The sequence below is a fragment of the Sphingomonas sp. KR3-1 genome (genome assembly GCF_040049295.1).
In the GTDB taxonomy this organism is placed as follows: Bacteria; Pseudomonadota; Alphaproteobacteria; order Sphingomonadales; family Sphingomonadaceae; genus Sphingomonas.
Map to the genome: position 1 here is coordinate 448,663 of NZ_JBDZDQ010000003.1, position 112,514 is coordinate 561,176.

Genomic DNA, 112,514 nt, shown 5'->3' on the forward strand with positions numbered 1-112,514 from the left:
GCCGATCTGCCGTGCTGGCCGGGGCGCGATGTTCCTGTGGCTGGTGCTCGGAAGCGTCGGGTTCGGCGTGATCAAGTTCGTGGCGTTCCAGCAGATCGATCTCATGATCCAGCTCGGCTTTCGCTTCGATGCGCTGAGCCGGTACACGCGCTTCCCGCTCTGGTATATTGCGCTCGAATGCGCCTTCGACATCGCGCTCGTCTTTGTCGCGATCGCGCGGCTGCACGACATCGGCAAGCCGGCCTGGTGGCTGGCGGCGCTGGTCGGGATTGCGGGGCTCGCCGCGGTCCCCGGGCTCGGTTTCCTCATTCTGGTAGCGCTGGTGCTGTGGCTGGCGCTGCTGTTCTGGCCCGGCACCTTCGGCCCCAACGCCTATGGCGCGCATCCGCTCGGCTGGGAATCGCGTGCGCAATATGAAGCGCAGATGCAGGCGCTGCGCGATCACGTTCCGCCGGGCAAGACCTCCTAGGCCAGCACCCGCGCCAGCAGGAACCCGTCCCACCCCTTGGCGCCCACGGTCTGGATCGCGGTCGCATCGAGCCGCGGCTCCTTCGACACGGCATCGAACAGCGCCTGGGTGCCGAGCACGCTGGGATCGGTGCTCGCCGTGTCGAGGATCCTGCCGTCGCGGACCACATTGTCGACCACGATCAGGCTGCCCGGGCGCGTGAGCATCAGCGCGGCCTGGAGATAGGCGACATTGCTGGGCTTGTCGGCATCGATGAACACCAGGTCGAACGGCGCCTCGTCCGCCGCCACCATCGCGCCCAGGCTGTGCACCGCCGGGCCGACGCGCACCTCGCAACGCTCGTCCAGGCCGGCGCGCGCGAGGTTGGCCCGCGCGACCGCGGCATAATGCGGCTCGAGCTCGAGCGTCACCAGCTGGCCGTCTTCAGGCAGCGCGCGGCCGAGCCAGATCGTCGAATAGCCGCCCAGCGTGCCCACTTCGAGGATACGCCGTGCCCCGACCATCCGGGCGTACAGCTGGAGCATCTTGCCCTGCGCCGCCGACACGTCGATCGGCGGCAGTCCCTCGGCGGCATTATGGTCGAGCGCCGCCGCCAGCGCCGCGTCCTCCGCGATCAGATGCGCGCCGATATAGGCATCGACGATCGCCGAGGCAGCGCTCATCCCGGGATGCCCATGCCGGCCACGGGCCGCGTCTCGACATGCATGTCGAACCCCGCGATCAGCGGCCGGCCCTTGGCGATCGCTTCCTGCACGGCGGGCAGCTTGAGCGAGGCGGCGTGGTCGTCCTTGGTCTTCCACACCTCGGTGATCCAGATGCCGTCGGCATCCTGCACATCCTCGGCGACCAGATAGGCGAGGCAGCCCGGCATGTCGGCCGTGCCGGCGCCCAGCAGCGCCACCAGCTCGGCGCGCTTGCCCGGCTGCGCCTTGATCTTGCCGATCAGGCCATAGAGCGCGACTTCTTCCATGCGGAACTCCCCAGCAAGCGCCGGCCCGCCGAGCATCGCGAGGGCAAGCCCCGCCAGGACGGGCCGGCGGCCGATCATTCCTCGTTCTTGTAGATGCGGACGAGCTTGTCGAGCATCGCCAGCGCCTCGTCGCGCGGGCGCTGGAAGGTGTTGCGGCCGATGATCGAGCCGTTGCCGCCGCCGTCGCGGATGTCGCGCGCATCCTGGTAGACCGCATCGGCGCCCTTGGCCGCGCCACCCGAGAAGACCACCACGCGGCGGCCGGCATAGCAGCTCTGCACGACATGCTTCACGCGGGTCGCCTGGTTCGACCAGTCGGTGCCGGCATAGACCTTCTTGGCCTCTTCCTGCTCGATATGGTCGCCCGGCAGCTTCACCTTGATGATGTGCGCGCCGAGCATCGCCGCCATGTGCGCGGCATAGGCGCCGACGTCGAGCGCCAGCTCGCCCGACTTGGGCAGCTTGCCGCCGCGCGGATAGGACCAGATCACCGTGGCGATGCCGACCGAGGCGGCCTGGGCGCGCATCTCCTTGATCTCCTCCATCATCTCGAACACGTCGTCCGAGCCGGGATAGATGGTGAAGCCGATCGCCGAGCAGCCGAGCCGCAGCGCATCGTCGACGCCGCCGGTCACCGCCTGGTTCGCCGCGGTCGCCCAGCTGTTCGAGCTGTTGACCTTGAGGATCGTCGGGATCTGGCCGGCAAAGGTGTCGGCGCCCGCCTCGATCATGCCGAGCGGCGCGGCATAGGCGCTGAGGCCCGCATCGATCGCCAGCTGGTAATGGTAATGCGGGTCATAGGCCGCCGGGTTCACCGCGAAGCTGCGCGCCGGGCCGTGCTCGAAGCCCTGGTCGACGGGCAGGATGATCATCTTGCCCGTGCCGCCCAGGCGGCCCTGCATCAGGATGCGGGCGAGGTTCGCCTTTACGCCGGGATTATCGGACTCGTAGTTCGCGAGAATGGCTTTGACGGCCGGGGTGATCGACATTTTTGTCCCCTGATTCGTGTAGTGCAGCACCGCCCCTATCGACCCGTTCCGCAGGCGTGAAGGCTGACAACGCTGCCACCGATCACCCATTTGCGCTTGCCTTTGCTGCGGTGCAGCGCTTGAGCGGACGGATGAGCGAACCCGACACGCATGATCTCGGCCCCGGCCTCACGCTTCTGATGGCCGCAGCCTGTGGGCTGATGGTCGCCAATCTCTATTATGCGCAGACGCTGATCGACGCGATCGGGCCCGATATCGGCCTGTCGGCGGGGCTCGCCGGCGCGATCGTGACGCTCACCCAGCTCGGCTATGGCATCGGGCTGGCGCTGATCGTGCCGCTGTCGGACCTGTACGAGAACAAGCGGCTGATCCTGCTTGCAACCGCCGGCGCGATCCTGGGCAATCTCGGCATCGCCTTCGCCAAGGGGCCGGAGATCTTCCTCGCCGCCTCGCTGCTCACCGGCGTGTGCTCGGTCGGCGCGCAGATCCTGGTGCCGATGGCGGCGCATCTCAGCAGCGAGCAGCGCCAGGGCCGCACGATCGGCCTGGTGATGAGCGGGCTGCTCACCGGCATCATGCTCTCGCGCCCCTTCGCCAGCTTCGTGGCCGAGGTCGCCGGCTGGCGCGCGGTGTTCCTGCTCTCCGCCGGGATCATGGCGATGACCGGCGCGGCGTTGCTGTTCTGGCTCCCGCGCCGCCAGCCGCGGACCGGTCTCCACTATCGCGCGATCCTCGCCTCGCTGGTCGAGCTCCTGCGCAAGCATAGCCAGCTCCGCCTGCGCGCGATCTACCAGTCGCTGCTGTTCCTTGCCTTCAACCTGTTCTGGACCGCCGCGCCGCTGGTGCTGATCCACCGCTTCCATCTCGGGCACGGCGGCGTCGCGCTGTTCGCGCTGGCGGGCGCCGGCGGCGCGCTGGCCGCGCCGATCGCCGGGCAGCTGGCCGACAAGGGCAAGGCGAAGCTCACCACGGCCTGCGCGCTGGCGCTGCTCGCGCTGTCCTTCCTCGCGGCGGACTGGGTGGTGGCGCTGGGCAGCGTGATCGCCTTCGCGGTCACCGCGGTGCTGATCGACGCGGCGGTGCAGCTCAACCAGATCTCGGGCCAGCGGATCATCTTCAGCCTCGATCCGCATGCGCGCGGCCGGATCAACGCGATCTACATGACGATCATGTTCGTGGTCGGCGCGCTCGGCTCGCTGGTCGGCTCGGCGAGCTACGCGACGGGCGGCTGGCCGCTCGCCGCGCTGATCGGCGCCGGCATCGGCGCGCTGCTTCTCGCCATTTTCGTGCTTTTTGATCGCCGCGCCCCGGCTTGACGCTGTCCCCCCGCCCGCGACAGGATGCGCCGGGGCACAAGGGGGACAGGATCATGAGAAGCGGCATCTTCGCACTGGCGGCACTGGCCCTGCTCGGCGCGGCACCTGCGCCGAAGCCGCTGCCGATGTTCGCCTCGGTCAAGGTCGGCCAGCCCGCCCCGCCCTTCACGCTGCGGCTGATCAAGGGCGGCAAGGTCTCGCTCGACGAGCTGCGCGGCAACGTCATCGTGCTCAACTTCTGGGCGACCTGGTGCGTGCCGTGCCGCAAGGAGCTGCCGACGCTCGACACCTATTACAAGCTGCGCAAGGACGCAGGCCTGCGCGTCTACGCGGTCACCACCGAGGATTCGGTGCCTGCCTTCAAGCTCAAGGGGCTGTTCGACGTGATGACCATCGAGCCGGTCCGCGCGATCAAGGGCCCCTATGACGTGCTCGACAACGGCGTGCCGACCAACATCGTGATCGATCGCAAGGGCGTGGTCCGCTACGCCAAGGCCGGCGCGTTCGATCTCGACGACTTGAACGCGACACTGATCCCGCTGCTCAACGAACGGCCCTGATCCGCCCTAGTGGACGGTGGCGAGGCTCCGTGCCGGGGCACCGCGCGCCGGGCTGGTACTCTCTACCTTGAACCGCGCGGCCTGGGCCGCGAGCTGCGTCACTTCGTTCGACAGCGAGCGCGAGGCGGCGGAGGTTTCCTCGACCATCGCGGCATTCTGCTGGGTGGTGCGGTCCATCGATCCGATCGCGCCGTTGATCTCGGCGATCGCGCTCGCCTGGACGGCATTGTCCGCCGCCATCCCGTCGACCAGCGCATGGACTTCGCCGACGCCGTCGCAGATCCCCGCCAGCGCGCCGTCGACGCGCTCCACCGCCGCCACCGCGGCATGGATGTCGGTCTGGGTGACGGTCAGCTGGTCGCGGGCACGCTTGGCCTCTTCCTCGGCGCGCATCGCGAGCGCGGAGACGAGATCGGCGACGACCGCGAAGCCCCTGCCCGCCTCGCCGGCGCGGCCGGCCTCGACCGCGGCGTTCATCGCCAGCACGCGCGTCTGGAAGGCGATCTTGTCGAGCCCCTCGATCACCGAGTCGATGCCCTTGGCGCTTTCGCTCACCCGACCCATCGCCTGCACCGCCTCGTCGGTGACCTCGCGGCCGCCCCGGACGGTGCCGATCGCCTCGCTGGCGCGCGCGACGGTCCGCGCCGCGGCTTCGGTGCTGGCGCGCAGCCGCGTATCGACCTGGTTGATCGCGGCGTTGGTCTCTTCCAGGCTCGCGGCGTTGCTCTGCGTGCGCTCGGCGAGGTTCTCGGCCGCGTCGGCGATCTCGCTCGAGCCCGAACGGATCGCCTCGGTGCTGTCGCGCACCGCGCCGATCAGCGTGCGCAGGCCCGCCAGCGCGTCGTTGAAATTGCCCTTCACCACGGCATAGCTTTCGGGGAAGTCGCCGCCGATGCTGGCGGTCAGGTCGCCCTCGGAGAGCTTGCCCAGCCCTTCGGCCAGCGTCTCGACGACGCGGCGCTGCTCGGCATCGGCAATGGCCTTGGCGGCATCGGCCGCTTCCTTGGCGAGGGCGGCATCGCGGAAGACCAGCAGCGCGCGGGCCATGTCGCCGATCTCGTCGCGGCGATCGGAGTCGGGCACCTCGACGCGGTTGTCGCCCCCGGCGAGCTTCTTCATCACCAGCGTCATGAACACGATGGGCGACCCGAGCAGCTTGCGCAGCACCGCCCAGAGCACGCCCGCGGCAACGACCAGCGCCAGCCCGCCGAGCACGATCGAGCGCTCCTCCTCGTGGCTGGCGACGTCGATCGCGGCCAGGCTCTGCTGGACATCGTCATATTTCTCTTCGCGCAGCGCCTCGGCACCCTGGGCGAGCGAGCGCACGCCGGCGGCGGCATGCTCGTCCTGGAGCAGCTCGCGCGCCCGCGCCGCTTCGGAAGCCGACATATGGGCGAGCAGCGGCGCCACCGTCTCGGCGCGCCACTTGCCGACGCCCTGCACCGTGCTGGCGAGCATCGCCTGGTCCTTGGCGTCGCTGAGCAGCGGCTTGAGCGCGGTCGCCGCCTTGTCGAACTGGCCGATGCTGCGCTGGAAGGCGGCGGCGTCGGCGGGATCGTCGCTCATCGTGTAGCCGCGCAGGTTCGCCACCGCGGCGAGCAGCGAATTCTCGATCTCGGAGGCGAGCGCCTGTTCCTTGTCGACCTTGCCGTTCGCCTCGGTGAGGCTGCCCACTTCGGCCGAGGTCAGGTAGACGAAGGTCATGATCGCGGCGGCGATGAGGATGACGAGCGCGAAGGCGCTGGCCAGCTTGTACGAGATCGGCAGGGACTTGGTCATTGCGGCTCCGGTGGGGACGAACCGGGCGCCCGGACGCGCCTGTCCCCGCGTGAAGCATTATAGAAGGCCCGGCCTAGGGCGGGCCGGGACTCTACGTAAATGACGAAGAATTCATCCGGAATCCCGAGGCTTCAGCGCGAGAGCGCAGCGACCCCGGGCAGTTCCTTGCCTTCCATCCATTCGAGGAAGGCGCCGCCCGCGGTCGAGACGAAGGTGAAATCGTCCGAGACGCCGGCCTGGTTGAGCGCCGCCACCGTATCGCCGCCGCCGGCGACCGAGACGAGTTGGCCTTCCTTGGTCAGCGCGGCCGCGGTCTTGGCGAGGCTGACGGTCGCGGTGTCGAACGGCGGCGTCTCGAACGCGCCGAGCGGGCCGTTCCAGACGAGCGTGCGGCAGGTCTTGAGCACGTCCGCCAGCGCCTCGGTCGCCGCCGGGCCGATGTCGAGGATCATCTCGTCGGCCGCGACCTCGTGGACGTTGACAGTGCGCAGGCTCGGCGGGTTGGCGGCGAATTCCTTCGACACGACCACGTCATAGGGCAAGTGCACGGTGCAGTTCGCCTTGTCGGCCGCGTCGAGGATCTCATCGGCAGTGCCGGTCAGGTCGTGCTCGCACAGCGACTTGCCCACATCGACGCCGCGCGCGGCGAGGAAGGTGTTGGCCATGCCGCCGCCGATGATCAGGTGGTCGACCTTCTCGACGAGGTTGCGCAGCACGTCGAGCTTGGACGAGACCTTGGCGCCGCCGACCACCGCCGCGACCGGATGCTCGGGATTGCCGAGCGCCTTGTCGAGCGCGTCGAGCTCGGCTTCCATCTGGCGGCCGGCAAAGGCGGGCAGCTTGTGGGCAAGCCCCTCGGTCGAGGCATGCGCGCGGTGCGCCGCCGAGAAGGCGTCGTTGACGTAGAGATCGCCCAGCGCGGCGAGCGCGTCGACGGTCTCGGGGCTGTTCTTCTCCTCGCCCGGATCGAAGCGGGTATTCTCGAGCAGCGCGATATCGCCCTCGCCCATCGCCGCGATCGCGTCCGCCGCGCCGTCGCTGTCGATGAAGCGCACTTCGCGGCCGAGCACCTGGCTGAACGGCTGGGTGACCAGCGACAGGCTCATCTCGGGATTGCGCTGGCCCTTGGGCCGCCCGAAATGCGCGAGGACCACGACCCTGGCGCCCTTGTCCGCCAGCTCGGCGACGGTCTGCACCGCAGCACGCAGCCGCGTGTCGTCGGTCACCTGGCCATCGGCCATCGGCACGTTGAGGTCCTCGCGGACCAGCACGCGCTTGCCGGCGATCTCGCCCATATCGTCGAGCGTCTTGAAGTTCCGCGCCATCAGTTCATCACCTCTATCTTGTCGTCCATTCGCCCGCGCGCAGGCGACCCGGCTCGTCCGGCCATCATGCGCGCGTGCCGCTCCGCGATCGATCCGAACTCGTCGGGGATGAAGACGACGTTCTGCAATTCCGTGTCGTCGCCGGCGCGGCGGAGCTCGCCGAGCCGGCCGTCGCGCCCGAGCGTGTGGCAGCGATAGCCCAGCTGCGCGAACAGGCCGGCATAGGCGTCCGGCGTGCTCTGGCTCACCGAGGCGAGGCCGGGCGCATGCAGCTCGGAGAGCACGATCGGCCGGGTGCGCCCGATCAGCTCGCGCCCGCCTTCGATCGCGCGCGGCTCGGCGCCTTCGATATCGATCTTGATGAAATCGAGATGCTCGAGCTCGAGCGCATCCATCGCCAGCGTCGGAACCGCGAGCCTGGTCTCCCCGGCACGCACGCCGGTATCGCCGACCAGCCGGCCCCCGCCCCAATTGTCGGTACGGGTCGCGAAATGCATGTCGATCTCGCCGGCCCGGTCGCTGAGCGCGATCCGGTGCGCGGCGACGATATCGCCGAAGCCGTTACGCTCGATCGACATCCGCAGCGCCTCGAACAGATGCGGCAGCGGCTCGAAGCTCAGCACCCGCCCCTGCGCACCGACGATCGAGGCCATCAGCATCGTGTGATGCCCGACATTGGCGCCGACATCCATCACCCGCGCGCCGGGTGGCACGCTGCTGCGGATGAACGCCGTCTCGGCGATCTCGAAATGCCCCTCGATCGCCGGCCACGCGATCGCATGGTCGGCCAGGTTGACCCGCAGGATGAAATCCTCGCCGGCCTCCGCCCAGACCCAGGCCTGAGACTGCGCCACCAGGCCGGGATGTCGAAGCCGGAATTCCGGGCCGCCGAGAACGCTGGCGAGATACGCGGACTCGTCCGCGACATGCATCGCATTCTCGACGACCTCGTCGTTCTCCGGCGCGCGGCCGAGCAGCGCCCGGTATACGGCTTCGACGAACTCCCGGCTGACGGTCACAGTTTCGCCATGGCGCTCGCCGTATCGACCATGCGGTTCGAGAAGCCCCACTCGTTGTCGTACCAGCTGACGACGCGCACCAGCTTGCCGTCGATCACCGCGGTCTCCAGGCTGTCGACAGTCGACGAGGCCGAGGTGTGGACGATGTCGATCGAGACGAGCGGCTCGTCCGAATACCAGAGGATGCCCTTGAGCGGACCGTTCTCCGACGCCGCCTTGAGCACCGAATTCACCTCTTCGACGGTCGTGTCGCGCTTCGGCGTGAAGGTCAGGTCGACCAGCGAGCCATCCGGCACCGGAACGCGGATCGCCGAGCCGTCCAGCTTGCCCTTCAGCTCGGGCAGCACTTCGGCCACGGCGCGGGCAGCACCGGTGGTGGTCGGGATGATGCTCATCGCGGCCGCGCGGGCGCGGCGCAGGTCCGGGTGGATCTGGTCGAGGATCTTCTGGTCGTTGGTATAGGCGTGGACCGTGGTCATCAGGCCGCGCTCGATGCCGATCGCGTCGTTGAGGACCTTGGCGACCGGCGCCAGGCAGTTGGTGGTGCACGACGCGTTCGAGACGATCGTGTGGCCGGCCTCGAGCTTGTCGTGGTTCACGCCGAACACGACGGTGAGGTCGACATTCTTGCCAGGCGCCGAGATCAGCACCTTCTTGGCACCCGCATCGATGTGCTTCTGGGCCGAGGCGCGGTCGGTGAAGAAGCCGGTGCACTCGAGCACCAGCTCGACGCCGTTCTCGCCATGCGGCAGGTTGGCGGGATCGCGCTCCTTGGTCACCTTGATGCGCTTGCCGTCGACGACCAGGTCGTCGCCGTCCGCCGAGACGGTGCCCGGATACTTGCCGTGCACGCTGTCGCGCGAGAACAGCCAGGCATTCGACTTGGCGTCCGCGAGATCGTTGATCGTGACCAGCTCGAGCCCGCTATCGGGGCGCTCGAGGATCGCGCGCGCCACCAGTCGACCGATGCGCCCGAACCCGTTGATCGCAACCTTCGTCATGCCTGTTCTCCGTTCAACTTTTCGACGATCTGCGGAACGATGGCTCCCGCAGTGAGCCCGAAATGCTCGTAGAGCTTCAGATAGGGTCCCGAGGCGCCAAATCCATCCACGCCGAAGTTTAGCCCATCCAAGCCCGTGTATCGCTCCCAACCGAGTGTCACGCCCGCCTCGATCGAGACCTTGAGCGCGTGCGCCGGCAGCAGGTCGCGCTTGTACTGCGCATCCTGCGCATCGAAGCGCTCCCAGCACGGCATCGAGACGACGTCGGCGCCGATGCCTTGGGCTTCCAGTTCGTCGCGCACGGCGACCGCGATCTCGACTTCCGAGCCGGTGGCGATCAGCACCACCTGGCGCGGCGCCTCGGCCTCGCGAAGGGCGTACGCGCCGCGTGCCGAGCGGTTCTCGCCCGCCTCGGTGCGCAGCTGCGGCAGGTTCTGGCGGCTGAGCGCGAGCAGGCCGGGGCCGTCCGCCTTCTGCAGCGCCAGCTCCCAGCATTCGGCGGTCTCGACCACGTCGCACGGGCGATAGACGTCGAGGTTCGGGATCACGCGCAGGCTGGCGAGATGCTCGACCGGCTGGTGGGTCGGGCCGTCCTCGCCCAGGCCGATCGAGTCGTGCGTCATCACATAGACGACACGCGCCTGCTGCAGCGCCGAGAGGCGGATCGCGGCGCGGGCATAGTCGGCGAAGACCAGGAAGGTGCCGCCATAGGGGATGACGCCGCCGTGCAGCGCCATGCCGTTCATCGCGGCGGACATGCCGAACTCGCGGATGCCGTAATAGACGTAGCGGCTGCCGTAATTCTCGGCCGAGAAGGCGCCCAGCCCCTTGGTCAGCGTGTTGTTCGAGCCGGTGAGGTCGGCCGAGCCGCCGACCGTGTCGGGCAGCTGCGCGTTGATCGCCTCGAGCGCCATCTCGCTCGCCTTGCGGGTCGCGACCTTTTGCGGCGCGTCGATCAGCCCCTGGATATGGTCGGTCATCGAGAACCAGGCCGGCAGCTCGCCGCGCATGCGACGCTCGAACTCGGCGCGGTCCTCATGCGCTTCGAGGCGCTGCTTCCATTCGGCATGCGGCGGGGCGCCACGCTTGCCGGCTGCCAGCCAGGTCTCGCGGATGTCGGCCGGGATCTCGAACGGTCCGTAGGTCCAGCCGAGGTTCGCACGCGCGGCGGCGACTTCGTCCGCACCCAGCGGCGAGCCATGGACCTTGGACGAGCCCTGCTTGTTCGGCGCGCCGAAGCCGATCACGGTGCGGCACTTGACCAGCGAAGGCAGCTCGCTCGCCAGCGCCTCATCGATCGCGCGGGCGATATCGGTCTGGTCATGGCCGTCGCACTCGACGACCTGCCAGCCCGAGGCGCGGTAGCGCGCGGGGATGTCCTCGCTCGACGAGAGCGACACGGCGCCGTCGATCGTGATCTTGTTGTCGTCCCACAGCACGATCAGCTTGCCGAGCTTGAGGTGCCCGGCGAGGCCGACCGCCTCATGGTTGATGCCTTCCATCAGGCAGCCGTCGCCGGCGATCACCCAGGTCCGGTGGTCGACCAGATCGTCGCCATAGGTCGCGTTGAGGTGCCGCTCGGCGGCGGCCATGCCGACCGCCATGGCGAAGCCCTGGCCGAGCGGGCCGGTGGTGCATTCCACGCCGGGCAGCTCGAAATTCTCGGGGTGGCCGGCGCAGGGGCTGCCGATCTGGCGGAAGTCCTGGATGTCCTGCAGCGTCGGGCGCGCATAGCCGGTGAGGTACAGCGTCGAATAGAGCAGCATCGAGCCGTGCCCGGCCGACAGCACGAAGCGATCGCGGTCCGCCCATTTCGGGTCGGCCGGATCGAACTTCAGGTAATTCTGGAACAGCACCGTGGCGACGTCGGCCATGCCCATCGGCATGCCGGGGTGCCCCGAATTGGCCGCCTCCACGGCGTCCATCGACAATGCACGGATGGCATTGGCGCAGTCGGTGAAGCTTGCGGTCACTTGGAGTCCCCTGATGCTGGCGCGGACGCCTTTGGTGCCCTTGGGGGCCCACGTCAACCGGCTCCGGCCGTGTCGCTCGGGCCGGCGCTATTCCGATCCACCTCACCGGCCCGCAATGAAACCGGTACCGATCGGGGGTTGATAGGTTCGGATGGGGTGCGTAACGCTTGGATATGGCAAGTACGCCCGCCGATCGTATCGAACTGGCCCTCGTCCGCATCGAGAAAGCCGCAGCCGCGCGGGCCTATGCCTGCGAGCGCATCACCCAGCGCCACGCCAAGCTGCGCTCGCGCATCGAGGATGCAGTGTCGTCGCTCGACGCGCTGATCGCGCGCGAAGCGCATGGCGAGGAAGGCTGATGGCCGATATCGACATCACCGTTGCCGGCCGCAGCTATGCCGTCGCCGCGCGCGAAGGCGACGAGACGCACATCCGCCATCTCGAATCGATCCTCCAGAAGCATTCGGACACGGCGCTGCGCGCCTCGGGCGGGCTCAATGCCGAACGCACCCTGGTCTATCTCGCGCTGATCCTCGCCGACCTGCTCGACGAGACCGAGCGCAATCCGCCCGAGGGCGTCTCCCCGGTGCTGCTCGAGCGCATCGCCGACCGGCTCGAGGCGGTGGCGGCCGCGCTCGAAGAGGATGCGTCGGACGCCTGAGCCCTGCTGTTCCCCGGCGAAAGCCGGGGAACAAGAAGTGCCGGCCAAGCCGTTGCGGTTACGGACCCGAGCCCCTATATCCATTCACGGCGGGCACTGCCCGGTACGAGCCTTTGCAATTATCCCTGAGGCTATTCATCATCCATGGGGGCTGTCCCTGTGCAGATCCTGGTCTGCGGCATATGGTCCCCACCTGACGTAAACGGGCGTCGGAGGATATTCTGGCAAACGGCCATGGCGGTCCCGCCACCGCTCCCTTAAAGACGTCCGCATGATCGACAAGCTTGCCCTGCGGGCGCAGCTCCGTGCCGAGCGTGACGCCTTCGCCATCGAAGCGAGCGAGGCGATCCTCGCGCCTGCGCATTTCCTCGAGATGCTCAACCCCGGCCTGATCGTCGCCACCTATGTCGCGCTGGGCAGCGAGGCCGATCCGACCCAGCTTGCCGCCGCCGCTGCCGAAGCCGGCTGCACGCTCGCCCTGCCCTTCGTGATCGATCGCGCGACGCCGATCCGTTTCCTTGCTTGGCAGATGGGCGCGCCGCTGGTCGACGGCCCCTTCGGCCTGCGCCAGCCCGCCGCCGACAGCCCCGAGGTGCCGCCCGACCTGATCCTCACGCCGCTGGTCGGCTTCGACGCGCGGCTGAACCGCCTTGGGCAGGGTGCCGCCCATTATGACCGCGCCTTCGCCCGCTATCCCGAGGCCATGCGCATCGGCGTCGCCTGGGCGATGCAGGAAGTGCCGGCGATCCCGGCGGACATCTGGGACGTGCCGCTTCACGCAGTGATCACCGAGAAAGGCATGACATGGCACCAGGAAGCGTGAAGCCGAGTTGGCGCAAGCCCGCAGGCGCGCTGGGCATCATCGCCTGGATCTTCCTGTGGGTGATCCTGGTCGCGAGCTTCTCGCAGTGGATCGGCCAGCTCCCCGTGCTCGCGCAGCTGCCGGTCTACATCGTCACCGGCGTGGTCTGGGTGCTGCCGCTCGGCGGCGTGCTGCGCTGGATGGAGACGGGGCGCTGGCGCGCGGCCTAGCCTTCGCCCTCCTCGCCACCCTTTTCCGCCTTCCGCCCGAAATTCTTCACGGCCAGCCACACGCCCGCAACCGCCGCGATCACTGCCGCCAGCGCGACCAGCGCGCCCTTCAGGCTGGTGAAGAACTTCGCCAAGTCGTCGAAGAACTCCGGCCAGGTGCGCGGCCGGGCCTGCACGTCGATCTCGAAGGTCCTGGGCTCGAGCACGGGCTGCCAGACTTCGCCCGCAGCGCCCAGGATCGGCACGCCCACGGTCAGCGTCAGCTTGTGCTTGCCGGGAACGAGCGCCTCGACGCTCCATTGCCAGATCTGCTGCCCCCTCGCGGGCATCGGCTTCACCACCCGGCCCTCGGGCGCGATGCGGAACATGCTGTTCGGCGAGCTCAGCTCGGCCGAGACATTCTCGCCGATCGCCACCTTCTCGGTGCGCACCATGTTCGCGTCGCCGGAATCGCCGACCACTGCGTTGGTCACTGCCGCGGCATCGGCGGCCTGGCCGATCACCAGCGTGAGCGTCTCCGGCGCGCCCATCCGCATCTTGCCCGGCGGATCGAAGGCCGCGATGCCGTCGGTCAGCGCATTGGCCTGGCGGGTATATTCCGCGCATTGCGCCGGGGAGGCCTGCCGCCCGCCAATCGCAGGACAGGCAGCGGGCGCAGCCTCGGTGAGCATCGCATTGCCGGTCGCCGCGTCGATCGGCGCCTCGGCATTGTCGGTCTCGGTATAGGAAGCGTTCGTCACTTCGGTGCGGTTGTCGCACCCCGAGAGCACAAGGAGCAGGACGAGGGCCGGCAGCACGAAACGACGCATGGCTTCCTCCGTGGGAGCACAGGACAGGCGACCGCTTCGATTTGATTTGTTGGGAGGAGACTAGGCCGCGCCGGACGCGGGTACAACACGCAAAGCGCGTGGCGCGAGTGACGGGGCTCGAACCCGCGACCTCCGGCGTGACAGGCCGGCGCTCTAACCAACTGAGCTACACCCGCAGTACGCGCTTCGAGAACCAACCGGATCCGGCACGGCATCGTCGGGTCCGGGCCGCCTTTTGGGGCGCCTTCCCGTGCGATGATGTGGGGAATGGCGCGAGTGACGGGGCTCGAACCCGCGACCTCCGGCGTGACAGGCCGGCGCTCTAACCAACTGAGCTACACCCGCTCTCTCGAAGCGAGGAGGCGGGCACTAGACGCGGTGTTCGGGGGTGTCAACCGGATTGGTCGCGACTTTTTCGCCGCAGCGGACGATTATCCACAGGATCGTTCACCAAGGTGCCGTGCTCGAACAGGAAACCGGCGATGTCCGGCTTGCCCGCGGCGTTGACCACGGTCTGGATGATGATCAGCAGCGGCACCGCGAGCAGCGCCCCCGTGGTGCCCCACACCCAGCTCCAGAAGCTCAGCGAGATCAGGATCATGATCGGGCTGATCGTGAGCCGGTGCCCGACGATCAGCGGCGTCACCACGTTCGCCTCGACCAGGTGGCAGGCGATCATCACGATCGGCGGCACGAACGCCCAGCCCAGCTCGGGAAAGGTCATCAGCCCGCCCATCGCAAGCAGCATCGCGGCGAAGACCGGCCCGAAATAGGGGATGTAGTTGAGCAGCGTAACGATGCCGCCCCACATCAGCGGCGTCGGCATGCCGATGATCCACAGCACGCTCGCCACGATGAGCCCCAGCGTCAGGTTGATCAGCGTGATCGTGCCGAGATAGGCCGAGGTGTCGTCCACCACGTCCTGGATCACCCGCGCGGTCGCCATCGCGCCGCCGAAGCTCGCCCGGCTGGTGATCGCGTTGCGGCGCAGCCGGGTCCAGCCCGAGAGGAAGAAATAGATCACCAGGATCGCGAAGAACATCTCGATCAGCGCCGACGGCGCCGAGGTGGCGAACAGGTCGAGCAGCGAGCGCGGCGGGGTCGCCGCCATCACCTCGGGCTGCTTCATCGGCGCCGAGGCGAAGTTCATCACCGTCTTGTTCACGAACTGGTCGAGGTTCGAGTAGAACTCGATCAGCGGCTTCAGATTCTCCTGGATCTGCGGGATCTTGGCGGGAAGGTCCCGCACCCACTGCCAGGCCGGCACGACGATCGAGACGAGCGCGACATTGGCCGCGACCAGGAACAGCAGCACGCAGACGAACGCCGCGACCGCCGCCGGAAACCGCCGGCGCTCGAGCCATTCGAGCAGCGGCACCAGCGCGATCGCGATCACCAGCGCGGTGGTCAGCGGCAGGAAGAACTGCGATCCGGCCTGCAGCGCGAACGGCAGGGCGAGCAGCAGCCCGATCCCGGCCACCAGCGTCATCGCCGCCATCAGCCGGTCGCGCTTCTGGCCGTCGCCCATGCTTTCCTGGACCGATGGCCCGAGCAGCGGCGCCCGTGCCGGACCGGAGGGCGTGCCCTCGCCTTCGGAGTCGCCGTTGATGCTTCCGGTCTTTTCGCTCACGTTCGCCCTTCCTCGCTGCCTTCACCCTAGGCTTCGCGAGTCGCGGGAGCAACGGCATCATATGGATTTGGGCGGCGGCCCGAGCATGGGTTCGTAATCGTCGACATCGCCGAGCGCCGCCTTCCATTGCGCATTGTCGATCAGCGTGGTCCGCCCGACCTTCAGGTCCGCGCAACCGGGCAGGCCACGCAAGGCGAGCTTCACGCCCGCGGCCAGCTCGTTCGGCAGCCAGGGATTGAGCATGATCCGCGTGATCCAGGCGCGCTCGATCGGCACGTGATGGATCATCGCCTCGGGGTCGTCGCCTTCGTAGATCAGGCGGAACTCGCGCTCGTCGCGAAACCCGTAGCGCTTGAGAAACGGCAGGTCCTCGAGCGCCAGCGACCGCATCTTGCGCAGCTTGTCGAGCGACACATAGGCCATGTCGCGCCAATAATAGCGGTCGTCCTCGAGCAGGCCCGTCAGCAATTTCCGCTTGTCGATCTCGACGCACACGCCTTCGTTGTTCGCCGCGAAGACCTGCCAGTGATGATAGGTTTCCGGCGATTGGGTGAAGCAGGCCGCGAACAGCCGCGCCGCGCGGCCATGCCGGAGATGCCGCTGCCGCGCATATTCTTCGAGGAAGGCGACGTCGTTGGTGTCCTTCCAGGTCGAAGGGCTCAGCAGCGCGAGCCGCTCGTTGACGAGCATGTCGATCGCCGCGGCCAGGGTGGTGAAGCGTTTAAGCGTGTTCGCGGGAGTTGCGGTCATGCGTCGGGCATAGCGCCATTCGCGCGCGGCTGCAGCTACAGCCACGCGGGCGTTGCGCATTGCGAGGGACCCGCTAGCCTCGCGCCATGGGCGAGAATATCCTGGTCATCGACGAGGGCACCACCTCCACGCGCGCGATGCTGTTCGCGCCGTCGGGCAAGTGCCTGGGCAGCCACGCCGCCGAGATCACGCAGCACTATCCCGGCCCGGGCCTGGTCGAGCATGACGCGAACGAGATCTGGCGCCGCAGCCTCGAATGCGCGCATGCCATGGTCCAGCAGGCCGGCGGCGCCGACCGGATCGCCGCGATCGGCATCACCAACCAGCGCGAGACGATCGTCTTCTGGGACAAGACCACCGGCGAGCCGCTCGCCCCCGCCATCGTCTGGCAGGACCGACGCAGCGCCGCTTTGTGCAGCCAGTGGCGCGATGCCGGCGAGGAGCCCGGCGTCCAGGCACGCACCGGGCTACTGCTCGACCCCTATTTCTCCGGCACCAAGATCGCCTGGGCGATGCGCAACTGGCCGCAGCTCAAGGGCGTCGGCGACCGGCTCGCCATCGGCACGATCGAGAGCTGGCTGGTGTGGAAGCTCACCGGCGGCCTGCACGTCACCGATGCGACCAACGCCTCGCGCACGCTCCTCATGGGCCTGGGCTCAGGCGGATGGAGCGACGGGCTGCTCGACATGTTCGCCGCCCCGCGCGACGCGCTGCCCGAGATCGTCGACTGCGCCGGCCGGTTCGGCACGACCAAGCTGTTCGGCGGCGAGATCCCGATCTGCGGCCTCGCCGGCGACCAGCAGTCCGCGACGATCGGCCAGGCCTGTTTCGCGCGCGGCGACACCAAGGCGACCTATGGCACTGGCGCCTTCGTCCTCACCAATGCCGGCACCGCCCCGCCCTCTTCCAAGAACCGCCTGCTCGCTACCGTGCTCTGGCAATTGGGCGGGCGGCGCACCTATGCGATCGAAGGCTCGGTGTTCGTTGCCGGCAGCCTGGTCCAGTGGCTGCGCGACTCGGTGCGCCTGATCGAAACCGCGCAGGAGACCGAGGCGCTGGCCCGCTCGGTGAAGGACAATGGCGGCGTCTATCTGGTGCCCGCTTTGTCCGGCCTCGGCGCGCCCTGGTGGGAGCCCGATGCCCGCGCCTCGATCTCGGGCCTCAGCTTCTCCGCCACCCGCGCGCACATCGTCCGGGCCGCGCTGGAAGCAATGGCGCACCAGAGCCACGACCTGAAGACCGCCTTCGCCGCCGACGGCGCCGACTGGTCGCGCCTGCGCGTCGATGGCGGCATGGTGATCAACGACTGGATCGCCCAGGACCTCGCCGACATCCTCGCCATCCCGGTGGATCGCCCCGACTTCGCCGAAACGACGGCGCTTGGCGCGGCAATGCTGGCGGGCGTCGGCTGCGGCATGTTCGGCGGACTGGAAGAGGCCGCGAAGATGCGCGGCGCGGGCGTGACGTTCGAGCCGAAGCTCGCTCCCGACGAGCGAAAAGCCCGCCTCATCGGCTGGCGCAACGCAGTCACATCAGTCGTCACCCCCGCGAAAGCGGGGGCCCATCTCCCGGATTAACCGCGGGCGAGCGAGAAATGGCGGGCTTCACCTACATCATCGCCAACCGAAAGAACGGCGCTCTCTACACCGGCGTAACCGCGAAGATGTCCCGCCGCGCGCTCGATCACCGCGACGGAGCCGGCAGCAAGTTCGCCGCGAAATACGGCATCTACCGCTTGGTCTATGTCGAATTTCACGAAGAGATCGACAACGCGATCCTTCGTGAAAAGAGGATCAAGAAGTGGCGGCGGGCCTGGAAGATCGCACTGATCGAAGAGAGCAATCCCGACTGGCGCGACCTGTTCTTCGAGCTGAACTGCTGACCGAACCTCAAACCGTCATCCCCGCGAAAGCGTGGCCCAGCTCGGGCGCTGTCGGCAAATACGGCCGGTGCGTGGCAGGATAGGGCGGGAGATGGGTCCCCGCTTTCGCGGGGATGACGAAAACTATGGAAACGCTACTAAGCCGCCTCCCCCACGAACAGCTCGCGCAGGTCCTTCTTCAGGATCTTGCCATTGGCATTCCGCGGCAGCGTGTCGCCCACGAAGCGCACTTGCACCGGCACCTTGAAGCCGGCGAGCCGCGCGCGGACGAAGTCCTGCAGCTCGGCCTCGCTCGCGCTGCTGCCCGGCGCCATATGGACCACCGCCACCGGCTCCTCGCCCAGCGTCCGGTGCGGCACGCCGATCAGCGCGGCGTCCATCACGCCGGGATAGGCGTAGAGCACGTCCTCGACTTCGCTCGAATAGATGTTCTCGCCGCCGCGGATGATGATGTCCTTGGCGCGGTCGACGATGTAGAGGAATCCCTCCTCGTCCAGCTTCGCCAGGTCTCCGGTGCGCACCCAGCCGTCAACGAAGGTCTCGGCGGTCGCCTCGGGCTTGTTCCAATAGCCCTTCACGATCATCGGTCCGCTGGCCCAGAGCTCGCCGACTTCGCCGACGGGAAGCTCGCGATCGCCCTCGACAGTCATGATCTTGAGGTCGGCGGTCGCCACCGGCTGGCCGGCGCTGGTCGGCCGGGTGAGGTAATCCTCGCCGCTGTGCTGGGTCACCGTCGCCATCGTCTCGGTCATGCCCCAGCCATTGCCGGGCAGCGCGCCGAACTCCTCGTAGATCCGCTTGACCAGCTCGGGCGCGGAAGGGGCGCCGCCATAGGAGATCGCCTCCAGGCTGGAGAGGTCGTGATCGGCCCGCGCCGGATGCTCGAGCAACTGCCAGGCGATCGTCGGCACGCCGCCGGTAAAGGTCACCTTCTCGGTCTCGATCACCCGCATCGCCTTCTCGGCGTCCCAGCGGCGCATGAACACCACGGTCTGCCCGGTGGCGATGCCGGCCATCAGCGCAGCGCTGCACGCGGTGACGTGGAACAGCGGGATCACCAGCAGCCCCACCTTGTGCGGGATCACCGCCGGCGGCATCTCGCCCCGGCGCAGCATCGCCCGCGCCGCGCTGTAGCCGGCGGAGAGGATGTTGGTGCAGATGTTGCGGTGCGTGCCCAGCGCGCCCTTGGGGTTGCCGGTGGTGCCGCTGGTATAGAAGATCGTCGCATCGTCCTCGGGCGACACCGCCACCTGCGGGAACGGGATGTCGGGCAGGCTCGCCCAGTCGTTGCGGGTGCCGATCAGCACCTCGAGCCGGCTGACCTTGCCGCCCAGCTCCTCGCTGCAGCGGCTGACCACCACGCGCTCGAGGTCCGGCAGCTGGTCGTAGCAGTCCTTCAGCCGGGCATGCCGCTCGGCATCGACGAAGAGCACCTTCGCACCCGAATCCTTCATGCCATATTCGAGCTCGCCGCCGGTCCACCACGCGTTGAGCGGCACGATGATCGCGCCGAGGCTGGTCGCGGCGAAGAAGATCGTCGGCCATTCGGGCAGGTTGCGCATCGCCAGGGCGACGCGGTCGCCCTTCACCACGCCCATCTCGGCGAGCCGCTCGGCGAGGTGGCACACCGCGCGATAGTTCGCCTCATAGGTGACGCGCTCGTCTTCGTAGACGGTGAAGACGCGCTCGCCATAGAGCCGCGAGAGCTGCTGGAGCACGCCGAGCGTCGGCGGGGCGTTCTTCCACACCCGCGTCGGCACGCCGCGGATCTCCAGCTCTTCCATCTCGAAACGGCCGCCCGGCGCGGTGAGCGCCGCCTTGGCCTGGGCCAGCGACATCGCGGGCCATTTCGGGTCGAGCGGGACGATCGGTTCGGGGGCCAAGGCGATTCTCTCCAGCTTAGGTGCGTTATGTTTCTAGAATGTTGGGTTTGGCATCGGATGCCGTACCGTAAACAACGTTAGTGTTGATTCATCGCGCGCTCAAGGCAATAGGGGAAGCGCGTCCTTCAGAAGATGCGAGTCACCGGTTTCGAATGAGAGGTATGCCAGCCGCATGAAAACTGCAAAGCCCGAAAGCCAGGGTTTCGACGCAGCCCGGCTGGCCCGGATCGATCCCTATCTGAAGACCCGCTATCTCGACTCGGGCAAGCTGCCCCATGCCCAGCTGCTGATCGCCCGCCGCGGCGAGATCGTGCATTTCTCGAGCCAGGGCGCGGCCCGCGAGGGTGGTGCGCCGGTCGACGAGACCACGATCTTCCGCATCGCCTCGATGACCAAGCCGGTCACCAGCCTCGCCTTCATGATGCTGCTCGAGGAAGGGCTGGTCGGCCTCGACACCCCGGTCCATCACGTCCTGCCCGAGCTCAAGAACCTCGGCGTGTTCAAGGCGGGCGGCGACAAGGTGCCCTTCCAGACTACGCCCACGGCCGAGCCGATGCGGATGATCGATCTGCTCCGCCATACCTCGGGCTTCACCTACAGCTTCCAGAACCGCACCAGCGTCGACGCCGCCTATCGCGCCGGCAAGATCGAGGACTGGCACGGCAATCTCGATCTCGACGGCTTCGTCGCCGCGCTGGGCGAGATCCCGCTCGACTTCTCGCCGGGCACCGAATGGAACTACTCGGTCTCCACCGACGTGCTCGGCGCGGTGGTCGAGCGCGTCTCGGGCATGAAGCTCGGCGACTTCTTCCAGCAGCGCATCTTCGCCCCGCTCGGCATGGACGACACCGGCTTCACCGTCCCCGCCAGCAAGACCGATCGGCTTTCCGATTGCTGGGTGATGGTCCAGGGCAAGGGCCGGGTGATGTACGATCGCGGCGCCGAGAGCGCCTGGTCGCGCGAGCCGAAGCTGGTCTCGGGCGGCGGCGGCCTCGTCTCGACGTCGCTCGATTATCACCGTTTCTGCACCTTCTTCCTCAACAAGGGCGAGCTGGGCGGCACCCGGCTGGTCAGCCGCAAGACGATCGACCTGATGACCGCGAACCACCTGCCCGGCGGTTCGGACCTGCACGCCATGTCCAAGTCGCTGTTCAGCGAGACCACCAATGCCGGCACCGGCTTCGGCCTGGGCTTCGCGATCACGATGGACGTCGCCAAGGCGATGATCCCCGGCTCGGCCGGCGAATATTATTGGGGCGGGATGTTCTCGACCTCGTTCTTCATCGATCCCGTCGAGCAGCTCTCGATGGTCTTCATGACGCAGCTTTCCCCGTCCATGCTCTACCCGATCCGGCGCGAGCTGAAGACGCTGATCTATTCGGCACTCAACGACTGATCTTCCTCTTGGAGACGAACATGACCTCCCCCATCACCACCACCCGCCAGGGCGACGTCCTGATCATCACCTCGGACAATCCGCCGGTGAACGCGCTCGGCGCCGCGGTCCGCCAGGGCATCCAGGCCGGCATCCAGGAAGCCAAAGGCGACGACAGCATCAAGGCGGTCGTGATCACCTGCGCGGGCAAGACCTTCTTCGCCGGCGCCGACATCACCGAGTTCGGCAAGCCGATGCAGGAGCCCTCGCTCCCCGTGCTGGTCGACGAGATCGAAGCGCTCGACAAGCCGGTGATCGCGGCGGTCCACGGCACCGCGCTCGGTGGCGGCTGCGAGGTCGCCCTCGCCTCGCACTATCGCATCGCCGTCCCCTCGGCGAAGTTCGGCCTGCCCGAGGTCAAGCTCGGCATCCTGCCCGGCGCCGGCGGCACCCAGCGCATGCCGCGCGTCGCGGGCGTCGAGACCGCGCTCGAGATGGCGACCAAGGGCGATCCGATCTCGGCCGAGCAGGCCAAGGCCGCCGGCCTGGTCGATCGCCTCGCGACCGAGGGCAATCTCGTCGCCGAAGCCGTCGCCTTCGCGCAGGAAGTGATCGGCAAGCCGGTCTCGCGCTCGTCCGAGCGCCCGGTCACCGTCGACCCCGCCGTCTTCGAAGCCTTCCGCAAGACCAACGCGAAGCGCTTCCGCGGCATGGACGCGCCCAACACGATCGTCGACCTGATCGAGCAGACCGCCGGCAAGCCCTATGCCGAGGGCGTCCAGGCCGAGCGCATGGGCTTCATGAAGCTGATCATGGGCACCCAGTCCGCCGCGCTGCGCCACATCTTCTTCGCCGAGCGCAAGGCCGCCAAGATCGACGGCATCGCCGAGGACATCGCGCTGCGTGACATCAAGCGCGTCGGCGTGATCGGCGCCGGCACGATGGGCGGCGGCATCTCGATGAACTTCCTCTCGGCCGGGGTTCCCGTGACCATCGTCGAGATGGCGCAGGAAGCGCTCGATCGCGGCACCGGCGTGATCCGCAAGAATTACGAGGCGACCGCCGCCAAGGGCCGCATGACCGCCGAGCAGGTCGAAGGTGCGATGGGGCTGCTCAACCCGACGCTCGATTTCGGCGCGCTCGCCGAGTGCGACCTGATCATCGAGGCCGTCTATGAGAATATGGACGTCAAGAAGGACATCTTCGGCAAGCTGGACAAGATCGCCAAGCCGGGCGCCATCCTCGCGTCGAACACGTCCTACCTGAACATCGACGAGATCGCCGCGGTCACCTCGCGTCCCCAGGATGTGCTCGGCCTCCACTTCTTCTCGCCGGCCAACATCATGAAGCTGCTCGAGATCGTTCGCGGCGCCAAGACCGCCGACGACGTGCTCGCCACCGCGATGGCGATCTCGAAAAAGATCAAGAAGGTCGCCGTCATCGCCGGCGTCACCTATGGCTTCATCGGCAACCGCATGCTGATGCCCCGCCAGGTCGAGGCGAACAAGATGCTGCTCGAAGGCGCCACGCCCGAGCAGATCGACAAGGTCCATGTCGCCTTCGGCATGCCGATGGGTCCGTTCCAGATGGCCGATCTCGCCGGCGTCGACATCGGCTGGCACCGTGATCCGAACCGGATCGAGAACATCCGCGACGCGCTCGCCGCCGAGGGCCGCTGGGGCCAGAAGAAGAACGCCGGCTTCTACGATTATGACGAGAAGCGGAACCCCTCGAACAGCCCGCGCGTCGCCGAGCTGATCGCCGAATGGCGCGAGAAGCTGAACGTCCCGGCGCACGAGATCACCGAGGAGGAGATCGTCGTCCGCACGCTCTACACGATGGTCAACGAAGGCGCGCTGATCCTCGCCGAGAAGATGGCGCAGCGCGCGTCCGACATCGATGTCGTCTGGGTGTACGGCTATGGCTGGCCCCCGTACCGCGGCGGCCCGATGTTCTGGGCCGACACCGAGGGTCTGAAGAAGATCGTCGAAGGCCTGGAGAAGTACGGCTTCGAAGTCGCCCCGCTGCTCCGCGAAAAGGCGGAAAAGGGCGAGAAGTTCAACAAGTAGGCAAAGCAAATCCTCCCCCGGTGGGGGAGGTGGCAGCCGAAGGCTGACGGAGGGGGAACGCCGCGAGCGATCCGCCTGGGGCAATCCCCCTCCACCACCGCTTCGCGGCGGTCCCCCTCCCCCGCTGGGGGAGGAATGGAGAAAAAAGATAATGGCAGAGGATCTGGACACCTTCCGCGCCGAAACTCGCACCTGGCTGGAGGAAAACTGCCCTCCGGAAATGCGCACTCCGCCCAAGTCCGAGAAGGACGCGACCTGGGGTGGCCGCAACCCCGAATACCAGCATCCCGACCAGAAGCTCTGGCTCGATCGCATGGCCGCGCGCGGCTGGACGGTGCCCGACTGGCCCAAGGCCTATGGCGGCGGCGGGCTCAGCCCGGCGGAGACCAAGATCCTCCGCGAGGAACTCAAGCGCATCAAGGCGCGCAACCCGCTTAACAGCTTCGGCATCTCGATGCTCGGCCCGGCGCTGCTCAAATACGGCACCGAGGAACAGAAGCTCGAGCATCTGCCCAAGATCGCCCGCGGCGAGATCCGCTGGTGCCAGGGCTATAGCGAGCCCAATGCCGGCTCGGACCTCGCGGGCCTCCAGACCAGCGCTGAGGACAAGGGCGACCATTTCCTCGTCAACGGCCAGAAGGTCTGGACCAGCTATGCCGACAAGGCCGACTGGATCTTCTGCCTCGTCCGCTCCGACAAGACCGTCAAGCAGGCCGGCATCAGCTTCCTGCTGTTCGACATGGCCTCGCCAGGGGTCAGCACCAAGCCGATCCTGCTGATCAGCGGCAACTCGCCCTTCTGCGAGACCTTCTTCGACAATGTCGAGGTGCCCAAGGGCAACCTGCTCGGCACCCTCAACAGGGGCTGGGACGTCGCCAAATACCTGCTCGGCCATGAGCGCGAGATGATCTCCGGCTTCGGCCTGGGCGGCGCCGGCAAGGACCCGCTGGTCGAGGCCGCCCGCGCCGGCGTCGACCCGATCCTGCGCGCCCAGATCGCGCTGTTCCAGGTCCGCGCCAAGGCGTTCGCGGCGATGTCCGAGAAGTTCATCGATGAGCTCAAGGCCGGCCAGGCGCACCCTGCCCAGCCCTCGATGATGAAGTACTACGGCACCGAGCTGAACAAGACCCGCCACGAGCTGCAGATGGCCGCCGGCGGCAGCGACGCGCTCGAATGGGACAGCGAAGCGAGCCACGAGGGCGCTGCGGCGCGCGGCTGGCTGCGCACCAAGGCCAACTCGATCGAAGGCGGCACCAGCGAGATCCAGCTCAACATCATCGCCAAGCGGATCCTCGATCTGCCGAGCTGAGACCGAACAATCCCTCTCCCGCTTTCGCGGGAGAGGGAGGGAGCCGCGAAGCGGCGGAAGGGTGAGGGCACAGGAAGAAGGCCCCTCCCCCAGCCCCTCCCGCGAAAGCGGGAGGGGAGCAAGAAGGGAAGAAATACGTGCCCCTCTACCTCAACGACGACCAGACCATGCTCCGCGACACCGCGAAGGACTTCGTCGCCTCGGAAGCCCCCGTCGCCCATATGCGCGCGCTCCGCGACGCCGACGACGCCACCGGCTTCTCGCGCCCGCTGTGGAAGCAGTTCGCCGAGATGGGCTTCACCGGCATCCTCATCCCCGAGGGCGAAGGCGGTCTCGGCCTCGGCCATGTCGAGGCGGGCATCCTGCTCGAGGAGATCGGCCGCAACCTCACGCCCTCCCCCTTCCTCGCCACCGCCGTCGCCGCCGTCGAGGCACTCAAGGGCACCGCCGCCGCCGCGATATGGTATCCAAGCATCCTGTCGGGCGAAACCGTCGCCGCGCTGGCGATCGACGAGGGTGCCAAGCATAACGGCAAGATCGCGATGCAGGCGCAGCGTTCCGGCAACGGCTTCCGCCTCACCGGCGCCAAGCAGTTCGTCACCCACGGCCATGTCGCCGACCTGCTGCTCGTCGCCGCGAAGACCGAGAACGGCACCACGCTGTTCGCCGTCCCCAGCGACGCGAGCGGCCTCTCCGCCACGCCCGAGCGTCTCGCCGATTCCGGCATCGCCGCGCGCCTGCAATTCGACGGTGTCGAAGTCGATGCCGATGCGGTGATCGGCGAAGTCGACCAGGGCGACGGCCCCCTCGCCCGCCTGCTCGCCGCGGGCCGCACCGGCGCCTCGGCCGAGATGGTCGGCGTCGGCGGCGGTGCGATGGACATGACCGTCGCCTATCTGCGCGAGCGCAAGCAGTTCGGCGTCGCGATCGGCAGCTTCCAGGCGCTCCAGCACCGCGCCGCGCATCTCTACAGCGAGATGGAAGTCGCCCGCGCTGCCGTGCTCAAGGCGCAGCAGCTGCTCGACGCCGGACAGGACGCCACGGAAGCCGTGGCGGTCGCCAAGGCGATGACCGGCCTTGCCACCACGCTCGCCGTGCAGGAGGGTGTCCAGATGCATGGCGGCATCGGCATGACCGACGAATATGACATCGGCTTCTTCATGAAGCGCGCCCGCGTGCTCGCCGAAATGTTCGGCGACAGCAACTTCCACGCCAACGCGCTGGCCGAAGCGGCGGGATATTGATGCGGAGTCCTGCGCCCCACTCCCAACCACCGTCATCCCCGCGAAAGCGGGGACCCATCTCGTGCAGAAGCCAGGATATACAAGAGCTGTTTGATGCGGGGACGGTCCGGGAGATGGCCCCCGCTTTTGCGGGGGTGACGCGTCGTGACTGAAGAACGCGCCACCGAACCCCAGGCCCTGGTCGAGCAGCTCACCCAGCTCCTCGACGTCGAGCGCATCGATACCGATCTCTACCGCGGCCCCCGCCAGCCTGGTGGCGTCGGCCGCGTGTTCGGCGGCCAGGTCGTCGCGCAGGCGCTCCAGGCCGCGCAGCGCTCGATCGAGGACGACAAGCTCGCCCATTCGCTCCACGCCTATTTCATGCGCCCGGGCGACGAGAACCACCCGATCATCTACCGCGTCGTCCGCGATTTCGACGGGCGCAGCTTCGCCAATCGCCGGGTCATCGCGATGCAGGGCGGCCAGCCCATCCTCAACATGACCGCGAGCTTCCAGGCGCCGGCGGACGGCCTGCACCACCAGTTCGACATGCCTGACGTGCCCGGCCCCGACGAGCTCGTCTCGGAGCACGAGCTGCGCGAGGCGATCCGCGACGAAGTGCCCGAGAAGTTCCGCCGCTTCTTCCTGCGCGCCCGCCCGATCGAGATCCGTCCGGTCAATCCGCGCAACTGGTTCAAGCCGGTGAAGAGCGAGCCCTGCCAGAGCAGCTGGTTCCGCGTCGTCGCGCCCCTGCCCGACGATCCCGCGCTCCACCGCGCGATGCTCACCTACGCCACCGACATGACCTTGCTCGGCACCTGCATGCTCCCGCACGGGGTGAGCTGGATGAACGGCGGCGTGCAGACCGCCAGCCTCGACCACGCCGTCTGGCTCCACGAGCCGTTCCGCTTCGACGAATGGCTGCTTTACACCACCGACAGCCCCTGGGCCGGCCATTCGCGCGGCTTCAACCGCGGCCGCATCTATGCGCAGGACGGCCGCCTGGTCGCCAGCGTCGCGCAGGAGGGGCTGGTGCGACTGCGCGGGGAATAGCTAGAAGCGGCGCGATGGAAACGACTCCCCGCCGCTTCGCATATGTCACGCTCGACGTGTTCACCCAGACCCGCTTCGGCGGCAATCCGCTGGCGGTGTTCCCCGATGCGCGGGGGCTGACCGATGCCGAGATGCAGGCGCTGGCGGCGGAGATGAACTATAGCGAGACGACCTTCGTCCTCCCGCCCGCCGACCCGGCCAACACCGCCCGCGTCCGCATCTTCAATCGCACCGCCGAGATGCCGTTCGCCGGCCATCCCAATGTCGGCACCGGCTTCGTCCTCGCGGGGCTCCGTCCGGAAGCTGGCGACACGCTGCGCTTCGAGGAGATCGCCGGCCTGGTCGAGATCCGCGTCGCGCGCGGCGAGAACGGCGAGATCCTCGGTGCCGAGATCGATGCGCCGCAGCCGCTCCGGCTGCTCGGCACGCTGCCAGTGCCCGAGATCGCCGCCTGCCTGAGCCTCGATCCCGCGGATGTTATCACCACCAGTCACGCGCCCACGCGCGCCACGCTCGGCGTCGATTTCGTCTTCGTCCAGGTGACCGAGGAAGCGCTCGGCTTCGCACGCCCCGATATCGCCGCCTATCAGCACCTCGCCGAGGCGGAGCGCGCCAACGCCGAGCGCCTGTCGATCTTCCTCTATGCCCGCGAGGAAAACCGCATCCGCGCCCGCATGTTCTCGCCGCTCACCGGCACCTGGGAAGACCCCGCCACCGGCAGCGCCAATGCCACGCTCGGCGCCCTGCTGCTCTCGCTCGGCGACGACGAAGCCGCCCGCTTCGAGGTCCGCCAGGGCGTCGAGATGGGCCGCCCGTCCAGCCTCAGCGTCCACGCCTGGCGCGCACCGGAAGGCATCCGCGCCAGCGTTGCCGGGCGCTGCGTGCCGGTGTTCGGCGGAAGCGTCGAGCTCTAGTTCTTCGGCCGCACCACATAGGCGCTGGGCAGGTACAGGAACACTTCGGTCAGGCTCGCCCGCGCCCATTCGACCGGCCGGTCGAGCCCGCGCACCTCCACGCCATAGCCCGCGCCGAACTTGGCGGCCGTCGCCTCGGCGTCGACGGCGATCAGCCCGATGATCTGCGGGCGATACTGGTCGGGATTGACCACCGACAGCGTGAGATCGTCCTTCTCGGTCATCTCCGCACGGCCGACGCTGGGCACCGCCTTGAGGAAGCGCGCGATCCGGTCGAGCGCGGTCTTGGCGTCGACGCCGGGCGCGAGCCTGGTCTTCACCAGGAACACCGTCTTGTCGGTATCAGGCCGCCCGTCGTTCGACAGCGGCAGGTTCTTGTAGTTGGCGAGCGTCAGCGGCTCGACGACATATTCGCCCGTCGCCAGCTCGACATCATATTTGCCGGCCAGCTCGATCGCGCCGCGGATCATCGCATAGATCTCGTCGCGGCGCTTGCTCGCCTCGCGCGTATCGCCGGCGACCTTGACTTCCTGCACCGCGAAATCGGCGGTGCGGCGCAGCGTGATGATCGGCATCGTGTCCGAATAATCGTCCGCCTGGCGCCGCGAGCCGGTCACCACGATCTCCTGCGCGGCCGCGACCGGGATCACCTGCTGCGCGAGCGCCGGTGCCGAGATCAGCGAAAACGCCGCGAATAGCCATTTCATGCCCGCTCTCCCTCTTTGGCCGGGAGAGTGCGGAGCAGCCGCCCGCGAGTCAATCAGAAGGCCGGCTTGCCGAATTCCTGCCGCGTCACCGGATGGCTCGACGACAGCCCGCCATCCACCACCCAGGCCTGGCCGTTCACGTAGCTCGCGTCGTCCGAGGCGAGGAACAGCGCCACCCGCGCGATCTCGTCGGGCACGCCAGCCCGGCGCAGCGGGTTGAGCCGCCCGAGCTTGTCTTCCTTGCCGGTCTCGCGCGCATAGTCGAACGCACGCTGCGTCATGCCGGTCTCGATCAGCCCCGGGCAGATCGCGTTGACCCGCACGCCCGACCCGGCGAACTGCTGCGCGGCGGTCTGCACCAGGTTGATCACCCCGGCCTTGCTCGCCGAATAGGCGGGCCCGCCCGCGCCCGAGCGCAGGCCCGCCACGCTTGCGGTACAGATAATGGCGCCGCCGCCGCGCTCGACGATCCGCGGCCCGGCATGCTTGATCGCCAGCGCCGGGCCGATCAGGTTCACGCGCAGCACTTCGGCCCACAGCTCCACCGGCGTGTCGAAGATGCCCGTCGCGCCGCCCGAGATGCCGGCATTGGCGTAGAAGATGTCGAGCCCGCCGAAATGCTCGATCGCCGCGGCGACCAGCCGCTCGACATCGGCCTCGTCGCCGGCGTCCATGTGCACCGCGCGCATGTTCTCCCGCCCGGCCACGGTCTCGTCCACGCTTGCGCTCAGGTCTGCCGCTACCACCATCGCACCCGCATCGGCGAACGCCCGCGCCGTCGCCCGCCCGATCCCGGAGCCCGCCCCGGTGACGATCGCTACCTTGCCCGAAAACCGCATCTTTGCCCTTTCCTTCCGGCGTGGCGCCTAGGCCCCGGCCTCCTGCGCGAAATGCCAGGCCGCCGCGACTAGTCCCGGCAGCCGCTCCACCGTCTTCGCCGCCTGCGCGCTCGAGGCGTTGCCGTCGATGATCCGCTTCTTGATGCCCTGCACGATGCCGGTCAGCCGGAACAGGTTGTACGCGAAATACCAGTTGAGGTCCGGCACGCCGTCGCGCCCGGTCGCCGCGCAATAGCGCGCCACCACCTGCTCGATCGTCGGGATGCCCGTCTCGCGCCCGGTCAGCCCCTTCACGCCGGAGCGCCCCTCGGGATCGGTCACCCAGCTCATCAGGAAATAGGAGAAGTCCGCCAGCGGATCGCCGAGCGTCGACAGCTCCCAGTCGAGCACCGCCAGCACTTTCGGCCCGCCGGCATCGAAGATCATGTTGTCGATGCGGAAGTCGCCGTGAACGATCGAGGTCCGCGTCTGCTCGGGCACCGTGCGCGGCAGCCAGTCGATCAGCCGCTCGACCTCGGGCAGATCGTCGGTCTGGCTCATCCGGTATTGCTTCGACCAGCGCTCGACCTGCCGCGCGAAATAATTGCCCGGCTTGCCGTAGCTGCCTAGGCCAACGGCCTCGTAATCGATCGCATGCAGCGCCGCGAGCGTATCGACGATCGCCTCGTAATGCACGGTCCGGTCCGCCGGCGCCATGTCGGGCAGCGACCCGTCCCACAGCGTCCGCCCCTCGACCATCTCCATGATGTAGAAGGGCGCGCCGAGCACCTCCGGGTCCTCACACAGCCCATAGGGCCGCGCGACCGGGAAGCCCGTCGGGTGCAGCGCCGCGATCAGTGCATACTCCCGCTCCACTGCGTGCGCCGAGGGCAGGATCGGCCCGAACGGCTTCCGGCGCAGCACATAGGCGCCGCTCGCGGCATCGATCCGATAGGTCGGGTTGCTCTGCCCACCCGGGAACTTGGTCACCGTGATCGGCCCGGCGAACGCAGCGACATTGGCCGCCAGCCAGCCCTCCAGCCTCGCTTCGTCGAGGTCGCTCATGCGAATTCGATCACCGAGCGCACGCTGTGCCCGTCACGCAGCTTCTGCATCGCCTCGTTGACCTCCTCCAGCCTGATCCGCTCCGCCACCATCGTGTCGAGATCGAGCAGCCCGTCGAGATACATCTGCACCAGCCGCGGCATGTCGATCGGGAAGCGCGTCGAGCCGAGCAGCGATCCCTGGATCTTCTTGCCGGTCAGGAAGGTCGGCCCGGGCAGGCTCACGCTGTTACCTGGCGCGATCATCCCCAGGATCGTCGCGGTGCCGCCGCGGCGCAGGATGTTCCAGGCGAGCTCGGCGGTGTTCGGCCGCCCGACCGCCTCGATCGCATAATGCACGCCGCCGCCGGTCAGCTTGAGCACATCCTTGACGATCGCCTCCGCACCCGGATCGAGCGCATGCGTCGCACCGAGCTTGAGCGCCAGCGCGCGCTTCTCGGGCATCGGGTCGATCGCCAGGATCTGGCCCGCCCCCGCAATCTTCGCGGCGTTGATCGCGGCAAGCCCGATCCCGCCGGCGCCGATCACCGCGACGCTCTCGCCAGGCCGCACCCGGCTGTCGTTGAACACTGCCCCGGCACCCGTGATCACCGCGCAGCCGAGCAGCGCTGCGCGGTCGAGCGGCATCTCCTTCGAGATCGCCACACAGGCATTCTCGTGGACCAGCATCATCTCGGCATAGGCGGAAAGGTTGAGGAACGGCGCCAGCGGTGTACCGTCCGCCAGCGACAGCCGCGGCTCGGCATCGGCCGCACGCCGGGTCGAGGGATCGATGCATAGCGACGGCCGCCCGGTCACGCACATCTCGCACGATCCGCAGAACACCGTGAAGAAGGTGATGACGTGGTCGCCCACCTTCAGATGCGCGACGTCGCTGCCCACTGCCTCGATCACCCCGGCGGCCTCGTGCCCCGGCACCGTCGGCACCGGATGCGGGAAGGCACCGTCGACAAAGTGCAGGTCCGATCGGCACACGCCCACCGCCGCGGTGCGGATCAGCACCTCGCGCGGGCCGGGCTTGGAGACGCGGACCTCAGTGATCTCGAGCGGCTTGCCCGCTTCGTAGAGAACGGCTGCTTTCATTCTACTCCCCTAATCCGTCATCCCCGCGGAGGCGGGGATCCAGGGTAACTGAGCGGCGACCTTCGTAACTCTGGATCCCCGCCTCCGCGGGGATGACGAAGGCTAGCGACTCGCCCCGACATCCCCTGACGACATCCGATCCGCCTTGAAGTCTGCGTACTTGCCGAACTCATTCCGCGCGATCGCCCGGCAATGGACCTCGTCAGGACCATCGGCGAGGCGCAGCGTGCGGATCCCCGCCCAGTCATGCGCCAGATGGAAATCGCCCGAGACGCCGGCGCCGCCATGCGCCTGGATCGCGTCGTCGATGATCTGCAGCGCCATTTGCGGCGCCTGCACCTTGATCATCGCGATCTCGAGCTGCGCCGCCTTGTTGCCCGCCTTGTCCATCATGTCCGCCGCCTTGAGGCAGAGCAGCCGCGTCATCTCGATGTCGATGCGGGCGCGCGCGATCCGCTGCTCCCACACCGAATGGTCGGACAGCCGCTTGCCGAATGCGACACGGCTGACCAGCCGCTTCGACATCGCCTCGATCGCCTCCTCGGCCACCCCGATCGTCCGCATGCAGTGGTGGATGCGACCCGGCCCCAGCCGGCCCTGCGCGATCTCGAAGCCGCGGCCCTCGCCCAGCAGCACATGGTCGACGGGGACTCGAACATTCTCGAGAACCACTTCGCCGTGCCCGTGCGGCGCATGATCATACCCGAAAACCGAAAGCATCCGCTCGATCTTCACGCCGGGCGCGTCCATCGGCACCAGGATCATGCTCTGCTGGGCGTGCTTGGCGGCATCCGGATTGGTCTTGCCCATCACGATCGACACCGCGCAGCGCGGGTCGCCCACGCCGCTGCTCCACCATTTGCGCCCGTTGATCACATAATGGTCGCCGTCGCGCACCATTTGCGTCTGGATATTGGTCGCGTCCGAGCTCGCCACCGCCGGCTCGGTCATCAGGAAGGCCGAGCGGATCTCGCCCTCCATCAGCGGCTTGAGCCACCGGTCCTTCTGCGCCCGCGTGCCATAGCGGTGGAACACTTCCATGTTGCCCGTGTCGGGCGCCGAGCAGTTGAAGCACTCCGATGCCCAGCCGATCCGCCCCATCTCCTCGGCGCACAGCGCATATTCGAGGTTGGTCAGCTGGGTGCCCTGGAACTCGAAGCTGTCGTCGACATGGGCCTGGCCCGAATGCGGCGGCATGAAGAAATTCCACAGCCCCGCGGCCTTGGCCTCGGCCTTCACTTCCTCGATGACCGGGAGCACCTTCCAGCGATCGCCCTCGCGCTGCTGGTCGCGATAGTCGCCGTCGCGCGGGCGGATGCGCGTGTCGATGAACGCCTTCACCCTGTCGCGAAAATAGGTCTCGCGCTCGCTCAGCGTGAAATCCATGGCGCATCCTCTCCGATATTGGTTCGCGAACCGGCGTAGAGCATACCGGATATTCGGTAAAGTCGGGGTCGCGTGAAAATCGGCACAACGCGACTTCAAAAAACCGCTTTGGCTTCACACCAAATCCGTTAGACTGGTTGCAATGAATGCACCGGGGAAAGTGGAAACCGCAAGCGCGACGAAACGCTTCCAGGCCAAGCGGGATGCCATCCTCGCTGCGGCCGCGGACGCGATCAACGAGCAAAGCGCGAAGGGGATGACCTTCGCCGACGTGGCCCGCCGCGTCGGCCTCAACACCACGTCGGTCACCTATTACTTCAAGCGCAAGGAAGACCTCGCCGCCGCCGCCTTCGAGCAGACGCTCGACCGGCTCGGCGCGATGCTCGACGATGCCGGCCGGGAGCCGACGCCCGAGGCGCGGGTCGCCCGCTATCTCAACATCAACATGGAGCGGCTCGCCCGCATCCGCCGCGGCGGCGAGCGCGATTTCGCCATTCTCTCCGATCTGCGCGCGATGGAGGATCCGCTCAAGCGCGAGCTGCTCGATCGCTGGCGCGACATCTTCCGCAAGACGCGTGCGCTCTGGGGCACCCCGTCGAGCCGCGCCGAGACCGATCTCCACGGCGCCCGCGCCCATGTCCTGCTCGAGAACACCTTCTGGCTGACCGCCTGGCTGCCGCGCTACGAGGTCGACGAATATCCGCGGGTCGAGGCGCGGCTGATGGACGTGTTCCGCACCGGCATCGCAGCACCTGGCCAGGCCTGGACGCCGGCGATGCTCGATCTAGAGCATGACGAGCCCGAGCCCGGCCGCGAAGCCTTCCTGCTGGCCGCCACCCGGCTGATCAACGAGCTCGGCTATCGCGGCGCCTCGGTTCAGAAGATCGCCTCCGAGCTCAACGTCACCAAGGGCAGCTTCTACCACCATCTCGACGCCAAGGACGAGCTGGTGATCGCCTGCTACAAGCGCAGCTTCGACATCATCACCGATGCCCAGCGCCTGGCCGAGAATGCCGGCGGCACGCATTGGGAGCAGCTCGAGAGCACGATCGCGACGCTGCTCGACTATCAGTTCAGCGAGCGCGGGCCCTTGCTGCGCACCACCGCGCTCTCCGGCCTGCCGCCCCAGGTCCGCTCGACGATGATCGACCGCTCGAACCGCATCGCCCGCCGCTTCGCCGGCCTGCTGTCGGACGGCATCGCCGAGGGCTCGATCCGCGCGATCGACCCGCTCGTCGCCTCGCAGACGCTGATGGCGCTGCAAAATGCCGCGTTCGACATGCGCAAATGGGCCAGCACCATGCCCCGCGACCGTGCCGTGGCCTATTACGCCTCGACGATCGCCTTCGGCCTGTTCGACGATCGGGTGCTGGCAGGCTGACGAGTTTACAAGCCACGTCGGAGACCTGCGAGGACGCATGCCAGATGAAGAGAACGCTAATTTCGACCGAATTTGGGCGGGCGATTTGTTTGATCGTCGGAACGAAGCCGCTCAACTAGAAGCATACATCGAGAGTTTAGTTGGGCGCCCAATTCTTCGTGAGGACAAACACGCGTTCACGATCGCTGTTGATGCTGGTTACGGAGAAGGCAAAACCTTCTTTTTGCGCCGCCTCGCGGATCAATTGGCGCTTAACCATCCGGTGGCGTTCGTTGATGCTTGGGCCGATGATTTGGCGGATGAACCGCTGACTGCTCTTGCGGCCACACTTAAGACCGCGCTTGCGCCATTCGTCACCGGGCCTGAGGTAGCATCACGCCTTTCGACCTTTATGAAGAAGACCGGAAAAGTTGCGCGGATCGCCTCAATGGGACTCGCCCGCCGAGCCTTGAGTATCGCAATCACCGGGGCAGCGGTTGATGGTATCGACCATACTCTTGCCGGCACAAGGGAAGCGGTTCAGGACGCGGTTAACGATGGCATTGCCGACGTTGTAGATGGCCTCATGGACGATACTACCGGGGCGATCCGCGATGTCACATCGCACGCGCTCATGGAGCAGCGCGTCAGTGAGTTTGAAGAGGGCCGTGCGGCGGTCCAAGCAATGAAGGATAGCCTCAAGAAAATCGTTGAGGCATTGGATGGTACAGATCACCTCCCTCCAATTATAATTATTATCGATGAACTCGACCGCTGCCGCCCGAATTATGCGGTTAAACTCCTTGAGGAGATAAAACATCTGTTCGACGTCCCCGGCCTAGTATTTATTCTAGGCATGCACGGACAACAACTAGCTCATTCTGTCAACGGAGCATATGGATCAACCTTCGATGGGCGAGCCTATCTACGGCGCTTTATAGATCGCGAACTCACGCTTGCGCAGCCCAATCTCTACACGCTCGTGCAGTATCTCTACAGCAAGGCTAGTATCAAAGATCTAAATTTCGTCGTTCCGCCGCTGGTGAAAGCTGGCGAAGGGCACATTCAAGTTACCATTCCTGCCCTGATCGGCGCATATATGACGACTTACGGCCTTGCCGCTCGAGACGCATTCCAGCTCGTTGATATTCTGCAAACAAGTATAGCGCTTGCTAACCAAACGCGTCTTCATCTCGCCTATCTGCTGCCACTGGCGATCGGACATATGCTTGGCTTACCACGGGGCCAACTGCCAGAGGTGGTTCGTCCTACGCAGCTTCGCTACGCGAAGACACAGGCGCGCTTCGGACAGGACCCCGTCGAATGTTCGTTTAATGACGTCGCGAGTGATTTTGAGCAGGCGGCGGCTCTCAGCAACGCCGCGCTTAATCAAGCTTACAACGACGAAGCGTCGTGGGGCCTTCGAGCAATCTACAATACCCGAAATTGGCACGATGCCCCGCTACCGTTGTGGGACGTTGCTCGTTATCCAGACCTCATCGCAACGGTTGGACGCTTTAGGAACCCATCATTGTCGTAACAATTCTGCCGGGGCTACCGCAACTACGCCCGCGGCGCCTCGAACCGCAGACCCTTCGCCTCCACCGTGATCGGCCCCTTCGGCCGCGCCGGCAGTGCCGCCCTCACCCGACCGAACACCGCCCGCGCATCGCGCGGGCGGTGCAGCGTCACGCACAGCGTCGTCTCGCCCTCGCGCCCCCAGCGCTGCGCCGTCACGCTCCGCACGCCGCGGTCGCGCTTGAGCAGCGCCTGCACCTTGTCGAACGCGCCCCGGTCGATCCCCATCGCATAGCTGCCGAACTGCACGCTGACGCCGCATGCGGGCGCTGCCTGGGCAGGTTCGGGCGAAGCCAGGGTCAGGGCGAGCAGGACAAGGAACGGCAGGGGGCATCTCCAGATCGATGCCCCCTGCTCGCATCCGTCGCCTGAACGCCGACTGAAACTCCGCGCCTCGCCGCCCCGTCGCGCACAGCCCCTTGGACGGAAAACGGGCCCGCAGTTGCCCGCGAGCCCGGCTCTCGTCACCGTGACCGGCGCGTTATCGCGGCTTGATCGTCACGTAGATCGCCTCCACGCGCCGCGCCTGGCCGCGCGTGCCGCAGAACGCGCCGTCGGAAACGGGCGCGCTGTCGCCGATATTCTCGAGATGCGCCATATATTGCACGGTATAGTTCGCCGCCTGCGCGCCGGTGAGCCGGATCGCGAACCCTTCAAGGCGGCGCGCCTGGCCGCGCGTGCCGACAAAGGTGCCCGCAGGCGTCCACCCGGTGTCGCCGATATTCTCCAGATGCGCCATATATTCCCAGGACAGGCCCGACTGTGCCGAGTTCGCCGTGATCTGGAAACCCTCCAGCCGGCGCGCCTGGCCCTTGGTGCCGGCCCACTCGCCGGCGTGATAATGCACGTCGCCGATATTCTGGAGGTGCACCAGCACGTCGAGGCCAAGGCCGTCCGTCGACACGGTGGGCGGCACCTCGATCACCGTATAGCCGTTGCCACGGCGCAGGATCAGCAGCGTGTCCGTAATCAGGTAGGAGCCGTCCTTGACCGCCTGGGAGATGCCCGCGAGCCTGCCCGCGGCTCGCATGAGGGGATCGGCGACCTGGCTACGAAACTGGGTCAGCGCATCGATTGCTTCGTTGAGCTCCTTGCGTTCGATGGCACCGGTGATCGCGCTCGCGATGACGTCGGTGATGACGAACGCGACGGCGCCGACGATCATGCCGCCAAGCGCGCCGGCCAGAAATGCCGCGGTCTCGGAGATCGCGATTCCGGTATAGGTGAGCACGAACGCAATCGTCTGGATGCCGACATAGGTATACCATGCCGCGAACGACGCGATGGCAACGTCTGCGGCGCCGGAGATGAACTGCCGTATCTTGTTTTGCGCCTCGGGGTCGCTGTTCAGCGCGCCCGGCACCATGCCCGCTACGCCATTCTGTATGCCGATGTCGCTCAGCAGCTTGTCGAGCTTCCCCTTCGCGTCGGTGAGTACGCTGTTGATCTGGTTCAGGCACATCTGGACATCGTCGCAGTCCGGATTGCAGGTCAGCGGCGTGAGCTTCAGATTTGGATGGTTTACGTTCAGGATCGGGTTGAGGAAATTGGCGCAATCATTCCACGAAGTCATGAAAATCTGAAAGTCAGCGCGTATCTGCCCTTGCAGAACGGCAACCTGCATGCGCCGGGATGGATTACCCGGATAGAAATAATCATCGAAAAGCATTTGATTTCCCCCCGATTTTTCGGAGAGCATTTGGTATTGCATTAACCATGTACTGTAGAGCGGAGATGCCACCATTTCCGGTCCAGCCAAATCGGATGTGTATCTTCGGCGCTCCAAGAAAAGGGAAACGGGCCCGCAGGTCACCCTGCGAGCCCGTCCGTCATCGCTCTTCAGGCGTCAGAAGCGCGAGCGCAGCGTGATGCCATAGGTCCGCGGCTCGGCGAGATAGGCCGAGAAGATCTGCGAGCCGCCCGGCGCGGTCGCCGTCGGCGTGGTGCTCACCGCCTGGAACGGCGAGCTGAAGCCGACCTGCATGTAGTTGGCCTTGGTCGCGTTCTGCACCCACAGCTCGAGCGCCCATTTCTGGTCGTCGCTGCTGATGCCGACGCGGCCGTTGACCACGACGAAGCTGTCCTGCGCCTTTTGCGGGAACAGATCCGAGCCGGTGTTGTAGTCGTCGGCCAGGCGGGCATCGACATAGAGCAGGCCGCGCAGGGACCCGCCCAGCGAGGGCGTCCACGCGGCGGAGCTCGTCACCACCCATTCGGGCGCGTTCGAGAGCAGCTTGCCCGGCAGCAGGCGCAGCGCCGGGTCGAGCGGCGCGCCGTTCTTCGAGCCGACCAGGTTGTTGGCGTACTTGGTCTTGGCGTAGGTCGCGCCGAAGTTGAAGTTCAGGTCGCGCGTCGGCGACAGGCCCATCTCGACTTCGAAGCCGGTCGAGACGACGCCCGGCTTGGTCTGGCCCGCCGGGCAGCTGCCGGTGGTGGCGCTCAGGTCGCGGTCGCCGCCGCCCAGGCTCTGCTTGCAGCCATTGATGTTCTGGACGAGGTAGACCGTGCCGTTGAACGTGTTCAGCTGGAAGTTGCTGAACTCCTGGCGGAAGCCCGCGACGTTCAGGTTGAACCCGCGCGACGAGTATTTCATGCCCGCCTCATAGGCGTTCACCGTCTCCTCGTCGAACTGGAGCACGTCCGCATAATAGGCCGAATTGGCCGCGCTGACCGGGAAGATCGGCAGCGGCTGGGTCGCCAGCGGGTTCTTGAACGCCGAGCGGTCGAGGTTGAAGCCGCCCGCCTTGTAGCCGCGCGAATAGCTCGCATAGACCAGCACATGGTCGTCCGGCTTGTACGACAGGATCGCGGTGCCGGTGAACTTGTTCTCCTTGCGCGTGTCGTTGAGCGTCAGCGCGTTGAGGCCCGAGGTCGTGTTGCCCTGGCAGGTCAGCGTGATGATGCCGCCGGCCAGCGGGGCCAGCGCGGCCACGCCCATATAGGGCAGCAGTGCCGCCTGCTGCGCCGGGCACACCGTGTTGTTGTCGTTGAAGTTGGCGTCGAGCTTCTTGGTCTCGTTGGTGTAGCGCAGGCCCAGGGTCAGGTCCAAGCCCTTCGCCACGTGCACGATGTTGTGCGTGAAGAAGGCGAAGTTCGAGCTGGTCTGGTTGAAGTTCGCGGTGTTGTCGCCGACGTTGCGCACCGTATCGAGCCGCTGCAGACCGCCGACCATCGCCGCGCCCGCTGCCCCGAGCGGCCCGAGCGTGTTGCTCAGCACCGCCACGCCGGTCGGCGTCAGGCAGCCGACCGAGGTCGGCGAGTAGAAGGCGCTGAACGAGCCATAGACGACGCGGCACGCGGCGAAGCGGCCATAGTCGTTGCCGAAGTTGAGCTGGCTCTTCGTCTCCAGGTCCTCATGCGCGTAATAGCCGCCGACCAGCCAGTCGAGCTTGCCGCCGAACGCGTCGCCGTGGAAGCGCAGCTCCTGGGTGAAGGTCTTGAACTCGCGGCCGCTCTGCGGGCCGAAATAGAGGATGTCGGCCAAGCCGTAGTCCGCATCCGCCGCCTGGGTGTTGTGATAGTCGCGATAGGCGGTGATCGAGGTCATCTCGACGCTGCCCAGGTTCCAGTTCACTTCGCCCGACAGGCCCCAGTCGTTGGTGATGCCAGTATAGGAGCGGTTGGCGCTGGTCGCGATCCTGCGCGAATAGGCGTCGTTATAGGCCGGGAAATATTGCGCGAAGGTCGTGCCGGTGATGCCGGTCAGGATCGTCGCCACCGGTGTGCCCGGCGCGATCAGCCCGGCGTTGGACGGCGACACGTCGGCCGTCGCATAGACGGCGGCGCAGCAATCTTCCTTGCGGTGGCTATAGTCGCCGATCAGCCGGATCGACAGGTCCGAGTTCGGTTGGAACAACAGCTGGCCGCGGACGAGGTAACGGTCGCGATTGTTGATGTCGCGGCCGGTGTTGACGTCCTTGTAGAAGCCGTCGCGCTTCGAATAGAGCCCCTCGAGGCGGAAGGCGACCTGCTCGCTGATCGGGCCGGTCACTGCTCCCTGCAGGCGCCAGAAGTCGTAATTGCCGTAGGTCGCCTCGGCCATCCCGCCAAAGGTGAAGCTCGGCGCCTTGGTGGTGACGCTCAGCATGCCGGCCGAGGCGTTGCGCCCGCCCAGCGTGCCCTGCGGGCCGCGCAGCACCTCGATGCGCTCGATCTCGCCAAGGTCGTTGAGGCCCAGGCCGGTGCGCGAGCGATAGACGCCGTCGATGAAGGTCGCGACCGAGCTTTCCAGGCCCGGATTGTCGCCCACCGTGCCGACGCCGCGGATGCGGGCCGAGGTGTTGGCGTCGCTGCCGGTCGAGGAGACGAGCAGCGACGGCGCGACCTGGTTGAGCTGGCGGATGTCGGTGGCGCCCGAGCGCTCGAGCTGCTCCGCGCTTACCGCCGAGACCGCGAGCGGCACGTCGGCGAGCACCTGGGCGCGGCCCTGGGCGGTCACGACGATCTCGTTGGGATCGCGTGCGCTGTCGTCCTGGGCCGGGGTTTCGGTCGTGGTCGTCTTCGTGTCCTGCGCGAATGCAGGGGTCGCGAGCGCCATGGTCAACGCAGGCACAGCAACAGCCGACAAGAGGCGTAACCGCATCATCATCATCTCTCCCACCACGGGCCAGAGCGCTTGGTGGCTCCATACCCTATCCTCGAATACTGACACGTCCCTGAGAGACGTCAAGCAGAACAAAGGTTGCAAAAGGGGACTGGCTCAACAGTGTTGCGCAAATGTCATAATGTGTCTGAGTGGTTTCCCTACGGCAACGGCCCGATAATCGTCATCCGGCGAAAGCCCCTTTGAAATTCCCCTCCCTGCAAGGGAGGGGCGTTGATGCCCTCAATACCCGTTCAGCCGTGCGAACCGGTCGCGGTGCCAGGCCGCGTTCCCCCATTGCGTCTCCAGCACCCGGGCGCGCTTCAGGTAGAAGCCCGCATCATGCTCGTCGGTCATGCCGATGCCGCCGTGCAGCTGGACCATCTCGCGGCTCACCAGGTGCAGCGTCTCGTTCGCCACCGCCTTGGCGAGGCTCACTTCCTGCGCCACGTTCGCGCGTCCGCTATCGATCGCCTCGAGCGCGCCTTCCACCGCCGAGCGGCAGAGTTCGAGCTCGGTGAACATCTTCGCCATCCGGTGCTGCAGCGCCTGGAAGCTCGCCAGCACCTGGCCGAACTGGACGCGCGTCTTGAGATAGTCGTTGGTCTGGGCGAAGGCGCTTTCGGCCATGCCGAGCATCTCCGCCGCCGCCGCTGCCGCCGCACGGTCCGCGACCTGCCCGATCAGCGCCGCGCCGCCGCCGAGCGCCTCGGCCGGGGCTTGGTCGAACGTCACCTGGGCATGGCTGCGCGAATCTGTCAGGTGCCGCGGCGCGCGCGTCACCGTGGTATCGCCCGAGACGAGATGGAGCCCGTCGGTCGCCGCGACGACGAACAGCTGTGCGCTGTCGCCCTCGGGCACGAACGTCTTGGTGCCGCTCAACCTGCCGTCCTCGACACGCGTCTCGATCTTCGCCGGGTCGAAGCGCGGCCCTTCGTCGATCGCCAGCGTCGCGATCACCTCGCCCGCGGCGATCCTGGGCAGCCACTGCGCCTTTTGCGCATCCGAGCCGCCGAGCAGGATCGCGCTGGTCGCCGCGGCGATGCTGGCGAGCGGGCTCGCGACCAGGTTGCGCCCCAACTGCTCGAGCACCAGCCCGAGCGAGACATAGCCCATCCCCGCCCCGCCCTGCGCCTCGGGCACCAGGATGCCGGTCCAGCCCATCTCGGCCTGCGCGGCCCAGGTGGCGGCATCATAGCCCGCAGCCGGCGCCGCATCGCGCATCTTGCGAAACGCGCTGACCGGCGCCTCGTTATCCGCCCACTCGCGCGCCATGTCGCGCAGCATCGTCTGTTCTTCGGTGAGTACCGCCATCTCGCCTCTTCCTCGTCATCCCCGCGAAGGCGGGGATCCAGGGTTATTTCGGGTGTCGCTTTGTGGCTCTGGATCCCCGCCTTCGCGGGGATGACGGAGCTATTGGTGATCCAGCATCCCCAGGATGCGCTTGGCGATCACGTTGTTCTGGATCTCGGTCGAGCCGCCATAGATCGACACCGCCTTGCCGAAGAGCCAGGTGCGCACGTCCTTGAGCGCGTCCTCCTCAAAGCCCTCGCCGTCCCAGCCAAGCCCCGCAAAGCCGCGGATCTCGATCAGCAGCTCCGATCGCTCCTGCATGATCCGCGCGCCGACATTCTTCATGATCGAGGTGGCGGCGCTCGGCCCCTGGTTCGACTTGGCCTCGAGGCTGGCGCGGCGCAGCGTCAGCATGAAGCTGCGCAGGTCCATCTCGTGCCGCGCGATCCGGCTGCGCAGATCGGCATCGGCGAGCCGTCCTTCGCCGTCGACGCCGACATATCTCTTGGCAATCTGCCCGAGCGACGCGCCGGCGAACATCCGCCCCGCCGCCGATCCGCCGCCCGACAGGCTCGAGCGCTCGTGCTGGAGCAGCCGCTTGCCGATCGTCCAGCCCTCGCCCTCGGCACCGACGCGGTTGGCCTTGGGCACTTTCACGTCGGTGAAGAAGGTCTCGCAAAAGGGCGACGAGCCCGAGATCAGCCGGATCGGCCGCACCTCGACGCCCGGCGTGTCCATGTCGCAGAGCAGGAAGGTGATGCCCTCATGCTTCTTGGCCTTGTCGGTGCGGACCAGCATGAAGCATTTGTCCGCCCATTGCCCGCCGCTGGTCCAGGTCTTCTGGCCGTTGACGACATAATGGTCGCCGGCATCCGCGGCGAAGGTCTGCAGGCTCGCCAGGTCCGATCCCGCGCCCGGCTCCGAATAGCCCTGGCACCAGCGCACCGTGCCCTTGGCGATCGCCGGGATATGCTCCCGCTTCTGCTCCTCGGTGCCATATTCCAGCAGCGTCGGGCCGAACATCATCACGCCCATCCCGCCGATCGGGTTCCAGGCACCGGCGCGCTGCATCTCCTCCTGCAGCACGCGCGCCTCGGCCCGGCTCAGGCCGCCGCCGCCATATTCCTTCGGCCAGGTCGGCACGCCCCAGCCCTTCTCGCCCATCGCGGTCTGCCAGGCATCCTCCTCGGGCGAGTTGGTGTGCGGCCCCTCGACCGCGGACATCGCATTGTCCTTGCCCTTCAGGCTCGGCGGGAAGTTCGCCGTCAGCCAGGCGCGGACCTCGGCGCGAAAGCTGTCGAGCGGGTTCGCCGGCGCATCGATATCGGGGGCCGTGGCCATATTCTCTCCCGGGATAGTCTTCTTGTCGGTTTCGAATGTGCGGTATGGCTACGGTGCCGTCAAGAGCGTGCCGCCCACCTTATTCGTCATCCCCGCGGAGGCGGGGATCCAGAGTTGCCGAGGACCTCCCCCAGTCACACTGGATCCCCGTATTCGCGGGGATGACGGACGGTAAATTGCGCTTGCCACCACGCACGCGTTCCCTGTACGTTCCTGCACAATTGCGCATGGTCGCAGCGTCCGCCTCTGCTATTGAGGCGGGCAAAGAGGGGACAGGCATGAAGTTCGAACATCGCGCGGTGCCGATCGTGCTCATGGCGGTCATGATCGATTCGATCGGCTTCGGCATCGTCCTGCCCGTGTTGCCGCGCCTGATCGTCGAGCTCGCGCATACCGACCTTCCCGGCGCGGCGCGGATCGGCGGCTGGATGCTCGTCGCCTTCGCCGTCGCGCAGTTCTTCGCCGGGCCGGTGCTCGGCACGCTCGGCGACGCGATCGGCCGCCGCACGGTGCTGCTGTCCTCGATGATCGCCTTCTCGATCGACTATGCGCTGATGGCCGTCGCGCCGACGATTGCCTGGCTGTTCGTCGGGCGGACGATCGCCGGAGTGGCTGGCGCCGCCTATGGCCCGGCCAACGCCGTGCTCGCCGACGTGACCCCGCCCGAGAAGCGCGGCGCGGTGTTCGGGATGATGGGCGCGGCGTTCGGCATCGGCTTCATCCTCGGCCCGGCGCTGGGCGGGCTGCTCGCCGGCCTTGGCCCGCGCGCGCCGTTCATTGCCGCCGCCGCGCTCGCCGCGGTCAATGCGATCTGGACGCTGCTCATGCTCCCCGAGACGATGCCCGCCGAGCGCCGCCGCCGGTTCCGCTGGGGCGACGCGCATGTCTTCGCCGCGTTCAAGCCGCTCTTCCACGCGGGCAATGCCGGCTGGCTGCTCGCCGCGATGTTCCTCTGGCAGCTCGGCCACATGGTCTATCCCGCCACCTGGGCCTTTTTCGGCGAGATCGCGCTCGGCTGGAACGAGTGGACGATCGGGCTGTCGCTGGCGCTTTCCGGCCTGTGCATGGCCGCGGTGCAGATGCTGTTCACCGGCCGCGTGATCAAGGCCTGGGGCGAGGAGCGCGCCGCGGTGCTCGGCATGCTCGCCGGCAGCCTTGCCTTCTCCACCTATATCTTCGCGCGCGAGAGCTGGATGATCTTCGCGATCATCCCGTTGAGTTCGTTCCAGGCGCTCGCCTTCCCGGCGATGAACGCGCTGCTCTCGCGCCTCACCGACGCCACGCGCCAGGGCGCGCTGCAGGGCGGCGTCTCCAGCCTTGCCAGCGTTGCGCTGATCGTCTCGCCCTTCGCGATGACCCAGGCGCTGTCGATCGGCTCCGAGCACGGCTTCCGGGCGGGCAATTTCGTCCTCGCCGCCGCGCTCGCCTTTTCCGCGATGGCGATCCTGCTGCTGCGCGTCGTACCCAGGGTGCACGCCCGCCCGGAACCCGAAGCATCAACGCCGGCTTAGGCATTTTTCGAAAATTGCGTATGGTGTTACGGCGAGGCCTCCCCTAGCGTTTCCGGCAACAGGGAGGGCCGATGACTACCGAAGCGATGCTGGCGAGCGACTTCGCGACGCTCTCCGACCTGATCCGCGCCCATGGCGTGGAGCGCCCGGACAAGCCGGCAATGGTCTTCGAGGACCGCTCGATCTCTTATGCCGCGCTCGACGCGGTGCTCGACCGTCTCGCCGCTGCGCTCCAGCGCGCGGGGCTCGGCAAGAACGATGCCGTCGCGATCCTCGCTTCGCCGTCGATCGACTATGGCTGCGCGTTCTTCGGCGCGCTCCGGGCCGGCTGCGTGCCCACCCCGCTCCAGCCCTCCGCCACCCCGGCGCAGCTCGCGGCGATGATCGCGGATTGCGGCGCGAAAATCCTGTTCGTCGACACCGCCGGTGCCCAGGCGCTGGCCGATGCCCCCATCGCCGCCCGGCGCGTCCCGCTCGAGGCGCTGGACGATTTCCTTGCTCCCGAAGGCACCGGCCCCGCGCGCGTCGAGATCGGCCCCGACGATCCGTTCAACATCATCTATTCCTCCGGCACCACCGGCACGCCCAAGGGCATCGTCCAGCCGCAATCGATGCGCTGGGTCCATATCGCCCGCGCGCCCGGCGGCTTCGGCAATGCCGTGACGATGATTGCCACCCCGCTCTATTCGAACACCACGCTCGTCAGCTTCATCCCGACGATCGCCTGGGGCGGCACCGCGGTGCTGCTCCGCAAGTTCGACGCGCACGCCTTCATCGCCCAGGCAGCGAAGCACCGCGCCACCCACGCGATGCTCGTCCCCGTCCAGTACCAGCGGATCATGACACTGCCGGACTTCGACCGCTTCGACCTGTCGAGCTTCCAGCTCAAGACCTGCACCAGCGCCCCCTTCTCCGCGGCGCTCAAGGCCGACATCCTCGCCCGCTGGCCCGGACTGCTGGTCGAATATTACGGCATGACCGAGGGCGGCGGCACCACCGCCTTGCTGTGCAACGCCCACCCGGACAAGCTCCACACCGTCGGCAAGCCGCTCCCCGGCCAGGACCTCCGCCTGATCGACGAGGATGGCGCCGAGGTTCCCCAGGGCGCGATGGGCGAAGTCGTCGGCCGCTCGGCGGCGATGATGACCGGCTATCACCACCGCGCCGACGCCACCCGCGACGCCACCTGGCACGACGAAGACGGCAACCGCTTCATCCGCCACGGCGATGTCGGCCGCTTCGACGCGGACGGCTTCCTGATCCTGATGGACCGCAAGAAGGACCTGATCATCTCGGGCGGGTTCAACATCTATCCCTCGGACCTCGAGGCGGTGCTGGCCCAGCATCCGGGCGTCGCCGATTGCGCGGTGATCGGCATTCCCTCGGAGCAATGGGGCGAGACCCCGGTCGGCTTCTTCACCGGCGCCGGCGACCCCGCCGAGATCCTTGCCTGGTTCAACGGCCAGGTCGGCAAGACCCAGCGCCTCGCCGATCTCCGCCGGATCGACGAGCTGCCCCGCAGCGCGATCGGCAAGGTGCTCAAGCGCGAGCTGCGCGACCGGGTCGCTGCCGCATGACCCCGATCGCCGATCTCCTCGCCGCCGCCGCGCGTATCAGAACGGGCTTCACCAGCCACATCCCGAGCGACTGGCTGCAGGGCCGCACCGCCTATGGCGGGCTCTCCGCCGCGCTCGCGCTCCAGGCCGCGCTCGAGCTCGAGCCCGACCTGCCGCCGCTGCGCTCCGCCCAAATCGCCTTTATCGGCCCGCTCGCCGGCGACGTCACCGTCACCGCCACGAAGCTGCGCCGCGGCCGCAACGCCGCCTTCCTCCAGTCCGATGTCGTCTCCGAAGCCGGGCTCGGCCTGCGCGCGACCTTCGTGTTCATGGCGCCGCTCGCCTCCACGCTCGCCCATGACACCGCCGAGCGCGCGCCGGTCCGCCCGCCCGCGCCGGACGCCACGCTCTATGTCGGCCCGGAGGATTTCTTCACCGGCAATTTCGAGTTCCTCGACTGCAAGACCGGCACCGGACCCGCCGAATGGCTGCGCTGGGCCCGCCTGCGCGCCCGCACCGGCCTCCACCCGTTCGTCGAGCTGATGGCGATCGGCGATGCGCTGCCCCCCGCCGCGTTCAAGCTGCTCGGCGAGCGCCGCACCCCGCTCAGCTCGCTCAACTGGCAGGTCAACTTCCAGGACGCCGCGCCCGCCACCGACGACGGCTGGTGGCTGCTCAGCGCCCGCGCCGCCACCGCGCATGACGGCTATTCGACCCAGCGCATGGCGATCTGGAACGCCGCCGGCGAGCCAATCGCCGAGGCGATGCAGGGCGTCGCCATTTTTGGCTGAGCCCAGGAACGCGTCGCGATCTTCGGCTGATACAGTTTGCGACACTTTCCCCCGCGGCTGACAAAGTGTTGCGACAGCCCCGCGTGAAAAGCTGGACCCTGTCGGGGGCTTGAGACCCCCGAGACCAAGGAGTTCAGCCCCATGAAGAAGTTCCTCATCGCCGCGGCGCTCGGCGCGACCCTGATCGGGGCGCCGGCCTTCGCGCAGGCAGCCCCGCAGCGCGGTGCCGCCATGCTCGATCGCCTCGACACCAACCACGACGGCGTGATCACCAAGGACGAGTTCAACGCGGACGTCGCCGCCCGCTTCGCCAAGCTCGACACCGACAAGGACGGCAAGGTCAGCCAGGCCGAGCGCGAAGCCGGCCGTCCCGGCGGCGGTGGCGGCATGGGCATGCGCGGCATGACCGGCGACATGACCCTCGCCGACATGCAGGCCCAGGCCGCCAAGCGCTTCGACCGCATCGATGCCAATCACGACGGCAAGATCGATCAGGCCGAACGCGACGCCATCCTTGCCCGCATGGGCAACCGCCAGGCACCCCCGCCGGCCGACGCCAACTAAGTCGACCGGACCCTATCCCGGGCGGGCCTTGCCTCCTCTCGTCGCCCGCCCGGGTATTTTCTCCCCAAGCCTTGCGGCCAGCATCCGCACGGGCGACTCCTCTTTGCGGCACGCGTCATGACTTGCTACGAACCCGACATGACGGAAACGCCGCACCTCCTGCTCGTCGAGGACGAGCGCTCGATCCGCGAGCCGCTCGCGCAATATCTCACCAGGCAGGGCTTCCGGATCACCCAGGCCGGCGATGCCGAGGGCGCCCGCGCCCGCATGGCCGCCTATGCGATCGATCTCGTCGTGCTCGACATCATGATGCCCGGCGAGGACGGGCTGTCGCTCTGCCGCCATATCCGCGAGACCAGCGAGACGCCGGTCATCCTGCTCACCGCGCGCGGCGAGGAGACCGATCGCATCGTCGGGCTCGAGATGGGCGCCGACGATTATGTCGTGAAGCCCTTCTCCCCGCGCGAGCTCGCCGCCCGGATCAAGGTGGTGCTGCGCCGCCTCCAGGCCGGCGGCGTCCGCCAGCACGCCCCCGATGCCGGCAGCTTCGCCTTTGCCGGCTGGGTGCTCAAGACCGGCGAGCGCGCGTTGGTCGATCGCGAGGGCGTCTCGGTCCCGCTGTCCACCGGCGAGTACAGCCTGCTCCACGCCCTGGTCACCCGCCCGCGCGCCGTGCTCACCCGCGACCAGCTGCTCGACCTGACACAGGGCCGCGAGGCCGCCGCCTTCGATCGCGCGATCGACAACCAGGTCAGCCGCTTGCGCAAGAAGATCGAGCCCGATCCCAAGAACCCCGCGATCATCAAGACCGTGTGGGGCGGCGGCTACACGCTGGCTGCGGAAGTGACGCGGCTTTGAGCGGTGCCCGGCCGCCGATCTCCCTCTCCCCCTCGGGAAGAGGGTCGGGGAGAGGGGCAGTGTGTCTTGATCCGCGAACCGCAGGGCGCGCCGCACCCTCCTGCCCCTCTCCAAACCCTCTTCCCGAGGGGGAGAGGGCTTTTGCGGCAGGCGAACGGAGGTGACCCGCCTCTTCCCCCGCTCGCTCCCCGGCCAGATCGCCCTCCTCGTCGCGGTCGCGCTGTTCGTCGCGCAGGCGATCAGTTTCGGCCTGCTCGTCCGCGAGCGCCAGAATGCGCGCTTCGCCCAGGTGATCGTCCCCACCGTCACCCGGCTTATCGACGCCGCCGAGCGGCTCGGCACCCCGGTCAATCCGCGCCCCGAGCCGCCCGGCGGCGGCCCGGACCGTCGCGAGGGCCGCGAGGCGCGCCGCCTGGCCCGTGGCCGGGTCGATCTCGTCCCCGCCAATCCGATCCCGGTCGAGCTCGAGCGCCGCGGCGATGTCGAGAGCGATCTGCGCCGCGGGCTCACCGATGGCGGCGTCCAGGTCGGCCAGGTCATCGCCGTGGTCCGCCCGATCGATGCCAACCGCCCGATCCTCAAGCGCATGGACCCGGCCCGCGCCGATCGCCTCCGCCGCCTCGGCGCCGAGCTGATGGTCGCGGTCGAGCTGCCCGGCAAGGGCTGGCTCTCGCTCAGCTCGGCCTGGCCGCGCTCCGAGCGCGCGCTGATCTGGCAGCTGCTCGCGCAGACCTTGATCCTCTACATCGTCGTGCTCGTGCCGGTGCTCGTCGCCGGCCACCGCATCGCCCGCCCGTTGCGCAAGCTCGCCGAGGCGACCCGCGCCTTCCATCCGAACGACGGCGCAGACCCGGTCGAGGAGAGCGGCCCCAGCGACGTCCGCGCGGTGATCGCCGCCTATAATGCGCTCAGCACCCGCGTCACCGCGATGCTCGACGAGAAGGACCGGATGCTCGGCGCGATCGGCCATGACCTGCGCACGCCGCTCGCCGCCCTCCGGGTCCGCATCGAATCGGTCGAGTACGAGGAAGACCGCGCCCGCATGGCGGACACGATCGACGAGATGAACCACACGCTCGACGACATCCTCAGCCTCGCGCGCCTGGGCCGTCCGAGCGAGCCGCCGACCGATGTCGACCTGTCCGCGCTGATCGACGCCGTGGTCGAGGATTTCCGCGATCTCGACCAGGACGTCTCCTTCGAGGAGGCGCCGCGGCTGCGCATGCACCTGCGCCCGTCGCTGATGCGCCGCGCGGTCCGCAACCTGATCGAGAATGCGATCAAATATGGCGGCGCGACCGAGGTCCGCCTGCGTTCGGACGACCGGAGCGTCCGGATCGAAGTCTGCGATCGCGGCCCCGGCATCCCGCCGGAGAAGCTCGAAAAGGTCTTCGATCCCTTCACCCGCCTCGAGGAATCCCGCAACCGCGAGACCGGCGGCGCCGGCCTGGGCCTGGCGCTCGCCCGCGCCATCGTCCGCGACGCCAGCGGCGAGATCACCCTCGCCAACCGCGAAGGCGGCGGCCTGGTGGCGACGATCACCCTGCCGCGAACCTGATAAAATCCTCCCTGAGCTTGTCTCGGGGAGGGGGACCGCCGCCGAAGGCGGTGGTGGAGGGGCGCGGCGGCACCGCCGCGTTGCGGCGGCCCCACCACCTTGGCTGGCGCGAATGGTCCCCTCCCCAGCAAGCTGGGGGAGGAACTGGTCGGACACTCCGCACACCAAGCGCACCACCCGCCCCGGAAACCAAAAAGGCCGGGGCGCTAACCCCGGCCTTTCGCAACCAGATCGGTCGAAAAAGTTCAGCCGACGATCTCTTCCGGCTTGAAGAAGAAGGCGATCTCGATCGCCGCATTCTCTTCGGAGTCCGAACCGTGCACCGAGTTCGCCTCGATCGATTCGGCCAGTTCCTTGCGGATCGTGCCGGCATCGGCATTGGCGGGGTTGGTCGCGCCCATGATGTCGCGGTTGGCCTGGACGGCGTTCTCGCCCTCGAGCACCTGCACCACCACCGGGCCCGAGATCATGAACTCGACCAGGTCGTTGAAGAAGGGGCGCTCGCGGTGGACGCCGTAGAAGCCCTCGGCCTGCTCGCGGCTCATCTGGATGCGCTTGGAAGCGACGACGCGCAGGCCGGCCTCCTCGAGCATCTTGGTGACCGCACCGGTGAGGTTGCGGCGAGTGGCATCGGGCTTGATGATCGAAAAGGTCCGGGTCGCGGCCATGGCCGTGCGGCTCCTGTATTTGGGTTGGGGAAAAGTCGCGGCTCCCTAGTCCGGGGATGCACAGGATGCAAGCGCCGCGGCTGTCCTACAGGCGCGCGTTCTGCTATTGTTCCCGCCGGCGCTCTTTGAATCATGAAGATCATGCGATGAACGCGCAGCCCGTTCGGCGGCGCGTGCATATATCCGCGTGCAAGGTGTCCGTTCGTGCAACACCGCCACGGAGGGAAAACGGCAAGGAAAGCGTACGGAAACGGCACCTCTAAAGGCGCATTCGGCCCATACGCACCATACTTCCGCGTCCGAAGTGCCCGGAACGCTCAGGCCGCCTTCTCCCAGCGCCCCTGCTCGTTCTGCTTCCAGTAGTTGCGCTCCACGCCCTCGCGGTCGGCCAGCGCCTTCCAGGCCTGGCGCGCTTCGGCGATGCGCTCCTCGTCGAAGAAGTGGAAGGCGCGCTCGAAGCCCAGCGCCTCGTCGCGCCACACTCCGTCAGCCAGCGCGATGTTCTTCGCGCCATTGGCCGCCATAGCCGCCTCGCCCGCGATCAGGATCGGCTGGCGGTCGTCGTCGGGCCCGCCCACCTGGCCGTGCGGCAGGAAGCTCTCCGCGCTGTAGGTCCACAGCAGCTGGTCGAGCTTTGCCCGTTGGCTCGCCTCCCCGGCTACGATAAGCAGCCTCCCGCCGGTCTCGACCACGCGTTCGGCGATCCGGGGCAGCGCGCGCTCGAGCGGAAGCTGCGTCAGATGGTAGAAATCGACCTGCATGGCTCCTGTTAGCGCTTCCGTGCGTTCGGGCCAACGCACGTGACGTTGCGATGGCGCAATCGCTGCGATAGGGCGGGAACGGCCGCGTGCACGGGAGTGAGAAATAAAGGTGGGAATCGAAGTGACGCGCAAGGCCTTGCTGCTGACGGCCGCGCTCGGCGTGTGCCTGGCGGCCGAAGCGCGCGCCCAGCAGGCGACCGAGACGCTGCAGACGGTGCCGCAGCCCGGTCCCCAGGCCGCCCCGGCGCCTCCGCCTGCGCCGACGACGCCCGCGCCGACTCAGGACGCGACGCCGAGCCTGCAGACCCCCGCGGTCGAGCCCCCGCCGCCCTCGCCCACGGCGCTGCCCGAAGGCGAGGACCAGATCCAGTTCACTGCCGACCAGCTCGACTATGACAATGAGCAGGACGTGGTGACGGCCACCGGCGACGTCCGCCTCTATCGCCGCAGCGAGCGGCTGCGCGCCGACAACGTCGTGTGGAACCGCAAAACCGGCAAGGTGATGGCAGAGGGCAATGTCGTCGTCGTCAATTCGCAGGGCGACAGCGCCTATGGCGACCAGGTCGAGCTGACCGACACGCTGAAGGGCGGCATCGTCGAGAACATGCTGGTGGTGCTCGATGCCGGCGGCCGCATCGCCGCCCAGCATGGCGAGCGCCACGAGGATGGCAGCTTCACTGTCGAGAATGCCGCCTACACGCCCTGCGCGGTCGGCGATTCGGAGGGCTGCCCCAAGGAGCCGAGCTGGAAGATCACCGCCAACCGCGTGATCTACGAGCCCGCCAAGAAGCGGCTGCGCTATTCGGGTGCCCGCGTCTCGGTGTTCGGTTTCGCGACGATCCCGCTGCCGGTCTTCTCGCATCCGGTCGGCGGCGAGAGCGCGAGCGGCTTCCTGACCGCGGACCTGCGCTACAACCGCACCAACGGCTTCCAGTTCGCGCTGCCCTATTACATCAGCTTCGCGCCCAATCGCGACCTCACCGTCACGCCGCGCATCTACACCAACGTGCTGCCGATGATGCAGGCGCAATATCGCGAGCTCAATTCGCTCGGCGCCTTCCAGGTCAGCGCCTATGGTACCTATAGCCGCCGCGCCGACGACCTGACCGTGCCGATCACGCCGGCCACGTCGAAGAACGACTTCCGCGGCTATGTCGATGCCATCGGCAATTTCCAGATCGATCCCTATTGGAGCGCCAGCGCGTCGATGCGGCTGGTCTCGGATCGTACCTTCCTGCGCCGCTACGACATTTCGAACGACGATCGGCTGCGCAATAACGTTCGCGTACAACGCATTGATTCTGATAGCTATTTTTCGATCAATGCTTGGGTCGTGCAGACCCTTCGGGTGGGCGATCGCCAGGGGCTGCAGCCCTATGCCCTGCCCGAGATCGACTATCGCCGCCGGATGAACGACGGCGTGATCGGCGGGCGTTTCGAGTTCCAGCTCAACACGCTGGCGATCGGCCGCTCCGATGGGCAGGACACGCAGCGCGCCTTCGCCAGCGCCCGCTGGGACCTGCGCCGGCTGACCAACTGGGGCCAGGAAGTGACGCTCACTGCCTATGCCCGCGGCGACCTCTACAACGCGCACGACACGATGCTGACGACGATCGCCAGCTATCGCGGCGAGGAGGGGTTCCACACCCGCGGCATCGCCGCCGGCGCGATCGACGTGAAATGGCCGCTGGTCGGCGAGCTGTTCGGCGGCACCCAGCGCATCACCCCGCGCGTCCAGCTGGTCGCCTCGCCCAAGATCGCCAATCTCGAGGTGCCCAATGAGGATGCCCGCGCGGTCGACCTCGAGGATTCCAACCTCTTCGCGCTCAATCGCTTCCCCGGCTACGACCGGTTCGACGACTCGACCCGCTTCACCTGGGGCCTCGACTATGCGCTCTACCTGCCGGGCTTCTCGATCGACGCCAATATCGGCCAGAGCTACCGCATCTCCTCGCGCCCGACGCTGCTCCCCGATGGCACAGGGCTGACCGACCGGGTCTCCGACATTGTCGGCCGCACCACGATCCGGTTCCGCGACTTCGTCAGCTTCTCGCACCGCTACCGGCTCGACAAGGACGGCCTCGCCTTCCGGCGCAACGAACTCGACATGACGCTCGGGTCGCGCGCCACCTATGTCGAGCTCGGCTATCTGCGGCTCAACCGCAATATCGGCCCGGCGCTCGAGGACCTGCAGGACCGCGAGGAGGCGCGGCTCGGCGCCCGCATCCAGATCGCCCGCTTCTGGTCGCTCTCGGGCTCGACGCTGATCGACCTCACTGATCGCAACGAGGATCCCACCTCGCTGGCCGACGGCTTTGAGCCGGTGCGCCACCGCCTCGGCATCACCTATGAGGACGACTGCCTCCGCCTAGGCTTCACCTGGAAGCGCGACTATGCGACCACGGGCGATGCGGCGAAGGGCAATTCCTATCTCTTGACGCTGGCGTTCAAGAACCTCGGGCGCTAGGCTCGGGGCCGAGGGGAACCGCTGGTAAGCCTAAGTTCAGGCACAATTGGCCATTAAGCGCCACTTTCCGGCAGATTTGAGGGTACGGATTCACGTGAACATTGGTGTTACCAAGGCGATCCGCGCAGGGCGCTTGTCCATTTTGGCGCTCGCGATCTCCAGTCTTGCATCCGCTGCTATGGCCCAGACGGTGCCGGACGCGACCGCCCCGCAGCCGTCGCAGGAAGACGCCAGCGCCGCGCTTGCCGCACAGCTGGACCTTCCGACCGATCTGAAGATCTTCGGCAAGGCCGATCCCAACATCCGCAAGCCCACGGCAATCGTGAACGACGCAGTGCTCACCGGCACCGATGTCGACCAGCGGCTCAACCTGATCATCGCGCTCAACAAGCTCAACCTGAAGCCGGAGGAGCGCGACCAGTATCGCATGATGATCCTGCGCCAGCTGATCGACGAGACGCTGGAGATCCAGGAAGCCAAGTCCAACGAGATCACGATCGACGCCAAGGAGATCGACCAGAGCTTCGCGTCGATCGCCCGCCGCCTCCAGAAGACGCCAGAGCAGATGCGCGCCTTCCTGCGCCAGTCCGGCGCTTCGGAGCGCACGATGCGCAAGCAGATCGAGGGCGAGGTCGCCTGGCAGCGCGTGCTGCGCCGCAAGGTCGACATCAACGTGAGCGAGGAAGAGGCCAATGCCGTCCTCGCGCGCCTCAAGGCTGCGCAGGGCAGCGAGGAATATCACGTCTACGAAATCTACATGAACGCCACCGACGACCGTAAGCAGGAAGTCTATGCGGGCATGCAGCGCATCATCCAGCAGATGAAGGAAGGCGCGCCCTTCGACTATCTCGCCAAGACCTATTCGGAAAGCTCGACCAAGGGCCAGGGCGGCGACCTCGGCTGGGTCCGCCTCGCCCCGGGCATCCTGCCGGACGAGATGTCCAAGGCAGTGGAGGAGATGACGCCCGGCCAGGTCGCCGGCCCGATCCCGCTCTCCACCGGCTTCACGGTCGTCTACCTCGCCGACAAGCGCAAGGTCGGCATGGCCGATCCGCGCGCGGCCAAGCTCTCGCTGCGCCAGATCACGATCACTTTCCCCAAGGGCACGACCGAGGCGCAGGCCACGGCGCGCGCCGGCCAGTTCGCAACCGCCACCCAGGCGATCAAGGGCTGCGGCGACGCGGCCAATGTCGCGGCGGCGCAGAATGCCGATGTGGTGGAGAAGGACGGCATCGTGATCGGCGACCTGCCACCCGCGCTGCAGCAGATCATCCTGCCGCTGCAGGTCGGCCAGGTTACCCAGCCCTTCGGCACGGTCGAGGATGGCGTGCGCGTGCTCGTCGTCTGCGGTCGTGACGATCCGCCCGCAGCGAACCTGCCTTCGGTCGAGCAGATCCAGGGCCAGATCGAGGACCAGCGCGTCAACCTGCGCGCCACGCGCATGCTCCGCGACCTGCGGCGCGACGCGCTTATCGAATATCGCTGAGGTGTTCCGGCCGCTCGCCATATCCATGGGCGATTCGGCCGGCATCGGCCCGGAGATCACCGCCAAGGCGTGGAAGGCGCGCGCGCTGCATTCGCTCGCGCCCTTCTTCGCGATCGGCTGCCCCCGCGCCGTGGAGCGGGTGTGGGACGGGCCGATCGTCCGGATCACCAACCCCGACGAGGCGGCGGACGCCTTCGAGCGCGGCCTGCCGGTGCTGGCGGTGAACGACACGATCGACGTGACGCCCGGCAGCCCGGACGAGGACAGCGCCAAGGCCGCGCTCCAGTCGCTCGAGCTGGCGGTGGGCCTGTCCAATGCCGGCGCGGCCGGCGGCGTGGTGACCGGCCCGGTTTCCAAGGCCCAGCTCTACAAGATCGGCTTCACCCATCCCGGCCAGACCGAGTTCGTCGCCGAGCGCTGCGGCATCTCGCCGGAGAATGCCGTGATGATGCTCGCGGGGCCGACGCTGCGCGTGGTACCGATCACGGTGCACGAGCCGCTGGCCCGCGTTCCCGAGCTGCTCACGCTCGAGCTCGTCCTCGCCAAGGCCCGGGTGACGGCGCGCGGGCTGCTGCGCAACTTCGGCATCGAGCGGCCCCGCCTCGCCTTTGCCGGGCTCAATCCGCATGCCGGCGAGAGCGGCGAGATCGGCCGTGAGGAGATCGACGTACTTCAGCCTGCCATCGCCATCCTCCGCGAGGAGGGGATCGATGCGATCGGGCCCTTCGCCGCCGATGCGATGTTCCACCCGCGCGCCCGCGCCGGCTATGACGTCGCGCTCTGCCCGACGCACGACCAGGCGCTGATCCCGATCAAGACGCTGCATTTCGACGAGGGCGTGAACATCACCCTCGGCCTGCCGATCGTCCGCACCTCGCCCGACCACGGCACCGCCTTCGGCATCGCCGGCAAGGACGAGGCCAATCCCGGCGCGATGATCGCCGCGATCAAGATGGCCGCCAGCGCCGCCCAGCGCAGGGCCGAAGCCGCGGCGTGACCAGCCTTCCGCCTCTCCGGGAAGTCATCAGCAAATATGGTCTCAGCGCGAGCAAGGCGCTGGGCCAGAATTTCCTGTTCGACCACCAGCTGCTCGCCCGCATCGCCAAGGTGCCGGGCAAGCTCGACGGCGCCGAAGTGTTCGAGGTCGGCCCCGGCCCCGGCGGGCTGACCCGGGCGCTGCTGGAAGGCGGCGCCAGCGTCACCGCGGTGGAGCGCGACCGGCGCTGCATCCCGGCGCTTGAGGAGCTGGGCACCTTCTTCCCCGGCAAGCTCAAGGTGATCGAGGGCGACGCGCTGGAAGTCGATGCGCCTTCGCTGTTCGAGGGCAAGCCGCATGTCGTTGCCAACCTGCCCTACAATGTCGGCACCGCGCTGCTTGTCGGCTGGCTGTCGGCGGCGTGGGAGCCGTGGTGGGCGAGCCTGACGCTGATGTTCCAGAAGGAAGTCGCCGAGCGGATCGTCGCCGGGCCGGACACCGAGCATTACGGGCGGCTCGCGGTGCTGTCGCAGTGGCGCTCCACCCCGAGGATCGCGATGAACGTCCACCGCTCGGCCTTCACGCCGCCGCCCAAGGTGATGTCAGCGGTGGTCCATATCGTGCCCGCCGAGGCGCCGGAGGGCGTCCGGCTGAAGACGCTCGAGACCCTCACCGCCGCCGCCTTCGGACAGCGCCGCAAGATGCTGCGCCAGAGCCTGAAGGGCGTGCCCGGCGCGCTTGCGGCGATGGAGGGCCTGGGCATCGACTCCGCCCGCCGTGCCGAGACGGTGACGGTGGCGGAATTCGTCGCGCTGGCGTGGACGCTGAGCCAAGCCTGAGAAAGAGCGGCGGGCATCAGCCCACCGAGCACCCCAAGCAGGCGAAATCCTACATTACAAGCGCGATCAGGGCTTGGCGGTGGGCGCCGCGTTCGGGGCAGGTTCGGCCTGGGCGGTGGTGACCGGCGGGCCCTTGGCGATCGCTGCTGAGAGCTGGGTGGCATCGCCGCAGCTCTTGGCGCAGAGCTTCTCGATCTTGCCGAGATTTTCCTTGGCGCGTTCCATCGCGCCCTTGGCGACCATCGCCTCGCCCTGGCCGCGCAGCGCCGCGGTGTCGTTGGGCTCGAGGCTCAGCGCCTCGCGGTAGAGCCGGATCGCCTTGCCGGGCAGGCCCTTGGCACGGGCGACTTCGGCGAGGACCAGATAGGCATCGCGGTTGCGCGGATCGACCACCAGCGCGCTCTCCAGCATGTCGCTGGCGCCATCGGCATTGCCGGCGGCGAACGCGGCGCGGCCCTGCTTGACCAGTTCCACCGAGCGGGGATCGATCAGATTGTCCGCACGCTGCGCCATCAGCGAGGTGGAAACCGAGAGCAGCATCAACGCACCCGCCGCCCCAATCGCAGTAAACCGCATCACATTCTCCGAAATCTGCCCGCTCGCTATCATGGCCGGCGCATCCTCGCGACAAAAAAGCCGTCGGTCGAGTCCCTTAGCGGGGTGAAGCGAAGTCCGGGGCCGCGCGGCGTGCCGGCGCCGAGCGCCAGCGGCTCGGCGGTCCAGCCCGGATGGCGATCGAGAAACGCCTCGGCCTGCCCCGCCCCCTCGGCATCGAGCAGCGAGCAGACGACATGGACCAGCGTGCCGCCGGGACGGACGAGGTCGGCGGCGATATCGAGGATCGCGGCCTGGGTGGCGACATAGCGGTCGAGCCGCTGCGGATTGAGCCGCCAGCGCGCCTCGGGATTGCGGCGCCAGGTGCCCGTGCCCGAACAGGGCGCATCAACCAGCACGACATCGGCGCGGCCGGCCTGGTCGGCAAGCATCGCGCTTTCCTGGTTGGGATTGAGCAACCGGGTCTCGACGATGCCCACCCCTGCCCGCTCGGCGCGCGGCATCAGGCGGGAAAGCCGGGGACGGTCGATATCGCAGGCAAGGATCGAACCGTGGTTCGCCATCGCGGCGGCCAGCGCGAGCGTCTTGCCGCCACCGCCGGCGCACAGGTCGACGACGTGCTGGCCGCGCTCGACACCGGCGGCGAGGCTGACGAATTGGCTGCCGGCATCCTGCACCTCGAGCGCGCCGTCCTTGTAGGCGGGCAGCTGCTCGACCGGCGTGTCCGAGGGCACGCGCAGGCCCGCGGCCAGGCAGGGCAGCGGCACGGCGCCGGAGATCTGGGCCTGGATCGCCGCGGGATCGGCCTTGAGCGTGTTGACCCGGATATCGAGCGGGGCGCGCTCCAGCAGGGCGGCCTGCTCATCGGCATCGAGGCCCGAGGCGGTGAAGGCTTCCGCCAGCCAGGCCGGCAGCACGCCCGCTTCGGCGACGGGTTCATCGGGTGCGATCGGCGCGGGGCCATAGGGCGAGCCGTCGAACAACTCGGTCAGCTCGGGGCGCCTGGCAACCAGCGCCAGCATCGCGGCGCGGCCGGTCTCGGGACGCTCGCCGAGCATGCGGATCGCATCATAGACCAGCTCGCGGATCGCCCGGCGGTCCTTCGAGCCGGCATAGCGGCGCTCGGCGAACCATCTGGCGATGATCGTGTCGGCCGATCCGCCCTGGTCGCGGGCGGCAGCGGTGATCCGGTCGAGCAGGTCGATCGCGGCCTGGAGGCGGGCTGCGGGATTCATTGACTCAGGGCCCAAAGTGAAGGGAGTCGCGGCAAATCATTCCACTTTGCCGCCCCGTTCGCGGCGCGCTCGGAAGAAAGGCGGAGTTGCTCGGCGCGGCGCATCGCTCTGCTCAAGCAGAGGAAATCCTACATTGGTAGCGAAATCTTGCGGCTAAAGCCCTCTCCCCTCCGCGGAGAGGGTTGGGAGAGGGGCATGACTTGCCGGCCAGGGGCATCGCTCTCGGCCAGAGACACACTGCCCTCTCCCCGGCCCTCTCCCCAGGAGAGGGAGAAGGCGCCGACGCTCCGCATCCTCCGCGCGAAGACGATAGCGCAGGGCATGGACAAGGCCCGAGCTTCCCGCCACAGCCGCGCCAACCCAAGGGAAGGCAAGCATATGGCGTTCACGGCGAAGATCCTGCTCCTCGGCTCGGGCGAGCTCGGCCGCGAGTTCGTGATCTCGGCCAAGCGGCTCGGCGCCTATGTGATCGCGTGCGATGCCTATACGGGGGCGCCGGCGATGCAGGTGGCGGACGCGCACGAAGTGTTCTCGATGCTCGACGGCGATCTGCTGCGCGCCGCGGTGGAGAAGCACAAGCCCGACTATGTCGTGCCCGAAGTCGAGGCGATCCGCACCGAAGTGCTCGCCGAGCTGGAGGCCGAGGGCTTCACCATCGTCCCCTCCGCCCGCGCGACGCAGATGACGATGAACCGCGACGGCATCCGCGAGGTCGCCGCGGTCGAGCTCGGCCTGCGCACCTCACGCTATCGCTATGCCGAGAGCCTGGAGGAAGTGCTGGCCGGCGCCGAGCACACCGGCCTGCCCTGCGTAATCAAGCCGGTAATGTCCTCCTCGGGCAAGGGCCAGAGCACGGTGCGCGCCGCCGAGGACCTCGAGGCGGCCTGGGACTATGCGGTGGCGAACATGCGCGGCGACCGCAAGCGCGTGATCGTCGAGGAGTTCGTCGCCTTCGACTACGAGATCACCCTTCTGACGATCCGTACCAGGGAAGGCGTGCTGTTCTGCCCGCCGATCGGCCACCGCCAGGAACGCGGCGACTATCAGGAGAGCTGGCAGCCGGCGGCGATGTCGGCCCAGGCGATCGCCGATGCACAGGAGATGGCGCGCAAGGTGGTCGACGATCTCGGCGGCCATGGCATCTTCGGCGTGGAGTTCTTCGTGAAGGGCGAGGAAGTGATCTTCTCCGAGCTGTCGCCGCGCCCGCACGACACGGGCATGGTGACGCTGATCTCGCAGAATTTGAGCGAGTTCGACCTGCATGCGCGCGCAGTGATGGGGCTGCCGATCCCGGCGATCACGCTGCACGGCGCCTCGGCCTCGGCAGTGATCCTGGCGGACCGGGCTTCGGAGATCTTGTCCTATGCCGGGCTCGCCGAAGCGCTGGCGACCGAGGGCGGCGATGTGGACGTGCGGATCTTCGGCAAGCCCAATTCGCGGCCCTATCGGCGGATGGGCGTGGCGCTGGCACTGGCGGGCGACACCGATGCGGCACGGCGAGTCGCGGCCGAGGCGGCGGCGAAGATACGGATCGACTATGGCGCCTGAACCCACCAGATCGGTGCGAACTTTCGCTCGCGAGGCGCGCATCAGCTGATATCCCGCTGCTAGGGGGAGGCACTGCGATGAACAACCTGCCGGGCATGATCGTGGGAGGCGGGCTCGCCAGCCTGGCCGCGGCGATCGGCATCCATGCGATCGCCGGGCAGAGCGTGCCGTCGCCGGCGAAACCGCTCTCGCCCGAAATTTGCACTGCCTATCATTTCGACGTCGCCGGACCGGACGGCAAGGTCCACCGTACGTCCAGCGCCGGCATGTCGGGCGATGGCACCGGCGCGATCTTCTTCACGCTGCGCTTTCCCGACGGACTGCCCGATCCGGGCATCGTCCCCGCCTCGCGACCGCGCTCGCAATTCGGCGGCGGCAGCGTGCTCACCCTGCAAACCGCCAGCCGCGGCGACTTCCGCTTCGAGAAGGCCGGCGACCCGCAACCCATCTTCATGCGCGAGGCGGCGGTGCTCAGGGCGGGCGATAGCTGGTTCGTCGGCGACCGCATGACGTTCGATGCGCAGGATCGGTCGATCGAATTCTCGGTGACCGCCGACTTCATCGACATCTTCCAGAACACGCTGACCTTCGAGATCTGGTGGAAGGGCCAGCGCCGCCTCAGCGCCAGGATCGTGCCGGACAAGACCACGCCCGAGGGCTTCGGCCCCGCCTGCCTGGCGTTGCCGCCCGCGATGCGCAACAACCCGAACTACTCGAGGCGCCCCGGAGCATTGCTGAAGATCGCGCCGGCGCCAACCCCGCGCCTGCAGGAGTTCCTCGGCGCGCCGAACGGGCCGCGATATTCCAACCCCTTCGACGTCTATGACAAGACCGCCGGCAGCGCTTCCTTCACGGTGACGGTCGGGCGTGACGGGCAGATCAAGCAGTGCGACCTGACCGCCAAGACCGGCAAGGTCGGTGCGCGGCCCGCCGCATGCGAGACGGCGCGTCAATGGGCGGAATTCTCCCCGGCGACCGACGGCGCCGGCGCGCCCAGGGAAGCGGAGGCCAGCTTCACGATCGCGTGGAGCACCGTGCCTTCGGACTAGGTCCGCGCCGTGCCGAACCGCGCCAGCAGCTTCGCCGCGCCATAGAGCGCGACCAGCGCGACCAGCGCGCCGATCAGCATGTCGGAGAAATAGTGCGTGCCCTCCACCGGCACCGACAGCAGCATCGCGATGCTCAGGCAGGTCAGCGGCCAGCGCAGGCGGCCGCAGCGCCAGGCCGTGGCGATGTAGAGCACGCCCGAGGCGGTGTGGAAGCTCGGCGCGGAGACCAGCCCACGCAGCTCGTGCAGGTTGACATAGCGCATCTGGTGCGCGCGCAGCGCCGGGATGAGCTGCTCCTGCCAGATCGCGCTCGAGGGCATATAGGGAATGGGCCCCTTCCACAGATAGGTCAGCGGGCCGACGGCGGGCATGAACCAGTAGAGCGTCAGGGTAAGGAGCGCGGCGACCCAGAAGGCAGCGAGGAAGCGATGCGCCTCGCCGCGCTGGCCGCGCAGGGCGAAGGCGGTGAGCAGGGCTGCCGGGGTGACGTAGATGCTCTGATAGGCCGCGATGCCGAGGATCTGCAGGCTGCGGTGGTGGGCAGTCGCCTCGTACCAGGCGAGCCAGTCGAAATGCAGCGCCTCGTCGATGCGCTGCAGCGGCGCATCCGCCCAGCCGTGCGACAGCCCCGCGATCGGGTAGCTGCTGACCGCGCCGAGCAGCGCCATGGTGGTGAAGAGCGAACAATATTCGGCACAATCGGCGGCTGCCCTCGCCCAGCGGAAGCGCGTGCGAGCGAGCAGCGGCCGGACGGCGAAGGCGAGCGGCAGCACGACGAAATAGGGGATGTTGCCCGGCTGCAGCGGATCGACGCGGAGCCCGGCCTTCCACAGCAACCCCAGGCAGAGCGCGACGCTGAGCCCGAACGCGGCCCAGAGCTGCGCGGCGGAGAAGCCGGTCGCAGGCGCGGCTGGCTGCTCGGATGACGGGTTCGCGGAAACCTCGGGCGCTACACTGGGAGGCGTTCGAAGAAGGGCGTAGCTCGGCACGGGACTAAGGCGATCGGTACTGGGCACTATCGCCCCTTCGTAGCGATTTACCGGTCGCGCGCAATCGGATCGACCGCGGCGATCCTGCCATCCGTCTCCAAACGGGCCGGATCAGGCACTCCAAATGGCTAGCGCGCGCGTACCGGGCCGGGATCGGTGCACCGCCCGCGCGAGCCTAGACCGGCGGCGATCGGCGAGACGCGCCCTGCCAGTGCAGGACCTCGCCCTTCCGGGAAAGGATCGACCATGGCTAGCGTGACCACGCAGGACGGCACCGAGATCTTCTACAAGGACTGGGGCAGCGGGCAGCCGCTGTTCTTCCACCATGGCTGGCCGCTCAGTTCGGACGACTGGGACAGCCAGATGATGTTCTTCCTGGCCCAGGGCTACCGGGTGATCGCGCATGACCGGCGCGGGCATGGCCGCTCGACCCAGACCGACAAGGGCCATGACATGGACACCTATGCCGCCGATGCCGCGGCGGTGGTCGCCAAGCTCGACCTGAAGGACGCGATCCATATCGGCCATTCGACCGGCGGCGGCGAAGTGACGCGCTATGTCGCGAAGTTCGGCAAGGGCCGCGTCGCCAAGGCGGTGCTGATCAGCGCGATCCCGCCGACCTTCATGCAGTCCGCGCGCAACCCCGACGGCGTGCCCAAGGCGGTGGTCGACGGCATCCGCGACGGCACGGCCAACCACCGCGCGCAATTCTACCAGGACATCACCATCCCGTTCTACGGCTTCAACCGCGAGGGCGCGAACGTCTCGCAGGGGATCCGCGACAATTGGTGGCGCCAGGGCATGATGGGCGCGGCGATCGCGCATTGGGAATGCGTGCGGGTGCTGTCGGAGACCGAGTTCTACGACGACCTGGCGGCGATCGACGTGCCGGTGCTGGTGATGCACGGCGAGGACGACCAGATCTGCCCGTTTCCGACCACCGGCGCGCGCTCGGTCAAGCTGCTCAAGCATGGCAAGCTGATCTCGTACCCGGGCCTGCCGCACGGGATGCCGACCACGCATGCCGAGATCATCAACCGCGACCTGCTGGCGTTCATCAAAGGCTGAACGGGCGGGAGGGCGGTGGCGATACCACCGCCCTCCCCTTGCCGTTTACCGCGTCGGGTAGTTCGGCGCCTCGCGGGTGATCGTCACGTCGTGGACGTGGCTCTCGCGCAGGCCGGCATTGGTGATGCGGACGAAGCGGGCCTTCTTCTGGAACTCGGGGATCGTGCCGGCACCGACATAGCCCATCGAGGCCTTCACGCCGCCGACCAACTGGTGGATCACGTCCTTGGCCGGACCCTTGAACGCCACCTGGCCCTCGATACCCTCGGGGACGAGCTTGAGCTGGTCCTTGACGTCCTGCTGGAAATAGCGGTCCGCCGAGCCGCGGGCCATCGCGCCGACCGAGCCCATGCCGCGGTACGACTTGTAGGCGCGGCCCTGGTAGAGGAAGGTCTCGCCCGGCGCTTCCTCGGTGCCCGCCAGCAGCGAGCCGATCATTGCGGTCGAGGCGCCGGCGGCAAGCGCCTTGGCGACGTCGCCCGAGGTGCGGATGCCGCCATCGGCAACCACCGGCACGTCGTGCTTGGCGGCTTCGTTGGCGGCTTCCATCACTGCGGTGAGCTGCGGCACGCCGACGCCGGCGACGACGCGGGTGGTGCAGATCGAGCCCGGGCCGATGCCGACCTTGATGCCGTCCGCGCCCGCGCCGATCAGCGCCTTGGCGGCTTCGGCGGTGGCGATGTTGCCGGCGATGACCTGGACGCGGTTGGAGAGCTTCTTCACGCGCTCGACGGCGCGGCTGACCTCGACATTGTGGCCGTGGGCGGTGTCGATCACGATCAGGTCGACTTCGGCATCGACCAGCGCTTCGGTGCGCGCGAAGCCCTTGTCGCCGACCGTGGTGGCGGCGGCGACGCAGAGGCGGCCGGTCTCGTCCTTGGTCGCGTTGGGGTAGTTCACCGCCTTCTCGATATCCTTCACCGTGATCAGCCCGACGCAGCGATAGGCATCGTCGACGACCAGCAGCTTCTCGATGCGGCGGGCATGGAGCAGGCGACGCGCCTCTTCCGAGCTGACGCCGGCGCGGACGGTGACGAGGTTCTCGTGCGTCATCAGCTCGGAGACGAGCTGGTCGGGACGCTCGGCGAAACGGACGTCGCGGTTGGTGAGGATGCCGGCGAGCTTGCCGTTCGCCTCGACCACGGGAACGCCGCTGATCTTGTGCTGGGCCATCAGCGCGCGAGCCTCAGCCAGCGTGCCGGTGGGCGCCATGGTGATCGGATTGACGACCATGCCGCTCTCGAAGCGCTTGACGAGGCGGACCGCCTCAACCTGCTCCTCGATGTCGAGGTTGCGGTGGAGCACGCCGATGCCGCCGAGCTGGGCCATGACGATCGCCATGTCGGCTTCGGTGACGGTGTCCATCGCCGAGGACAGGATCGGGATGTTGAGCCAGAGGCCGCGGCTTACCCGCGTGCGGGTGTCCGCCATGCTCGGCAGGACTTCGGATTCTCCCGGGTAGAGGAGAACGTCATCGAAGGTGAGGCCGAGGGGAATATCCATGGGGAGCGCCAATGTCCTGATTCGGAAGTTGGCGGCCCATGTAACCGCGAGGGTCGGAAAGCGCTAGGGGGTCGGCGGTTTCCGGTGCCGGAACGCCGAGCAAAGCCTGCTCGAGCGCGATCTGCTGGCGGAAACGGCGGGCGATATGGCCCGAGGCGACGCAATAGCCGGCCCAGTCCTCGGCGACCTTCTGCAGGCTCCAGGCGCCGATATGGTGGGTATATTCGAGCCGCGCCTCGATATTGGAGACGCGCAGCGCCTCGATCATCGCGGCGAAATCGGGGGCAGCGCCCTGGGTGAGCTCGCGGCAGCGCTTGTCGACCTTGTTGCGGCGCTCGCCGGCGACCTTGGAGATGTAGAGGCGCACGCGCGACAGGCGCAGATTGTCCAGCGTCGGCTGGGCGATCAGATGCTCGATCTCGTCCAGCGCGGACAGCAGGTCGCGGTGCAGGGTCGCTATATCGGCCATATCCCCTTCTTAGAGGGGCGATGGGAGGTACGGTGCTTTTACCCTCCGTATTGTTCCATAGTGGTTTAATCACAGGGCAAGATCGAGCAGCGCGCGCGCCTGCTCGACGTGCATCGCCTCGATCATCCGGCCCTGGTAGCGCTCCGCCCCGCCGGTGGCCGCGGCGATCAGCGCGCGGGCTTCGGCGAGCTCGGCGTCGCTCGGGCCGAACGCCCTGGCGGCGATGGCGATCTGGCCCGGATGGATGAGCGACTTGCCGTCATAGCCGAGCGCCCTGCCCTCGCGGCATTCGGCCTCCAGCCCCTCCGGATCGTCGAGCTTGTTGAACACGCCGTCGAGCGCCCAGACTTGGCTGGCGCGCGCGGCGAGGACGATCGTCTGGAGCGCGACGCCCATCTGCGCGCGGCCGCTGGCGGGCGGCAGGCGCAGCGAGGCGGCGAGATCGTTGGTGCCGGCGATCAGGCCCGAGACACCCGGCACCGCGGCGATCTCGGCAGCGGCGAGCACGCCGAGCGGCGTCTCGATCATCGCGAGCAGCGGCTTGCCGAGCGCCGCCACCACCTGCGCGACCTCGCCGGCGCTCTCGGCCTTGGGAAGCACCACGAAATCGGCCAGCGAGGCGGCAATGGCGGCGACATCCTCGAGATGCTCGCCCGACTCGATCCCGTTGATCCGGATCGCGGCAAGGCGCGGGCCGAAGCCCTGGGCGACCGCCGCCACCGCGGCGTGCCGCGCGCCGGCCTTGTCCTCGTCCTTCACCGCATCCTCGAGATCGAGGATGACGAGATCGGCCGCAAGCCCTCGTGCCTTCTCGATCGCGCGCGGATTGGAGGCCGGCAGGAACAAGGCGGTGCGCGGTGCGAGACGGGCTGTGGTCATGCCCCTTCTCTATGCTAGCAAGAAGCAAATCGTGAAGGGGGAGTCGGATGTTCGTACTCAATGTTTTCCTGGGCGCAGTGGCCGCCGTGGTCGTGCTCTACCTCTTCTCCAGCGTGACGATCGTCCGCCAGGGCTATCAGTACACGATCGAGCATTTCGGCCGCTTTACCAGCGTGGCGACGCCGGGCTTCAACTTCTTCCCCGCCTTCTTCTACCGGGTCGGCCGGCGGGTGAACATGATGGAGCAGGTGATCGACATTCCGGGGCAGGAGATCATCACCAAGGACAATGCGATGATCTCCACCGACGGCGTGGTGTTCTTCCAGGTCCTCGACGCGGCCAAGGCGGCTTATGAGGTCAGCGACCTCTATGTCGCGCTTCTCCAGCTGACGACGACGAACCTGCGCACCGTGATGGGTTCGATGGACCTCGACGAGACACTGTCGAAGCGCGACGAGATCAACGCGCGGCTGCTCTCGGTGGTCGATCATGCGACGACGCCGTGGGGCGTGAAGATCACCCGCGTCGAGATCAAGGACATCCGCCCGCCCGCCGACATCGTCAACGCGATGGGCCGCCAGATGAAGGCCGAGCGCGAGAAGCGCGCCAACATCCTGGAGGCCGAGGGCAGCCGCGCCGGCGCGATCCTGCGCGCCGAGGGCGAGAAGCAGTCGAAGATCCTCGAGGCCGAGGGCCGCCGCGAAGCCGCGTTCCGCGACGCCGAGGCGCGCGAACGCTCGGCCGAGGCGGAAGCCAAGGCTACGCAGCTGGTGTCCGACGCGATCGAGGCGGGATCGAGCCAGTCGCTCAACTATTTCATCGCGCAGAAATATGTGGAAGCAGTCGGCAAGTTCGCTACCTCGCCCAATGCCAAGACGATCCTGTTCCCGGTCGAGGCGACGCAGCTGATCGGCACGTTGGGCGGCATCGGCGAGCTGGCGCGCGATGCGCTGGGCGGCGGCGGCAATGGCGGGAACCCGCGTCCCCCCGCCCCGCCGGCAGCGCCGCGGCCGCGGCCGTTCGAACCCAGGGAGGGTTGAGATGAACCTAGCGGAACTGCTCGCCGTGCCTGGGCTCGCCTGGCTGATCCTCGCGGCATTGCTGGCGATCGCCGAGCTGCTGGCGCCGGGCATCTTCCTGGTGTTCATCGCCGCCGGCGCTGCGGTGGCCGGGATCGTCACGCTGCTGCTGCCCAATTTCGACCTGGTGTTCCAGGTGTTCCTGTTCGCCGCGGCTTCGGCGGCGGCGGTGGCGGTGGGCCGGCGCTGGTATCGCAGGAACCCGGTGCCGAGCGCCGATCCACTGCTCAACGACCGCGTTGCGCGGCTGATCGGCCAGGTGGTCACCGTGGTCGAGCCGATCGTGTCCGGCCAGGGCCGGGTGAAGGTCGGCGACGGCGAATGGCTGGCGAACGGGCCGGACGCGCCGGTGGGCGCGCAGGTTCGCATCACCGGCTCGAAGGGCGGCTCGCTCGACGTCGAGCCGGCCTGAGTTTTTAGTTCGAGGAGTTTGATTTGGACACCACTCGCCGCCAGTTGCTGCTCGGCGCTGGCTCGACGCTTGCGCTCGCCGGCACGCCCGCCACCGCCCGCGCGCTGCTCGCCCAGGGCGACGCGCCCGCCCAGGCGCTGATCGACCGCGTCGCCGAACAGATGCTGCGCGACTATCCCGAGACGGCGACGACACTCGGCGTGGACAAGGCCAAGCGCGCCGACCTGAAGCACCAGCTGATGGACCGATCGGTGAAGGGCCAGGCGAAGATCGCCGCGCATCTGCGCCAGACGTTGGCCGATATCGCCAGGCTCGACCTCAACGCGCTGAGTCCGGCGATGCGCACCCATGTCGACGTGATCCAGGCGAGCTTCTCGAACGCGCTGCAGGGCTTCGGCTTCGGCTATGGCGACGTAGCCACGGGCAGCTGGCGCAACTCGCCCTATGTGGTGGTGCAGAATGTCGGCGCGTTCCTCGACACGCCGCGGATGCTCGACAGCGACCACCAGATCGCCACTGCCGAGGACGGCGAGGCCTATCTCGACCGGCTGGAAAGCTATGCCGAGCAGCTGGACGGCGAGACCGAGCGGCTCAAGATCGCCGCCGCCAAGGGCGTCATCGCCCCCGACTTCCTGCTCGACAAATGCCTGAAGCAGATCCGCCTGGCGCGCAGCGGCGACCCCGCCGGCTGGGGCGTGGTCACTTCGGTGGCGAACCGCACCGCGGGGATGAACGGCGATTTCGGCCAGCGCGCCTGGCTGCTCGCCAAGGACAAGCTTGCCCCGGCGCTCGACCGGCAGATCGCCCAGCTCGAGAAGCATCGCGCCCGGGCGACCAGCGATGCCGGCGTGTGGAAGTTCAAGGACGGCGACGCCTATTATGCCTGGGCGCTGAGCGCGGGCACGACGACGACGATGTCGCCGGAGGAGGTCCACCAGATGGGCCTCGACCAGCTTGCCAAGATCCAGTCCGAGATGGACGGCATCCTCAAGAAGGAAGGCTATTCGCAAGGCTCGGTCGGCGCGCGGATGGAGGCGCTGGCCAAGGACCCGCGCTTCGCCTTCCCCGAAGGCGATGCCGGCCGCGCCGAGATCATCAAGTTCATGCAGGAGCGCGTAGCGGATATCCGCGCGCGGATGCCGCAGGCGTTCAACACGCTGGTGAAGGGCAATCTCGAAGTGAAGCGCCTGCCGCTCGAGGAGGAGCCGGGCGCGCCTGGCGCCTATGGCGGCGCCGGATCGATCGACGGCACGGTGCCGGGCAAGATCTGGCTCAACCTGCGCACCACGGCGCTGCACACGCGCTTCTCGCTGCCCGATCTCGCCTATCATGAGGGCATTCCGGGGCATGTCTGGCAGGGCGAATATGCCAACCAGATGCCGCTGATCCGCAGCATCCTGGCGTTCAATGCCTATTCGGAAGGCTGGGCGCTCTATGCCGAGCAGCTGGCCGACGAGCTGGGCGTCTATGCCGCGAACCCGGCGGAGAAGCTCGGCTATCTCCAGTCGATGGGCTTCCGCGCCTGCCGGCTGGTGGTCGATACCGGGCTGCACGCCAAGCGCTGGACGCGCCAGCAGGCGATAGACTGGTTCGTGACCAACAACGGCTCCTCGGTGGAGGAAGTCTCGGGCGAGGTGGACCGCTATTGCTCCTGGCCGGGACAGGCGTGCGGCTACAAGGTGGGCCAGAGCGCGATCGTGCGGCTACGCGAAAAGGCGCAGGCGGCGCTGGGCGCGCGCTATGATTTCAAGGCGTTCAACGATGCCGTGGTGCTCGGCGGCAACGTGCCGATGACCGTGCTGGGGCATGTGATCGACCGCTATATCGCGGAGCGGAAGGGCTAATTTTGGGCCTGACCTGGCGATGGCGCTACGCGGTAGCCGCAGCCCTGTTGTTCGCGGTTGAGGTGATCATCGCACTGTTCGTGCGCGATCGCTTCGTGCGGCCCTATCTGGGCGACGTGCTGGCGGTGGTGCTGGTCTATTGCGGACTGCGCGCGGTGCTTCCGCTGCAGCCCGTGGGCGCGGCGATACTGGCTTTCGCAATCGGCGCGGTGCTCGAGGTCGGCCAGGCGACCCATGTCCTGGACATGCTCGGCGTGCACAATGCGGTGGTGCGCGTGGTGCTGGGCGGCAGCTTCGAGTGGCTGGATTTCGTCGCCTATGCCGCCGGCGCCTTGCTGGCGCTGGCCGGGGAGCGGGTTTTCGCCCGCTCCCCGCGGAGCCGATAGCTCAGCTCTTGCCGAACAGGCCGCCGAGCTGGCCGAGCACGCTGCCACCCTCGGTGTTCAGCAGATTGGCGAAATGGCTGAGCGAGCCTTCGCCGCCGATATGGCCGATGATCTCCTGGAGCTTCTCCACCGGCAGGCCCGTCGCGCCCGCCGCGCCCTCGGCGGTGTCGGTGTCCATCGGGTGGAACTTGGCGAGCGCCTGCACCGCCTGTTCGACATGCTCGGGCGAGAGGCCGACCTTGGCTGCGAGGTTGGCAACGTCCACGTTCTGCGTGACCTGGCCGAGAATGCCGTCGAGAATGCTCATGTTACTACTCCGTTCGAGACTCGTTGCGCAGCCGTTCTAGCACGTCGCGGTCACTGACGCATTGCAGGCGGCGATCACGAAACGGACGCTTACCGGTCACAAACCGGAAACCTGATTTCCGACGCCGGGAGGCGCGTTAACCCCGTTCGGTAAGATTTGCAGAATGAATGGCTATTTAACTTATTTACAAAGACTTAATCGAGAGTCTGAACAACTTTAAGCGAGGGGCGCGCTAAAGATGCGGAACTTGAACTGGAGCGGTCCCAATGTGGAAGCGCTCCTCAACACGATACCGGTTCCCATCCTCATCGTGGACGCCAATCAATCGCGGGCGGTGATGAACGACGCCCTGTGCGCCTTTCTCGGCCGCAACCGCGATTTCCTGCTGAATGGTGACGTCGCCTGGCAGATGTCGCTCCGCTCGGCGGACCTGCCGAGCGACGGCGACGCGGAGCCGCCGGGTGCCGACGAGTTCTCCGACCTGGTCACCAGCGAGTTCTGCGGGCCGCCCGCCGGGCGCAAGGATGGCCAGGTGCTTCGACGGCGGCTCCACGCCGGCGGGCGCAGCTTCCTGCTCGAAGCGGCGTTCGACCCCGGTCCGCGGCCGGTGCTCGACCTGGCGCCCACGGAACCCGGCGCAGCCGAGGGTGCCCGCGCCGGAACGGGCCGACGTCCGGACCGGCTGCTGCTGACGCCCCGGACCGAATCGCTGATACGCGACGCATTCGGCCGCCTGGTGGTGGACAATGGCCTGGCCTGCGATTGCGAACTCTATATCGACGGCGAGCACAATGCCTCGATCGGCGCGCGGGAGCGCCGCGTGGTGCACCTGCCCAGCGGCCTGCACGTCGCCAGCCTGACCTTTGCCGACGGGCATGAGCGGCTGATCAGCGACCCATTCCGCGTCTCGGGCGAGATGGTTGTCACCCTGCCCCTGCGCGAAATCCGGGACGTCGCGACGGCCTAGACCGGCAGCGGCGCGCGGTCCGGCGCAACGAACCCCCGGCGCGCCGGGACGGAAAAGAGCAGCGCGTGGCTGTAAAAGCCGAGCGGCCAGTCGCGGCGGCCGGCTGCGGATTCGAGCAGCGCGTTGACGCGGCCGACGAGACGGGTTTCCGCCGTCCCCGAGAGGAAGTGGCGGATGCCGGCGACATAGGCGCGGGTGATCGTGTCGTGATAGCCGCCCTCGTCGTCGTTCACGCCGCCGACGCTCTCATTGAAGCGCGAGATCAGCCCGGCAATCTCGGCATCGACGTCGACATCCGGTCGCTCGGCGAGGAGATAGAGGCAGGCAGCGAGATGCGCCTCGTGGGTCCACTCCTCCTTGGCAAGCGAACAGGCAAGCAGGCCTTCGCCGAGATGGGCGATCTCGGCGTCGGTGGTGAAGAAGCGAATGGAATGCTCGGTCATCGATCGGGCTCCTATCGCCCGATCGATGACCGGGCCAGTCAGGCGTTTGCGGTTACCTTGGGTGCGGCCTCGCGGACGCCGGCGTCGACATGGTCCGCGAACTGGGCGAAATTCTCGACGAACTGGTCGACCAGGCGGCCGGCGGTGGCGTCATAGTCCGCCTTGTTGTGCCAGGTCGCGCGCGGATCGAGGATCGCGCTGTCCACCCCGTTGACCGCCACCGGCACCATGAACCCGAAATTGGGATCCTTGCGGAACTCGGCCTGGGCCAGGCTTCCGTCGAGCGCGGCGTTGAGCAGCGCGCGGGTAACCTTGATCGGCATGCGCTTGATCCCCGGATCGGTGGCACGGCCGCCGCTCCAACCGGTGTTGACCAGCCAGCAATCGACCTGCCCCGCCGCGATACGCTCCTTGAGCAGATTGCCGTACACTGCCGGATGGCGCGGCATGAAGGCGGCACCGAAGCAGGTGGAGAAGGTCGCCTCGGGCTCGGTTACGCCGATCTCGGTGCCCGCAACCTTGGCGGTGTAGCCCGAGAGGAAGTGATACATCGCCTGGTCGGGCGTCAGCCTGGCGATCGGCGGCATCACCCCGAATGCATCGGCGGTCAGGAAGATGATGTTGCGCGGCACCGGGCCGAGGTTGCGCGCGGAGGTGTTGGGGATGAAGTCGATCGGATAGGCGCCGCGGCTGTTCTCCGCGAGGCGGTTGTCGGCGAAGTCGAGCGTGCGGCTCTCCTCGTCCATCACGACATTCTCGAGCACCGTGCCGAAGCGCTTCGTCGTCGCGAAGATCTCCGGCTCGGCTTCGGCCGAGAGGTTGATCATCTTGGCGTAGCAGCCGCCCTCGAAATTGAAGACCGCGGTATCCGACCAGCCATGCTCGTCGTCGCCGATCAGCGTGCGGCTGGCATCGGCGGAGAGCGTGGTCTTGCCGGTGCCGCTGAGGCCGAAGAACACCGCGGTGTCGCCTTCGGTGCCGATATTGGCCGAGCAGTGCATCGGCATGATGCCATCGGCGGGCAGAAGGTAGTTGAGCAGCCCGAAGACGCTCTTCTTCATCTCCCCCGCATAGGCGGTGCCGCCGATCAGGATCAGCTTCTCGGTGAAGTTGACCGCGATCACCGTCTCGCTGCGGCAGCCATGGCGCTCGGGATCGGCGCGGAAGCTCGGCAGGTCGATGATCGTGTATTCGGGCTGGAAGCCGGGCAGTTCCCCCGCTTCCGGACGCACCAGCAGCGTGCGAATGAACAGGTTGTGCCAGGCCAGCTCGTTGATCACGCGGACATTGACCCGGTGCTCGGGCTGCGAGCCGCCATAGAGGTCCTGCATATAGAGCGTATCGCGATCGGCCAGCTCGGCGAGGAAATCGGCCTTGAGCGCGGCGAAATGCGCTGGCGTCATCCCTTTGTTGACATTGCCCCACCACACGCTGTCCTCGGTGGTGGTGTCGCGAACGATGAACTTGTCCTTGGCGCTGCGGCCGGTGTGCTTGCCGGTCGTGACGACCAGTGGACCGTCCTTGGCGAGCTTGCCCTCGCCGCGGCGCACGGCGTGCTCCACGAGCTGGGCGGTCTCGAGATTCCAGAATAGCTCTGCGCCGGTCCCGATGCCCATAGCATCGAGACCGTGGCGCGGGGTGCGCTCGGTCAAATTGGCCTCCGTCTCCAAGTGCTTGCCCGGATTGTTGTCCTCCGGTGCAATATTATTGCGTGGGCATAAGCCCGCCCAGAAAGCAGGGTCAACCCGAGTAAACGTTGTCAGCCGATTGAGCGGCGCAGAAGTTTCGTTTACGCCCTGCAATCAATGGCTCTGAGTACCGTAACCGCATGACCGCAACGATCGCGCTGGTCGACGACGACCGCAACATCCTGACCTCCGTCTCGATCGCCTTGCAGACCGAGGGCTTTCTCACGCGCGTCTATTCGGACGGCGAGAGCGCGCTGAAGGCGTTGATCGACAATCCGCCCGACCTGGCGGTGCTCGACATCAAGATGCCGAAGATGGACGGGCTCGAGCTGCTGCGGCGGCTGCGTGAGAAGAGCGCGATCCCGGTGATCTTCCTGACCAGCAAGGACGACGAACTGGACGAGGCGCTGGGCCTGGCAATGGGCGCGGACGACTATATCGCCAAGCCGTTTTCCCAACGCCTGCTGATCGCCCGCATCCGCGCGATCCTGCGCCGCACCGAGGCGACGCAGCCCACGGCCGAAGGCGGCGTCGAGGAAACCCCAGCCGAGGCGCTCGAGCGCGGCCGGCTGGTGATGGACCCCGCGCGCCACCGGGTGACGTGGAACGGCGCGAACGTGACGCTGACCGTGACCGAGTTCCTGATCCTCGAGACGCTGGCGCAGCGCCCCGGCATCGTGAAGACCCGCAACCAGCTGATGGATGCCGCCTATCAGGACGACATCTATGTCGATGACCGAACCATCGACAGCCACATCAAGCGCGTCCGCCGCAAATTCCGGCAGGTCGATCCGGAATTCGATGCTATCGAGACGCTCTATGGCGCGGGCTACCGGTTCTCGGACGAATAGGGACGAGCGCGACCTCGCGCTCAAATGGTCCAATCGCGTCAGCCTGACGCCACGCATCCTCGCGGTGAACATCTTCGCGCTGGCGTTGCTGGGCGGCGGCTTCTCCTATCTCGATTCCTATCGCAGCCGGATCGTCGACAGCCGGGTGGAGCAAGCCGGCCGCGAGGTACGGCTGATCGCGCAGGCGCTCGCCTCCGCCAAGGACGAGAAGCGGCGCGACCTGCTGGTGGTCAGCCTGGCGCGCGACACCGGCACCCGCATCCGCCTGTTCGACGAGAAGGGCACCCTGCTCTCCGACAGCAAGGCGCTGGGCCTGCGCAACGTGGTGCTTCGCGATCCGGACAAGGATCCCTGGGGGCTGGAGGCGGCACGCTTCCTCGACGCCGTGATCGACACGGTGGCGGGCGCCGACCGCGCGCCGCTCTATCGCGAACGCGCGGTCGATCGCGGCCTCGACTGGCCCGACGTCCGCACGGCGATCTCGGCGCATGGCACCCCGGCGACGGTATGGCGCGCACCCGATCGCACCCCGGTGATCACTGCCGCCGCACCGATCACCGAGCTGGGCGTGGTGATGACCACGGTCAACGCCCGCGACATCACCCAGACGGTCCGCGCCGAGCGCTTCCGGCTGGGCATGGTGCTGCTGTTCGTCTCGGTTTTCTCGATCCTGCTCTCGCTGTTCCTGGCGCGGACGATCGTGCGGCCGCTTCGCCTGCTCGCCCGCGCCGCGATCCGGGTGCGGCTGGGGCGCGCCCGCGAAGTGGTGGTGCCCCGCCTGCCCGACCGCAGCGACGAGATCGGCCTGCTCGCCCGCGCACTCTCCGACATGACCGGGGCGCTGCGGGCGCGGATCGACGCGACCGAGGCATTCGCCGCCGACGTGACGCACGAGCTGAAGAACCCCCTCGCCTCGCTGCGCTCCGCGGTCGACAGTCTCGCCACGGTGAAGAAGAAGGAACACCGCGACCAGCTGCTCGAGATCGTCCGCGACGATGTGTTGCGGCTCGATCGGCTGATCACCGACATCTCCGAAGCCTCGCGGCTCGACGCGCAGCTGAGCCGCGCGACGTTCGAGCCGGTGGATATCGGCGCGATGATCCAGGCGCTGCTCGACCAGCGCGAGGCGCGCGGCTTCCCCAATGGCATCCGCATCGCCTTCGATCGCGGGCCGGATGTGGAGCTCACCGTGATCGGCGAAGGCGCGCGGCTAGAGCGCGTGTTCGAGAACCTGATCGAGAACGCGATTTCCTTCTCCCCGCCCAAGGGGCTGATCGCGATTTCGGCATCGAGCGACGACGAATATCTGACCGTCCGCGTCGAGGATGAGGGCCCCGGCGTGCCGGAGGAAGCGCGCGAGAACATCTTCCGCCGCTTCCACTCGGTGCGCCCGCACGAGGAGGCGTTCGGCCAGCATTCGGGGCTGGGGCTTGCCATCGCCCGGACGATCGTAGAGGGCCACCAGGGGAGCATTTCAGTCGAATCGCGGGAGGATCGATTGAGCGGGGCGCGATTCGTCGTTCGTCTGCCACTGGCGGGACGCATTTGATGGCCGAACTGTCTTCGGAGACGATCCAGGGCGCCTGTGTGGCGATCGCGGGCCGCGGCGTGCTGATCGAAGCGCGCGACGATACCCAGCGCACCGACCTGCTGCTGCGCCTGCTCGATCGCGGCGCCACGCTGGTTTCCGATGCCCGCACCGCCTGCACCCGCCGCGGCGAGGCGCTGTCCGCCGCAGCCCCTGCCGGAACCGGCGGGCGTGTCGAGATCCGCGGGATCGGTCCGGTCGAAATGGAGAGCCTGGCCGAGGTGGACGTGGCGCTGATCGCGGTGGTGCTTGATGCCGCACCGCGGCTGCCCGAGGACCGCCGCTTCCGCAATATCGCCGGCATCGCCGTGCCGGTGCTGGCGCTCGGCCCGGGCGAGCCTGCCGCGCCGATCAAGGTGGAATATGCGCTGAAAGCACTGGCCCCGAAAGCACCGGCCAAATGAGCAAGGCGCGGCCCAAGCAGATCCTGCTGGTCACCGGCATGTCCGGCGCGGGCAAGTCGACGGTGCTGCGCACGCTCGAGGACCTGGGCTGGGAGATTGTCGACAACCTGCCGTTGCTGCTGCTCAACCGCCTGCTCGATACCGCGCCTGCCGAGGTGGACGACGATCGCCCGCTGGCGATCGGCATCGGCACCCAGACGCGCGGCTTCGATCCCGAGAGCATCGTCCGCCGCATCAAGAAGCTGCGCGAGGAGCACGGCCATGACGTCGGCACGTTGTTCCTCGAATGCGCCGGCGCCGAGCTCGAGCGGCGCTATTCCGAGACTCGCCGCCGCCACCCGATGGCGCAGGACCGCCCGGCACAGGACGGCATCGCCCACGAACGCGAGCTGCTCGGGCCGCTGCGGCGCTGGGCGAACCGGCTGATCGACACCACCGATCTCAGCGCCAACGAGCTCGCCCAGCAGATCCGCACGACCTTTTCGGGCGAGGGACTGGGCGAAACGGTGATCTCGGTCGTCTCGTTCGGCTTCGCCCGCGGGCTGCCGCGCGATGCCGACCTGGTGTTCGACATGCGCTTCCTCAGGAACCCGCACTGGGTGCCCGAGCTGCGCCCCGGCACCGGCAAGGATGCCGATGTCTCCGCCTATATCGCGGCCGATCCCGCCTATCCCGCGGCGATGGAGCAGATCGAGTCGCTGCTGCTGCTGCTGCTCCCGCGCTACCAGGCCGAGGGCAAGGCATATGTTACGATAGCGTTCGGATGCACGGGAGGCCGCCACCGCTCGGTCCATGTCGCCGAACGGATGGCCGCGCGGTTGCGCGCCGCGGGTTTTTCGCCCACGGTAACGCATCGTGATACCAAGACCGCGCCGCAGGACTCGCTGGAGGGGGACCCGGTGACCACGGCAGGGGGCGGAGTTTGAAATGATAGGTTTGGTGCTCGTGACGCACGGACGACTCGCCGAGGAGTTCGTAGTCGCGATGGAGCATGTGGTGGGGAAGCAGGAGCAGATCGCCTCGATCTGCATCGGCCCCGAGGATGACATGGAAGGTCGCCGCGCGGACATTGCCGCGGCGATCAAGAGCGTCGATTCGGGCCGCGGCGTGATCGTGCTGAGCGATCTGTTCGGCGGCACGCCCTCGAATCTCGCCATCTCGCTGATGGAGGCGGGCAAGGTGGAAGTGATCGCCGGGATCAACCTGCCAATGCTCATCCGCCTGGGCAGCGCGCGCAAGACGATGAAGGTCACCGAAGCGGTGGCCGCTGCACGCGATGCGGGCCGCAAATACATCACCGTCGCATCCGAAGTCCTGGGAGAGGCTGCCGCTTGAGCCGTACCATCCGAACCGTCATGATCGAGAACAAGCGCGGCCTGCACGCGCGCGCCAGCATGGCCTTTGTGACGCTTGCCACTTCGCAACCCGTCGAGCTGACCGTCGAGAAGGACGGCAACACCGCGTCGGGCACCTCGATCCTCGACCTGATGATGCTGGGCGCCGCCAAGGGCGACACCATCTCGATCAGCGCCGAGGGCGACGGCGCCGAGGGTGCGGTCGAAGCGCTGGTCGAGCTCGTGGCCGCGCGGTTCAACGAGGAATAGCCTCGCCGCGCCGGACTGGCTAAAGGCTGCCGATGCCTCGCGAAATCACTGCCTTTTCCAATCCGCTCATCAAGCGCGTCCGCAACCTGCGCGACAAGAAGCACCGCCGCGAGGAAGGGCTGTTCCTTGCCGAGGGGCTGCGCATCCTCACCGAGGCGTATGAGGCGGGGCGCGTTCCCGAATATCTGTTCTACGCCAAGGATATGGCCGGGCACGCGCTAGTCCGCTCGCTGGTCGCCGCGACCGAGGCGGCGGGCGGCTGGGCGGTCGAGACCAACGCCGACATCCTCTCCAAGCTCTCGGGCAAGGACAATCCCGGCGTGGTGATCGGCGTCTATCCCGAGTTCGCCGTCACGCTGGCCGATCTCGACCGCAGCACCTCCGGCATCTGGCTGGTCGCCGAGCGGCTGCGCGACCCGGGCAATCTGGGCACGATCCTGCGCACCGCCGATGCGGTGGGCGCCGGCGGACTGATCCTGATCGACGACTGCGTCGATCCCTTCTCGGTGGAAGCGGTGCGGGCCAGCATGGGGGCACTGTTCACCGTGCCGGTGGCGCGGGCGAGCTGGGGCGACTTTCTCGTCTGGCTGCGCAAGGGGCCGGGGCAGCTGGTCGGGCTCAGTCTCGACACCGAGCATGACTATCGGGCGCCGCTCTACCAGGCGCCGACCTTCCTGCTCACCGGCAACGAGGCGCAGGGCATGCCGAGCTTCATGGCCGAGGCGTGCGACCTGCTGGTCAAGATCCCGATGCTCGGCAAGGCGGACAGCCTGAACGCCGCGATCGCCACCGCCGTGATGGCCTATCAAGTGCTCGGCCAGCAGCGAAGCTGAACGCCGGATAATCGTTACGGCCATGGAGCGTTCAGCCGCTCCGGTGCATTTCACCTCTCGAAAGAGGAGTGAATTCAATGCGTATTTCGACCATCGCCGCCAGCCTGATCGCGCTGACCGCCCTGCCCGCTTCGGCGCAGGCACAGGACTATCGCGCCTCGGGCACCGAGCCGTTCTGGAACCTGAGCATCGGCGCGAAGACGATGCGCTTCGAGGCGCCGGGCCGCCCGACCGTGGCGGTGCCGACGCCCAGGGTGATCCACGGCTTTGCCGGCGAGATGTGGCAGACCCGGCGGATCAACGTGAACACCAATCACCGCCCCTGCACCGACGGGATGAGTGACCGCAGCTATCCCGACACCGTCACGGTCACCGTCGACGGGCGCAACTACCAGGGCTGCGGCGGCGAACCGCGCGCCGAGGCGCCGACCAGCGTGCTCGGCGGAAACTGGCGCGTAGAGGCGCTGAACGGCCGCCCCGTCGTCCGCGGCACCAACCCGACCGTCAGCTTCGAGAACGGCCGCGTCTCGGGCAATGGCGGCTGCAACCGCTTCAGCGGGACCTATGCCTTTGCCCGGGGCCGCCTGACCGCCGGGCCGCTGGCCAGCACCCGCATGGCCTGTCTCGACCGCGCCCGCGGCCAGCAGGAGACCGCGATCCTCGGCCTGCTCGGCGAGCGGCTGACCGTGTCGAGCAATCGCCAGGGCAAGCTGGTGCTCACCGGCCCCCGCGGCCGCACGCTTATCCTGGTCCGCGCGCGGCCCTGACAGGGCCAGGCGACGGGAGAAGGCGCGCCGATCAGCTCGCCTTCTTCTTCGCCCGCTCGTCGGTTACGTACTGCAGCTCGTCCTTCACCTGCTGATCGTCGGGCATCAGCACCAGGCACTGGCGCAACAGCCCCTCAGCCTGGTCGAGCCGGCCCAGCTCGATCTGGTTATAGGCCATGCCGAACCAGGCCCGGCGCAGCGACTTCTTCTGCCGGTCCCCGCTCTCGCGCTTCGCGGCATCGGCGGCGCGGGCATAGAGATCGTAGGACTTCTGCCACTGTTTCTGCGCCTGATAGGCATAGCCGAGCTCGGACAGGTAATGCGGGTGGAGCGGCGCCATCGTCACCGCGCGCTCGAGGAAGAGAATCGCCCCGTCGAGCTGCTGCAGGTCGATCATCGCAAAGCCCTTGGCCCAGAGCGCGATGCACCAGCCGCCCTCGACCAGCACGGCATTTTTGCCACCAGGAAGCGTGGCATAGCCGGCGGTCTCATAATCCTCGACCTTGCAGAGCTTCTGCCGGTCGCCCGGATAGAGCCCCTGATATTCGACGATCAGCGGATTGAGCCTGTCGACCGCCTGTTGCGGCTGGCCGCCCTGGATGAGCTGGATGATCTCGCCCAGCCGATCGTTGCGCGCGGTCTCCGCCGGGCTTTCCTGGGCAAAGGCGGCGCCGACCGGCGCCACGGCGAGCATGAGAGCAAGTGCGAGCTTCATCGAATTCCCCCCGTTTCGACTGTCAGGCGAACCTAACCCGCTTTTGACGCCATGGCTATTCCGCCGCTTCCGCTTCGTCCGCCGGCCCGGTCACCAGCTTGGTGAGCGGACGCGGCGCGGTCTCGATCACCGGGAGCGGCTCGATCTCCTTGGTGCCGCTCGACACTTCCAGCGCCTCGAAGCGCTTGGCCTGGCTCATCACCTGGCTCTCCAGGCTGCCGACCATCGCATTGTAGGCGCCGTTCGCCAGCTCGAGGTTGCGGCCCATGCGCGCGACATGGCTGCCCATCGTGGCGAGGCGCGAATGGAGCTCCTTGCCGAGCCGGGCGATCTCGGCCGCTTCCTCGGCGAGCTTTTCCTGCCGCCAGACGCTGGCGACGGTGCGGGCGATCGCGACGAGGTTGGTCGGGGTGGCGAGCAGCACGCGGCGCTCGAACGCCCATTCCCATAGCGCATCGTCCTGCTCGAGCGCGGCGGTGAGGAAATGCTCGCCCGGGATGTAGAGGATCACATAATCGGCGGCATCGCCGAACTGCGCCCAATAGTTCTTCGAGCCGAGCTGCTCGGCATGGCGGCGGATCGCCGCGGCATGGAGCTGGAGATGCGAGGTGCGCGTCGCCTCGTCATGCGCCTCGCTGGCGTCGAGAAAGGCGTTGAGCGAGCATTTCGCGTCGATGATCAGCTGCTTGCCGCCGGGCAGGCGCACGATCACGTCGGGGCGCAGGCGGCCATCCTCGGTGTTGACCGAAACCTCGGTCCGGAAATCGGCATGCTGCGACAGGCCGGCCTGTTCGAGCACGTTGCGCAGGCTCTGCTCGCCCCAGCGGCCCCGCGCCTTGGGGCTGGCGCGCAGCGCGTTGACCAGCTTGGCGGTCTCGTCGCGGACCTGGCCGTGGCTGGAATGGAGCTGCTGGACCGCCTCGCGCAGCGCCTGATAGCTGCCCACCCGCTCCTTCTCGACCTCGCTCAGCCCCTGCTGATAGCGCTGGAGCGTTTCCTGCACGGGCGTGAGCAGCGCCTTCATCTTGGCTTCGTTGCTCTCGCCAGCCTGGGCGAAGCGCTGGTCGGCACGCTCGAGGAAGCTCTTCTGCGATTCGCCAAGGATGCGGTGGGCCAGCTCGGCGAAGCGCGACTCCATGCCGGTGGTCTCGGCCTTGAGGCCGGCAAGCTCGATCTGGGCGCGGCCGAGCTCGGCGGCGGCGGCCTTGAACTCCGCCTCGCGCGTGTCACGCTCGGAGCGCATCTGCGCCGCCGGGCGCCCGCCGAGGAACATGCCGAGGCCAAGCCCGATGGCGAGCGCGGCAAGCGCGATCAAAACGGCCAGCAGATCCAAGCAGTCCTCCCCGGAAAGTCACAAAAGCATCGACACACGCGCGCATGGGCGCCCGAGCGGGCACGCGGGCGCGTGCGAGCGCCCAGCTTCGGAACATATACCGAACGATCCCTGTAGGACAGCCCGAAATGCGAAGGCCGCGGACGTTTCCATCCGCGGCCTGCATGTTTCGAAAATTGCGGGCTCAGGCGGCGGCCTTGCGTGCCTTGTTGAGCTTCTTGAGGATGATGTCGCGCTTCAGCCGCGACAGGTGATCGATGAAGACGATGCCCTGCAGGTGATCCATCTCGTGCTGGATGCAGGTGGCGAGCAGGCCTTCGAACGTCTCGTCATGCGCGGCGCCGTTCTCGTCGAGCCACTTCACCCGGCAGCGCGCGGGGCGCTCGACATCGGCGAACTGCTCGGGGATCGACAGGCAACCCTCGGTGTAGACCGAATGCTCCTCGGCCGGATCGAGGATCTCGGGATTGATGAAGACGCGCGGCTCGCGGATCGGCTTGCTGTCCTCGTCTTCCTTTTCCTGGAGGTCCATGACGATGACGCGCTTGGGAACGCCGACCTGGATGGCGGCGAGGCCGATGCCGGGCGCGTCGTACATGGTGTCGAACATGTCGGCGATCAGGTCGCGCAGCTCGCCGGTGACTTCCGCCACGGGTTCGGAAATCAGGCGCAGGCGCGGATCGGGTACTTCGACAATGGGTAGGATAGCCATCGGGGTAATTTAGGCGTGCAGGTCGCTCAAATCAATAATTCCTCCCCGAGCTCGTCTCGGGGAGGGGGACCATTCGCACAGCGAATGGTGGAGGGGCGGCGGGCGCACTCCGCCGTCTGCAACGGCGGCCCCTCCACCACCGCCTTCGGCGGCGGTCCCCCTCCCCCAGACAAGCTGGGGAGGAATTTATCAGGCCACCGGCCGCCGGGCCCGCAGCGCCTGGGCGAGCGTGCCCTCGTCGAGATAGTCGAGCTCGCCGCCCACCGGCAGGCCGTGGGCCAGCTGAGTGACGCGCACCGGATAGGTCTCGATCCGCTCGGCGATATAGTGGGCGGTGGTCTGGCCTTCGAGCGTGGCGTTCATCGCCAGCACGACCTCGTCGATCCCGCCGGCGGCGATGCGCGCGACGAGCTTGTCGATGCGCAGGTCCTCGGGGCGGATGCCCTCCAGCGCGGAGAGGCGGCCGCCAAGGACGTGGAAGCGGCCCGGAAATAGGCGGGAACGGTCCAACGCCCAGAGGTCCGCCACTTCCTCCACCACGCAGAGCGAGCGGGTGTCGCGGCGCGGATCGGCGCAGATCTGGCAGGGGTCGGACGTGTCGACATTGCCGCAGATGCCGCAGGTGGCGAGGTTGCGGCTGACTGCGCCGAGCGCCGAGAGCAAGGGATCGAGCGCGGTCTCGCGCTTCTTGAGCAGGTGCAGCACTGCGCGGCGCGCCGAGCGGGGGCCGAGGCCGGGCAATCGCGACAGGGCCTGGGTGAGCGCTTCGATCTCGGGAGATGCCATGTCGGGGAGATAAGCGACCTGGAACGGAAAGCAAACAATCCCGGCTGCTTCCCGTCATCCCGGCTTTCGCCGGGATGACGAACAAGGCTAAAGGCCACCCCATGCGGATCATCTTCATGGGAACGCCCGAATTTGCCGTGCCGGTGCTCGAGGCGCTGGTCGAGGCCGGGCACGACGTCGTGGCGGCTTACAGCCAGCCGCCGCGGGCGGGCGGGCGCCGAGGCAAGGCGCTGACGCCCTCGCCGGTGCATGCCGGCGCCGAGGCGCTGGGGATCGAGGTCCGCACGCCGCTCTCGTTCCGCAAGGATCCCGAGGCGCTGCCGGCGTTCGAAGCGCTGGCGGCCGATGTCGCGGTGGTCGCCGCTTACGGCCTGATCCTGCCCCAGGCCGTGCTCGATGCGCCGAAGCATGGTTGCCTGAACGTCCACGGCTCGCTGCTGCCGCGCTGGCGCGGCGCCGCGCCGATCCAGCGGGCGATCCTCGCCGGGGATGCCGAGACCGGCGTGGGGATCATGCAGATGGAAGCCGGACTCGATACCGGGCCGGTGCGGCTCTTCGAAACGACGCCTATCGGAGACTACGATACCACGGGCATCCTCACCAATCGGCTCTCCCAGATTGGCGCCAGGCTGATGAGGACCGTCTTGGCGGACCTCGATACGTACCCCGCAGTTCCCCAACCCGAGGAGGGTGTCACCTACGCTGCCAAAATCGACAAAGCCGAGGCCAGGCTCGATTTCTCGAAGTCTGCGGCGAACGTCAATCGACAGGTGCGCGCGTTCAATCCCGCACCAGGAGCGTTCTTCGAGTTCCAAGGCGAACGCATCAAGGTCCTCACAGCCAACATTCTTACAGATGCTGAGTACCGCACCGATTTCCCAAGCACACCGGGTTTGGTGATCGGCGATCAGTTAGCCATTGGCTGCGGAACCGGCGCAATCCGCCCCGATATCGTACAGCGTGCAGGGCGCGGCGTCATGACGTCACGCGAGCTGCTTAATGGCCTGGATATCCCCGAGGGAACCCAGCTTTGACGCGGTTCGCGCTGACCGTGGAGTTCGACGGCCGTCCCTTCATGGGCTGGCAGCGGCAGGACCATGGCCCGAGCGTGCAGCAGGCGATCGAGGATGCGGCGTTCGCGGTGACCGGCGAGCGCGCCTCGGTGCAGGCGGCGGGGCGCACCGACGCCGGCGTGCACGGTCTCGGCATGCGCGCGCATATCGATATCGCGAAGCCGATCAGCGCGTTCCGGCTGATGGAGGCGCTCAATGCGCGGGTGCGGCCCAACCCGGTGGCGATCCTCGATTGCGTCGAGGTGCCGGACGATTGGCACGCGCGTTTCTCATGTGTTGCACGCCATTATGAATATAGAATCTCAACAAGACGGGCGCCGCTGACCTGGGAGAAGGGCCTCGCCTGGCGGGTGATCCCGCCGCTCGATGCCGGGCTGATGGCGGAGGGCGCGGCGCGGCTGCTCGGCAGGCATGACTTCACCACCTTCCGCTCGGCGCATTGCCAGGCGGACAGCCCGTTGCGCACCCTCGACCGGCTCGAGGTGGTGGCGCAGGGCGAGCGGATCAGCGTGTTCGCCTCGGCGCGCTCTTTCCTCCATCACCAGGTGCGCTCGATGGTCGGCTGCATCGTGCTGGTCGGCCAGGGGCGCTGGACGCCCGACGACATGACCGCGGCGCTGGAAGCGCGCGACCGCGCGGCGCTGGGGCTCAATGCGCCGTCGGACGGGTTGTTCTTTTTGCGGGCGGATTATCCGTAAATCCCTCTCCCTCTGGGAGAGGGAGGGAGGCGCGAAGCGCCGGAAGGGTGAGGGTCGAGAGAAATTCTACCCTCACCCTTCCCACTCGGCTTCGCCTCGCGGGCCCCTTCCCGCTCCCAAAGGGAGCGGGAGTTTATCTGCTGAACTTCGCGGCCAGCTCGACATGCGTTGACCAGCGGAACTGGCCGACTGGCTGGATCCAGTCGAGCGTGTAGCCACCTTCGCACAGAATCTCCGCATCGCGCGCGAAGGTATTGGGATTACAGGAAACAAAGGCCACAAACGGCGCCTTGGACTTGGCGATCTCGGCGGCCTGCTCACGCGCGCCGGCACGCGGGGGATCGATCACCACCGCCTCGAACCGGTCGAGGTCGGCGCTGGTCACCGGGCGGCGGAACAGGTCGCGGTGATCGGCGAAGACCATGCGCTGCGCGCTGCCGGCTGCGGCCTTGAGCGACATGATCGAGTCGCGCGCGGCCTCGGCGGCGTAGACCTTGGCTGCCGGGAAGGCGAAGGTGAAGGTGCCGAGGCCGGCGAACAGGTCCGCGACAGTGCGGGCATCGCCTGCGACTTCCTGGACTGCGGATACCAGCGCCGCCTCGCCCTCGGGCGTCGCCTGGAGGAAATTGCCCTGCGGAAAGGGCACGGGCACGCCGGCCAGCGTGATCGTGACGGGATCCGGCTCCCAGCGCGCCGACGGCCCCAGCCCCTCGTCCATCGAGAAACGCGCGAGCTGGTGGCGGTGTGCGAAGGCGTTGATCGCCTCGGCTGCGGCGAGGCCCTCCGCCTCGAGGCCGTCGAGCAGCACGTCGACGCCCTGGTCGGCCCTGGCGAGGTGGACGTTGATCCGCCGCGAGCCGGGCAGCAGCGCGGCGAGCAGGCCGCGCAGAGGGCTTAGCAGCGCGAACAGCTCCGGCGCGAGAACATGGCATTCCTGCAGGTCGACCAGATTGTGGCTGCCCTGCCCGGTGAAGCCGAGCAGCACCTGGCGGCCGCGGCGCTCGGCATGGAGCGTGGCCCTGCGGCGCGTCCTGGGCGGCGAGAGCAGCGGCGCGCGGACCTCGGTCTCGAGCTTGTGCTGCGCCAGCGCGCCGGCGATGCGATCGGTGATGAAGCCGCTCCAGGCGGCGTCGTCGAGATGCTGGAGCTGGCAGCCGCCGCATTCGGGGAAATGCCGGCAGGGCGGCTGCTGGTGGTGCGGCCCGGGCGTGATCGCGCCGTGCGCGTCGACCTGATCGCCGGGCGCCGCGAAGGGAATGTAGCGGCCATCGGCGGTGACACCCTCGCCGCGCCCCGCGACTTTCAGGACTTCGCTCAGAGGCATTCGGAGATCGCTTGGGACAAGTGCATCGGCAGCGCATCGGCGATGAAGGCCGGTCCTGCAAGCGCCGCGGCGCGGGCGTGGAGCCAGACCGCGGCTTCGGCGGCGTTTTTGTTGCCAACGGCGACCTGCGCGGCGAGCGTGCCGGCAAGGACATCGCCGGTACCCGCGGTGGAGAGCCAGGACGAGGCATGCGCCAGAACGCGCACCTCGCCGCGGGACGTGGCGATCACGGTGTCGGCGCCCTTGTGGACCACCGTTGCGCGGGTCTCGGCGGCTGCGGTGAGGGTACGGGTGATCTTGTCGCCCTCCCCCTCGAACATCCGGTCGAACTCGCCCGAATGCGGGGTGAGCCAGGTCGCGGCGGTGCGGCGCTGGAGCCAGGCGGTGGCGGACTTGCCGAGCAGGGTCAGCGCATCGCCGTCGAGGACCAGCGGGAGATTGGCGCCCAGCGCAGCCTTGAGCAGACCCTCGGCGCGGCGATCGCGGCCGAGGCCAGGGCCGACCACGACCGCGCCGATGCGGGTTTCGGTGAGGAAATCGGCGAGATCGTCGCCATTGCCGATGCGGTGGCGGACCAGCGCGTCGGGGCCGCCGGTACTGCCGTCGGCGCAGGCGAGGATCGTGTACCCTGCCCCGCCGGCCATCGCGGCATGCGTGGCGAGGCGCGCGGCGCCGGGCATGTCGCCCTCGACCACCACGACCAGGCCGCGGCTATATTTGTGCGCCCGCGCGCCGGGGACGGCGAGATGCGGGCGCGTGACGGTTCGCCACACGCTATCCACCGGCACGTCGATATCGGCGAGCATGACATGGCCGCAGCGCTCCAGCCCGGCACCCAGGACATGGGCGGGCTTGAGCGCGCCCAGCGCCAGCGTCGCGCTGATGCCCTTCGGCGCGCCGAGATCGGCGCCGCTGTCGGTGGCGAGGCCCGAGGGAAGATCGATCGCGAGGCTGAAGCGCGCGGCGGCGACCAGCTCGGCGAACACCGGGCCGATGCCGCGCTCGAGCGGACGGGTGAGGCCGGTGCCGAACAGGCCGTCGACCAGCACCGGGCGCGGGCGAGCCTGGTAGAGCGAGGCGACCTCGCCGCCCCAGCGCTCGAGCATCGCCCGGCCGGCGGGCGTGCCGGGCTCGCCGCAGGCGGCGACCGCGACGTCATGGCCGGCTGCCTTCAACAGGCGCGCGGCGACATAGGCGTCCCCGCCATTGTTGCCGGCGCCGGCAAGGACCAGGATCGGACTGCCGGACGCGAACCGCGCGACTTCGCGCGCCACTGCGGCGCCGGCGCGCTCCATGACGTCGAGCTGGGGCTCGCGCCGGAACACTGCCTCCTCGGCGACGCGCATCTGGGCAGCGGTGACGATCGGTGCGCCGGGCGGGATCATTTGCCCGGTTTGGCCCCGCGCACGGTTGCAGGCAAGCGGTAGCGCGCGCCGCCGATCGAGACTTCGATCAGATCTGGTGCGAGCGGCGTGACCACCGCCGCCTCCGCGCCGTCCGCCGCGACCACGCCGCGGCCATCGGTAGTGACGAGCAACCGGCGGAACCCGCCGTCGGGATGGCGCAGGGTGAGGAACAGCCCGTCCTGCGACTGGACGCGGTCGATCGTGCAGGCAAAGGCGAAGGTCTCGGCGCCCGGCGGGGCGCATTCGATGCGGCCCTCGGCCTTTTCCATCTTCTCGGCGTGCGCTTCGTTGCGCGCCTCGGTGGCCTTGTCGCGGACCTGAACGTTGCAGCCCGCAAGGGAAAGAAGGGCCGCGAGCGTGACCGCTCGTCGAGCCCTTCCCCTCTCCCTACCTGGTTCAGATATCGGCAAATACATGGGTTTCGGCGCTGGCTCCGGGGTGCGTGACCGCCCCCTTACAGGCAGGGCCGACATTTTGCGAGAAGCGCCACAGCGCGCCGGACTGGTAATCGTTCCGCCGCGGCTCCCACTGCGCGCGGCGCGCGGCGAGCACGTCCTCGGGCACATTGAGATCGACCGTGCCGGCCTCGGCATCGATGCTGATCTCGTCGCCATCCTCGACCAGCGCGATCGGGCCGCCGTCCGCCGCCTCGGGGCCGACATGGCCGATGCAGAAGCCGCGGGTGCCGCCCGAGAAGCGGCCATCGGTGATCAGCGCGACCTTCTCGCCCAGCCCCTGGCCATAGAGCGCCGCGGTGGTCGACAGCATCTCGCGCATGCCCGGGCCGCCCTTGGGCCCTTCGTAGCGGATGACGACGACGGTGCCTTCCTTGATCGCATTGGCCTCGACCGCGGCGAAGGCGTCCTCCTCGCGCTCGAACACCTTGGCGGTGCCGGTGAACTGGAGGCGGTGCATGCCCGCGACCTTCACGATCGCCCCCTCGGGCGCCAGCGACCCCTTGAGCCCCACCACGCCGCCGGTGGGGGTGATCGGCGTCTTGGCGTCGTAGATGACCTTCTGGTCGGGGTTCCATGTGACCTGGTCGATATTCTCGCCCAGGCTCTTGCCGGTGACGGTGAGGCAATCGAGGTGGAGGAAACCCTCCGCCGCCAGCGTCTTCATCAGCATGTAGATGCCGCCGGCATCGTGCATGTCGCGCGCGACGTAACGCCCGCCGGGCTTGAGATCGGCGATATAGGGCGTGGTCTTGAAGATCTCGGCGACGTCGAACAGGTCGAACTCGATGCCGGCCTCGTGCGCCATCGCCGGCAGGTGGAGCGCGCCATTGGTCGAGCCGCCGGTCGCCGCGACGATGCGCGCGGCGTTCTCGAACGCCTCGCGGGTGCAGATGTCGCGCGGGCGGATGTTCTGCGCGATCAGCTCCATCACCTGGCGGCCAGCGGCGACGGCGATCTCTTCACGCGACTTATAAGGAGCCGGCGCCATATTGCTGTTCGGCAAGGACAAACCGATCGCCTCGGCGACGCAGGCCATGGTGTTGGCGGTGTACTGGCCGCCGCACGCGCCATGGCCCGGGCATGCCGCCTTCTCGATCGCCGTGACTTCGGAGAGCGGGCATTTGCCGGCGGAATAGCGGCCGACCGCTTCGAACACGTCGATCACGGTGAGGTCGCGCTCCTGGAAGCGGCCGGGCAGGATCGAGCCGCCATAGACGAAGATCGACGGCACGTTGAGGCGGAGCATCGCCATCATCATGCCCGGGAGCGACTTGTCGCAGCCGGCAAAGGTGACGAGCGCGTCATAGCAATGGCCGCGCACCGAGAGCTCGACCGAGTCGGCGATGACCTCGCGGCTGACCAGCGAGGACTTCATGCCCTGGTGGCCCATCGCGATGCCGTCGGTCACGGTGATCGTGTTGAAGCGGCGCGGCATGCCGCCGGCTTCATTGACGCCGGCGCGGCACCAGTCCGCCTGCTGGTCGAGCGTGGTGTTGCAGGGCGCGCTGTCATTGCCCGCCGAGGCGATGCCGACGAACGGCCGGGCGATCTCCTCCTCGGTGAGGCCCATGGCGTAATAATAGCTGCGGTGCGGAGCGCTCTCGACGCCGACGGAAACGTAGCGGCTGGGGAGCTTGGATTTATCGAATCGGCTGGTCATGATGCGCAAGCCTATGTCGCGAGAAGGTCGTTTTGCGCAAGACTATTGCGCAAACTTTTTGTGGCAGGTGGGAAATTGCCACTTCGTACCTGCACCGTCGTCACCCCGGCCTTGTGCCGGGGTCCACCAGGAAGATGGGCAATGTATAGGAGGCGAGAGCGCAGAATGAGCGGCACGGTGGACCCCGGCACAAGGCCGGGTGAAGGTTCAGAAAACGTGGCGCCGATTGAACCTCAAGACAGCGTGGTCCGCAGATGCCGCGCCAGATCGGCCAGCGTTGCCGCCCATTCGCCCACCCCCGCATCATCGCGGATCAGGTCATTGCGGATCTCGATCGCGACCGAGGGAATGCCCTGCCCCTCGGCATGCCGGTTGAGCGTCGCGTTGAGCAGCCGCCCCGAATAGGGCTCGTTATCGCCGGTGACGACGCCGCGCTCGCGGAAGAACTGCACGGCGGGATGCGCGGCGCGGGTGTCGCGGTTGTAGAGGATGCCGACCTGCCAGGGGCGTGCGGTGCCGCCATGCTCGAGGCAAGGGGTGAAGCTGTGGATCGAGAGGATCAGCCTTGGGCGCCGGGCGCGGACCTGGTCGCGCAGGATGCGGTGATAGGGCGCATGGAAGCGAGCGATGCGGGCGCGCTTGTCGACCACCTCGTTGCCGGGGATCAGATGGCCGTCGCTGCGATGCGGGATCAGGCCGACATGATCGGGCTCGCGGTGGAGATCGATCACCAGCCGCGAGACGGTGGCGAGGATCGCGGGGCAGTCGAGCCGGGCGGCGAGCGCGCGGGTGACGGCGGCGGCGCCGATGTCGATCGCGATATGGTTGTCGAGCAGCGCGGGCGCGATGCCGAGATCGATGTCGGGCGGCACCGCGTTGGAGGCGTGGTCGCACAGCAGCAGGACATCCGGCGCCGCGCCCTCGACGATCTCGGCGGCGCTCACCAGGCCGGGTTCCGCCGTTCGCGGAAGGCGTTGAGCCCCTCGGCAAGCTCGGCGCCGCCGAACGCATCCTCGAAGCCCTGGTCGGTCTGCTCGCCGCGCAGCGTGCGCTTGAGCAGCTTCACCGCCTCGGGTGCGTTGCCGGCGATAGCGTTCGCCATGGCGGTGGCGGTGTCGATCGCCTTGCGGGTCTTGAGCTCGACCAAGCCGATCTTGTGCGCTTCGTCGGCGCGGAGCTTGTCGCCGGTGAAGAGCAGCAGCGAGGCCATGCCCTTGCCGACCTGCGCCTCGAGCCTTGCGACATCTTCGCGCGGATAGCCGAGGCCGAGGCGCGCGGGGGTGACGGCGAAGTCCGCCTGGGCGCCGGCGATGCGGATATCGGCGGCGAGGATCAGCGCGACCGCGGCGCCGAAGCAGCCGCCGTCGACTGCGGCGACGACAGGCACGGGCAGCGCCGCGACCGCCTCGATGCCGTTGCGCATCGCCTCGCGGAACTGCGTGCGGAGCGCCACGTCGTTCTGCAGCTGCTCGAACTCGCGGATATCGGCGCCGGCGGAGAAGATGCCGGCCACGTCGGAGCGGAGGATCACGGCACGGGCGTCTCCCACCTCGCGGGCGGCGGCGGCAAGCGCCTGCCAGGCGGCGGTAGGAAGCGCGTTCTTCGCCTCGGGGCGGGCGAGCGCGATGGTGGCGACGGCGCCGGTGCGCGTGAGCTGAATCATCGCGCGGATCGGCCCGAATGGCGGCGCGCTGTCAAGGGCCGGCTATCCTCGGGGATGGGGCGGGGTGCGCCAAATCGCGCACACCCGCGCCACCAACGGACGTCGTGCTCCCGGCAGTCGATCCGCTGGGGATGATGCTATGCCGGATCTGCGAAGGAGCGGTTTGCGAGGGTGGTTAATCTGCACGCCTCTCCCCTTCTGTTCTCCGGCTAAGTGAGACGCGTAGGCAGAACCCACCAGCCCCGGCGAGCGAATACCTCGCACGCCGCATCGCGACTCGCCGCGCTGTCGAACAGCGCGAAGCAGGTCGCACCCGAGCCGGACATGCGAACCAGCCCCGCCCCGGGCTGCGCGGCGAGCGCATCGAGCACCTCGCCGATCACCGGCGCGATCGCGCGGGCGGGTGGCTCGAGATCGTTGCGGCCCGTGCGCGGATCGGCCGGCAGCGGACCGCGATCGATTCCGTCCCAGCGGCGGAATACCTCGGCAGTGGAGACCGCGACGCCCGGATTGACCAGCAGCACCGGCGCGCCGGAAAGGCCGGCGACGGGCTCGAGCTGCTCGCCCCTGCCCCGCCCGATCGCGGTGACGCCATAGAGGCAGGCGGGCACGTCCGAGCCCAGGCGGTCCGCGAGGGCGAACATGTCGTCCAGCGCCACGTCATGCAGCCGGCCCAGCGCCCGCAGCGTCGCCGCGGCATCGGCCGAGCCGCCGCCGATGCCCGAGGCGACGGGCAAGCGCTTGTCGAGGCTGATCGCATGCGCGCCGCCGCCAAACTGGTCCCGGAATGCCCGGGCAGCGCGCGTGACGAGATTGTCGCCATCCCCGCGCAACACGCCGGCGAAGGGGCCGGTCAGCGCGAAGCTGTCGGTCTCGGCGGGCGCGACGGTGACGATGTCGCCATGCTCGACGAAGGCGAACAGCGTCTCGAGTTCGTGATAGCCGTCCGGCCGGCGCGCGCGGACGTGCAGCGCCAGGTTGAGCTTGGCCTTCGCGACTTCGGTGATCATTGCAGGCCGTTCGCCAGCTTGGCCTGTAGCCGCGCCGCGTCGCCGGGCTCGGCGCTCACCTCGGCCGCGCGCCAGGCATAGCGCGCCTCGATGCGACGGCCGAGCTTCCAATACAGGTCGCCGAGATGCTCGTTGGGCAGCGTGCCGCCCGGATCGGCGCGCGCGGCTTCCTCGAGCAGCGGCAGCGCGCGGTCGAGCTGGCCGCCAGCATAATAGGCACGGCCGAGCGAATCGGTGATCGCGGAGTCGTCGGGCTTGAGCTTGCGGGCACGCTCGAGCAGCGCCTGGGCGCCGGGCAGGTCGACTCCGCGCTCGACCTGGGCATTGCCGAGCCAGGCAAGCGCCTCGGGCTCGTCGGGGCCGAGTTGCACCGCGTGCCGGAGGACGCGCAGCGCCTCGTCCCATTTGCCGGCACGATCTAGCGCAGCGCCGCGGAGATATTCGAGCTCCCAGTCCGCGCCGCCGGCCCGGTCGAGCGCGCGGGCATAGGCGGCGGCTGCATCGGCGTAGCGGCCCGATTCGGAGAGCAGCCCGCCTTGCGCGCGGATTTCCTCGGCAGTGGCGCCGGGCGAGCGGGCGAGCGAGTCGGCACGGGCCAGCGCCTCGGGCAGGCGGCCGGCGCGGCGGAGCGTGTCGACCTGGCCGGCGACGGCACCGCGCGCGAACGGCCCGTCGGCCTGCACGGTCGCCAGCGTCTGCAGGGCGAGATCGGTCGCGCCGCTGCGCGAGAGCGCGTCGGCAAGGAGCAGGCGGGCGCGGTCTTCCTGCGGGTCGAGCAGCAGCGCGGCGCGGGTGAGCAGGATCGAGAGCGGCGCCATGTCCGCGCCGCGCAGGTCGTTGGCGAGGCCGAGGAACAGGTGCGCGGCGCCGAAGGTGGCGTTGGGCCTGCCCGCCTTGGCCTCGCGCTTGCGCCAGGCTTTAGACGCTCCGGCCAGTCCGGCGAGCAGCGGCCCGGCCTTGTCCTTGCGGCCCGAGCGGAGCAGCACGAGCGCCGCGTCGATGCGCGTGTCCTGGTCGGCGGCGGACACCTCCGGCGCGGCGTCCGCTTTGCCGCTGGCGAGCAGCAACAGCATGCGGTGGCGATCGGCAAAGGGCGCGGCCAAGGCATTGCCCTTCGCCGCGGCGAGCAGCGGCAGCGGATCCGCGCCGCGATCGCGGGCGAGCCAGGCGCCGAGCGTCGGCACGAGGAAATCGAGCTGCGCCCTCGACAGGCGCTCGAGTGCCTTGTCGGCACCGAGCCGGTCGCCACCATGCAGCGCGACCGCGAAGGACAGCAGGTCGACGTCCGGCGGCGCGACGCGGGCAGCGGAGAGGATCGCGGCGGCGCGCACGGCGAGCGCATAGTCCCCCGCCGCCAGCGCCTGGCGATAGGCGCGCATCGCCAGGATCTGGTCGTCGGGCACCGCGTCGAGCGCGCGGGCATAGCCGGCCGCGGCCAGCGCCGCCTCCCCCGCCGCATCGGCGGCGCGGGTGCGGGCATAGTCGCGCAGATCGACTTGCGGCGCCGCCTGCTGCGCACCGGCAGGCAGCGCCGCCAGCAGCGCGAAGGCCAGGCTACATGTTCGGATAATTGGGGCCGCCGCCGCCCTCAGGGACCACCCAGTTGATGTTCTGCGTGGGATCCTTGATGTCGCACGTCTTGCAGTGCACGCAATTCTGCGCGTTGATCTGGAAGCGCAGATCGTCGCCTTCGCCGACAACTTCATAGACACCTGCCGGGCAATAGCGCTGGGCCGGCTCGGCGTACACCGGAAGATTGTAGTCGATCGGTACGCTGGGGTCCTTGAGCGTCAGATGGACCGGCTGGTCCTCCTCGTGGTTGGTGTTCGAGATGAACACCGAGGAGAGGCGATCGAAGGTCAGCACGCCGTCGGGCTTGGGATAGTCGATCTTCGGCGCCTCGGACGCGTGCCACAGGCTCTCATTGTCGGGCTTGTGCTGCATCGTGAACGGCCAGCGGATGCCGAGCAGCTCGCTCCACATCGCCGCGCCCGCGAGGATCGTGCCGAACTTGTCGCCGAACTTCTTGACCAAAGGCGCCACGTTGCGGACGCCGCGCAGCTCCTTGTAGACCCAGCTCTTCTCATAGGCCTCAGGATAGGCGGCCAGCTCGTCCGCCTCGCGGCCGGCGCCGACCGCGGCGAACGCCGCCTCGGCGGCCATCATGCCGCTCTTCATCGATGTGTGCGTGCCCTTGATGCGCGGCACGTTGAGGAAGCCCGCCGCATCGCCGATCAGCGCGGCGCCAGGCGCGACCAGCTTGGGGACCGCCTGCCAGCCACCGTCTGAGATCGCGCGCGCGCCGTAGGAGACGCGCTTGGCGCCCTTGAGGATCGCCGCGATCTCCGGGTGCGTCTTCCAGCGCTGCATCTCCTGGAAGGGAGACAAATACGGGTTCTTGTAGTTGAGCCAGGTGACGAAGCCGAGCGCGACCTGCCCGTCCGCCTGGTGATAGAGGAAGCCGCCGCCATTGGCGCCCTTGGTCAGCGGCCAGCCCTGGGTATGGATCACGCGGCCCGGCACGTGGAGGGCCGGATCGATGTCCCACAGCTCCTTGATGCCGATGCCGTAGATCTGCGGCTGGCTGCCCTTGTCGAGCGCAAAAGTGCGGATCAGCTGCTTGGTCAGGTGGCCGCGGCAGCCCTCGGCGAAGAAGGTGTACTTGGCGTGCAGCTCGAGGCCGGGCTGGTAATCGCCCTTGTGCTCGCCGTCGCGCGCCACGCCCATGTCGCCGGTGGCGACGCCTTTCACGCTGCCATTGTCGTGATAGAGGATCTCGGCCGCAGCGAAGCCCGGGAAGATCTCGACGCCCAGTTCCTCGGCCTTGCCCGCCAGCCAGCGGCAGAGATTGCCCAGGCTACCGGTATAGGTGCCCTTGTTGTGGAGGAACGGCGGGGTGATGAACTCGGGGAAGCTCGACTTGCCCTTCTCGCTCAGCACCCAGTGGTGATTCTCGGTCACCGGCGTCGCGGCGAGCGGGCAGCCATCCTCGCGCCAGCTCGGCAGCAGCTCGTCGAGCGCCTTGGGATCGATCACCGCGCCGGAGAGGATGTGGGCGCCGACTTCGGAGCCCTTTTCGAGGATGCACACCGACAGCTCGCTGCCCGCTTCCGCGGCCAACTGCTTCAGCCGGATCGCCGCCGACAGGCCCGCTGGCCCTGCCCCGACGATCACGACGTCATAGGGCATCGACTCCCGTTCGCTCATCATCGCATCCTTCTAGTCTTGGTCTGGCACATGCCGCACTGCTTGTCGTCGCAAGCTGGCAACGCCCTGTCCCTTGGTCGATGAAGGCAGATTGACCCGCCCGTCAAGGCATGACTCTGTGCCCGGGTGGGAGGCGAATACACAGCGGATTGGGGGCGAACCCTTGCGAGCGCACTCGAATGGTGGCGCGATGCAGGGGTCGAGACACTCCAGGAAGACGAGGCGCGCGACTGGCTCGCCCGGCCCGTCGTCGTGCAACCGGCACAGGCTGCCGTAACGTCGCCCCAGCCCGAGAGCCTGCCCGATACGCTCGCCGCCTTCACGGCCTGGCGCAGCGGCGAGACGGTTCCCGAAGCGAGCTGGATGACCCCGCGGATCGGCCCGAGCGGCCCCGCCGAGGCGCAACTCGTCGTGCTCACCGACATGCCGGAAAGTGACGATCATGACGCACTTCTGGCCGATGGCGAGGCCGGAAAGCTGTTTTCGCGGATGCTGACCGCCGCCGGAATCGCGCGTGATTCGGTCTATTTCCTGTCGCTCGCCGTTGCCCGCCCGCTCGCCGGGCGGATCAGCCCCGACCAGGAAGGCCGGCTGATCGAGATCGCCCGGCACCATCTCAAGTTGCTCCAGCCCGCTAAGCTGTTGATTCTAGGGCAAACGGCGAGCCGTGTACTAACTGAGACGAACGACGGAACGGGCGCCAATGGTTTAGTCGATGTTAACCATTTCGGCGGCAAAACGCAGGCGGTGGCGAGCTTGCACCCGCGTTTCCTGTTGGAGCGCCCCGCCGCCAAAAGCGAAGCCTGGAAACATTTGTTGCTGTTGACCCGGGGGAGCCTGTGACCATGCGTATCCTGCTTGCCGCCGCGCTCCTCGCGTCGACGGCGCTTACTGCCGCTGCCCATGCCGATGCGCCGGGCACGAATACCTCCCACGCCGAAGACGGCGCCGGCGCACCCGCGCTGCGCGACGGCGACGGCATTCCCGAACAGCTCGATAGCGACCAGAAGGCCGGCTATCGCAAGGTGTTCGCCGCGATCCGTGCCGAGCGCTGGCAGGATGCGCAGATCCAGCTCGATTCGATGAAGCCGGGCCCGCTGCATTCGATTGCTCGCGCCGAGCTCTACACCGCCAAGAATTCGCCCAAGGTCGAGTTGGCGCCGCTGGTCCAGCTGATTAGCGACGCGCCCGAGCTGCCCCAGGCCGAGCAGCTGACCCGCATGGCCCGCACCCGCGGCGCCACCGACACCCCTGCCCTGCCGATCGCGCAGCGGCTGGTCTGGCAGGACGGCGCCCCCGTCCGCCAGCGGGCGCGCTCGATCAAGAGCGACGCCGCCGCGACCGAGATCGCGCTTGCCATCCAGCCCTTCGTCAAGGCCGACCAAGGCGCGCCTGCCGAGGCCGTGGTCACCCAGTTCGACGCCGACCTGACGCCCGAGGCGCGCACCGAGTGGCAGCAGAAGGTCGCCTGGATCTATTATACCGCGGGCGATGACGAGAATGCCCGCCGCGTCGCCGCCAAGGCGCAGGACGGGATCGGCGACTGGGCCCCGCAGGCCGATTGGGTCGCCGGGCTCGCCGCCTGGCGCGAGCAGGATTGCGCCGGCGCCACCGCCGCCTTCGAGCGCGTCGCCACGCGCGCCGCCGATACCGAGCTGCGCTCCGCCGGGCTTTATTGGGGCTCGCGCGCCGAAATGGCGTGCGGCCAACCCGAAAAGGTCGCGATCAAGCTGCGCGCCGCTACTCAATATGGCGAGACCTTCTACGGCCTGCTCGCCAAGTCGGCGCTCGGCATCCAGGACGCGCCGAGCAAGGGCGAGAAGTTCGTCGCCGAGGACTGGCGCGCGCTGGAGCGCCGCCCGAACGTGCGCGTCGCCGCCGCGCTGGTCGAGATCGACGAGGATGCGCTGGCCGACGAAGTGCTGCGCTACCAGGCCAAGCTGGGCAGCCCGGCCGAGCATGCCGCGCTGACCCGCCTCGCCGGCCGGCTCGACCTGCCCTCGACCCAGCTCTGGCTCACCCATAACTGCCCGATGGGCGTGCAGCCGCTGACCGCGGCGCGCTATCCGGCACCGAACTGGACACCGGCGGGCGGCTGGCGCGTCGACAAGGCGCTGGTGTTCGCCCACACGCTGCAGGAATCGCGCTTCAATTCGGATATCCGCAGCGCCGCCGGCGCGATGGGCTTGATGCAGGTGAAGACCGGCGCGGCGATCGACATCGGCCGGCGCAACGGCATCACCTATGCCGCCAGCGACCTGACCAAGCCTTCGGTCAACATGGAGATCGGCCAGTCCTATCTCGAGCAGCTGCGCGACCAGCCCTTTACCGGCGGGCTGCTGCCCAAGGTGATCGCGTCGTACAATGCCGGCCCGACCCCGGTCGCCAACTGGAACGCGATGATCAAGGATGGCGGCGATCCGCTGCTCTATATCGAGAGCATCCCGTACTGGGAGACGCGCGGCTATGTGATGACGGTGCTGCGCAACTACTGGATGTACGAGAACCAGGAAGGCCGCAAGTCGGCGAGCCGCGATGCGCTGGCGCAGGGGCTGTGGCCGAAATTCCCGGGCATGCAGGGGCCGACGGCGGTCAAGATCAGCGTCAAGCAGCTCGCTTTCCATCAGGATCCCAATGGCAGCCGATGAGGCGATCGCGTTCCGCCCGGTGCGGATCGCGGTGCTGACGGTATCGGACACGCGCACGATTGCCGACGATCGCTCGGGCGACCGGCTGGTCGAGCGGCTGGCGACGGCCGGGCATGTGCTGGCGGCGCGAACGATCGTGCGCGACGATGCGGATGCGATCGTCGCGCAGCTGCACGCCTGGATCGAGGATGCCGGCGTGGAAGTGGTGCTGACCACCGGCGGCACCGGCGTGACCGGGCGCGACGTCACCCCCGAGGCGCTGGCGCGCGTCTGGGACAAGGAAATCCCCGGCTTCGGCGAGCTGTTCCGCTGGCTGAGCTACCAGTCGATCGGCACCTCAACGATCCAGTCACGCGCGACCGCCGGGGTGGCGCGCGGAACCTATATCTTCGCGCTACCGGGCTCGACCGGCGCCGTCACCGATGCCTGGGACGGCATCCTGGCGAGCCAGCTCGACATCCGTCACAGGCCCTGCAACTTCGTCGAGCTGCTGCCGCGGCTCGAGGAGCGCTGAGCGGTTATTTCTTCTCCGCGGCGGGCGCCTTGGCGACGGTGCCGGCCTTGGCTTCCTCCGCATCGAGGAACTTGTCGAGCTCGCCCGTCGTGACGCTCCACCAGTCGATAATATCGGCGAGATTGGTGTAGGTGAGCTTCCCTTTCAACGACACGTCCAGGGTGACCGCCAGGTCGCCCTCATCGTCGATCGAGATCTTCAGGAAACGCTTGCTGTCGTTCCAGCGATTGGCGAGCGCCGCGTCGAACCAGGGCTTCTTCTTGTACCAGGCGTAGAATTCCGCCGAATCGCAGCCCTTCACCGGATTGCATTCGAAGAATGCTCACCGTGAAGGTCGAGCCGCCAGCGGCGCTTTCGAGATAGGTCTCGCCCTGCTTGTTCTTCTTGAGCGCTGCCTTGTAGCCCTCCTGCTGCATCACCTCGGCAAATGCGCTTGGCTGGCTCACGTCCACGATCTGGTCCTGCGCCATCGCCGGCGCCGCCCATGCGGCCACCACCAGCGCGACCGCCGTCATCATCCTGTGCATCATTCCCCCTTTTACCCCTTCAATTCCGCGGCGAAGAAATCCGCCGATTCACCCAGCATCGAGTTCCACCAATCGAGCGTATCGGCGAAATTGCGTTTCGTCGTGCCGCCGATCATGCCGATATCGTAGGAGAGGACGAAGGCGCCATTGTCCTTCACCGACGCCGTGACGAAGCGATGCCCGGCATTCCATTTGTTGGCGAGCGCCACCGTCGCCTGTGCATCCTTGCCGAAGCTGACTTCGAAGCGCAGCGAATCGCAGTGCCGGTGCTGCTCGCAGCCATAGAAGAACAGGTCGAAATGATAGGGCCGGCCGGTGACGTTGATGACGGGATCGCCATGCTCGTCGGCGGCCAGGCTGGCCTCCAGCCGCGCCGCGCGCATCGCCTGCAATATCGTCTGCGGATCGCTCGCACAGACCAGCTCCTTGCCGCAGGGCGCGCGGTCCTGCGCGGCGGCAGGCAGCGTCCAGCCGGCGAGCGCCACCGCGGCGGTCATGACAATCAAGCGCATCGGACTCCCCCTTGCGCCCAGCCTATCACGCCGCCGCGGCGCCGCAATCACTCGGGTTCGTTGACGAACACGCCCAGCTCGTTGCCTTCCGGGTCCCGGAAATGGAAGCGGCGGCCGCCCGGAAAGGCGAAGATCGGCACGGTGATCTCGCCGCCCGATGCCTGCACGCTCTCGAACGCGGCCTCGAGGTCCTGCACCTCGATCACCGGCAGGAGCAGCGCAATCGCCTGGTCGGTGCTGCCGTTGATGCCGAGATCGGTGTCGCCGGTGGTCGTCGCCGCATAGTCCGGGCCGAAATCGGTGAAGCCCCAGCCGAACGCCTTCGCATAGAAATCGCAGGTGCCGGCAACGTCCTTCGACGGCAGTTCGAGATAGCTGATCCGTGCCATTATGTCCTCCAATGTTCTTGCTATGTTCTATTGAGCCGCCTAGGTTTTGGCAATGGCAAAGAATCGGCCCGTGCGCGGCGCCACGCTGAACGAGGCGAGCAGCCGCTTCAACCTGCCCGCGCGCGAGGCGGATGGGGAATGGCTCGACATGCGCGCGGCGCTGGATGATGCCCCGCCCCCGCTGCGTACCTCGGTCACGGTCGAGCGGGCGCGGACGATCATCACCCGCAACCAGTCGCCCGACATCGCCTTCGATCGCTCGATCAATCCCTATCGCGGCTGCGAGCATGGCTGCATCTATTGCTTCGCGCGGCCGACCCACGCCTATCTCGATTTGTCGCCGGGGCTCGATTTCGAGAGCAAGCTCTTCGCCAAGCCCGATGCGCCGACGCTGCTCAGGGCCGAGCTCGGCAAGCGCGGCTATGTCTGCCGGCCGATCGCCTTCGGGACCAACACCGATCCCTATCAGCCGATCGAAGCGGAGTGGCGAATCACCCGTGGCTGCATCGAGGTGCTGGCCGAGCACGACCATCCGCTGACGATCACCACCAAGTCGAACCGGGTGACGCGCGACCTCGACATCCTGGCGCCGATGGCCCGGAAAGGACTGGCGGCGGTGATGCTGTCAATCACCTCGCTCGATCCCAGGATCGCGATGACGGTGGAGCCGCGCGCGCCGCATCCCGAGAAGCGCCTGCAGGCGGTGCGGCAGCTGGCAGATGCAGGCGTGCCGGTGTTCGTCTCGCTGGCGCCGGTGATCCCGCAGGTGACCGACCACGAGATCGAGCATATCCTCGAGCGTGCCGCCGCCGCGGGCGCGCGGACGGCCTTCTTCCTGCCGGTGCGGCTGCCGCACGAAGTCGCCCCGCTGTTCCGCGCCTGGCTCGACACGCATTTCCCCGATCGCGCGAGCAAGGTGATGGCGACGATCCAGTCGATCCGCGGAGGGAAGGACAACGATCCCAATTTCTACACGCGTTTCCGCGGGCACGGCCCCTGGGCCGAGCTGCTGCGCACGCGGTTCCGGATGGCGGCGAAGCGCTATGGACTCGACCAGGAAGTGCTGCGGCTGCGGACGGACCTGTTCCGCCCGCCGAGCGGACCGCAGGGGGAGCTCTTTTGACTCCCTCTCCCCTCCGGGAAGAGGGAAGTGTGCCTTAATCCAGTAGCTGCGGGAGAGAAGGCTGCGTCATGCCCCTCTCCCAACCCTTTCCCCGGAGGGGAGAGGGATTCTGCTTACATGCACATCGTGTCGAGCGGCAGCATTGCCGGGGCCTGCGGCTCCTTAAGCCCCTTGGCCGCCATCGCGCCGTTCAGCCCCTGGGGCTGCGGGGGGAGCGCGGGGTTCACTTCGGGGGCGTAGTACGGATCCTTGCCCGCCTCTTCGATCGAGACAAAGCGGTAGCCCTTCTCGCGGTACATCGCGAGGAGCTGGGGCAGCATGTGCGCATCGAAGGCGCCGAGGTGCATCAGCAGCACATAGGGAATGTCGCGGCCATAGAGCGCCTTGCTCATCGCCCGCGCGCGATCGGCCTGGACCGAGGCCGTGCCGAGCCAGCCATGCTCCATCGCCAGGATCGCATCGGCATCGCCCTTCGCCACGCAGCGGGCATAGGCGTTGTTATAGGCCCAGTCGGAGAAATCCATCGTCACCGTGGCGACCTTGTAGCCGCGATCCGCCAGCAGCTTGCGGATGCGGGCGCGGCGCTCGGGATTGGCGGCGGCCTCGGAGAGGAACGGATAGCGGAACCAGTGCCAGTCGGCGGCGCCCGCCTTTGCCTTGAGTATCGGCTCGTTCTTCTCGAGCTCGCTGAGGAATTGCGCGTCGCTCAGCTGGTCGAGATTGGCGTGGCTCCAGCCGTGATTGCCCAGCGTCAGCCCTGCTGCCCGCCATTTGTCGAGCACCGGCGCCGAGGCGGGCTCGTTGGTGAGCTGGACGCCGTTGAGGAAGCCGATCGCCGGCGCCCCGCCGGCCTTCAGCGCCGCGATGATCTGCTCGGCGATGCCGACCCGGGTATAGCCGTTCGGCAGCGGCGCATGGGCAGTGAGGTCGTCGAAGGTGAAGGCGATCGCCGGGGCGGGTTCGGGGGACGCACCGGTCACCTTTCGCTTGTCGGTCACCACCGACGAGAACAAGGACAGCGGCACCGCATCGGCCATTGCCTGGTAGCCGGCCACCGAGGGGTGGAGCCCGTCATTGTCGAACGCCTTGGACAATCTGGACGGTGCGGACGGATCGCGCATGGCCGCATCGAAATCGATGACCCCGTCGAAGTTGCCGGGCGTGCGAATCCAGGCATTTACCGCGGCGCGATCGGTCTCGTTCTGCGCGTCCGGATGATAGTAGCCCGAGCCGCCATAGGGCGTGATCGTCGCGCCGATCGCCTTGATCCCGTGCGCACGGGCGCGCGCGACCATCTGGCGATAGGCACCGATCATGCCCTCGACCAGCGCGGCATGTGCCTCGGGCGTGGCCGGCGCGTCGCGGGTGAGCACGCCGAGATCGTTGACGCCCTCGAAGATCACGAGATGCGAGACGCCGGGATAGCTCAGCACCTCGCGATCGAAGCGCGCCATCGCATTGGGCCCGAGCCCGTCATTGAGCAGCCGGTTGCCGCCGATGCCGGCGTTGAGCACCGCCATCTCGGCCAGCGCCGGCGTGGCGCGCAGGCGGCGCTGGAGCCCGTCGGTCCAGCGATTGTTGCTGTTGGCAGGGACGCCATAGCCGTCGGTGATCGAGTCGCCGAGGATCACGACCGCCGAAGCCCTGGCGGAAACCGTCTCGATCGCGCCGATCTGGATCCAGCGCTCGGCGGTCTTGGCGCCCGGCAAGTCGGCATCGCCGCTGTGATCGCCATGGGCCATATAGCTGGTGGCGCGCGAGCCCGGATGGCCGGTCTGCTGTGCTGGCGCCTCAGGGAGATAGAGGGTGATCGCCAAGTCCGCGCCCGCCGCCACCGGCAGCGCGACCGCGTCGGACCAATAGTCCGCGCCCGCCGGGATCACGACGCTCTTCGCGCCGCCGAAGCGGAGCTGCACCAGGCTGGCCGAATCGATCCGGGCCGAAGCGGGATCGGGCGCGCGGGCGATCGTCGCCGCGCCGATCCGCAGCGACTGGGTGCCATAGGCATTGGTGAGCCGGACGCGCAGCTTGTTGCCCGCGATCTGGATGCGCACGACCTGGCGCAGCGTCGCGTTCTTCAGGTCCTCGTTGGGAATGGCATTGCTGCCCGGGATCATCTGCGAGGTGGCCCAGGCCGTCACCCAGCGCTCCCCCGGAGGCGCCGCGGCGCCCAGCAGCAGGACCAGCACAGCCAAGCGCGCGATCAGCCCCATCATCCCTCTCCCATGCTTATCTTATGATAGCGCTACCATAGCCAAGCCGCACGCAGGCGCAATGGGCGATCTGCTGATCGGCGATGTGCGGAAAGGGGTGCCACCGGTCGGGAAGCGGGTGGCCCCAGTATAGGGCCGGGCGGCGCAAAGAGGGATCAAAGACGCCGCCCGGAGGCCTCGAGTGTTGCATCCCCCCGAGCCCATGCCGCCACCATAGCCAAATCGGAGTCCGACACAATCCGGAAACATACAGTAGCGCGGTGGGACACAGATCGCCGATTGCGCGCCTTGCAAGCGCGGCTTACGCCACCGCCAGACGATAAGGAATCTCCATGCGCGCGCTTGCCTTTGCCCTCGCCCTTACCCTGCCTGCCACTGCCTTCGCCCAGGACGCCCAGCCCACCGGCAAGCTGCCCGATACGGTGAAGCCCCTCGCCTATCGGCTCGACCTGACGATCATCCCCGAGAACCCGCGCTTCAGCGGCCACACCGAGATCGACGTGCAGCTGAACAAGGCCGCGCAGACCGTGTGGATGCACGGCCGCGGGCTGAACATGACCAAGGCGGTGGCGATCGTGGGCGGCAAGGCCATCCCGGTCACCTTCACCCAGAAGAGCCCCTATGGCCTGGCGCAGCTCGACTTCGGCAAGACCGTGCAGCCGGGCAAGGTCACGCTGAAGTTCGATTATGACGCACCCTTCGGCGGCGGCGCATCGGGCCCGTACCGGATCAACGTGGCGGGCACCTGGTATGCCTGGACCCAGTTCGAATCGATCGACGCGCGCGCCGCCTTCCCGGGCTTCGACGAGCCGGGCTACAAGACGCCCTTCACCGTCTCGCTCACCACCAAGCCGGGCTTCGTCGCGCTCAGCAACGCGCCCGAGACGGGCAAGCCGACCAAGGCCGGCAAGCTGGAGAAGCACCGCTTCATCGCCACCAAGCCGCTGCCGACCTATCTGGTCGCCTTCGTCGTCGGCCCGTTCGCCACGGTGCAGACCAAGGTCGCCGCCACGCCCGAGCGCAAGACCCCGCTCCCGCTGCGCATCGTCGGCACCCAGCCGAACAAGGACCAGATGCAGTTCGCCGCGGACAATTCTGGGCCGATCGTCGCGCTGCTCGAGAAATATTTCGGCCAGCCCTTCCCCTTCCCCAAGCTCGACCAGATCGGCTCGCCGGTGATGCCGGGCGCGATGGAGAATGCGGGCGCCGACATCTATGGCGACGGCATCCTGTTCGTCGACGAGAAGGACGCGACCTCGTCCAAGCAGACCTTCGGCATGGTCGTGGCGCACGAGCTTTCGCACCAGTGGTTCGGCGATCTCGTCACCCCCGCCTGGTGGGACGATATCTGGCTGAACGAGAGCTTCGCCAACTGGATGGGCTACCGGATCGGCAATGAATGGCGCCCGGACCTGGACATCGGCGTCGACGCGATCTCGGAAGGCTTCGAGGCGATGGACCTCGACGCGCTCGTCGCCGGCCGCCCGATCCACCAGCACATCACCAACGACGCCGATGTCGATGCGGCGTTCGACCAGATCACCTATGGCAAGGGCGGCCAGGTCGTCGGGATGATCGCGGCCTATATGGGCGATGAGAAGTTCCGCGACGGCGTGCGCTTGCACATGAAGCGCCATGAATATGGCAACGCCTCGACCGAGCAGTTCTTCGGATCGCTGGCCGATGCCGCGCACGATCCGCGCGTGCTCGCCTCGCTGAAGAGCTTCGTCGACCAGCAGGGCGTGCCGGTCGTGACCTTCCACCGCGAGAATGGCGGCCTGACCGCGACGCAGCAGCGCTTCGCCTATTTCGGCACCAACGCGCCGGCCCAGCAATGGGTGGTACCGCTCTGCATCCGCCAGGGCGATGCCAAGAACTGCATGCTGCTCGACACGCCGAGCGCACCGGTCACGGTGAACGGCACCGGCGCAATCGTCCCCAATGCCGGCGGCTGGGGCTATTATCGCTTCGACCTCGATCCCGCCGACTGGGACGCGCTGATCCACGCCGCGCCGAAGCTGCCGACCGGCGAGGCGCTGGCGGTGGACGACAGCCTGTGGGCGAGCTTCTATGCCGGCAAGGCCAAGGTGCCGCAGCTTGTCGCGCTGTCCCGCGCGATGGCGCAGCACCCGAAGACCAAGATGCAGCTCGACAATGGCGAGCGGCTCGCCGGCCTCGCCAAGCGCGGGCTGATCGGCCCGGCGGCGCTGCCCGGCTATCGCAAGCTGTTCGTCGAGCTCTACGGCCCGATGCTGGCGAAGATCGGCTTCGATCCGAAGGCCGGTGCGCATGACGGCGACGATGCCGATACGCAGGAGCTGCGCGAGCAACTGGTCGGCTTCGTGGCGGATGACGGTCATGACGCCGCGACGCGCGCCAAGCTCACCCAGGCGGCCGATGCCTGGCTGGCCGGTGACACCAAGGCGCTCGACGGCGATTTCGCGCCGCTCGCGCTCGCCGTGACGGTCGAGGATCGCGGCGTGCCCTTCGCCAAGACGCTCGCCGATGCGGCGCTGGCCGGCAAGGTGCCCGGGCTGCGCCAGGCCGCGTTCCGCGCCATCGCCTCGTCGGACAATGCAGAGGTCGCGAAATGGTATTTCACCGAGTTCAACGATCCCCGCTATTCGTCGCGTGAGCGGTTGTTCGCGGCGGCCGCCTTCATGAACAATCCGAACACCCGCGACGCGGCGCTCGACTACATGCTCGCCCATTTCGACGAGTTCTCGAAGAGCACCGGCGGTGGCGGCATCTTCTCGGGCCGCTCGGCGCAGATGTTCAAGTCGCAGTGCACGCTTGCCGCGGCCGATACGGTGAACGCCAAGCTGCGCGGCGAAGGCGGCAGCACGCTGTCGCTCGATCGCGCGGTCGAGGGCATCCGCAACTGCGCGCGGTTCAAGGACGCCAAGGCCGGCGAAGTGACCGCCGCCTTCGCTGCGATGTGAGACGGGCGGTCGACCCGGCGGACAAGGCCGGGGCGACCGATCTCATGGCTGGGCGACGACGATATACTGCACGGACGAGCCGACGAATTGCGGCTGGTACCAGACCGATCCGCAGCGCTGGTAGGTCACCGATCCCACCACCGTGGCCGAGCAGCCCCCCGGCAGCGCCGTGACGACGGTGCCGGGCGAGACCACGACGGTGGTCGTGTGGTTGCTGCTCGCCACCGCGGCACCGACCACCGCGCCGGTGGCGAGCCCCACCGCGGCGCCGCGCGCGAAATCATGGTCGTCCCAGCCGCAGCCATAGCAGCCGCCCCCGCCATAATAGCCGCCGTGCACGTTGACGTTCCGGTTGACGTTGACGTTGTTGTTCACGTTGACGTTGCGATTGACGTTCGCGTTGCGGTTCCCATTCGCGTTGCCGCCGCGATTGATGTTGCCGCCGCCCCGGTTCGCCGGCGGGTTGATGCTGGTCCGCGAGCCGCCGCGCACCTGGCGGCCGGCGGCGCTGCCGCCCCGCGCGCCGGCGCCGCCGCCGCGGCGCTGCGTCAGCGCTTCCGGGCTGGCGGGGGGAAGCCCCGCCGCCATCAGCGTGATCGGGGCGAAGAGGATGAGGATGCTCATTGCTTGCCTCCCTTGGCGGCGATGGCCTGGCTGATCTCGATGCGCTTGGCGTCGGCCGGCGGCACGAAGGCGAACTGCGCATCGGTGAAGCTGCGCGGGGTCCAGCTGAACACCGCGTCGGTCTGGGGCTGGGCGGGGTCGTCGGTGTTGACGATCACCACCTTGCAGGGGAGCGCGGGATCGGCGCGGCGGATCCACAGCTGCCAGTCGGTGCCGGGCTGGCGGAAGGCATATTGATCGCAGACCTCGCCGCCGATCCGGTCCGCGCCGGCATAGACCGCGCTGGTCACCCCATCGAGCCGCACGCCGCTCTCGCCCCACATCATCAGGTCGGCCATCGGCGTCTCGACGCCGAAGCGATCGGCGACCGCCTGCAGCATCGCATAGGTGGTCGGCGGTGCGGCAACGCTGGCATAATAGCCCGTCGCCGGGCCGTAGATGGTGAGCTGCTTGCCGTCATAATAGAAGCGGCGGTTGCGCCGTTCGGAATCGACATTGACCTGCAGCCGGTTCGGGCGGCGCACCGAAGCGGTCATCGCCGAGGAGCTTTGCAGCTTCTGCCCGTTGTCGAGCACTTCCTCGGTGGTCATGTCCGCGCGCAGCTCGAAGCTGTCGATCGCCTTGAGCGCGTTCGCCATGCGGCCAAGCGCGCCCTGGATCTCGGTGTCCACCACCGGCGCGGCAGCGGGTTTGGCGGCCTTCTTGCCCTGCGCCAGCGCGGGCGCGGCGAGCACCAGCGCCGCGAGACCGCACCAGGCTGCGGCCCGTCGACTTGTGTAGAACATGACGATCTCCCGAAAAGCCCGCCTGTTAGACCTCGGGGAGCGAGGCGGCGCCATCGGGGCGAACCCGCCTCAGCGGGTGGGGATAACCCGCAGCTAGGCAGCCGCCAGCTTGAAGTCCTTGTACTGGGCACGGATCGCGGTCTTGAGCAGCTTGCCGGTGGCGGTATGCGGCAGGCTGTCGACGAAATGGACCTCGTCGGGCAGCCACCATTTGGCGACATGCCGGGCGAGGTGCGCCTGCACCTGCTCGGCGGTCACGTCGCTGCCGGGCTTGCGCACGACGAGCAGGATCGGCCGCTCCTCCCATTTCGGATGATGGACGCCGATCGCCGCCGCCTCGGCCACGCCGGGACAGCCGACCGCGGCATTCTCGAGATCGACCGAGCTGATCCACTCGCCGCCCGACTTGATCACATCCTTGGCGCGATCGGTGATCTGCATCGTGCCGTCCGGATGGAGCAAGGCGACGTCGCCGGTATCGAACCAGTTGTCGGCATCGACCGCGGGTTCGTCCGCCTTGAAATAGCGCTCGACGATCCACGGCCCGCGCACCTGCAGCCGGCCCGAGCTCTTGCCGTCACGCGGCTGGACCACGCCCTCGTCGTCGACCACGCGCAGCTCGACGCCGAAGGGCACCTTGCCCTGCTTGGTGACCTGGTCGACCTGCTGCTCGAAGCTCAGCTCGTCCCAGTCCCAGGAGGGCGCGCCCATCGTGCCGATCGGCGAGGTCTCGGTCATGCCCCAGGCATGGTTTACCCTTATGCCCATCTTCATCAGCCGTTCGATCATCGCGCGCGGCGCGGCCGAGCCGCCGATGGTGACGATCTTGAGATATTTGGGCTCCGCGCCGGTCGCGTCCATGTGCTGGAACATCGCGAACCACACGGTGGGCACGCCGGCGGTGTGCGTCACCTTCTCGCGGTTCATCAGGTCGCACAGCACCAGCGGATCGTTGACCGCGGAGAAGACGAACTTGATCCCTGCCGCCGCGCCGGCCCAGGGCAGGCCCCAGCCGACCGCGTGGAACATCGGCACGATCGGCATCGCCACCGCGCGGGCGGAAAGATCGAACACGTCGGGCTGCAGCTCGGCGAGCGCGTGGATCATCGTCGAGCGATGCGAATAGACCACACCCTTGGGATTGCCGGTGGTGCCGCTGGTGTAGCAGATCATGCAGGGCTCGCGCTCGTCGCCGGTCACCCAGTCGTAATTGCCGTCCTCGGCCGCGAGCAGCGCCTCGAACCCGTCCGGGCCGTCGGTGCCTGTCCCGGACTCCGTTCCGGGATCGAAGCAGACATAATGCTCGATCGTCGTCCAGTGCGGCTTCAATCGCTCGACCAGCGGCGCGAAGGCGCGGTCGTAGAAGAGGACCTTGTCCTCGGCGTGGTTGGCGATGAAGACCAGCTGGTCGTCGAACAGGCGCGGATTGATCGTGTGGATCAGCCCGCCCATGCCGGCGGCGCCGTACCAGGCGACGAGATGGCGGCCATGGTTCATCGCCAGCGTGGCGACGCGGTCGCCCTTCTTCAGCCCGAGCCGCTCGAGCGCCTGCGCCAGCTTCTTCGCATCGCGGGCGATCCCGGCCCAGGTGGTGCGCGTCTCGCTGCCATCGGCCCAGCGGGTGACGATCTCGCGCCCCCAATGCTCGCGTGCCGCATGATCGAGCAACGTCGTCACGCGCAGTTCGAAATCCTGCATCCCGCCCAGCATCCGGTTCTCCATACCGCTTTTTCGAGAGCGTAGACCGGGGAGTGCGGGGGTGTCGAGAGTTGCGCGTCGAAGCCATTCCGTCGTCCCGGCGAAAGCCGGGATCGCGTGCGGCACTTTCCCGCAATTGCCTGAGATCCCGGCTTTCGCCGGGATGACGATCTTCCTAAGCCGCCTCGGCCAGCTTCGCCGCGGCACTCTTCAGCGTTGCCCAGCGGATGCCGGGGACATTCTCGATCTTCTGGCGCAGCTCGCCGTCCAGGCGGAAGTCTCGGCCGAGCACCAGCTCCGCCTCGCCGCCGGCGATGCCGACGCGCACCAGCACCTCGCCGCGCCCGCCGCGCTGATCGCCGATGATGCCCGCCAGCACCGGGATGGCGCGGACGTCGTCGATCGCCACGTCGAGCACCAGCCGCGCGGTGTTCGCCAGGTTGTCGAAGCTCTGCACGCGCTTGATCGAGACGCGCGGCGTGTCTTCCCCCGCGCGCTTGTCGAGCTCGACGGTCAGCACCGCGCAGCCGCCCTCGCGCGCGCAGCGCTCCAGGTCGGGGACGGCGCTGTCCTCGAAACAGGTCGCGATGGTCTGCGCCGATTTGTCCGAGATCGTCGCCATCATGTACTTGTTGCCGCGCGCCGAGGTGCGCGGGCGGCAATCCTCGATCAGCGCCGCGATCGTCGCGCCGACGCGAGTGCCGGGCGGGATGTCGATCTCGCCCAAAGTCGCGATCTCGCGCGCGCCGAAGGTCCTGGCGAGGTGCTGGAAGCGGTCGAGCGGGTGCGCCGAGAAATAATAGCCGAAGGCGTCGCGCTCGGCGCCGATCCGATCGGCCAGCGACCAGTGCGCGCTCTGCGGCAGCTGGATCGCGCCGCCGCTCGGCTCGGATTCGCCGAACAGGCCGCCCTGCCCGCTGGTCTTGTTCTGCCAGGTGCGCTGCGCCACTGCGAGGATCGTCTCCGCCGCGGCGAACACACCCGCACGATTGTCGTCGAGGCTGTCGAACGCCCCGGCGCCGGCCAGCGTCTCGACCTGGCGCTTGTTGATCAGCCGCGGATCGACGCGCTTGGCGAAGTCGTCGAGCGACTTGAAGCTGCCCCGCTCCTCGCGCTCCTCGACCAGCAGCTCCATCGCGCGCTCGCCCACGCCCTTGAGCGCCCCCAGCGCATAGCGCACCGCCAGCCCGTCCTCGGTCTTCTCGACGAAGAAATCGCCTTCGCTGCAATTGATCTCGGGGCCAAGGCACTTCACGCCGAGGCGCTTCATGTCGTCGGCGAAGATCGCCAGCTTGTCGGTCTGGTGGATGTCGTACGCCATCGAGGCGGCGAAGAATTCGTGTGGATAATGCGCCTTCAGCCACGCCGTCTGATAGGCGAGCAGCGCATAGGCGGCGGCGTGCGACTTGTTGAAGCCATAGCCGGCGAACTTGTCGATCAAGTCGAACAGCTCGTTGGCCTTGGCTGGCTTGATGCCGTTATGCTCGGCGCAGCCCTTCACGAAGGTCTCGCGCTGGGCGTCCATCTCCGCCTTGATCTTCTTGCCCATCGCGCGGCGCAGCATGTCTGCGCCGCCGAGGCTGTAGCCCGCCAGGATCTGGGCGGCCTGCATCACCTGTTCCTGATAGACGAAGATGCCGTAGGTCTCGTTCAGGATCGGCTCGAGCAGGTCGTGCGGATAGACGATCTCCTCGCGCCCGCCCTTGCGGTGGCCGAAGCTCGGGATGTTGTCCATCGGGCCCGGGCGATAGAGCGAGACGAGCGCGATGATGTCGCCGAAATTGGTCGGGCGCACCGCGGTCAGCGTGCGCCGCATGCCCTCCGATTCGAGCTGGAACACACCCACCGTGTCGCCACGCTGAAGCAGGTCGTAGACTTCGGTGTCGTCCCAGGTCAGCGTGTCGAGATCGACGTCGATGCCGCGGTCCGCGAGCAGCTCGACGGCCTTCTTGAGCACCGACAGCGTCTTCAGGCCGAGAAAGTCGAACTTCACCAGCCCGGCACCCTCGACATATTTCATGTCGAACTGGGTGACCGGCATGTCCGAGCGCGGATCGCGGTAGAGCGGCACGAGCTGGGCGAGCGGACGATCGCCGATCACCACGCCGGCGGCGTGCGTCGAGGAGTGGCTGGGAAGCCCCTCGAGCTGCATCGAGAGATCGACGAGGTTCCGGATCTCGCGATGTGCCTCATATTCGGCGAGGAACTCGCTCACCCCGTTCAGCGTGCGCGACAGCGTCCAGGGATCGGTCGGGTGATTGGGGATCTGCTTGGCGAGGCGATCGACCTGACCATAGCTCATCTGCAGCACGCGGCCGACGCTCTTGATCACCGCGCGCGCCTTCATCGTACCGAAGGTGATGATCTGCGCGACGTGATCGGCGCCGTATTTCTGCTGAACGTAGCGGATCACTTCGCCGCGCCGCGTTTCGCAGAAGTCGATGTCGAAGTCGGGCATCGACACGCGCTCGGGATTGAGGAAGCGCTCGAAGAGCAGGCCGAGCTTGAGCGGATCGAGATCGGTGATCGTCAGCACCCAGGCGACGACCGAGCCCGCGCCCGAGCCGCGGCCCGGGCCGACCGGAATGTCGTGCGCCTTCGCCCATTGGATGAAGTCGGCGACGATCAGGAAATAGCCGGGGAAGCCCATCTGGATGATGACGTCGAGCTCGAACTCAAGCCGGTCCTCATAGGGCTTGCGGGCTTCGGCGCCGGTGATGCCGGCCTTTTCCAGCCGCGCGTCGAGGCCCTGCCAGCTCAGCTCGCGCAGCATCTTCGCCTCACCCTC

The 112,514-nt window shown here is 67.8% G+C and carries 105 protein-coding genes and 2 tRNA genes (2 of these 107 only partly in view); 50 read left to right on the forward strand and 57 right to left on the reverse strand.

Features of this window, described 5'->3' with window-relative positions; translation table 11 throughout:
- Positions 1–469: the 3' portion of a DUF805 domain-containing protein gene (locus tag ABLE38_RS18085; protein WP_348975637.1), read on the forward strand. The gene continues 20 nt to the left of window position 1, outside the view; 469 of the gene's 489 nt are visible here — the last part of the coding sequence; its start codon lies off the left edge, out of view; the stop codon is at positions 467–469.
- Here the strand turns inward: ABLE38_RS18085 and ABLE38_RS18090 are convergent.
- Genes ABLE38_RS18090 through ABLE38_RS18100 form a run of 3 tightly spaced genes read right to left on the reverse strand, consistent with a single transcriptional unit; the run spans position 466 to position 2,428 of the window.
- The gene (locus ABLE38_RS18090; RefSeq protein WP_348975638.1) at positions 466–1,131 is read right to left on the reverse strand and encodes an O-methyltransferase; all 666 of its coding nucleotides are present in this window, start codon (positions 1,129–1,131) and stop codon (positions 466–468) included. The two genes, ABLE38_RS18085 and ABLE38_RS18090, sit on opposite strands and share 4 nt — an antisense overlap.
- Positions 1,128–1,475 (reverse strand): antibiotic biosynthesis monooxygenase family protein, encoded by a 348-nt coding sequence (locus ABLE38_RS18095; RefSeq protein WP_348975849.1) that lies wholly within the window; start codon positions 1,473–1,475, stop codon positions 1,128–1,130. Before ABLE38_RS18095 ends, ABLE38_RS18090 begins: the two co-directional genes overlap by 4 nt.
- Before the next feature lie 38 nt (positions 1,476–1,513).
- Positions 1,514–2,428 carry a class I fructose-bisphosphate aldolase gene (locus ABLE38_RS18100; protein WP_348975639.1) on the reverse strand — a complete coding sequence of 305 codons (915 nt, stop codon included), beginning with the start codon at positions 2,426–2,428 and terminating at the stop codon, positions 1,514–1,516.
- Positions 2,429–2,559: 131 nt separating this feature from the next.
- On the opposite strand from ABLE38_RS18100, the gene ABLE38_RS18105 reads away from it, so the two are divergent.
- On the forward strand, positions 2,560–3,744 hold the full coding sequence (locus ABLE38_RS18105; RefSeq protein WP_348975640.1) for an MFS transporter: 1,185 nt from the start codon (positions 2,560–2,562) through the stop codon (positions 3,742–3,744).
- Positions 3,745–3,797: 53 nt separating this feature from the next.
- Entirely contained in the window at positions 3,798–4,304 is a 507-nt protein-coding gene (locus tag ABLE38_RS18110) for a TlpA disulfide reductase family protein (RefSeq protein ID WP_348975641.1), read from the forward strand.
- A 6-nt stretch (positions 4,305–4,310) separates the two neighbouring features.
- Here ABLE38_RS18110 and ABLE38_RS18115 read toward each other — a convergent pair whose 3' ends face one another.
- From ABLE38_RS18115 to tkt, 5 genes are all read right to left on the reverse strand, one after another.
- On the reverse strand, positions 4,311–6,083 hold the full coding sequence (locus ABLE38_RS18115; RefSeq protein WP_348975642.1) for a methyl-accepting chemotaxis protein: 1,773 nt from the start codon (positions 6,081–6,083) through the stop codon (positions 4,311–4,313).
- 131 nt (positions 6,084–6,214) lie between these two features.
- Positions 6,215–7,408 carry a phosphoglycerate kinase gene (locus ABLE38_RS18120; protein WP_348975643.1) on the reverse strand — a complete coding sequence of 398 codons (1,194 nt, stop codon included), beginning with the start codon at positions 7,406–7,408 and terminating at the stop codon, positions 6,215–6,217.
- Positions 7,408–8,427: an FkbM family methyltransferase gene (locus ABLE38_RS18125; protein ID WP_348975644.1), complete on the reverse strand. Its 1,020-nt coding sequence runs from the start codon at positions 8,425–8,427 to the stop codon at positions 7,408–7,410. The genes ABLE38_RS18120 and ABLE38_RS18125 overlap by 1 nt, the downstream gene beginning before the upstream one ends.
- A complete protein-coding gene (gene gap / locus ABLE38_RS18130; RefSeq protein ID WP_348975645.1) occupies positions 8,424–9,428 on the reverse strand; it encodes a type I glyceraldehyde-3-phosphate dehydrogenase in 1,005 nt (334 codons plus the stop codon). The genes ABLE38_RS18125 and gap overlap by 4 nt, the downstream gene beginning before the upstream one ends.
- Positions 9,425–11,401 (reverse strand): transketolase, encoded by a 1,977-nt coding sequence (gene tkt, locus ABLE38_RS18135; protein WP_348975646.1) that lies wholly within the window; start codon positions 11,399–11,401, stop codon positions 9,425–9,427. The genes gap and tkt overlap by 4 nt, the downstream gene beginning before the upstream one ends.
- Before the next feature lie 173 nt (positions 11,402–11,574).
- Here tkt and ABLE38_RS18140 point away from each other — a divergent pair, with 173 nt between their 5' ends.
- From ABLE38_RS18140 to ABLE38_RS18155, 4 genes are all read left to right on the forward strand, one after another.
- The gene (locus tag ABLE38_RS18140; RefSeq protein WP_348975647.1) at positions 11,575–11,760 is read left to right on the forward strand and encodes a hypothetical protein; all 186 of its coding nucleotides are present in this window, start codon (positions 11,575–11,577) and stop codon (positions 11,758–11,760) included.
- Positions 11,760–12,062 (forward strand): cell division protein ZapA, encoded by a 303-nt coding sequence (locus tag ABLE38_RS18145; protein ID WP_348975648.1) that lies wholly within the window; start codon positions 11,760–11,762, stop codon positions 12,060–12,062. The genes ABLE38_RS18140 and ABLE38_RS18145 overlap by 1 nt, the downstream gene beginning before the upstream one ends.
- A 271-nt stretch (positions 12,063–12,333) precedes the next feature.
- On the forward strand, positions 12,334–12,885 hold the full coding sequence (locus tag ABLE38_RS18150; protein WP_348975649.1) for a 5-formyltetrahydrofolate cyclo-ligase: 552 nt from the start codon (positions 12,334–12,336) through the stop codon (positions 12,883–12,885).
- Entirely contained in the window at positions 12,867–13,094 is a 228-nt protein-coding gene (locus tag ABLE38_RS18155) for a DUF2842 domain-containing protein (RefSeq protein ID WP_348975650.1), read from the forward strand. The genes ABLE38_RS18150 and ABLE38_RS18155 overlap by 19 nt, the downstream gene beginning before the upstream one ends.
- Here ABLE38_RS18155 and ABLE38_RS18160 read toward each other — a convergent pair.
- The 5 genes from ABLE38_RS18160 to ABLE38_RS18180 all read right to left on the reverse strand — a co-directional run bounded on the left by ABLE38_RS18160 (position 13,091) and on the right by ABLE38_RS18180 (position 16,283).
- Entirely contained in the window at positions 13,091–13,903 is an 813-nt protein-coding gene (locus tag ABLE38_RS18160; RefSeq protein ID WP_348975651.1) for a hypothetical protein, read from the reverse strand. The two genes, ABLE38_RS18155 and ABLE38_RS18160, sit on opposite strands and share 4 nt — an antisense overlap.
- Before the next feature lie 99 nt (positions 13,904–14,002).
- A tRNA-Asp gene (locus tag ABLE38_RS18165) sits at positions 14,003–14,079 on the reverse strand.
- A gap of 92 nt (positions 14,080–14,171) precedes the next feature.
- Positions 14,172–14,248, reverse strand: a tRNA-Asp gene (locus tag ABLE38_RS18170).
- Between the two features lie 46 nt (positions 14,249–14,294).
- Positions 14,295–15,431, reverse strand: coding sequence for an AI-2E family transporter (locus ABLE38_RS18175; protein WP_348975850.1), 1,137 nt, complete (start codon positions 15,429–15,431; stop codon positions 14,295–14,297).
- 159 nt (positions 15,432–15,590) lie between these two features.
- The gene (locus ABLE38_RS18180; RefSeq protein ID WP_348975652.1) at positions 15,591–16,283 is read right to left on the reverse strand and encodes a hypothetical protein; all 693 of its coding nucleotides are present in this window, start codon (positions 16,281–16,283) and stop codon (positions 15,591–15,593) included.
- Between the two features lie 86 nt (positions 16,284–16,369).
- On the opposite strand from ABLE38_RS18180, the gene ABLE38_RS18185 reads away from it, so the two are divergent.
- Positions 16,370–17,860: a glycerol kinase gene (locus tag ABLE38_RS18185; RefSeq protein ID WP_348975653.1), complete on the forward strand. Its 1,491-nt coding sequence runs from the start codon at positions 16,370–16,372 to the stop codon at positions 17,858–17,860.
- A gap of 17 nt (positions 17,861–17,877) precedes the next feature.
- A complete protein-coding gene (locus tag ABLE38_RS18190) occupies positions 17,878–18,165 on the forward strand; it encodes a GIY-YIG nuclease family protein (protein WP_348975654.1) in 288 nt (95 codons plus the stop codon).
- A 137-nt stretch (positions 18,166–18,302) separates the two neighbouring features.
- On the opposite strand, the gene ABLE38_RS18195 is transcribed toward ABLE38_RS18190, so the two are convergent.
- The gene (locus ABLE38_RS18195; RefSeq protein ID WP_348975851.1) at positions 18,303–20,003 is read right to left on the reverse strand and encodes a class I adenylate-forming enzyme family protein; all 1,701 of its coding nucleotides are present in this window, start codon (positions 20,001–20,003) and stop codon (positions 18,303–18,305) included.
- A 217-nt stretch (positions 20,004–20,220) separates the two neighbouring features.
- Here ABLE38_RS18195 and ABLE38_RS18200 point away from each other — a divergent pair, with 217 nt between their 5' ends.
- The 6 genes from ABLE38_RS18200 to ABLE38_RS18225 all read left to right on the forward strand — a co-directional run bounded on the left by ABLE38_RS18200 (position 20,221) and on the right by ABLE38_RS18225 (position 27,991).
- Positions 20,221–21,444: a serine hydrolase domain-containing protein gene (locus ABLE38_RS18200; protein ID WP_348975655.1), complete on the forward strand. Its 1,224-nt coding sequence runs from the start codon at positions 20,221–20,223 to the stop codon at positions 21,442–21,444.
- A 20-nt stretch (positions 21,445–21,464) separates the two neighbouring features.
- Complete coding sequence (locus ABLE38_RS18205) at positions 21,465–23,492, forward strand: 3-hydroxyacyl-CoA dehydrogenase NAD-binding domain-containing protein (RefSeq protein WP_348975656.1); 2,028 nt, start codon at positions 21,465–21,467, stop codon at positions 23,490–23,492.
- Positions 23,493–23,643: 151 nt separating this feature from the next.
- On the forward strand, positions 23,644–24,801 hold the full coding sequence (locus ABLE38_RS18210; RefSeq protein ID WP_348975657.1) for an acyl-CoA dehydrogenase family protein: 1,158 nt from the start codon (positions 23,644–23,646) through the stop codon (positions 24,799–24,801).
- Between the two features lie 137 nt (positions 24,802–24,938).
- Positions 24,939–26,045, forward strand: a complete 1,107-nt coding sequence (locus ABLE38_RS18215; RefSeq protein ID WP_348975658.1) for an acyl-CoA dehydrogenase family protein — start codon at positions 24,939–24,941, stop codon at positions 26,043–26,045.
- 144 nt (positions 26,046–26,189) lie between these two features.
- Positions 26,190–27,077 carry an acyl-CoA thioesterase II gene (locus tag ABLE38_RS18220; protein ID WP_348975659.1) on the forward strand — a complete coding sequence of 296 codons (888 nt, stop codon included), beginning with the start codon at positions 26,190–26,192 and terminating at the stop codon, positions 27,075–27,077.
- A 14-nt stretch (positions 27,078–27,091) separates the two neighbouring features.
- Positions 27,092–27,991, forward strand: a complete 900-nt coding sequence (locus tag ABLE38_RS18225; RefSeq protein ID WP_348975660.1) for a PhzF family phenazine biosynthesis protein — start codon at positions 27,092–27,094, stop codon at positions 27,989–27,991.
- Here ABLE38_RS18225 and ABLE38_RS18230 read toward each other — a convergent pair.
- The 5 genes from ABLE38_RS18230 to ABLE38_RS18250 all read right to left on the reverse strand — a co-directional run bounded on the left by ABLE38_RS18230 (position 27,988) and on the right by ABLE38_RS18250 (position 33,049).
- On the reverse strand, positions 27,988–28,698 hold the full coding sequence (locus tag ABLE38_RS18230; protein WP_348975661.1) for a TonB-dependent receptor: 711 nt from the start codon (positions 28,696–28,698) through the stop codon (positions 27,988–27,990). The two genes, ABLE38_RS18225 and ABLE38_RS18230, sit on opposite strands and share 4 nt — an antisense overlap.
- Before the next feature lie 53 nt (positions 28,699–28,751).
- A complete protein-coding gene (locus tag ABLE38_RS18235) occupies positions 28,752–29,537 on the reverse strand; it encodes an SDR family oxidoreductase (protein ID WP_348975662.1) in 786 nt (261 codons plus the stop codon).
- Positions 29,538–29,564: 27 nt separating this feature from the next.
- Positions 29,565–30,581, reverse strand: a complete 1,017-nt coding sequence (locus ABLE38_RS18240; RefSeq protein ID WP_348975663.1) for a phosphotransferase family protein — start codon at positions 30,579–30,581, stop codon at positions 29,565–29,567.
- The gene (locus tag ABLE38_RS18245; protein ID WP_348975664.1) at positions 30,578–31,663 is read right to left on the reverse strand and encodes a Zn-dependent alcohol dehydrogenase; all 1,086 of its coding nucleotides are present in this window, start codon (positions 31,661–31,663) and stop codon (positions 30,578–30,580) included. The genes ABLE38_RS18240 and ABLE38_RS18245 overlap by 4 nt, the downstream gene beginning before the upstream one ends.
- A gap of 102 nt (positions 31,664–31,765) precedes the next feature.
- Positions 31,766–33,049 (reverse strand): acyl-CoA dehydrogenase family protein, encoded by a 1,284-nt coding sequence (locus tag ABLE38_RS18250; RefSeq protein ID WP_348975665.1) that lies wholly within the window; start codon positions 33,047–33,049, stop codon positions 31,766–31,768.
- A gap of 142 nt (positions 33,050–33,191) precedes the next feature.
- Here ABLE38_RS18250 and ABLE38_RS18255 point away from each other — a divergent pair, with 142 nt between their 5' ends.
- Both ABLE38_RS18255 and ABLE38_RS18260 read left to right on the forward strand, forming a co-directional pair.
- Complete coding sequence (locus ABLE38_RS18255; protein WP_348975666.1) at positions 33,192–34,430, forward strand: TetR/AcrR family transcriptional regulator; 1,239 nt, start codon at positions 33,192–33,194, stop codon at positions 34,428–34,430.
- A gap of 37 nt (positions 34,431–34,467) precedes the next feature.
- Complete coding sequence (locus tag ABLE38_RS18260) at positions 34,468–35,949, forward strand: P-loop NTPase fold protein (RefSeq protein WP_348975667.1); 1,482 nt, start codon at positions 34,468–34,470, stop codon at positions 35,947–35,949.
- Between the two features lie 23 nt (positions 35,950–35,972).
- On the opposite strand, the gene ABLE38_RS18265 is transcribed toward ABLE38_RS18260, so the two are convergent.
- From ABLE38_RS18265 to ABLE38_RS18285, 5 genes are all read right to left on the reverse strand, one after another.
- Positions 35,973–36,236, reverse strand: coding sequence for a hypothetical protein (locus ABLE38_RS18265; RefSeq protein WP_348975668.1), 264 nt, complete (start codon positions 36,234–36,236; stop codon positions 35,973–35,975).
- A 232-nt stretch (positions 36,237–36,468) separates the two neighbouring features.
- Positions 36,469–37,698: a hypothetical protein gene (locus tag ABLE38_RS18270; protein WP_348975669.1), complete on the reverse strand. Its 1,230-nt coding sequence runs from the start codon at positions 37,696–37,698 to the stop codon at positions 36,469–36,471.
- 135 nt (positions 37,699–37,833) lie between these two features.
- Positions 37,834–40,524, reverse strand: a complete 2,691-nt coding sequence (locus tag ABLE38_RS18275) for a TonB-dependent receptor (RefSeq protein WP_348975670.1) — start codon at positions 40,522–40,524, stop codon at positions 37,834–37,836.
- Between the two features lie 288 nt (positions 40,525–40,812).
- Positions 40,813–41,883 carry an acyl-CoA dehydrogenase family protein gene (locus tag ABLE38_RS18280; protein ID WP_348975671.1) on the reverse strand — a complete coding sequence of 357 codons (1,071 nt, stop codon included), beginning with the start codon at positions 41,881–41,883 and terminating at the stop codon, positions 40,813–40,815.
- A 99-nt stretch (positions 41,884–41,982) separates the two neighbouring features.
- The gene (locus tag ABLE38_RS18285) at positions 41,983–43,203 is read right to left on the reverse strand and encodes an acyl-CoA dehydrogenase family protein (RefSeq protein WP_348975672.1); all 1,221 of its coding nucleotides are present in this window, start codon (positions 43,201–43,203) and stop codon (positions 41,983–41,985) included.
- Positions 43,204–43,481: 278 nt separating this feature from the next.
- Here ABLE38_RS18285 and ABLE38_RS18290 point away from each other — a divergent pair, with 278 nt between their 5' ends.
- From ABLE38_RS18290 to ABLE38_RS18315, 6 genes are all read left to right on the forward strand, one after another.
- Positions 43,482–44,714, forward strand: a complete 1,233-nt coding sequence (locus tag ABLE38_RS18290) for an MFS transporter (RefSeq protein WP_348975673.1) — start codon at positions 43,482–43,484, stop codon at positions 44,712–44,714.
- A 71-nt stretch (positions 44,715–44,785) separates the two neighbouring features.
- Positions 44,786–46,291: a class I adenylate-forming enzyme family protein gene (locus ABLE38_RS18295; protein WP_348975674.1), complete on the forward strand. Its 1,506-nt coding sequence runs from the start codon at positions 44,786–44,788 to the stop codon at positions 46,289–46,291.
- Positions 46,288–47,061 (forward strand): thioesterase family protein, encoded by a 774-nt coding sequence (locus ABLE38_RS18300; RefSeq protein WP_348975675.1) that lies wholly within the window; start codon positions 46,288–46,290, stop codon positions 47,059–47,061. The genes ABLE38_RS18295 and ABLE38_RS18300 overlap by 4 nt, the downstream gene beginning before the upstream one ends.
- Positions 47,062–47,202: 141 nt before the next feature.
- On the forward strand, positions 47,203–47,625 hold the full coding sequence (locus tag ABLE38_RS18305; RefSeq protein ID WP_348975676.1) for a ca2+ sensor protein: 423 nt from the start codon (positions 47,203–47,205) through the stop codon (positions 47,623–47,625).
- A gap of 138 nt (positions 47,626–47,763) precedes the next feature.
- Positions 47,764–48,483, forward strand: coding sequence for a response regulator (locus ABLE38_RS18310; protein WP_348975852.1), 720 nt, complete (start codon positions 47,764–47,766; stop codon positions 48,481–48,483).
- Positions 48,484–48,643: 160 nt separating this feature from the next.
- Positions 48,644–50,041, forward strand: a complete 1,398-nt coding sequence (locus tag ABLE38_RS18315; protein ID WP_348975677.1) for an ATP-binding protein — start codon at positions 48,644–48,646, stop codon at positions 50,039–50,041.
- Positions 50,042–50,286: 245 nt separating this feature from the next.
- Here the strand turns inward: ABLE38_RS18315 and ndk are convergent, their stop codons facing one another.
- Both ndk and ABLE38_RS18325 read right to left on the reverse strand, forming a co-directional pair.
- Complete coding sequence (gene ndk, locus ABLE38_RS18320) at positions 50,287–50,709, reverse strand: nucleoside-diphosphate kinase (RefSeq protein ID WP_348975678.1); 423 nt, start codon at positions 50,707–50,709, stop codon at positions 50,287–50,289.
- A gap of 317 nt (positions 50,710–51,026) precedes the next feature.
- Complete coding sequence (locus ABLE38_RS18325; RefSeq protein WP_348975679.1) at positions 51,027–51,470, reverse strand: DNA polymerase III subunit chi; 444 nt, start codon at positions 51,468–51,470, stop codon at positions 51,027–51,029.
- A 298-nt stretch (positions 51,471–51,768) separates the two neighbouring features.
- On the opposite strand from ABLE38_RS18325, the gene lptD reads away from it, so the two are divergent.
- The 4 genes from lptD to rsmA all read left to right on the forward strand — a co-directional run bounded on the left by lptD (position 51,769) and on the right by rsmA (position 57,238).
- Positions 51,769–53,937 (forward strand): LPS assembly protein LptD, encoded by a 2,169-nt coding sequence (gene lptD, locus ABLE38_RS18330; RefSeq protein ID WP_348975853.1) that lies wholly within the window; start codon positions 51,769–51,771, stop codon positions 53,935–53,937.
- Positions 53,938–54,127: 190 nt separating this feature from the next.
- Positions 54,128–55,423: a peptidylprolyl isomerase gene (locus tag ABLE38_RS18335; RefSeq protein WP_348975680.1), complete on the forward strand. Its 1,296-nt coding sequence runs from the start codon at positions 54,128–54,130 to the stop codon at positions 55,421–55,423.
- A gap of 1 nt (position 55,424) precedes the next feature.
- Positions 55,425–56,420 carry a 4-hydroxythreonine-4-phosphate dehydrogenase PdxA gene (pdxA, locus tag ABLE38_RS18340; protein ID WP_348975681.1) on the forward strand — a complete coding sequence of 332 codons (996 nt, stop codon included), beginning with the start codon at positions 55,425–55,427 and terminating at the stop codon, positions 56,418–56,420.
- Positions 56,417–57,238, forward strand: coding sequence for a 16S rRNA (adenine(1518)-N(6)/adenine(1519)-N(6))-dimethyltransferase RsmA (rsmA, locus tag ABLE38_RS18345; protein ID WP_348975682.1), 822 nt, complete (start codon positions 56,417–56,419; stop codon positions 57,236–57,238). The genes pdxA and rsmA overlap by 4 nt, the downstream gene beginning before the upstream one ends.
- Positions 57,239–57,304: 66 nt before the next feature.
- Here rsmA and ABLE38_RS18350 read toward each other — a convergent pair whose 3' ends face one another.
- Complete coding sequence (locus ABLE38_RS18350; RefSeq protein ID WP_348975683.1) at positions 57,305–57,814, reverse strand: tetratricopeptide repeat protein; 510 nt, start codon at positions 57,812–57,814, stop codon at positions 57,305–57,307.
- A gap of 29 nt (positions 57,815–57,843) precedes the next feature.
- Positions 57,844–59,028: an RsmB/NOP family class I SAM-dependent RNA methyltransferase gene (locus tag ABLE38_RS18355; RefSeq protein ID WP_348975684.1), complete on the reverse strand. Its 1,185-nt coding sequence runs from the start codon at positions 59,026–59,028 to the stop codon at positions 57,844–57,846.
- A 378-nt stretch (positions 59,029–59,406) separates the two neighbouring features.
- Between ABLE38_RS18355 and purT the strand changes: the two genes are divergently transcribed.
- Both purT and ABLE38_RS18365 read left to right on the forward strand, forming a co-directional pair.
- The gene (gene purT / locus ABLE38_RS18360) at positions 59,407–60,576 is read left to right on the forward strand and encodes a formate-dependent phosphoribosylglycinamide formyltransferase (protein WP_348975854.1); all 1,170 of its coding nucleotides are present in this window, start codon (positions 59,407–59,409) and stop codon (positions 60,574–60,576) included.
- A 77-nt stretch (positions 60,577–60,653) separates the two neighbouring features.
- Entirely contained in the window at positions 60,654–61,625 is a 972-nt protein-coding gene (locus ABLE38_RS18365) for a hypothetical protein (RefSeq protein WP_348975685.1), read from the forward strand.
- On the opposite strand, the gene ABLE38_RS18370 is transcribed toward ABLE38_RS18365, so the two are convergent.
- Positions 61,622–62,641 (reverse strand): phosphatase PAP2 family protein, encoded by a 1,020-nt coding sequence (locus ABLE38_RS18370; protein ID WP_348975686.1) that lies wholly within the window; start codon positions 62,639–62,641, stop codon positions 61,622–61,624. The genes ABLE38_RS18365 and ABLE38_RS18370 overlap by 4 nt on opposite strands.
- 219 nt (positions 62,642–62,860) lie before the next feature.
- Here ABLE38_RS18370 and ABLE38_RS18375 point away from each other — a divergent pair, with 219 nt between their 5' ends.
- Positions 62,861–63,682 carry an alpha/beta hydrolase gene (locus ABLE38_RS18375; RefSeq protein WP_348975687.1) on the forward strand — a complete coding sequence of 274 codons (822 nt, stop codon included), beginning with the start codon at positions 62,861–62,863 and terminating at the stop codon, positions 63,680–63,682.
- Positions 63,683–63,727: 45 nt separating this feature from the next.
- Here ABLE38_RS18375 and guaB read toward each other — a convergent pair whose 3' ends face one another.
- The 3 genes from guaB to ABLE38_RS18390 form a co-directional block, all read right to left on the reverse strand.
- A complete protein-coding gene (gene guaB, locus ABLE38_RS18380; protein WP_348975688.1) occupies positions 63,728–65,185 on the reverse strand; it encodes an IMP dehydrogenase in 1,458 nt (485 codons plus the stop codon).
- Complete coding sequence (locus tag ABLE38_RS18385) at positions 65,154–65,654, reverse strand: hypothetical protein (protein ID WP_348975689.1); 501 nt, start codon at positions 65,652–65,654, stop codon at positions 65,154–65,156. The genes guaB and ABLE38_RS18385 overlap by 32 nt, the downstream gene beginning before the upstream one ends.
- A gap of 69 nt (positions 65,655–65,723) precedes the next feature.
- Entirely contained in the window at positions 65,724–66,533 is an 810-nt protein-coding gene (locus ABLE38_RS18390) for a CoA ester lyase (RefSeq protein ID WP_348975690.1), read from the reverse strand.
- Positions 66,534–66,580: 47 nt separating this feature from the next.
- Between ABLE38_RS18390 and ABLE38_RS18395 the strand changes: the two genes are divergently transcribed.
- Genes ABLE38_RS18395 through ABLE38_RS18410 form a run of 4 tightly spaced genes read left to right on the forward strand, consistent with a single transcriptional unit; the run spans position 66,581 to position 70,254 of the window.
- Positions 66,581–67,573 (forward strand): SPFH domain-containing protein, encoded by a 993-nt coding sequence (locus ABLE38_RS18395; protein ID WP_348975691.1) that lies wholly within the window; start codon positions 66,581–66,583, stop codon positions 67,571–67,573.
- Position 67,574: 1 nt separating this feature from the next.
- A complete protein-coding gene (locus ABLE38_RS18400; RefSeq protein ID WP_348975692.1) occupies positions 67,575–68,024 on the forward strand; it encodes an NfeD family protein in 450 nt (149 codons plus the stop codon).
- A 23-nt stretch (positions 68,025–68,047) separates the two neighbouring features.
- The gene (locus ABLE38_RS18405; protein WP_348975693.1) at positions 68,048–69,868 is read left to right on the forward strand and encodes a DUF885 family protein; all 1,821 of its coding nucleotides are present in this window, start codon (positions 68,048–68,050) and stop codon (positions 69,866–69,868) included.
- Between the two features lie 47 nt (positions 69,869–69,915).
- Positions 69,916–70,254, forward strand: coding sequence for a DUF2809 domain-containing protein (locus ABLE38_RS18410; protein ID WP_348975694.1), 339 nt, complete (start codon positions 69,916–69,918; stop codon positions 70,252–70,254).
- Position 70,255: 1 nt separating this feature from the next.
- Here the strand turns inward: ABLE38_RS18410 and ABLE38_RS18415 are convergent, their stop codons facing one another.
- On the reverse strand, positions 70,256–70,561 hold the full coding sequence (locus tag ABLE38_RS18415) for a hypothetical protein (RefSeq protein ID WP_348975695.1): 306 nt from the start codon (positions 70,559–70,561) through the stop codon (positions 70,256–70,258).
- A gap of 247 nt (positions 70,562–70,808) precedes the next feature.
- On the opposite strand from ABLE38_RS18415, the gene ABLE38_RS18420 reads away from it, so the two are divergent.
- A complete protein-coding gene (locus ABLE38_RS18420; protein WP_348975696.1) occupies positions 70,809–71,528 on the forward strand; it encodes a hypothetical protein in 720 nt (239 codons plus the stop codon).
- Here the strand turns inward: ABLE38_RS18420 and ABLE38_RS18425 are convergent.
- Together ABLE38_RS18425 and ABLE38_RS18430 are read right to left on the reverse strand one after the other, a co-directional pair.
- Positions 71,525–71,971 carry a hypothetical protein gene (locus tag ABLE38_RS18425; RefSeq protein WP_348975697.1) on the reverse strand — a complete coding sequence of 149 codons (447 nt, stop codon included), beginning with the start codon at positions 71,969–71,971 and terminating at the stop codon, positions 71,525–71,527. The two genes, ABLE38_RS18420 and ABLE38_RS18425, sit on opposite strands and share 4 nt — an antisense overlap.
- A 38-nt stretch (positions 71,972–72,009) precedes the next feature.
- Complete coding sequence (locus tag ABLE38_RS18430; RefSeq protein ID WP_348975698.1) at positions 72,010–73,623, reverse strand: phosphoenolpyruvate carboxykinase; 1,614 nt, start codon at positions 73,621–73,623, stop codon at positions 72,010–72,012.
- A 176-nt stretch (positions 73,624–73,799) separates the two neighbouring features.
- On the opposite strand from ABLE38_RS18430, the gene ABLE38_RS18435 reads away from it, so the two are divergent.
- From ABLE38_RS18435 to ABLE38_RS18470, 8 genes are all read left to right on the forward strand, one after another.
- Positions 73,800–74,510 (forward strand): response regulator transcription factor, encoded by a 711-nt coding sequence (locus ABLE38_RS18435; protein WP_348975699.1) that lies wholly within the window; start codon positions 73,800–73,802, stop codon positions 74,508–74,510.
- Positions 74,479–76,059 carry a stimulus-sensing domain-containing protein gene (locus tag ABLE38_RS18440; RefSeq protein WP_348975700.1) on the forward strand — a complete coding sequence of 527 codons (1,581 nt, stop codon included), beginning with the start codon at positions 74,479–74,481 and terminating at the stop codon, positions 76,057–76,059. Before ABLE38_RS18435 ends, ABLE38_RS18440 begins: the two co-directional genes overlap by 32 nt.
- Positions 76,059–76,502 (forward strand): aldolase, encoded by a 444-nt coding sequence (locus ABLE38_RS18445; protein WP_348975701.1) that lies wholly within the window; start codon positions 76,059–76,061, stop codon positions 76,500–76,502. The genes ABLE38_RS18440 and ABLE38_RS18445 overlap by 1 nt, the downstream gene beginning before the upstream one ends.
- Positions 76,499–77,428, forward strand: a complete 930-nt coding sequence (rapZ, locus tag ABLE38_RS18450; protein ID WP_348975702.1) for an RNase adapter RapZ — start codon at positions 76,499–76,501, stop codon at positions 77,426–77,428. The genes ABLE38_RS18445 and rapZ overlap by 4 nt, the downstream gene beginning before the upstream one ends.
- 1 nt (position 77,429) lies before the next feature.
- On the forward strand, positions 77,430–77,837 hold the full coding sequence (locus tag ABLE38_RS18455) for a PTS sugar transporter subunit IIA (protein WP_348975703.1): 408 nt from the start codon (positions 77,430–77,432) through the stop codon (positions 77,835–77,837).
- Complete coding sequence (locus tag ABLE38_RS18460; RefSeq protein WP_348975704.1) at positions 77,834–78,106, forward strand: HPr family phosphocarrier protein; 273 nt, start codon at positions 77,834–77,836, stop codon at positions 78,104–78,106. The genes ABLE38_RS18455 and ABLE38_RS18460 overlap by 4 nt, the downstream gene beginning before the upstream one ends.
- 32 nt (positions 78,107–78,138) lie before the next feature.
- Positions 78,139–78,939 carry an RNA methyltransferase gene (locus ABLE38_RS18465; protein WP_348975705.1) on the forward strand — a complete coding sequence of 267 codons (801 nt, stop codon included), beginning with the start codon at positions 78,139–78,141 and terminating at the stop codon, positions 78,937–78,939.
- Between the two features lie 77 nt (positions 78,940–79,016).
- Positions 79,017–79,706 (forward strand): META domain-containing protein, encoded by a 690-nt coding sequence (locus ABLE38_RS18470; protein ID WP_348975706.1) that lies wholly within the window; start codon positions 79,017–79,019, stop codon positions 79,704–79,706.
- 31 nt (positions 79,707–79,737) lie between these two features.
- On the opposite strand, the gene ABLE38_RS18475 is transcribed toward ABLE38_RS18470, so the two are convergent.
- The 4 genes from ABLE38_RS18475 to recR all read right to left on the reverse strand — a co-directional run bounded on the left by ABLE38_RS18475 (position 79,738) and on the right by recR (position 83,252).
- Positions 79,738–80,421: a tetratricopeptide repeat protein gene (locus ABLE38_RS18475; RefSeq protein WP_348975707.1), complete on the reverse strand. Its 684-nt coding sequence runs from the start codon at positions 80,419–80,421 to the stop codon at positions 79,738–79,740.
- Between the two features lie 55 nt (positions 80,422–80,476).
- On the reverse strand, positions 80,477–81,754 hold the full coding sequence (locus ABLE38_RS18480; RefSeq protein ID WP_348975708.1) for a DNA recombination protein RmuC: 1,278 nt from the start codon (positions 81,752–81,754) through the stop codon (positions 80,477–80,479).
- Positions 81,755–81,938: 184 nt separating this feature from the next.
- Positions 81,939–82,466, reverse strand: a complete 528-nt coding sequence (def, locus tag ABLE38_RS18485; RefSeq protein WP_348975709.1) for a peptide deformylase — start codon at positions 82,464–82,466, stop codon at positions 81,939–81,941.
- Between the two features lie 189 nt (positions 82,467–82,655).
- Positions 82,656–83,252 (reverse strand): recombination mediator RecR, encoded by a 597-nt coding sequence (gene recR / locus ABLE38_RS18490; RefSeq protein WP_348975710.1) that lies wholly within the window; start codon positions 83,250–83,252, stop codon positions 82,656–82,658.
- Between the two features lie 101 nt (positions 83,253–83,353).
- On the opposite strand from recR, the gene fmt reads away from it, so the two are divergent.
- Together fmt and truA are read left to right on the forward strand one after the other, a co-directional pair.
- Positions 83,354–84,286 carry a methionyl-tRNA formyltransferase gene (fmt, locus tag ABLE38_RS18495; protein ID WP_348975711.1) on the forward strand — a complete coding sequence of 311 codons (933 nt, stop codon included), beginning with the start codon at positions 83,354–83,356 and terminating at the stop codon, positions 84,284–84,286.
- Entirely contained in the window at positions 84,283–85,023 is a 741-nt protein-coding gene (gene truA / locus ABLE38_RS18500) for a tRNA pseudouridine(38-40) synthase TruA (protein ID WP_348975712.1), read from the forward strand. Before fmt ends, truA begins: the two co-directional genes overlap by 4 nt.
- Before the next feature lie 133 nt (positions 85,024–85,156).
- On the opposite strand, the gene ABLE38_RS18505 is transcribed toward truA, so the two are convergent.
- The 9 genes from ABLE38_RS18505 to ABLE38_RS18545 form a co-directional block, all read right to left on the reverse strand.
- A complete protein-coding gene (locus ABLE38_RS18505; protein WP_348975713.1) occupies positions 85,157–86,347 on the reverse strand; it encodes a class I SAM-dependent RNA methyltransferase in 1,191 nt (396 codons plus the stop codon).
- Positions 86,338–87,732: an NAD(P)H-hydrate dehydratase gene (locus ABLE38_RS18510; RefSeq protein WP_348975714.1), complete on the reverse strand. Its 1,395-nt coding sequence runs from the start codon at positions 87,730–87,732 to the stop codon at positions 86,338–86,340. The genes ABLE38_RS18505 and ABLE38_RS18510 overlap by 10 nt, the downstream gene beginning before the upstream one ends.
- Entirely contained in the window at positions 87,729–88,022 is a 294-nt protein-coding gene (locus tag ABLE38_RS18515; RefSeq protein WP_348975715.1) for a hypothetical protein, read from the reverse strand. The genes ABLE38_RS18510 and ABLE38_RS18515 overlap by 4 nt, the downstream gene beginning before the upstream one ends.
- A gap of 127 nt (positions 88,023–88,149) precedes the next feature.
- A complete protein-coding gene (gene ilvD / locus ABLE38_RS18520; protein WP_348975716.1) occupies positions 88,150–89,871 on the reverse strand; it encodes a dihydroxy-acid dehydratase in 1,722 nt (573 codons plus the stop codon).
- 233 nt (positions 89,872–90,104) lie between these two features.
- Positions 90,105–90,815 carry an N-formylglutamate amidohydrolase gene (locus ABLE38_RS18525; RefSeq protein WP_348975717.1) on the reverse strand — a complete coding sequence of 237 codons (711 nt, stop codon included), beginning with the start codon at positions 90,813–90,815 and terminating at the stop codon, positions 90,105–90,107.
- Positions 90,812–91,534: an enoyl-CoA hydratase/isomerase family protein gene (locus ABLE38_RS18530; protein WP_348975718.1), complete on the reverse strand. Its 723-nt coding sequence runs from the start codon at positions 91,532–91,534 to the stop codon at positions 90,812–90,814. Before ABLE38_RS18530 ends, ABLE38_RS18525 begins: the two co-directional genes overlap by 4 nt.
- Before the next feature lie 209 nt (positions 91,535–91,743).
- A complete protein-coding gene (locus tag ABLE38_RS18535; RefSeq protein WP_348975719.1) occupies positions 91,744–92,544 on the reverse strand; it encodes a 4-(cytidine 5'-diphospho)-2-C-methyl-D-erythritol kinase in 801 nt (266 codons plus the stop codon).
- Positions 92,541–93,923: a tetratricopeptide repeat protein gene (locus ABLE38_RS18540; RefSeq protein ID WP_348975855.1), complete on the reverse strand. Its 1,383-nt coding sequence runs from the start codon at positions 93,921–93,923 to the stop codon at positions 92,541–92,543. The genes ABLE38_RS18535 and ABLE38_RS18540 overlap by 4 nt, the downstream gene beginning before the upstream one ends.
- A 175-nt stretch (positions 93,924–94,098) precedes the next feature.
- The gene (locus ABLE38_RS18545; RefSeq protein WP_348975720.1) at positions 94,099–95,751 is read right to left on the reverse strand and encodes an electron transfer flavoprotein-ubiquinone oxidoreductase; all 1,653 of its coding nucleotides are present in this window, start codon (positions 95,749–95,751) and stop codon (positions 94,099–94,101) included.
- Between the two features lie 126 nt (positions 95,752–95,877).
- Here ABLE38_RS18545 and ABLE38_RS18550 point away from each other — a divergent pair, with 126 nt between their 5' ends.
- Genes ABLE38_RS18550 through moaB form a run of 3 tightly spaced genes read left to right on the forward strand, consistent with a single transcriptional unit; the run spans position 95,878 to position 98,913 of the window.
- Positions 95,878–96,594 (forward strand): uracil-DNA glycosylase family protein, encoded by a 717-nt coding sequence (locus tag ABLE38_RS18550; protein WP_348975721.1) that lies wholly within the window; start codon positions 95,878–95,880, stop codon positions 96,592–96,594.
- Positions 96,595–96,596: 2 nt separating this feature from the next.
- Entirely contained in the window at positions 96,597–98,399 is a 1,803-nt protein-coding gene (locus ABLE38_RS18555) for a lytic transglycosylase domain-containing protein (RefSeq protein ID WP_348975722.1), read from the forward strand.
- A complete protein-coding gene (gene moaB / locus ABLE38_RS18560; protein WP_348975723.1) occupies positions 98,386–98,913 on the forward strand; it encodes a molybdenum cofactor biosynthesis protein B in 528 nt (175 codons plus the stop codon). The genes ABLE38_RS18555 and moaB overlap by 14 nt, the downstream gene beginning before the upstream one ends.
- Positions 98,914–98,917: 4 nt before the next feature.
- On the opposite strand, the gene ABLE38_RS18565 is transcribed toward moaB, so the two are convergent.
- The 4 genes from ABLE38_RS18565 to ABLE38_RS18580 all read right to left on the reverse strand — a co-directional run bounded on the left by ABLE38_RS18565 (position 98,918) and on the right by ABLE38_RS18580 (position 100,341).
- Positions 98,918–99,115, reverse strand: coding sequence for a hypothetical protein (locus tag ABLE38_RS18565; protein WP_348975856.1), 198 nt, complete (start codon positions 99,113–99,115; stop codon positions 98,918–98,920).
- The gene (locus tag ABLE38_RS18570) at positions 99,093–99,383 is read right to left on the reverse strand and encodes a hypothetical protein (RefSeq protein ID WP_348975724.1); all 291 of its coding nucleotides are present in this window, start codon (positions 99,381–99,383) and stop codon (positions 99,093–99,095) included. The genes ABLE38_RS18565 and ABLE38_RS18570 overlap by 23 nt, the downstream gene beginning before the upstream one ends.
- Before the next feature lie 68 nt (positions 99,384–99,451).
- The gene (locus ABLE38_RS18575) at positions 99,452–99,952 is read right to left on the reverse strand and encodes a YbjN domain-containing protein (protein ID WP_348975725.1); all 501 of its coding nucleotides are present in this window, start codon (positions 99,950–99,952) and stop codon (positions 99,452–99,454) included.
- A gap of 47 nt (positions 99,953–99,999) precedes the next feature.
- A complete protein-coding gene (locus tag ABLE38_RS18580; RefSeq protein WP_348975726.1) occupies positions 100,000–100,341 on the reverse strand; it encodes a VOC family protein in 342 nt (113 codons plus the stop codon).
- A 52-nt stretch (positions 100,342–100,393) separates the two neighbouring features.
- On the opposite strand from ABLE38_RS18580, the gene ABLE38_RS18585 reads away from it, so the two are divergent.
- The gene (locus tag ABLE38_RS18585; protein WP_348975727.1) at positions 100,394–101,464 is read left to right on the forward strand and encodes a PA0069 family radical SAM protein; all 1,071 of its coding nucleotides are present in this window, start codon (positions 100,394–100,396) and stop codon (positions 101,462–101,464) included.
- A 113-nt stretch (positions 101,465–101,577) separates the two neighbouring features.
- Here the strand turns inward: ABLE38_RS18585 and ABLE38_RS18590 are convergent, their stop codons facing one another.
- Positions 101,578–103,680 carry a GDSL-type esterase/lipase family protein gene (locus ABLE38_RS18590; RefSeq protein WP_348975728.1) on the reverse strand — a complete coding sequence of 701 codons (2,103 nt, stop codon included), beginning with the start codon at positions 103,678–103,680 and terminating at the stop codon, positions 101,578–101,580.
- 329 nt (positions 103,681–104,009) lie between these two features.
- Here ABLE38_RS18590 and ABLE38_RS18595 point away from each other — a divergent pair, with 329 nt between their 5' ends.
- Positions 104,010–106,619, forward strand: a complete 2,610-nt coding sequence (locus ABLE38_RS18595; protein WP_348975729.1) for a M1 family metallopeptidase — start codon at positions 104,010–104,012, stop codon at positions 106,617–106,619.
- A gap of 42 nt (positions 106,620–106,661) precedes the next feature.
- On the opposite strand, the gene ABLE38_RS18600 is transcribed toward ABLE38_RS18595, so the two are convergent.
- From ABLE38_RS18600 to dnaE, 4 genes are all read right to left on the reverse strand, one after another.
- Positions 106,662–107,243 (reverse strand): hypothetical protein, encoded by a 582-nt coding sequence (locus ABLE38_RS18600; protein WP_348975730.1) that lies wholly within the window; start codon positions 107,241–107,243, stop codon positions 106,662–106,664.
- Positions 107,240–108,028, reverse strand: a complete 789-nt coding sequence (locus ABLE38_RS18605; protein ID WP_348975731.1) for a DUF2092 domain-containing protein — start codon at positions 108,026–108,028, stop codon at positions 107,240–107,242. Before ABLE38_RS18605 ends, ABLE38_RS18600 begins: the two co-directional genes overlap by 4 nt.
- A gap of 93 nt (positions 108,029–108,121) precedes the next feature.
- Positions 108,122–109,738: a long-chain fatty acid--CoA ligase gene (locus tag ABLE38_RS18610; RefSeq protein WP_348975732.1), complete on the reverse strand. Its 1,617-nt coding sequence runs from the start codon at positions 109,736–109,738 to the stop codon at positions 108,122–108,124.
- Between the two features lie 163 nt (positions 109,739–109,901).
- Positions 109,902–112,514, reverse strand: the 3' portion of a protein-coding gene (gene dnaE, locus ABLE38_RS18615; protein ID WP_348975733.1) for a DNA polymerase III subunit alpha. It continues 861 nt past the right edge of the window; 2,613 of the gene's 3,474 nt are visible here — the last part of the coding sequence; its start codon lies beyond the right edge, outside the window; the stop codon is at positions 109,902–109,904.

Bases quoted from the DNA above. Each gene is read 5' to 3' on its own strand.
- ABLE38_RS18090 (WP_348975638.1), bottom strand. From the start codon at position 1,131: ATGAGCGCTGCCTCGGCGATCGTCGATGCCTATATCGGCGCGCATCTG.
- ABLE38_RS18095 (WP_348975849.1), bottom strand. From the start codon at position 1,475: ATGCTCGGCGGGCCGGCGCTTGCTGGGGAGTTCCGCATGGAAGAAGTC.
- ABLE38_RS18100 (WP_348975639.1), bottom strand. From the start codon at position 2,428: ATGTCGATCACCCCGGCCGTCAAAGCCATTCTCGCGAACTACGAGTCC.
- ABLE38_RS18105 (WP_348975640.1), top strand. From the start codon at position 2,560: ATGAGCGAACCCGACACGCATGATCTCGGCCCCGGCCTCACGCTTCTG.
- ABLE38_RS18110 (WP_348975641.1), top strand. From the start codon at position 3,798: ATGAGAAGCGGCATCTTCGCACTGGCGGCACTGGCCCTGCTCGGCGCG.
- ABLE38_RS18115 (WP_348975642.1), bottom strand. From the start codon at position 6,083: ATGACCAAGTCCCTGCCGATCTCGTACAAGCTGGCCAGCGCCTTCGCG.
- ABLE38_RS18120 (WP_348975643.1), bottom strand. From the start codon at position 7,408: ATGGCGCGGAACTTCAAGACGCTCGACGATATGGGCGAGATCGCCGGC.
- gap (WP_348975645.1), bottom strand. From the start codon at position 9,428: ATGACGAAGGTTGCGATCAACGGGTTCGGGCGCATCGGTCGACTGGTG.
- ABLE38_RS18140 (WP_348975647.1), top strand. From the start codon at position 11,575: ATGGCAAGTACGCCCGCCGATCGTATCGAACTGGCCCTCGTCCGCATC.
- ABLE38_RS18145 (WP_348975648.1), top strand. From the start codon at position 11,760: ATGGCCGATATCGACATCACCGTTGCCGGCCGCAGCTATGCCGTCGCC.
- ABLE38_RS18150 (WP_348975649.1), top strand. From the start codon at position 12,334: ATGATCGACAAGCTTGCCCTGCGGGCGCAGCTCCGTGCCGAGCGTGAC.
- ABLE38_RS18155 (WP_348975650.1), top strand. From the start codon at position 12,867: ATGGCACCAGGAAGCGTGAAGCCGAGTTGGCGCAAGCCCGCAGGCGCG.
- ABLE38_RS18160 (WP_348975651.1), bottom strand. From the start codon at position 13,903: ATGCGTCGTTTCGTGCTGCCGGCCCTCGTCCTGCTCCTTGTGCTCTCG.
- ABLE38_RS18175 (WP_348975850.1), bottom strand. From the start codon at position 15,431: ATGGGCGACGGCCAGAAGCGCGACCGGCTGATGGCGGCGATGACGCTG.
- ABLE38_RS18180 (WP_348975652.1), bottom strand. From the start codon at position 16,283: ATGACCGCAACTCCCGCGAACACGCTTAAACGCTTCACCACCCTGGCC.
- ABLE38_RS18185 (WP_348975653.1), top strand. From the start codon at position 16,370: ATGGGCGAGAATATCCTGGTCATCGACGAGGGCACCACCTCCACGCGC.
- ABLE38_RS18190 (WP_348975654.1), top strand. From the start codon at position 17,878: ATGGCGGGCTTCACCTACATCATCGCCAACCGAAAGAACGGCGCTCTC.
- ABLE38_RS18195 (WP_348975851.1), bottom strand. From the start codon at position 20,003: ATGTCGCTGGCCCAGGCCAAGGCGGCGCTCACCGCGCCGGGCGGCCGT.
- ABLE38_RS18200 (WP_348975655.1), top strand. From the start codon at position 20,221: ATGAAAACTGCAAAGCCCGAAAGCCAGGGTTTCGACGCAGCCCGGCTG.
- ABLE38_RS18205 (WP_348975656.1), top strand. From the start codon at position 21,465: ATGACCTCCCCCATCACCACCACCCGCCAGGGCGACGTCCTGATCATC.
- ABLE38_RS18210 (WP_348975657.1), top strand. From the start codon at position 23,644: ATGGCAGAGGATCTGGACACCTTCCGCGCCGAAACTCGCACCTGGCTG.
- ABLE38_RS18225 (WP_348975660.1), top strand. From the start codon at position 27,092: ATGGAAACGACTCCCCGCCGCTTCGCATATGTCACGCTCGACGTGTTC.
- ABLE38_RS18230 (WP_348975661.1), bottom strand. From the start codon at position 28,698: ATGAAATGGCTATTCGCGGCGTTTTCGCTGATCTCGGCACCGGCGCTC.
- ABLE38_RS18235 (WP_348975662.1), bottom strand. From the start codon at position 29,537: ATGCGGTTTTCGGGCAAGGTAGCGATCGTCACCGGGGCGGGCTCCGGG.
- ABLE38_RS18240 (WP_348975663.1), bottom strand. From the start codon at position 30,581: ATGAGCGACCTCGACGAAGCGAGGCTGGAGGGCTGGCTGGCGGCCAAT.
- ABLE38_RS18245 (WP_348975664.1), bottom strand. From the start codon at position 31,663: ATGAAAGCAGCCGTTCTCTACGAAGCGGGCAAGCCGCTCGAGATCACT.
- ABLE38_RS18250 (WP_348975665.1), bottom strand. From the start codon at position 33,049: ATGGATTTCACGCTGAGCGAGCGCGAGACCTATTTTCGCGACAGGGTG.
- ABLE38_RS18255 (WP_348975666.1), top strand. From the start codon at position 33,192: ATGAATGCACCGGGGAAAGTGGAAACCGCAAGCGCGACGAAACGCTTC.
- ABLE38_RS18260 (WP_348975667.1), top strand. From the start codon at position 34,468: ATGCCAGATGAAGAGAACGCTAATTTCGACCGAATTTGGGCGGGCGAT.
- ABLE38_RS18270 (WP_348975669.1), bottom strand. From the start codon at position 37,698: ATGCAATACCAAATGCTCTCCGAAAAATCGGGGGGAAATCAAATGCTT.
- ABLE38_RS18275 (WP_348975670.1), bottom strand. From the start codon at position 40,524: ATGGCGCTCGCGACCCCTGCATTCGCGCAGGACACGAAGACGACCACG.
- ABLE38_RS18280 (WP_348975671.1), bottom strand. From the start codon at position 41,883: ATGGCGGTACTCACCGAAGAACAGACGATGCTGCGCGACATGGCGCGC.
- ABLE38_RS18285 (WP_348975672.1), bottom strand. From the start codon at position 43,203: ATGGCCACGGCCCCCGATATCGATGCGCCGGCGAACCCGCTCGACAGC.
- ABLE38_RS18290 (WP_348975673.1), top strand. From the start codon at position 43,482: ATGAAGTTCGAACATCGCGCGGTGCCGATCGTGCTCATGGCGGTCATG.
- ABLE38_RS18295 (WP_348975674.1), top strand. From the start codon at position 44,786: ATGACTACCGAAGCGATGCTGGCGAGCGACTTCGCGACGCTCTCCGAC.
- ABLE38_RS18300 (WP_348975675.1), top strand. From the start codon at position 46,288: ATGACCCCGATCGCCGATCTCCTCGCCGCCGCCGCGCGTATCAGAACG.
- ABLE38_RS18305 (WP_348975676.1), top strand. From the start codon at position 47,203: ATGAAGAAGTTCCTCATCGCCGCGGCGCTCGGCGCGACCCTGATCGGG.
- ABLE38_RS18310 (WP_348975852.1), top strand. From the start codon at position 47,764: ATGACGGAAACGCCGCACCTCCTGCTCGTCGAGGACGAGCGCTCGATC.
- ndk (WP_348975678.1), bottom strand. From the start codon at position 50,709: ATGGCCGCGACCCGGACCTTTTCGATCATCAAGCCCGATGCCACTCGC.
- ABLE38_RS18325 (WP_348975679.1), bottom strand. From the start codon at position 51,470: ATGCAGGTCGATTTCTACCATCTGACGCAGCTTCCGCTCGAGCGCGCG.
- ABLE38_RS18350 (WP_348975683.1), bottom strand. From the start codon at position 57,814: ATGCGGTTTACTGCGATTGGGGCGGCGGGTGCGTTGATGCTGCTCTCG.
- ABLE38_RS18355 (WP_348975684.1), bottom strand. From the start codon at position 59,028: ATGAATCCCGCAGCCCGCCTCCAGGCCGCGATCGACCTGCTCGACCGG.
- purT (WP_348975854.1), top strand. From the start codon at position 59,407: ATGGCGTTCACGGCGAAGATCCTGCTCCTCGGCTCGGGCGAGCTCGGC.
- ABLE38_RS18365 (WP_348975685.1), top strand. From the start codon at position 60,654: ATGAACAACCTGCCGGGCATGATCGTGGGAGGCGGGCTCGCCAGCCTG.
- ABLE38_RS18375 (WP_348975687.1), top strand. From the start codon at position 62,861: ATGGCTAGCGTGACCACGCAGGACGGCACCGAGATCTTCTACAAGGAC.
- guaB (WP_348975688.1), bottom strand. From the start codon at position 65,185: ATGGATATTCCCCTCGGCCTCACCTTCGATGACGTTCTCCTCTACCCG.
- ABLE38_RS18385 (WP_348975689.1), bottom strand. From the start codon at position 65,654: ATGGCCGATATAGCGACCCTGCACCGCGACCTGCTGTCCGCGCTGGAC.
- ABLE38_RS18390 (WP_348975690.1), bottom strand. From the start codon at position 66,533: ATGACCACAGCCCGTCTCGCACCGCGCACCGCCTTGTTCCTGCCGGCC.
- ABLE38_RS18395 (WP_348975691.1), top strand. From the start codon at position 66,581: ATGTTCGTACTCAATGTTTTCCTGGGCGCAGTGGCCGCCGTGGTCGTG.
- ABLE38_RS18400 (WP_348975692.1), top strand. From the start codon at position 67,575: ATGAACCTAGCGGAACTGCTCGCCGTGCCTGGGCTCGCCTGGCTGATC.
- ABLE38_RS18415 (WP_348975695.1), bottom strand. From the start codon at position 70,561: ATGAGCATTCTCGACGGCATTCTCGGCCAGGTCACGCAGAACGTGGAC.
- ABLE38_RS18425 (WP_348975697.1), bottom strand. From the start codon at position 71,971: ATGACCGAGCATTCCATTCGCTTCTTCACCACCGACGCCGAGATCGCC.
- ABLE38_RS18435 (WP_348975699.1), top strand. From the start codon at position 73,800: ATGACCGCAACGATCGCGCTGGTCGACGACGACCGCAACATCCTGACC.
- ABLE38_RS18440 (WP_348975700.1), top strand. From the start codon at position 74,479: ATGGCGCGGGCTACCGGTTCTCGGACGAATAGGGACGAGCGCGACCTC.
- ABLE38_RS18445 (WP_348975701.1), top strand. From the start codon at position 76,059: ATGGCCGAACTGTCTTCGGAGACGATCCAGGGCGCCTGTGTGGCGATC.
- rapZ (WP_348975702.1), top strand. From the start codon at position 76,499: ATGAGCAAGGCGCGGCCCAAGCAGATCCTGCTGGTCACCGGCATGTCC.
- ABLE38_RS18455 (WP_348975703.1), top strand. From the start codon at position 77,430: ATGATAGGTTTGGTGCTCGTGACGCACGGACGACTCGCCGAGGAGTTC.
- ABLE38_RS18465 (WP_348975705.1), top strand. From the start codon at position 78,139: ATGCCTCGCGAAATCACTGCCTTTTCCAATCCGCTCATCAAGCGCGTC.
- ABLE38_RS18470 (WP_348975706.1), top strand. From the start codon at position 79,017: ATGCGTATTTCGACCATCGCCGCCAGCCTGATCGCGCTGACCGCCCTG.
- ABLE38_RS18475 (WP_348975707.1), bottom strand. From the start codon at position 80,421: ATGAAGCTCGCACTTGCTCTCATGCTCGCCGTGGCGCCGGTCGGCGCC.
- def (WP_348975709.1), bottom strand. From the start codon at position 82,466: ATGGCTATCCTACCCATTGTCGAAGTACCCGATCCGCGCCTGCGCCTG.
- recR (WP_348975710.1), bottom strand. From the start codon at position 83,252: ATGGCATCTCCCGAGATCGAAGCGCTCACCCAGGCCCTGTCGCGATTG.
- fmt (WP_348975711.1), top strand. From the start codon at position 83,354: ATGCGGATCATCTTCATGGGAACGCCCGAATTTGCCGTGCCGGTGCTC.
- ABLE38_RS18505 (WP_348975713.1), bottom strand. From the start codon at position 86,347: ATGCCTCTGAGCGAAGTCCTGAAAGTCGCGGGGCGCGGCGAGGGTGTC.
- ABLE38_RS18510 (WP_348975714.1), bottom strand. From the start codon at position 87,732: ATGATCCCGCCCGGCGCACCGATCGTCACCGCTGCCCAGATGCGCGTC.
- ABLE38_RS18515 (WP_348975715.1), bottom strand. From the start codon at position 88,022: ATGGAAAAGGCCGAGGGCCGCATCGAATGCGCCCCGCCGGGCGCCGAG.
- ilvD (WP_348975716.1), bottom strand. From the start codon at position 89,871: ATGACCAGCCGATTCGATAAATCCAAGCTCCCCAGCCGCTACGTTTCC.
- ABLE38_RS18530 (WP_348975718.1), bottom strand. From the start codon at position 91,534: ATGATTCAGCTCACGCGCACCGGCGCCGTCGCCACCATCGCGCTCGCC.
- ABLE38_RS18535 (WP_348975719.1), bottom strand. From the start codon at position 92,544: ATGATCACCGAAGTCGCGAAGGCCAAGCTCAACCTGGCGCTGCACGTC.
- ABLE38_RS18540 (WP_348975855.1), bottom strand. From the start codon at position 93,923: ATGCGCGCCTATCGCCAGGCGCTGGCGGCGGGGGACTATGCGCTCGCC.
- ABLE38_RS18545 (WP_348975720.1), bottom strand. From the start codon at position 95,751: ATGAGCGAACGGGAGTCGATGCCCTATGACGTCGTGATCGTCGGGGCA.
- ABLE38_RS18555 (WP_348975722.1), top strand. From the start codon at position 96,597: ATGCGTATCCTGCTTGCCGCCGCGCTCCTCGCGTCGACGGCGCTTACT.
- moaB (WP_348975723.1), top strand. From the start codon at position 98,386: ATGGCAGCCGATGAGGCGATCGCGTTCCGCCCGGTGCGGATCGCGGTG.
- ABLE38_RS18570 (WP_348975724.1), bottom strand. From the start codon at position 99,383: ATGGCGCAGGACCAGATCGTGGACGTGAGCCAGCCAAGCGCATTTGCC.
- ABLE38_RS18575 (WP_348975725.1), bottom strand. From the start codon at position 99,952: ATGCGCTTGATTGTCATGACCGCCGCGGTGGCGCTCGCCGGCTGGACG.
- ABLE38_RS18580 (WP_348975726.1), bottom strand. From the start codon at position 100,341: ATGGCACGGATCAGCTATCTCGAACTGCCGTCGAAGGACGTTGCCGGC.
- ABLE38_RS18585 (WP_348975727.1), top strand. From the start codon at position 100,394: ATGGCAAAGAATCGGCCCGTGCGCGGCGCCACGCTGAACGAGGCGAGC.
- ABLE38_RS18590 (WP_348975728.1), bottom strand. From the start codon at position 103,680: ATGATGGGGCTGATCGCGCGCTTGGCTGTGCTGGTCCTGCTGCTGGGC.
- ABLE38_RS18595 (WP_348975729.1), top strand. From the start codon at position 104,010: ATGCGCGCGCTTGCCTTTGCCCTCGCCCTTACCCTGCCTGCCACTGCC.
- ABLE38_RS18600 (WP_348975730.1), bottom strand. From the start codon at position 107,243: ATGAGCATCCTCATCCTCTTCGCCCCGATCACGCTGATGGCGGCGGGG.
- ABLE38_RS18605 (WP_348975731.1), bottom strand. From the start codon at position 108,028: ATGTTCTACACAAGTCGACGGGCCGCAGCCTGGTGCGGTCTCGCGGCG.
- ABLE38_RS18610 (WP_348975732.1), bottom strand. From the start codon at position 109,738: ATGCTGGGCGGGATGCAGGATTTCGAACTGCGCGTGACGACGTTGCTC.